Origin of the sequence: Herbiconiux solani NBRC 106740 (assembly GCF_001571005.1) — a bacterium.
Classification (GTDB): Bacteria; Actinomycetota; Actinomycetes; order Actinomycetales; family Microbacteriaceae; genus Herbiconiux; species Herbiconiux solani.
Map to the genome: position 1 here is coordinate 55,026 of NZ_BCST01000005.1, position 113,398 is coordinate 168,423.

Sequence of the window (113,398 nt, forward strand, 5' to 3'; positions counted from 1 at the left end):
ACGAGTGGCTCGCGAAGGTCTTCGAGCCGGTCATCCGCGCCATCCCCCGTGACCTGCGCGGCAAGCTCGAACCGGCGGAGGTGTTCCACCAGCTGCTGGAGCACCGCTGGTTCATGAGCCAGAACCAGTCGCGTGACGTGCCGCTGGCCGAGGCCGTGTCCTCCTACGTCGACACGATCCTCCGGCACCGTCGCGACGAGGCGACCGTGATCGATCCGCCGACCGGCGCGATCACGCTCGCCATCCCGACGCAGGAGCCCGACGCCGAAGACTGGCGCCTCACCGTCTGACTCCCGAGTCCGGCCCCGACTGCCGCCGATCCGTCAGTTGTTGTCGCTAATCCCTGCGGATAGCGACAACAAGTGACGGATCGAGGACCTGTGGGAGGGGTGGGGGCGCGGATTACTTCGCGCGCTGGCGGGCGATCTCGTAGAGGGTGACGCTCGCCGCGATGCCGGCGTTGAGCGACTCCGTGCCCGCCGAGATCGGGATCGACACGATCGCGTCGCAGGTCTCGGTCACGAGCCGCGAGAGGCCCTTGCCCTCGTTGCCGACCACGACAACGATCGGGCCCGAGGCGAAGTCGAGGCCGGGCAGCGAGACGTCGCCGTCGCCGTCGAGGCCCACCACGAAGACGCCCGCGGCCTTGAAGGCCTTGAGGGTCTGGGTGAGGTTCGACGCCATGGCGACGGGGGTGCGCGCCGCGGCACCGGCCGAGGTCTTCCACGCCGAGGCGGTCACGCCGACCGAGCGACGCTGCGGCACGATGACGCCCTGGCCGCCGAACGCGGCGGTCGAGCGGATGATCGCCCCCAGGTTGCGCGGGTCGGTGATGCCGTCGAGCGCGACGAACAGGGGCTTCTGGCCGCGGCGGAGCGCGTCGTCGAGCAGCGTCTCCGGGTGCGCGTACTCGTACGGCGGCACCTTGAGCGCGAGGCCCTGGTGCACCGAGTCGTGGCCGGAGAGCCGGTCGAGCTCGGGCCGCATGACCTCCATCACGGGGATGCCGCGCTTGTTGGCCAGCGACAGCGCCTCCTTGACGCGCTCGTCGACCTCGACGCGGAACGCCACGTAGAGCGCCGTCGCCGGGATGTGCGCGCGCAGCGCCTCGACGACCGAGTTGCGGCCGGTCACCATCTCGCTGTCGTCGGCCTTCTTGACGCGGCGGGCCGGGGCGGGGCGGCCCTGGCCGCCCGCATCCTGACCCCGCTCGCTGCTCGAGCGACCACCGGGGCGGCCCCTGCCGCCGGCCGCGGCGAAGCGCTCGCGCGCCGCCTTGGCCTTCCCGGCGGGGTGGTAGGGCCGGTCCTCGGCCTTGGGGGTGGGCTTCTTGCCCTCGAGGGCCTGGCGACCCTGACCGCCGGAACCGACGGCCTTGCTCCCCTTGGTTCCCTTGCGAACGGCGCCGGCCCGCGAGGGGCGGCCTGTTGATTTAGCCATCGAGACTCCAGTGCGCGCCGGTGGGCGTGTCTTCTATCGAGATTCCGGCCTGTCCGAGTTCGTCCCGGATGCGGTCCGCGGTAGCGAAGTCGCGGCCCTTGCGTGCCGTCTCCCGGTCGGAGACGAGGCGTTCGACCAGCGTACCGAGTGCGCGCTCGGCTCCGCTGTCGTGACCGGTGGCCCATTCGGGCGAGAGGGGGTTGATGCCGAGCACATCGGTCATCGCGAAGACCTGGCCGAGGAGGGATGCCGCCTCGGCGAGATCCTCGTCGTCGAGCGCGGCGTTGCCGCGGCGGACGGTCTCGTGGATGACGGCGATCGCCTGCGGGACGGCGAGGTCGTCGTCCATCGCCTCGCGGAACTCCTCGGGCACGACGAGCTCCTCGGTGCCGGCGAACCGGGTGCCGGCGAGGCGGCGGGTGCCGCGCTCGAGGAAGCCCTCGATGCGGGAGACCGCGGCATCCGCTTCTTCGAGGGCACCCTCGTGGTACTCGAGGGTCGAGCGGTAGTGGTTCGCGCCCAGGTAGTAGCGGAGCACGACCGGCCGCGCCGAGGCGATCAGCTCGGAGGCGAAGACCGAGTTGCCGAGCGACTTCGACATCTTCTGGCTGCCGATCGAGACCAGGCCGTTGTGCAGCCAGTAGTTCGCGAACGCGTCGCCGGCGGCCCGGGACTGCGCGAGCTCGTTCTCGTGGTGCGGGAAGCGGAGGTCGAGACCGCCGCCGTGGATGTCGAACTGGGTGCCGAGGTACTTCGTCGACATCGCCGAGCACTCGATGTGCCAGCCGGGACGGCCCTGGCCCCAGGGGCTCACCCAGGCAGCCGTCTCGGGCTCGCCCTCCTTGTGGCCCTTCCAGAGGGCGAAGTCGCGCACGTCGCGCTTGCCCCGGGAGTCGGAGTCGGTGGCCGGTGCCATGTCGTCGAGCTTCTGGTGGGTGAGCTCGCCGTAGTCGGCCCAGCTGGCGGTGTCGAAGTAGACGTCGCCCGTGCCGTCGTCGGCGACGTAGGCGTGGCCGTTGTCGACCAGGCGCTGGATGATCGCCTGCATCTCGGGGATGCTCGCGGTCGCGCGCGGCTCATAGGTGGGCGGGAGCACGCCGATCGCCGTGTAGGCGGCGGTGAACTCGAGCTCGACGCGGTAGGCCAGCGCCCACCACGGCTCGGGACTGCCCGCGGCCGCGCTCTCGGCGGAGTTGATGAGGATCTTGTCGTCGATGTCGGTGACGTTGCGGATGAACGTGACCGTGTAGCCGTTGAACGAGAACCAGCGGCGCAGCTGGTCGTAGACCAGGGCCGAACGGAGGTGGCCGATGTGGGGCGAGGACTGCACCGTCGGCCCGCACACGTAGATCCCGACCTGTCCCGGAACGAGGGGTGTGAAGTCGACGAGGGCGCCGAGCTTCGAGTCGTGGAGTTTAAGCGTCACGTGGCTAGTTTAACTGGGGGATGCCGGATGTTACGCGCTGTGCTGGTTCCGCGCCGCCGCCTCTGCGGCGCGGGCGACATGATGTGTTAGTTCCGCGCCGCCGCCTCTGCGGCGCGGGCGACATGTTCGCGTGCCGTCACGGAGCGCGGCCTCCGGTCGTGCTCCGCGGCGACGCGCTCACCCTGGGTCGTCGGGAAGGGCCTGTTGCGTCTGTGTCCGGGGTGCGGTGGCCGGCAGAGCAAACGCAACGGGCCGTACTCAACGACCCAAGGCGACGGCGTGGCCGGAGATCACGACCGTAGGCCGGGATTTCCGACCGCACCGGCGCATGTCGCCCCGCGCCGCAGAGGCGGCGGCGCGGTTAATAGATCAGCGCTGTTGCCAGGGCTGTGAGGCCCTCGCCGCGGCCGGGGAAGCCTAGGCCGTCGGTGGTGGTGGCGGAAACGGAGACGGGGGCTGCCAGGAGGGTGGTGAGGAGGGCGTCGGCCTCGGCTTTGCGGGGGGCGAAACGGGGGCGGTTGCCGATGAGCTGCACCGAGACGTTGCCGATCGTGAAGCCGGCCTCCTCCAGCAGGGCGCGGGTGCGGGTGAGGAAGACCTCGCCGTGGGCTCCGGCGAGCGAGGGGTCCGAGGTGCCGAAGCGGCTGCCCAGGTCGCCGAGGCCCGCCGCGCCGAGCAGCGCGTCGCAGATCGCGTGGGCGACCACGTCTCCGTCGCTGTGGCCCGCGAGCCCGGCCTCGCCAGGCCAATGCAGGCCGGCCAGCCAGAGCTCGGCCGCGGGGTCGAAGGCGTGCGCGTCGACACCGAGGCCCGTGCGCGGGAGTGCGGGCATCCGAGTCCTCCGGAGCAGGTCGTCGGCGCGCTCGAGGTCGGCGGCCGTGGTGATCTTGAACGAGAGCGCATCGCCCGGGACGACGGTGACCGGATGCCCGGCGTCGCGCACGAGGCCGGCGTCGTCGGTCGCATCGGCGGCGGCACGCGCGTACGCGTCTTCGAGCAGCGCCCGCGGGAACCCCTGCGGCGTCTGCACGGCAGTCAGCCGCGAGCGGTCGACCGTCTCGAGCACGACGCCGTCGGCATCCACGCCCTTGACCGTGTCGGTGACCGGGAGACCGGGGATGACTCCCCCACCGCTCTCCCGCACCGCCGCGATGACGCGCTCGAAGACCGAGGTCGGCGTGAAGGCCCGGGCCGCGTCGTGCACCAGCACGACGTCGACGCCCTCCGGCAGGGCCGCGAGCCCCGCCGCGACGGACTGCTGCCGGGTCGCGCCGCCGGCTACGACGACGACAGCATCCGATGCCGATGGAGAAGCCGAGGCGAACGCCGATACCGGCCCGAGGTGCGACGCGGTCTCCGCGAGCAGCTCCCCCGGCGCGACGACGACCACGGCGACGCGCTCCGCCATCCCGCGGATCCCGTCGAGCGAGCGCGACAGGATGCTCCTGCCGCCCACCTCGACGAACGCCTTCGGCCGGCCGAGGCCGAGCCGGGTTCCCGAACCCGCCGCCACGACGATGACGGCGACGGATGGGGAGGAGGTCACCCCGCTTAGGAGGCCAGCACCTCGTCGAGCACCAGCGAGGCCTTCTCCTCGTCGGTCTTCTCGGCGAGAGCCAGCTCGGAGATGAGGATCTGGCGCGCCTTCGCGAGCATCCGCTTCTCGCCGGCGGAGAGCCCACGATCCTGGTCACGACGCCAGAGGTCGCGCACGACCTCGCTGACCTTGATGACGTCGCCCGAGGCGAGCTTCTCGAGGTTGGCCTTGTACCGGCGCGACCAGTTGGTCGGCTCTTCGGTGAACGGCGCGCGCAGCACCTCGAACACCTTGTCGAGGCCCTCACGGCCGATGACGTCGCGGACGCCGACGAGGTCGACGTTGTCTGCGGGGACCTCGATGGTCAGGTCTCCCTGGGTGACACGGAGTTTGAGGTAGATCTTCTCTTCGCCCTTGATGACCCGGGTCTTCACCTCGGAGATCGTTGCGGCTCCATGGTGGGGGTAAACGACAGTTTCGCCAACCTCAAAAAGCATGAATGGATGTCCTTCCGTGACTACCAGGATACCACAGCGGGCATGTGGTAAGGGTTGCCTAACCACCCCGCCGAGCGCCGCTCGTTATAGGCTTGGGGCCAAAGCGTTTACGACTCTGGAGGGTCTTGTGAGAGCTCGGTTCGCGGCATCCGTTCTGGTGGTTGCCCTCGTCTCCTTCGGCACCGCCGGGTGCGCGTTCATCACCCCTCAGGCGACCAAGGAGATCCTCGAGACCTCCGACGGCGTCAACGCGACCGTCGGCTCGGTCGAGATCAGGAACGCCACGCTCATCAGCGAGGACGGCGAGCTCGCCAGCATGCTGGTCTCGTTCGTCAACAACGGCGACTCGGCCGTGCAGGTCGGCCTGCAGTACGAAGACTCCGTGACCGGCGACCGCGTCACCGAGAAGGTGCTCGTCGGCAACGGCATCACCAGCTTCGGCGGGGAGGACGGCGAGAAGATCGTGCTCAACAACGTCTCGGAGCCCGGCAGCCTGTTCCCGGTCTACTTCCAGTACGGCGGCGAAGAGGGCAAGCAGGTCATGGTGCCGGTGCTCAACACCTCGCTCCCCGAGTACGAGAACCTCGCGCCGACCCCCACGCCGACCCCGTCGGTCACGATCGCGCCCGTCACCCCGACGCCGGTGAGCACCCCCACGGTCACGGCCGAGCCGGCCGCCCCCACCACCGAGGGCTGACCCGCACCACCGAACGGCTGACCCACCGGCGGATCGCTCCGTCGACAGCCCGAGGCCGGCGCCCCGAGGCCGGCCAGCCCGAGGCCGGGCGCCCCGAGCCCTCAGCCCTCGAACCGGTACCCGAGCCCCCGCACCGTCACGAGCAGCGTCGGCTCCGACGGCGTCTTCTCGATCTTCGAGCGGATCCGCTTGATGTGCACGTCGAGCGTCTTGGTGTCGCCGAAGTAATCCGAGCCCCAGACCCGGTCGATCAGCTGCCCGCGCGTGAGCACCCGTCCGGCGTTCCGCAGCAGCAGCTCCAGCAGCTCGAATTCCTTCAGCGGCATGGAGACCTCGGTGCCGTCGACCGACACGGTGTGCCGCTCGACGTCCATCGAGACCGGGCCTGCCTTGAGAAGCGGCTCGGCCGCATCCAGCACCTCGAGCTGACGACGCATGACGGCCCGGATGCGCGCGAGCAGCTCGCGCGTCGAGTACGGCTTCGTCACGTAGTCGTCGGCCCCGAGCTCGAGCCCCACGACGATGTCGATCTCCGAGTCCTTCGCCGTGAGCATGATGATCGGCACGGAGGAACGGGTGCGGATCTCGCGGCAGACCTCGGTTCCCGGGATGCCGGGGATCATCAGGTCGAGCAGGATGATGTCGACCCCGCCGCGATCGAACTCGCTGATGGCGCTCGGCCCGTCCGGGGCGACGGTGACGCCGTACCCCTCGCGACGCAGCAGATAGCTCAGCGGCTCACTGAGCGCGGCCTCGTCTTCGACCAGCAGGATGTGGGTCATCGTCTCTCTCCTTGCGAGGCGGCCTTCGGCGTGATTGACGCCTGGGGCAGCCGGATGGTGAATGTGGAGCCCTGCCCGATCTGGGACCAGGCACGGATGTCTCCGCCGTGGTTCTGCACGACGTGCTTCACGATGCTCAGGCCGAGACCGGTGCCCCCGGTGTTCCGCGAGCGGGCCTGGTCGACGCGGAAGAACCGTTCGAACACGCGCGGCAGGTCCTCCTCGGGGATCCCGATGCCCTGGTCGGTGATGACGAGCTCGACGACTCCCTCGTCGTGGTGCACCCCGATCCCGATCCGCGAGCCGTCGGGTGAGTACTGGATCGCGTTGGCGACGAGGTTGTTGACCGCAAGCGTCAGCAGCGTCTCGTCGCCGGAGACCGAGACGCGCTTCTGCCCGCCGACGGCCAGGGTCATGCCGTGCGCCTCGGCGACCACCCGGTTCTGGTCGACGGCCGACGAGACGACGGCGTCGATGTCGACCTGCTTCGCGGTGGCCAGGATGTCGGTGGCCTGCAGGCGGGAGAGCTCGATGATCTCGCGGGTGATCTGGGCCAGCCGCGAGGCCTCCTGCCCCATCCGCCTGGCGAACCGGCGCACCTGGTCGGGGTCGTCGGAGGCCGGATCGAGCGCCTCGGCGAGCAGCGCGATCGCGCCGATCGGCGTCTTCAGCTCGTGCGAGATGTTCGCGATGAAGTCGCGCCGCACCTCCTCGAGCCGGTACGCGTCGGTGCGGTCCTCGGCCAGCACCAGCACGTAGCGGCTGCCCAGGCGGGCGACCTGCACGTCGAGGTGGATGCTCGCCTCGCCGAACGGGCCGCGCGCGAGCGTGACCTCCTGGTTCTCCGACTCCCCCGTGGCCCGCACCGAGGCGACGATCTCGGCGACCTCCGGGTGCACGAGGAGTCCGTTGGCGACGAGTCCGTACGTATAGGCCATCTCCGACGCCTTGACGACGTTGTTCGACGGGTCGAGCACGAGGCCCGCGAAGTCGAGAGCGTCGATCACCTGGTCGACCCCGTCGGGAACGGCGTTGGATGCGACGGTGACCGCATTGTTTCCCCGGCGTTCAGCCACATGGAGGAGGATCACGAATCCCGCCCCGACGACGAGGCCGAGTACTACGGAGAACAGCACCAACCAGCCTGTTTCCATAGCAACTACACTAGTGAGTCCCCCGGGGCGCGATCCCGCGTATCCGCCCGTTCAGCCGTCGCTTCCACGAGTGTTCAGCTGCCCGGCACCTCGCGTTAACCTGCCCCCGGGAGGATGGAGCCGTCGCCTCGCCGATCGCGGCGGTGCCGCCGCGCGCACGTGTGCTCCATCCGGACGTGTCCGCCGTATCCAAGAAAGGACCCACACGCATGCGTGAGGTATTCCAGCAAGAGCTGCGCGAGGTGCAGGAGCGTCTCGTCGAGATCTCCGAGCTCGTGACCGCGGCGATCACGAACGCCACTGCCGCGTTCAACGAGTCGAACGTGGCCCTGGCCGAACAGGTCATCGCCGAAGACCCGAAGATCGACGCGCTCGCCTCGAGCCTGGATGAGCTGGCCATCAGCATCCTCGCCCTTCAGCAGCCCGTCGCCCGCGACCTGCGGATCGTCGTGACCGCCCTGCGCGTCAGCTCCTCCCTCGAGCGGATGGGCGACATCGCCGAGCACATCGCCCAGCTGGCGCGCTACCGCTACCCCGACAAGGTGGTCAAGAAGAGCCTCCGCCAGACCTTCGCCGAGATGGGACGCCTCGACGTCGAGATCGCCAAGAAGCTCACGGTGCTGCTGCAGACCGAGGACGTCGCCCTCGCCGACGAGATGCGCAACGACGACGACCGCATCGACGAGCTGCACGTGAGCGTCTTCGACGCTGTGCTCGGCTCGCACTGGAAGGGCGAGGCCGTCGACACCGTCGACGTCACGCTCGCGAGCCGCTACCACGAGCGCTTCGCCGACCACGCGGTCTCGATCGCCAAGAAGGTGCAGTACCTCGCGACCGGTGAGTGGCCGTCGGTCGGCGAGCAGTAGCCCGCCCGTTCATCCGCTGTTCACCGGCGGACACCGAACAGACGAAGAAGCCCCGGCCGCCTGAGCGGACCGGGGCTTCTTCGTGTGCGCTCCGGGCTACTTCTTGCCCTGGGCGGCGACCGCGGCGGCGCCGGCGGCGGCGGCCTCGGGGTCGAGGTACTCGGCCGGGCCGACCGGCACGAACGACTCGTCGAGGCGATAGACCAGCGGGATGCCGGTGGGGATGTTGAGCTCGGCGATGTCGTCGTCCGAGATGCCGTCGAGGTGCTTCACGAGCGCCCGGAGGGAGTTGCCGTGGGCGGTGACCAGCACGGTCTTGCCGAGCGCGAGGTCGCCGGTGATGTCGGACTCCCAGTAGGGCAGCATCCGGTCGATGACGTCTTTCAGGCACTCGGTGCGGGGCACCGCGTCGCCGAGGTCGGCGTAGCGCGGGTCGCCGACCTGCGAGTACGGGTCGTCGTCGGCGATGGGGGGCGGCGGCACGTCGAACGAGCGGCGCCAGATCTGGAACTGCTCGGGGCCGTACTCGGCGAGGGTCTGCGCCTTGTCCTTGCCCTGCAGGGCGCCGTAGTGGCGCTCGTTGAGGCGCCAGGAGCGCTTGACGTCGATCCACGCGCGGTCGGCCTCGGCCAGGGCGAGGTTGGCGGTCTGGATCGCGCGGCTGAGGCGCGACGTGTACAGGATGTCAGGCAGGAGGCCCGACTCGGCGAGCAGCTCGCCGGCGCGCTTGGCTTCGGCCACGCCCTGGTCGGAGAGCGGGACGTCGACCCAGCCGGTGAAGAGGTTCTTCTGGTTCCAGTCGCTGTTGCCGTGGCGCAACAGGATGAGGGTGTAAGGCTCAGTAGGCATGCTCTCATCCTATTCGGCGGCGCCCGCGTGATTTGATGGGGCTATGCCGATCGGTGCCGTCACGCGGGGAACCACCAACACGAACCGTCTGCGCCGGGTCGACCGCTTCATCCAGACCCTGCCGGTGCTCCGCCGGACGCCCGATCCGCTCGTGGTCGACCTCGGCTACGGGGCGAGTGGGGTCACGGCCTTCGAGCTGCAGGCCCGGCTCGCGACCGTGCGGCCGGACGTCCATGTGCGCGGCCTCGAGATCGCGCCCGAGCGCGTGGCGACGGCCACCGCGCAGCTGAAGGACGTGCGCGACGGCCGCACCTCGTTCGCGCCCGACGCCTCGGTCGACTTCGCCGTCGGCGGCTTCGAGGTGCCGCTGCCCGGGCCGGCGTCCCGCCGGGCCGCGGTGATCCGGGCCTTCAACGTGCTGCGGCAGTACGACGAGAGCGAGGTTCCGGCCGCCTGGGCGCTCATGCGCGGGCGGCTGCAGCCGGGCGGGATGCTCGTGGAGGGCACCTGCAACGAGGTGGGCCGGGTGTCGAGCTGGGTCGCCCTAGATCCGGAGGGGCCCGTGAGCTTCTCGATCTCGCTGCGCCTGCAGGGGCTCGAACATCCGTCGATCGTCGCCGAGCGGTTGCCGAAGGCGCTGATCCACCGCAACGTGCCGGGCGAACCGGTGCATCGGCTGCTCGCCGACCTCGACCGGTTCTGGCAGCACAACGCCGCCCTGCAGACGTACGGGCCGGTGCAGCGGTGGCTCGCGACCGTCGACTCGCTCGGCGCGGCCGGCTGGAGCATCAGGACCCCGCGGCGCCGCCAGCGGCTCGGCGAGCTGACCGTGCCGTGGGCAGAGGTCGCCCCCGCGAGCTGAGGCGCACTGAGGCGAGGTGAGGCGCGCTGTCTCGCGCCGCCTCGGCCTCCGCGGCTGCCGCTACTTGACGGGCAGCGTGAGCTCCTGGCCCTCGACGCGGACCGTGAGCTCCTGGGTGGTGCTGACGTTCGCCGGGGTCCAGAACACCGAGGTGTGCGGCACGAAGTCCATCGTGCAGATCTTGTCCTGCGGGATCGGGACGGTGACGATCTCGACGGTGTTGCCCTCGTTCTTCGGCTCGACGACCTTGATGTCGGAACCGATGACCGGGCAGCCCGAGCTTCCCGAGATCGAGACGGCGATCTGCGATCCCTCGTGCAGCCAGAACGCCTGGATGCCGGAGTCGGCGGCACCCTCGGACTCGTTCACGATCTGCTCCTCGTCGGGCAGTCCGGAGAAGTTCTCGGTGGGGCCGGTGACGGTGCATCCGGCCAGCGCGAAGGCGAAGGCAGCGGCGACGACGGTGAGGGGAGCAAGCGTTCGCATCTTCATGCCTCTACGGTACCGAATCCGCGGCCCTCACGTTGCCCCTCCGGGGGCCGAATCCGCAGCCCTCACGTCGTGATGTCGGGCAGGGTTCGGCGCGCTTCCTCCAGCGGCATGCCGCTGGCCACGAGTAGATCGAGCACGAGCGGGCGGATGGAGGCGACCAGCGCCGACTCGGAGAACGGTTCACCGCGGAGGAAGGTGCGCGGATCGAGGGTGATCGCGATCAGCACGAGGCTCTGCCGCACCACGGGCCGGAGCTCCGGGCGGTCGATGCTCTGGGCCAGCATCGAGGCAGCGCTCTGCAGCGACGCCATCAGCTCGGCGAGCTCCGGCCGTCGCCGATCGCCCGGCAGCACGCTGATCCGGCGCGAGATGACGCGCAGGTTGCGGGTGGCGTGGTCCATGTGCAGCTGCATCCGCTGCAGCTCCACCAGCTCGGGCAGCCGGCGACGGAGGAACGGCGAGATGCGGGCGATCGCGACCGCCGAGTCCAGGGATCCGCGCCACTGCTCGATCAGAGTCTGCGTGCCGCGCGCACGGCTCAGCACGATCTCGGCGGTGGCGTGGTCGCCGATCCGCAGCACGGTGACGAGCGAGGCGAGGATGCCGGTGAAGGCGCCGAAGAACTTCAGCGCCTCCCGGCGCGCCGCCCTCCGCGGGTCACGCGGGATGAGTGCAGTGCAGGCGATCGCCACGAGCCCGCCGACGACGGCGTCGGCCGACCGGGTGAACGGGCCACCCGGGGGCACCGGCATGAGCGAGACCAGCGTGGCCTGGACGGCGGCGAGGATGGGGAGGCCGGCGACCGAGGAGAGCGCTCGCGTCACCGTGAGCGACACCAGGACGGTTAGCGCGAACTGCCACACCCCCTGGCCGAGCGCGACGAGGATCACCTCGCTCAGTGCGATGCCGATCGTCATGGCGATCGCAGTCTCGAGCACCCGCCGCGGACGCGCGTCGAGCACCAGGCCGAGGCTGGAGAGGGTCACCGTCACCGCGGCGATCGGGAACGGGTGGTCGAGCAGGTAGTGGGTCAGCAGGTACGCGATGGTCACCGCCACGACGAGCTGCAGCACCGCCGGGGCGCTGCCGATCGAGCGGTCCCATGACGCGCGCAGCGCCGTCTCGGTCCGCTGACGCAGGCTCGGCCGCCCCTCTCCGGGGAGCACGGAGCTCACGGGGCAGAGCTCACGCGGGCAGAGCTCACGCGGGCAGAGCTCACGCGGGCCCTAGCGGGTCCGTGCGCCGAGCCGCGGAAGGCGCGGGCGGGCGACCGCGGCACCCGCGTCCGGCGCGACGATCTGCTCGACGGCCGCGGCGACCGTGCCGTCGGACGTGCGCACGGCGACGGTGCTCTCCGCCGGCAGCTGGCGGCGGACGACCGCGAGCGCGACCGGCCCCCATTCGTGGTGGATGCCCACCGAGGTCACCTGACCCACGGCCGCGTCGGCGTCGAGATCGCGGGTGTCGACCGGCGCACCCTCTGGGCCGGCGTCGAAGACGAGGTCGCCCGCGGCCGGGAGCACCGCATCCGAGCCGTCGAGGTGCAGGAAGACCAGCCGGCGCGGAGGGTGGCCCAGGTTGTGCACCTTCGCGACGGTCTCCTGGCCGCGGTAGCAGCCCTTGGCCAGGTGCACGGCCGACCGCATCCAGTCGAGCTCGTGCGGGATGGAGCGTTCGTCGACCTCGGTGACGAGGCGGGGGCGCCAGGCGGCGATGCGGAGCGCCTCGGCGGCGAGGACGCCGGCCGCCGTGAGGTCGCCGGCGCGCACCGACTCGGCGAGGCGGCCCAGGTCGGCGCGGGGAACGAGGCTCTCGCGCCACCACCAGTCGGTGCCCGGGTGCGTCTCGACCAGGGCGTACTGCACGCCGCCGGTCACGACCTCGGGCCAGGGGTCGCTCCAGGTGAGCGGATGCCCGTTGCCGGCCGCGACCACCGCGGCGAGCGCCGCCGGAGCCTCGGCCTCGGCGGAGGCGGCGAGCCAGCCGATCGTGGCGAACTCAGCGGAACGGTCGGCGATCTCGACGCGGAGCATGAACCGCATCCGCTGCAGCCACTGCTCGAGGGCCTCGGTCTCGGTGCCGTCGACGAGCAGCCAGGCCGTCTCGCCGTCGTCGAGCACGCGGATGGCGTGCTCGATCCGGCCGTTCGCCGAGAGCAGCAGGGTCTCGGCCGAGGCGCCGGACGCCAGGTCACGGATGCTCTGGCTGGTCACCGAATCGAGCCAGGACAACCGGTCGGGGCCGGCCACCGAGATGACGCCGCGGTGGGAGAGGTCGACCACGGCGGGAGCGCCGGAGGGGCGACCGCTGCGCGCCGCCTCGAGCGCGCGCTGCTCGCCGATCGGGTTGCCGTAGTGCGCGGCGACGCCCTCGTCGGGGGCGGCCGCAGCCACGGCCGCCGGGAGCGAGAGGAACGGCGTAGCGGTGGTCGTTGCAAGCGCAGGCGCAGGCTCGGGCGCGGTCGGGGTCGCGACACCCGCCTGGTCGGTCTGCAGGTCGTCGCCCGCCATGGTCAGTCGACCTTCGCGAGCCGGGCCGAGGCATGGGTGCGGAGCTCCTGGCCGAGGGCCGCGATGTCCCACGCCCAGAGCAGGTGGTTCTCGACCAGCCCGTAGATGCGGGTGGCGCCGGTGTACTCCTTGGCGGAGCGGGAGCGCATCACGGCGTCGGTCGCGAGATCGATCCGCGGGCCCTTGACCTGGCCGAGGTAGAGCTCGCTGACGCCGGTGGGATGCACGATCGACACCTCGATGTCGAAGCCCTCCGATGCGTTCCGCAGCGTCTCGACCGCCTGGGCCGTGTTGAACGGGCGGGTGCCGACGCCGGGCAGCATGCCGGGGCCGACGTCGCCCTCGATGTGCAGGCGGCTGAGTCGCCAGAAGCCGGTCTCGGCGACGAGCGGGGTGGTGACGGGCAGGCCGGACTCGGCAGTCTCGGGGGCCGGCGCATCCGGATCGGGCTGCTCGACCGCATCCGGCTCGACCTGGTCGGCGAGCGAGGGCATCTCGGGCCCGGGGGCGTCGCCGAGGAGCCAGGTGTACGAGCTGTAGTTGAGGTAGGGCAGGCCGTCGTGGCTGAAGCTGATGCGCTGGCCGAACTCACGCGAGACGCGCTCGTCGCCGATCGCGTAGTCGATGACGCCGGTGCCCTCCCAGACGCCGATGAGCCAGGACAGGGGGACGAGTTCGGCGGGGAGGCCCGTGGGGATCTCGATCATGGGAGTGTCGGTGTCCGTCGCGTCGGTGGTGACTTCGGGGGTGAGTGTCGGGTGTGCCGCGCCGGCGTCAGCGCTGGCCGCGGAACAGCTTGTAGACGACGATGCCCGCGGTCCACGCGATGCCGAGGCTCGCGAGCCCGAGGAGGCCGATGAACAGGAGTTCGAGCGCTACGTAGGACATGCCTTAGAGCTTAGCGCCTGCGGAGAATGCCAGAGGGGCGAGCACGACCGTGGCGATCGCGAGGACCAGCACGGCTCCGCCGAGGCTGGCCGACACCCGGTCGACGAAGCCCTTCCGCACGGGCACGATGAGCTGGATGCCGAAGGTCACGACCAGGGCGAGCCCCAGCACGAGCGGCAGGAAGAGCAGGTAGTCGCCCGGCGAGACGAAGACGCCCACGGCGATCACGGCGAGGATCGACAGCATCCAGACCGGGACTACGCTTCTCATGAGCAGACTCATACCCGCCATTCTGCCCGATAGTATGTACCGCAGGCGTTCTCTGGAGGATCTTACGTGGCGCAGTTGTTGATCCTGACCTCTGCGGTCGACCGCGAGGTGTTACCCGCACTCTCGCTGTTGAGCCACCGCACCCGTCAGATCCCGGCTGAGGCCTCGCAGCTCGTGAACACCCCGAACAGCGATCTGATCTTCGTCGACGCCCGTCACGACCTGTCCTCGGCGCGGTCCCTCTGCAAGATCCTCAGTACGACCGGGATCGGCGTGCCCGTGGTGCTCATCCTCACCGAGGGCGGCCTCACCGCCGTGAGCGCCGAGTGGGGTGCAGCCGACGTCGTGCTCGAGTCGGCGGGGCCCGCGGAGGTCGACACGCGCATCCGGCTGGCCATCGGCCGTCAGGTGCAGGATCAGTCGACCTCGAAGATCCAGGCCTCGGGCGTCGTCATCGACGAGGCCAGCTACTCGGCACGGGTGCACGGGCGCCCGCTCGACCTCACCTTCAAGGAGTTCGAGCTGCTTCGCTTCTTCGCGATGCACCCCTCGCGGGTCTTCACCCGCGAGCAGCTGCTCAGCGAGGTCTGGGGCTACGACTACTTCGGCGGCACCCGCACGGTCGACGTCCACGTGCGACGGCTGCGCGCCAAGCTCGGCGACCTCGAATCGCTGATCGGCACCGTTCGCAACGTCGGGTACCGGTTCAACTTCTTCGAGGACGACAATGAGCGACTCGCTCACTCTCTCAGTCAGTAATCCCGATGACGGGCGCGAGCCCTTCCTCCGGCTGATGGCCCGGGCCGCCCTGGTCGACGGGCAGCAGCCCTTCAACGACCAGGCCCTCGTCGACATCGGCAAGGGGTCGCGGTCGCTGCTGCTCGCCGAGCGCGGCGGGCCCGGCACCGGCACCGTCGTCGGCGCGGCCGTGGTGGGCCAGGGCGAGCTCGAGTTCGTGATCGACCCCGAGTGGCGCGAGGAGGGACTCGGCCGGCAGCTGCTGGAGATCGTGCTCGCGAACAACTCGGACGGGCCGCTCCGCGCCTGGGCGCACGGCGATCACCCTGCCAGCCGGCGGCTCGCGGCCACGCACCGCTTCGACGCCGTGCGCACGCTGCTGCAGCTGCGCCGCGAGCTGGTCGAGACGGCCTCGGGCGGAGACCTCCCGCCGGGGTTCTCGATCGGGGCGTTCCAGGGCGGCGCCGACATCGACGAGTGGGTCGAGCTGAACGCCCGCATCTTCGCCGAGCACGACGAGCAGGGCGGGCTGACCGCCGACGACCTCCGGTTCCGGATGTCGGAGCCGTGGTTCGAGCCGGGCGACTTCCTGCTGCTCCGCGACCAGACGGGTCGGATGATCGGCTACAACTGGCTGAAGATCGAGCCCGGCGACGACCGGGTCGGTGAGATCTACGTGATCGGCGTCGAGGAGGGGCACGCGGGGCAGGGCCTCGGCCGCATCCTGATGAACCGCGGTCTCGCCCGTCTGGTGGAACGTGGATGCCGGCACGCGGCGCTCTTCGTCGACGCCGACAACGAGCGGGCCGTCGCCCTCTACCGCTCCCTCGGCTTCACCGAGCACACGATCGACGTGCAGTACCTCCAGCGCGCCCCCTTCCGCCGCCGCTGAGCGTCTAGCCCGTCACCTCTGCTAGCCCGTCTTCTCCGGCGGGGGCGGAGCGGACGGGCGCGAGGGGGATCCCTGCGCGCGGACCAGGTCGGCGACCGTCACGCGACGGGCGCGCTCGGGGAGGTGATCGGCGGTCAGGCCGTCGACGAGCACCGAGGGATCGAGGTTCAGGGCTGCGGCGATCCGGAGGATCGTGTGCAGCGACGGGTTCGCCTGGCCCCGTTCGATCTTGCCGAGATTTGTGAAATGGAGGGCCGCGAGATCGGCCAGTTCCATCTGGCTGATCGCGAAGCGCAGGCGCTCGTCGCGGATGCGCGCCCCGAGTTCGAGGGCGGCAGCGGAGAGGACGGAGGACACCCCTCATGTGTAACAACCGCACGCCCACGTCACCAGAGCGCCCACACACCATGCGCCAACGCTTCACCCCGGAACCTGCGCCGCACTACACCCCAGCTCTAACTGAGCTTAGCTCACCACTCGGGGATCCTCGCGAGACACCTCCGGGTGACATGATGTTGGGATGGACGACGACATGATCTCGCTCGACGCCGGCATCGTCACCGACTTCGACGACGATTACGACGAGCTCGAGCCGGTGGACAGTACCGACCCCTTGCCCGAGGGCCGCTACCTCGACCGCGAGCTCAGCTGGCTGGCGTTCAACACACGGGTGCTCGAACTGGCCGAGGATCCGACGCTCCCGGTGCTCGAGCGAGCGAACTTCCTCGCGATCTTCGCGTCGAACCTGGACGAGTTCTTCATGGTGCGGGTCGCGGGGCTGAAGCGCCGCATCCTCACCGACCTCGCCGTGCCCACCAACGTGGGCCGCCGCCCCACCGATGTGCTGGCTGACATCTCGACCAAGGCGCACGAGCTGCAGATGCGCCACGCCCTGGCCTGGAAGGACCTGGTCAGCCCGGCCCTCGCCGACGCCGGCATCCGCATCATCACCTGGGACGAGCTCGACGAAGCCGACCGGGTCAACCTGCACGAGATCTTCTCGCAGCAGATCTTCCCCGTGCTGATGCCGCTCGCGGTCGACCCCGCGCATCCGTTCCCCTACATCTCGGGGCTGTCGCTCAACCTCTCGGTGCGGGTGCGCAACTCCAAGACCGGCAAGGAAGAGTTCGCGCGCCTCAAGGTGCCGCAGGTGCTCAACCGGTTCATCCGCGTCGACCAGCGCGAGACCCCGGACGAGCTGCGCTTCATCACCCTCGAAGACCTGATCGCGAACCACCTGGGCGACCTGTTCCCCGGCATGGAGATCGTCGAGCACCACGTCTTCCGCGTCACCCGCAACGAGGACGTGGAGGTCGAGGAGGACGAGACCGAGAACCTCCTGCAGGCCCTCGAGAAGGAGCTGCTGCGCCGCCGGTTCGGCCCGCCGATCCGCCTCGAGATCAGCGACGACATGGATCAGGTGACCCTCGACCTGATCGTGCGTGAGCTCGACATCACCGATCAGGAGGTGTACACGCTGCCCTCGCCGCTCGACCTCGGCGGCCTGTTCGACCTCACGCGCATCCCGCGCCCCGACCTCAAGTACCCCAAGCACGTGCCGACCACGGCCGCGGCCCTCCTGCCGCCCGAGCCCAACGCGAAGCCCGACATCTTCAAGGCCATCTCGCGCGGCGACATCCTGCTCCACCACCCCTACGAGTCGTTCGCGACCAGCGTGCAGGCCTTCCTCGAGCAGGCCGCCGCCGACCCGCACGTGCTCGCCATCAAGCAGACGCTCTACCGCACGAGCGGCGACTCCCCCATCGTCGAGGCCCTGATCGACGCGGCCGAGGCCGGCAAGCAGGTGCTGGCCCTGGTCGAGATCAAGGCGCGCTTCGACGAGCAGGCGAACATCTCCTGGGCCCGCAAGCTCGAGAAGGCGGGCGTGCACGTGGTCTACGGGCTCGTGGGCCTCAAGACCCACTGCAAGCTCGCCCTCGTCATCCGGCAGGAGAAGGGCCGGCTGAAGAGCTACAGCCACATCGGCACCGGCAACTACAACCCCAAGACCTCGCGCATCTATGAAGACCTGGGGCTGCTGACCGCCGACGACCAGGTGGGCAAAGACCTGACCCGGCTGTTCAACGAACTCTCCGGCTACGCGATCGAGAAGAAATTCAAGCGCCTGCTGGTGGCACCCCTGCACCTGCGGAAGGGCCTGCTCAAGCGCATCAACGCCGAGGCCGAGAACGCACGGAAGGGCCTGCCCTCCGGCATCCAGATCAAGCTCAACTCCATCGTCGACGAGGCGATCATCGACGCGCTCTACCGGGCCAGCCAGGCCGGGGTGCCGATCGACATCTGGGTGCGCGGCATCTGCTCGCTGAAGCCCGGGCAGGAGGGGCTGAGCGAGAACATCCGCGTGCGCTCCATCCTCGGCCGCTACCTCGAGCACTCGCGCGTGTTCTCGTTCGTCAACGACGGCGATCCGCAGGTCTACATCGGCAGCGCCGACATGATGCACCGCAACCTCGACCGCCGCGTCGAGGCGCTGGTGCGCCTGGTCGACCCCGACCACCTGAAGGAGATCGACGGCCTGTTCGACCTCGCGATGAGCGACAAGGTCTCCAGCTGGGCCCTCGACGCCGACGGCATCTGGACCAGGCACGACGTCGACGCCGACGGCGCCCCGCTGATCGACATGCAGGATCTGCTCATGCAGCAGATCAGCCGCCGCAAGCGTCCGGGCACCACGCGGTGACCGTCTTCGCGGCCGGAGCGGTCTGCTGGCGGGTGGTCGACGGCAAGATCAAGGTGCTCGTCATCCACCGTGCGGCCCACCGCGACATCTCGCTGCCCAAGGGCAAGGTCGACCCGGGCGAGACCCTGCCGCAGACCGCCGTGCGCGAGGTCGTCGAGGAGACGGGCCTCGCGGTCACGCTCGGCGTGCCCCTCGGCGTCACGAACTACACGATGCCCAACGGCCGCGAGAAGGTCGTGCACTACTGGGCGGCCGAGGCCACCGACGAGGCGATCGCGGCCTCGACCTTCCTGCCGGGCGACGAGGTCGCCGCCCTCGAGTGGCTGCCGCTGAAGAAGGCGGCCGCGGCCCTCACCTACGAGCGCGACGGCCAGATCGTCGAACGGTTCCGGATGCTCGTCGACGAGGGCGTGACCCGCACGTTCGCGATCATCGCCCTCCGTCACGCCAAGGCCATCCCGCCGTACCAGTTCCACGGCCCCGACGCCGAACGCACCCTCACCGAGCGCGGACGCACGGAGGCGAAGGCGATCGTGCCGGGCCTTCGGGCCTTCGGCGTCGAGAAGATCGTCACGAGCACCGCCGTCCGGTGCCGCCAGACGGTCGAACCGCTCTCCAAGGCGCTGAAGCTGCCCGTCAAGCAGACCGCGCTGATCAGCCAGGATGCCTACGAGTCGGCCGAGAGCGACATCCGCCAGGTCGTCGCCAAGCGCCTGCGCAAACAGACCACCGTGGTGCTCTGCAGCCACGGCCCGGTGCTGCCGGAGATCGTGCGCGAGGTCGCACGGGTGACCGGCACCGCGCCCGCCGTCACGGTGTCGCGGGCCGGAGATCTGCCGGTCGCGGGTTTCTCCGTCCTTCACCTCTCGGTCGACCGGCCGGGCGCCGGCATCATCGCGATCGAGACGCACACACCGCACTCCTGACGGAATCCGTCGCCGATCGACCCGATCCGTTAACCTCTCGTTCACCTTCGTGCGGGTGACTGGTCAAACGCCGCACCTAGTGTCACTGACGGGTCAGCACCGACCCGACCCGCGCGCGCCTGCATCGATGACTCGACCTTTCACTCCGGCCGTGGCGGAAACACCCAATTCGAAGGGAACACAGTGAAGCTCAAGAACGTGGCAGCGGTGGGCACTCTCGCCCTGGCGACCGCCCTGGCTCTCTCCGCCTGTGCAAGCGGCAGCAGCAGCAGCGGAACGCCTGACGCCTCCACCACGCCGACCACGGCGGCGATCGACTACAGCGCCCTGGCCGGCACCATCACCGCCGGCGGCTCCAGCGCGCAGGCGAACGCCCAGGCCGCCTGGGTCACCGCCTTCACGGCTCAGGCCAAGGGCGTCACCATCAACTACGACAAGTCGCAGGGCTCGGGCGGTGGCGTCACCAACTGGCTCGCCGGCAGCTACGACTTCGCGGGCTCGGACTCGCCCCTCAAGGCCGAGCAGCAGACCTCGGCCCAGACCCTCTGCGGCCCCGGCGGCGCGCTGAACCTCCCGATCTACCTCGACGGCGTCGCGGTCATCTACAACCTGGCCGGCGTCAAGGACCTCAACCTGTCCTCCGCCACCATCGCGAAGATCTTCTCGCTCCAGATCACCACCTGGAACGACCCGGCCATCGCCGCCGACAACCCCGGCGTGACCCTGCCCTCCACCGCCATCACGACCGTCACGCGGTCCGACGGCTCGGGCACCACGACCAACTTCACGAACTACCTCAGCCAGACCCAGCCCTCGATCTGGACGAACGCGCCCGGCAACGCCTGGCCGATCGCCGGTTCGAGCGCCCAGCAGGGCGGCTCGGGTGTCGTGAACACCGTCAAGGCCGGCGACGGCACGATCGGCTACGCCGACCACAGCGCCATCGGCGAGCTGACCTCGGCGAACATCCAGGTCGGGACCGGCACGGACTTCGTGCCGTTCAGCGCCGAGGGCGCCTCCAACGCCTTCACCGAGGCCGCGGCGACGCAGGACACCGGAATCAAGGGCGACCTCGCGCAGAAGATCGACTACACGAAGATCACCGACGCCGACGCGTATCCGATCCCGCTGATCTCCTACGCGATCCTCTGCACCACCTTCGCCGACTCGACGCAGGCCGAGCTCACCAAGAGCTACATCTCGTTCGTCGCGAGCGAGGTCGGCCAGCAGGTCGCCGCAAAGAACGCCGGCTCCGCCCCGATCCCGGCCGACATGCAGGCCGAGATCGCGACCAGCCTCGAGCTGATCAAGTAACACCGCACCACCGCACGACCCGAACACCCGCACCACCCGTCCGATCCGCCGTCAGGCTCGTCCACACCGATACCCTCGAGAAAGAGTGAAGTGAGCGACAACACAGCAGTTCAATCCGCCGCGAGGCCCACTCGTGCGGACGACCTGACGGCGACCGGATCGGCATCCGCACCCGGCGGCCCGCGATCCTCCAAGAAGGCATCGCGGCCGCCGCGTGCGAAGGCCCGCCCGGCCGACCGCATCTTCCTCGGGCTCTCCACCGCATCCGCCGCCTCGATCATGGTGATCCTGGCCGGCGTCGCGCTGTTCCTGATCATCCAGGCGATCCCGGCGATCATGGCCGACTGGCCGAGCAACTCGGACCTCAACGAGGGCCCCACCGCCGGCTATGCCAACTTCTGGACCTACGTGGGCCCGCTGATCTGGGGAACCCTGTTCTCCGCGGCGATCGCCCTCGTCATCGGCGCCCCGATCGCCATCGGCATCGCCCTCTTCATCTCGCACTACGCGCCGCGCCGCCTGGCCGGCATCCTGGGCTACCTCGTTGACCTGCTCGCCGCGGTGCCCTCCATCGTCTTCGGTCTCTGGGGCATCATCGTGATCCGCCCCTTCCTGCTGCCGCTGTCGGACTGGCTCAACACCTACCTGGGCTGGATCCCGCTGTTCGGCGGCCAGGTCTCGACCACCGGCTCCACGATCCTGGCCGGCGGCGTCGTGCTCGCCGTCATGATCCTGCCGATCATCACCTCCATCTCCCGCGAGATCTTCCTGCAGACCCCGCGTCTGCACGAAGAGGCCGCGCTGGCGCTCGGCGCCACCAAGTGGGAGATGATCAAGATGGCCGTCTTCCCCTACGGCCGCTCGGGCGTCATCAGCGCCACCCTGCTCGGCCTGGGCCGCGCGCTGGGTGAGACGATGGCCATCGCGCTCATCATCTCCCCCGCCATCCTCGTGTCGGTGCGGATGCTCACCGAGGGTGAGAACTCGCAGACCATCGCCGCGAACATCGCCCTGAACTTCCCGATCGCCACCACCCTCCAGCGCGAGGCGCTGATCGGCACCGGCCTCCTGCTGTTCGTCATCTCGCTGGTCGTCAACATGCTGGCCCGCGTGATCGCCGGCCGCGCCGGCGCCGGCGCGAAGCGGAAGCGCTCGAAGATGATGGCGCAGCTGCCGCCGTCCGACCCGAGCACGGTGCTCGCCGTCGACGACGTGCTCGCCCGCAAGGCCGCCGCCGGCCACACCGAGGGCGCCGACGTGGCCGAGCCCGAGATCGACGCCGAAGAGGCGGATGCGGGAGTCTCCGGACCCTTCGTCGCCGACGACCGCCCCGCCGACAGCACCGAGAAGCGACAGGGAGACGACGCGTGAGCGCCACCATCACCCCCACCCCCCGCCCGGTCGCACCGATCGGGAACGCCCTGACCTCGGGTCAGCTCCCCCGCTACGTCGAGTGGTACGTGCTCGGCGCCTCCCTCGCGCTCTCCGCCGTCATCCTGCTGCTGATGGGCTTCAACATCGCGGGCTGGCTCGTGCTGACCGCGGTGATCTACCTGATCGCCCTCGGCATCCTCTCCTCGGTGGTCGAGAACCGCCGGAAGGCGACCGACCGGGTCATCCGCGGCCTCGTCACGGTCGCGTTCCTGCTCGCGCTCGCACCGCTGATCTCGACGCTCATCACGGTCGTCAGCAACGGCATCGGCTCGATCAGCTGGGACTTCATCACGCAGACCTCCGGCTCGGTCTTCGATCCCGACACCCTCGAGGTGACGACCAAGGTCGGCGCCTGGCAGGCCATCGTCGGAACGCTGATCATCACCGGCATCGCAGCGCTCATCTCGATCCCGATCGGCATCCTGACCGCGATCTACCTGGTCGAGTACGCCCAGCCTAAGCAGTGGATGGCGCGGACCGTGACCTTCCTGGTCGACGTGATGACCGGCATCCCGTCGATCGTCGCCGGTCTGTTCGCCTTCTCGCTGTTCAGCCTGATCGTCGGCCCGAAAGCCTTCAGCGGCTTCTCGGCCTCGGTCGCGCTGTCGGTGCTGATGATCCCGATCGTCGTGCGCTCCTGCGAGGAGATGCTGCGCCTCGTGCCCGGCGACCTGCGCGAGGCCTCGTTCGCCCTCGGGGTGTCGAAGTTCAGCACGATCACGAAGATCGTGCTGCCGACCGCGATCGCCGGAATCGTGACCGGTGTGATGCTCGCCATCGCCCGCGTGATCGGCGAGACGGCCCCCATCTTCATGGCCGCGAGCTTCACCGACAACTTCAACGCCAATCCCTTCGAGGGCCCGATGCAGACGCTGCCCGTCATGGCGTACACCGGCTACAAGTTCCCGGGGCAGGACATCGCGGCATCCAACGCCTCCGCCTGGGGTGCGGCGCTGCTGCTGGTGATCCTCGTGGTCATCCTCAACCTCATCGCCCGCGTCGTCGCCCGGGTGTTCGCGCCCAAGGGCTCGCGGTAACCCGCCGCCGGCCCGTCACGCACCCGTCTCAGAACGCACAACGAAGAAGGATCAGCAGTGTCCAAGCGCATCGAAGTCAACGACCTCAACGTCTACTACAGCGACTTCCTCGCCGTCGAAGGCGTCAACATCAACATCGAGCCCCGCACCGTCACCGCCTTCATCGGCCCCTCCGGCTGCGGCAAGTCGACCTTCCTCCGCACGCTCAACCGCATGCACGAGGTCATCCCCGGCGCCCACGTGAAGGGCGAGGTGCTGATCGACGGCAACGACCTCTACGCTCCCGGCGTCGACCCGGTGCTCGTGCGTCGGCAGGTCGGGATGGTCTTCCAGCGGGCGAACCCGTTCCCGACGATGTCCATCCGCGACAACGTTCTGGCCGGCGTGCGCCTGAACAACAAGCGCCTCTCCAAGAGCGACGGCGACGACCTGGTCGAGAAGTCGCTCAAGGGTGCGAACCTCTGGGAAGAGGTGAAGGACCGCCTGAACCTCCCGGGCTCGGGCCTCTCCGGTGGCCAGCAGCAGCGCCTCTGCATCGCCCGCGCGATCGCGGTCTCCCCCGACGTGCTGCTGATGGACGAGCCCTGCTCGGCCCTCGACCCGATCTCGACCCTCGCGATCGAGGACCTGATCGAGGAGCTCAAGCAGGACTACACGATCGTGATCGTGACCCACAACATGCAGCAGGCCTCGCGCGTCTCGGACAAGACGGCCTTCTTCAACATCGCCGGCACCGGCAAGCCCGGCAAGCTGATCGAGTTCGACGACACCACGACGATCTTCTCGAACCCGACCGTGCAGGCCACCGAGGACTACGTCTCGGGTCGCTTCGGTTGAGCTGACGCCGACCACGAAGAAGCCCCCTCTCTCGATCGAGTGAGGGGGCTTCTTCGTGCTGCAGGCTGGGTGCTGTGGGCTCAGGCGCTCTGGACGACCAGGATGGGATCGGTGGTCGGGGCCTGGGAGCCTCCGGCCGGCTCGACCGTGACGCCCACGGCGTCACCCGGGGTCAGCGCGCCGTCGAGCACGTGCCAGGAGGTGCCGGTGCCGGCCGCCGTGAAGGTGCCGGCGGGGGCGGCGCCGTCGGAGTCGATGTACCAGGCCTCGTAGACCTTGCCGTCGGGCAGGCTGGGCAGCCCGTCGGCGAGCACCGCCGAGCGGCCGAGCTCGTTCGACCACAGGACCGTGGCATTGCCGCCGCCCTGCACCGCGACCGTGGTGCGCTGTGCGTCGTCCGCCGCGGTGAGCTGGGCGAGCTGCGAGGCGGCCGCGTCGATCACCGTGGTGGAGGAGCCGGAGTTCACGAGGGCGCTGCCCACGAATCCGCCGCCGAGGAAGAGCGCGGCTGCCGCCGCCGCAGCGGTCAGGATGCCGACGGGCCGGGTGAACCAGCGCCTCTGTGCGGCGGTCTCGCGGGGGCCGGCCACCGCATCCGACTCGGTCGACAACGCCACGGACGGTGCCGCTGAGGCCGCCGATGCGTCGGCGACCGGAGCCGGTGCCGCGGGTGCCGCCGAAGCGGACGCCTCGACCGCCGAGATCGGCGTGGAGGACGACGCCGGCGGGTCGTTGGTCAGCTGCGGGGTGAGGGCGATCTTCGCCATCAGGTCGGCCTTCAGCCGGGCGGAGGGCATGACCGGGGTCGCCGCCAGCCCGAGGAGGGTGGCGGTGCCGGTCAGTCCGTCGAGCTCCTCGCGGAGGCTCTCGGAGGAATCGGCGGCCCGCTCGATGGCCTCGGCCTCGGAAGGCGAGACCGCATCGAGGGCGTAGGCGCCGGTGAGCAGTCGCGGATCGCGGTCGTCGTCGGTCATGACGTCACGCCCATTTCGTCTCGGAGCCGGATCATCCCGTCACGCAACCGCGTCTTCACGGTGCCGACGGGGATGGCGAGGATGCCGGCGATCTCGGTGTGGCTGTAACCGCCGTAGTACGCGAGCGAGATGGCTTCGCGCTGGAATGCCGTGAGTTGCTGCATGGCCCGTTTCACCCTCTCGTGTTCGATCCGTATCTCCACGGTCTCGCTGACATTGTCGTAATCGGTCTCGATGTCGCGGAGCCCGATCCGCTCGTCGCGGTCGTGCCCGGCCTGGGAGGACCGCACGCGGTCCACGGCCCGGCGGTGCGACATCGTGAGGATCCACGACATCGCGCTGCCACGGTGTCCGTCGAACTTCGTCGCGGTCCGCCAGATCTCCAGGAAGACTTCCTGGGCGACCTCTTCGGACTGCGCGTGGTCGACGAGCACTCTCTTGATCAGACCGAGCACACGGGGTGCGGTCCGGTCGTACAGATCTGCGAAGGCCTGCTGATCGCCTTGGGAGACGAGTTCGAGCAGGCTCTCGAAGGAGACGACGGCATCGATGTTCTCGGCGTCGGTCGGCCCTCGGTCTGAACTCACGAGCTCAAGCATGACAGGTCACGCTCCGGATCGTGCTTCGGGTACCTCGGTCGACGTCCACAGCAGGTATTCGGAGTGAAGGCGCGCCTGGATTGCCTAGAGCGGATCTCGGTGTTCGGAGACACCGGATCGCGAGGCCGCCCGCGGCGCCTGCTCGCGGGGAGATGAGTGCCGGGCCGCAGAACGCCTCTCGGCGGAAGGCCGCTCGGAGCGGCGAATATTGGAGCCCGGGGTTACTGCGGCCCGGCTCCACCAGTTTACCCGGAACTCGAACTGCTCGGATGCGTGGAGTGGATGTGGATGCGATTTTCGGGATGCGCCCAGTTCGGCTCTAGTCGAGCTCGTCCGTGCGCCAGAGGGCGGCCGAGCGGGTCAGCTCGTCGCCGATCGTCTCGAAGCGGAGAGCGCGGGTGGTGAGCGTCGATGCCGTCTCGGGCGCGCCGATCTCGGCGTCGTCGGCGATCGAGAGGCAGCCCTGTGCCATGATCCGGCAGAAGGCGGCGGCCCGCTCGAGGGCGATCGCGAAGTCGCCGGTGAACAGCCCACGCAGGATCTGGTCGGCCAGCTCGGTGATCTCCTTGGGTCCGGTGGGCGACTCCGCGCCGGCCACCACGGGGTCGATGCTCGGGATGACCTCGGTGCCGCGCTCGAAGAAGTAGCTCGCCTGCTCGGGATCCTGACGGATCAGCACGCGCAGCAGGTAGATGCGCCAGAGGCTCCCCGGCAGGCTGCGCGGAGACGCGCGCGACCACAGCTCGGCGACCGCGTCGATGCCGTGGTCGTCGGTGAAGGCGAGCAGGCGGTCGATCACCTCGGGCTGGGGATCCTCGCGCACCCGGCTGAGCAGGGCCCCGGCCGTCTCATGGGCGACGCGGTTGATCTGGGCCGGATCCTCCCCGCCCTTGAAGGCCTCGAAGCTGCGCCCCTCGAAAAGGGTGGGTTTGTGGAAGTCGTCAGCCATGCGATCCATCATCCCCCACTCGTGGATGCGGAGGGCCGCCTCACGCCCAGAGCGAACGGCCCGCGCATCCGCCACCCCGATTCGCGCTAGATTGGTGGGCGAGGGCCTGTAGCTCAGTTGGCAGAGCATCGGACTTTTAATCCGCGGGTCGAGGGTTCGAGCCCCTCCGGGCCCACCCTCCTCGTCCGCGTCGTAAGTCATTCCGACGCCGTGCGCCGACTCAGCCCTCCGGGAGGGGCGAGCCGGTGGGGGCGCAGAGGGGGATCAAGGCGCTGTAGGCGTCGAGGTAGGCGTTGACGTCGGCCGGGTCGGCGTCGGTCGTGGGGAAGGACTTGCCCGAGAGGGTCTGCAGGGCGGCCGCGAGGTCGGTCCAGGCCGGGTCTTCGGCCGCGGCCTGCGCCCCGAGCGCCGCCGCCTCGGTGCGGTTGTCGCCCGGGCCCGCGATCAGCGCGCAGGCCGCGGCAGCGTCTCCGGAGGACGAGGGGTAGGGGGTAGGCAGCGCGGTCTGGTCGGCGGGCGGCGGGGCGCCGGGCGTGGATGCTTCGGGCGATGTGGGCGAGCCGGACGACGTGGGCGGCAGCCCGGTCGAGGTCGAGGACGCGGTCGCCGAACCACTCGGGGCGGGCTCGCCCGCCACGCATCCTGTCGGCAGAAGAACCACGCTCGCGCAGGCGGCGGCGATCCCGGCCTGGCGGATGCGCGACCTGCGGACAGGCCGGGCCGGGTGGTCGGGCCGGGTCGTCACGGCGAGGGCCGTTCGCGCGCGGCCGGGGTGCCCCAGCGGTTCCACGCCAGCACGTAGACCGTGAGCCCGGTGACCAGGCCCACGATCACCCAGAGCACCACGAGGAAGTCGATCCACGACCCGATCGGCGGCGACCCGGGCAGGAAGCCGCGGAGCGGCACCACCGCGAAGAGCATCGCACCCATCCAGCTCGTCAGGGTCGCCTCGACCTTGCGCTTTCCCCGGTAGGTGCGGATGGCCACGAACAGCACGAGCGTCGGCATCACGATCAGGAGGCCCAGCAGGAGGAACGCGAAGACGAGGGTGCTGGCGGAGCGGGTGACCGTCACGGCAACCGTGGGCACCGGGCGGGTCCCCGTCTCGTCGGTCACCGTCGCCCCGGTGTCCTCGTAGACGATGGAGCCGCCGAAGATCCAGCCGGGCACGTTCGCACCGACCTCGACGTTCGTCTTCAGTGGTTTTCGCACACCGTCTTCGGTTGTGTACGCCAAGGCGTAGATCTCCATGGAATGGGTGTCGAACGGGTAAGTCTCGATCGCGCCCTCGGTGAAGAAGACGGTGCTCGAGATCGTCGGGACGTCACCCGGTGAGAAGTGCACCACCTGGGCGCCCTCGACCGGGAGCAGGAGAAGGTCGAATCCGCGCGACAGGGCGACGGAACCCGGATCGTTCGGATCGTGGAAGGACTGCGGTGCCTCCACAGTCATGTCCATCGAGACCCGCTCCGTCACCGCATTGACCGATGTCGGGTTGAGGTGGACGATCACGGCCTCAGGGTCCGCCGGATCACCACTGTTCACCGTGCTCCCGCGGTTGCCGTAGGCGTACAGCAACTGCACCGCGACGTAGACGATCAGGGCCACGACGGCGATGCCGATGGCGATCCCGCGGCGGCGGGGGCGCGGCCGCGCACTCTCTGCGCTCACGAGCCGAGCATACCGAGCATCGCGGACATCGCGCCCGGGTCAGCCGCCCGGGTCAGCCGTCTGCGTCGGTGTGGGCCGGCTCGGCCATGATCCGCAGGTCGCCCCGGTTGGCCGCCGTGACCATGGCGTCGATCCAGGCCCGGTTGATCGAGGGCGGCCGGCCGCCGTAGAACTTGAAGCGCAGCGGGATCGCGGGATGCACCCAGAGGGTCTCGCGGCCGCTGCCCTGGTTCGCATCCATGTTCCAGGACAGCGAGAACGCCTCGTGGTTGCGGAGCTTGGAGAGGATCACGATCCGCAGGTGCGCGAGCAGGCGGTCGTCCAGCTCGATCTCGGACGCACTCGGCCCATAGATCAAAAGGCCCAAACCACCGCTCCCACGTTCAGCCGGAGGACTGTTCACTCCCGCTTTCCGAGCGTAATAGCCGGTGAAAAGCTCCCAAAATCACGCGATAGGGCTTGACAACGGGCTCGCCGATCCCGGCGGGATCCGCCCGGCGGTCGATCCCGGGAAGAGGCCCGTCAGCCGCCGGGCAGGAAGCGGAGACCCCACGCCAGCTCCCACCGCTCCCCCGGCGCCAGCCAGCGGAGACCGGTGCCCGAGTTGAGAGCGTCCGCCGGCGCGGTCAGCGGCTCGAGCGCGACCGCCCGGCGCGGCCCGCCCGGCCCGAGGAACTTCGTCGGCGTGAACACCTGCACGAAGGCGAAGTCGGGGCCAGCCCAGAGCTCGACTCCGCGCCCGTCGGGCGCCCGCACCGTCTGCCGGCTGAGCCCGTCCTCTCCCGTTGCGAGACCGCCGAACGCATGGTCGAGCTCGAGGTCACCGACCCGGCGGCCGCCCGAGAGGTCGGCGTCGGTGCCGGCCACCGGCTCCTCGGCGACCGGGATCTGCCGCTCGTCGGTCACGAACCGGGTCGTCGCGTCGACCGTCACCACGAGGTCTTCGGGCGGCACCTCGCCGACCCGGAGATACGGATGCGCGCCCACCGCGACCGGGGCGGGCTCGGCCGAGTCGTTCACGATCGTGTGCACCACGGTCATCCCGTCGGCGGTGAGCCGGTGCTCGACCGTCGTGCTGAGCAGGAACGGGTAGCCGTGCTGCGGGAAGACGCGCGCCTCGAGCACGACGCGGTGCGGGTCGGACTCGAGCATCCGGTACCCCGTGTAGCGGAGCAGACCGTGGCTGGCGTTGCCGGTCTTCGGCTCCGTGATGTCGAGCTGCTGGGGTTCGCCGTCGAGCGTCCAGCGCCCGCCGGCCACCCGGTTGGGCCACGGCACGAGCACGATGCCCGCGGCACCGGGCGGGGCCGACTCCTCGGGGAAGGCCTCGACGAGGGCGATGCCGTCGACCTCGAGCGAGCGGATGCCGGCCGCCACCTCGGTGACGACCGCGGTGACCACCCGGCCCTCGGTCTCGAGGCGGAGGGGGTACTGGGTTCCGGTGGGAGCGAGCACGCGGCCAGCCTAGCGCCGGCAGACGAAGACGTCCCGCCCCCGGTGCGATGACCGGGGACGGGACGTCTCAGGGGAGGTGCCTCAGCCTGCGGTGCAGGGGGTGAGGTTCTCGACGGCCTCGCTCAGCGAGCCCGGTCCGCCGAGGAGGGTGACCTGGCGGGCGCCGAGCGCGGTGATCTGCGCCTGGGTCTCGGCCGGGACGCACCCGGACGGGACCGTGAACAGCGGAGCACCCAGCTTCGGAGCCAGCGCCGACCCGGCGAGGGCATCCGGGAACTTCTCACCCGTCGCCAGGAGAACCCGGTCGGCCGAGGTGAAGAAGTGCGCGTTGATCGCCCGCGACGACGCATACCGGTCAGCACCGGACAGGCGCTCGGTGGTCGCGATACCGGACGCGGCGGTCTGGATGCCGGCCGAGACCGAACCCTCACCACCGGCGATCACGATGTCGGTCACCTCCAGCTCCTTCAGCAGGCCCGTCGTCGCCGCATCCAGACCGGATGCGGTGCCGTCGACCAGGATCACCGGACCCTGACCGGCGATCGCCGACCCCGCCGACAGAGCGTCGGGGAAGTTCGACCCCGCCGCCAGCACCGCCGTCTTCGCCCCGGACTCGCCGAAGGTCGCCTCGGCGATGGCCCGCGAGGTCGAGTACCGGTCAGTGCCCTCGAGGCGCTCGACCGGAGCGATCTCGTTGAGCGCCGCCTCGACGGCCGGGGTCACCGTGTTCTTACCGCCGACGATCACGATCGAGCTCGGGCGGAGACGACCGACCTCGCCGAGCACACCGGCCGACAGCGAACCGGCCTGCGTGAGCAGGATCGGTCCATCGGCCGCAGCAGCGGCAGGAGCCGCCGACAGCGCGTCGGGGAAGGACTCCCCCGAGGCGATGAACACCGTGTCGGCCCCGCCCGGGAAGCCGGCCTTGGACGCGGCCACGGAGGCCGAGTACCGGTCGGCGCCCGCGATGCGGTCGACGGGGATGGCGATGGTGAGCTCGGCCGACTCGGTGAGCGCCGATCCCGCACCGACCGCGCTCAGCGCGACCGGGCCGAAGGCGGCGTCCTCAGGAATGGTGACCGTGAACGACACGCTGCCGTCGGTGCTGACCACCGGGGCCGTCGCCGGCGTTCCCCCGAGGGTAAGGGAGACCGACTCGCCGCCCCGGAAGCCGGTTCCGGTGACCGTGACGGTGCCGCCCGGCTCGACCGTGGTGGCCGAGAGACCGAGCACGCCAGGGGTCGCGAGCGCCTCGGCGCACGCATCCCCCTGCACACCGACCGCGGGAGCGAGCGGAGCCGTCTGGCCGCCGATCACGACGCCGTCGTCCTCACGCACCTTCACGTAGCCGAAGGAGTCGCCGATGGTGGAGCCCTCCTGCGTGTTCGAGATGGTGGCACGGAAGTTCGCGGTCGCCGCCCCGCTGGTCGCGGTGTCGCCGTTCGTCGGGACCGACACCGCGATGCAGCGCTGGCCGGGCTCGAAGGTGAGCTTCTGCATCGCCAGGTCGACCTTGCCGTCGGCCGTGCCGACCGCGCTGAAGTACGCGGTGGTCGGAACGTCCTGAACACGCGAGAGCACGACGGGCACGTCGACACTTCCGACGCCGTTGCCCTCCTCGATGTTCACGTCCGGCACGGAGAGCGTCGGCCGGGTGGAGATCTTCGCCGTGCCGATGGTGGCGGGCTTGATCACCGAGAGGTCGGACAGCAGCACGCCACCGGCGGCACGGGGAGCGGTGAACCGCACCTCCTGCACGTCGGTGAGGTCGACGCCCGTGAAGGCGGTCAACGGGATCGCGATCTGCTGGAGCAGCATCTTGCGCAGCGGTGTCGCCGTTCCGGGGAGCACCGTCAGGGCGTCTCCGAACGAGGACGCGGGGACCGCGGCCACCCCGCCCTTGGAGTCGACGAGGGTCACCGTGAGGTCGGTCGACCCCACGACGGTCTCGTCAGGCGTGACACGGAAGGACAGCTTCTCGAACGAGCTGAAGTCCTTCGCGCCGTCCGTGGTCGGCACGCGCAGCTGGCCGGCCGCGGCGGTCGCACTGGCCGGAGCGGTGTAGGTGAAGTGCAGCGAGGTGGTCGCCGGCACCGACTGGGCGAAGTTCGCCGGAGTGAAGTCGGGCACCTGCGAGGTCGCCAGCGCCGCGGTGGCGCAGGGCGCCAGCACGCCGGGGACCGGACGGTTGGCCAGGCTCTCGCAGTACGCGTACGTCCCCGACCCGAGCACGCGGACCCGGGAGTCCACGGCGTCGAAGTTGTTGATGTCGCTGCGGAGCGACGCGGGGAGCGAGGCCGAGACGCGGATGTCGGCGCGACCGGCCGAGACCGGCTTCGCGTCCGAACCGTCGAACATCGGCAGGAACTGGTTCTCGCCGCCCATGGTGAGGCGGAAGAAGCCCGAGATGTAGGCGGTTCCCACGGCGTACTGCTCGTCATCGGTCAGACGGGTCGGCGCGGTTCCGTAGCCGCAGACCGGGTTGGTCTGCGTGCGGTCCTGCGCGGCCCAGTCGTCCGAGGTCGAGTAGGGGTACTTGCTCGGCGTCCACGAGGTGTTGAAGAAGTTGTGGTCGGTGCCCATCACGAGGAGCGAGGAGCGGAGCACGTCGTCACCGTAGGCGTGGCGCGAGTCGTCGAAGAAGTGCTGACCCTGCAGGTTCGAGACGTCGCCGTCGCAGTACGGCAGGATGACGGCCATCGGCACGTCCGGCAGCGTCATGCGGCCGAAGTCGGTCGGAGCCAGCGGCAGCACCGACTCGATGCCGAAGGGCTCGGGCAGCTCGGCGTTCAGCAGGGCGGCGCGCACGACGCCGTCACCGCCGCGCGAGTGGCCCATGAGCCCGACGTGACCGAGGTCGAGGCGGCCCTTGAGCGCCGCGCTGACGCCCTCGGGAGCGGTGCCGGCGTCGGCCTCCCTGAGCACCTGGAGGTGGTCGAGGACGAGCTGACCGCGGGCGACCGCGCCGTTGTCGTCGGACAGGGTGCCGTCGAGCGCGTTGATCGCGTTCGCCGAGATCGACACGACCGCGTAGCCCTGGCTGGCGAGCGCCTCGGCCGAGGCGTTGTAGCCGAGGTAGCTGTCGATGTCGACCTGGTCCGGGTTGCAGGGCCAGGAGGCGGGGTTGCGGGTTCCGCCGGAGCAGGAGGTGTGACGGCCGTGGAGGAACATCACGACCGGACGCTCGCCCGTGGCGCCGACCGGCATGAACACGGCGGCGCGCATCTCGCCCTTGCGGCCGAAACCGCGGATGTCCTCGGCCTCGTCCCCGAGGTCGTAGTCGGCGCGCTCGACCGCGTACTGGCCGTGCGTGGCGGGGTCGGCGGCGAGCACGGGGGCGGCGAGGGTCTGCGCCGAGCCGGCGCCCTCACCGGTTCCGGCGCTCGAGGCCGCACCGGCGTCGACCGGAGAGGCGGGGTCGCCTTCGCCGTCCCAGCCCTGCAGGACCGAGGTGGCGGAGGCGGTAGCGGGATCCGCCGTGGTGACCGTCAGGGTCAGCCCGTCGAGCGACTCCTGGGCGATGCCGAGCTCGACCCCGTCGGCCCAGAGCGTGGGCGCGGCACCGCGCAGCTCGATCGGCTCGGCGAGGGTCTTGGTGACCTGGTAGCCGCCCGGAACGGGCACGACGCTCCAGTCGGAGCCCTGGGTCACGACGACGTCCTGGGTCACCGCGGGCGCGGCGAAGGCGGAGGTCGTCGCCAGGACGGGTGTTGCGGCGAGACAGAGGGCGGTCGCGAGCGCGAGCCGCCGCCATGGTCGGAAGGAGGGGGACACTGTGCTCCTCAGCGGTAGGGATTCGGAATTCCTCCGCCGTGCAGCCGTCCGCGAGCCCCACACTCCGGTACGTGCCCGACGGTGGGTGATTCCGAACCTACCGAGGGATCATTTCTCCGGTCGTCGATTTAATCGAAGCGAAACCGGGGAAACGAACTTGTTACACAACCGCGCTCGCGCGCCGCTCCGCCTCGTCCACCACGTTCTTCAGGAGCATCGCCCGCGTCATCGGACCGACCCCTCCGGGCACCGGCGACAGGAAGCCCGCCACCTCGGCGACACCGGGGTCGACGTCACCGACCAGGCGCGCCTTGCCGGTCTCCTCGTTCAGCACGCGGGTGATCCCCACGTCGAGCACCGCAGCTCCGGGCTTCACCCAGTCGGCCTTGATCAGGCCGGGCACGCCCACCGCGGCGACCACGACATCCGCCCGCCGCACCTCGGCGGCCAGGTCGACCGTGCGGGAGTGCGTGAGGGTGACCGTCGCATCCACGCCCTTGCGGGTGAGCAGGAGGCCGAGCGGGCGGCCGACCGTGAGGCCGCGGCCCACCACGACCACGTGCTTGCCGCTGAGCTCGACGCCGTAGCGGGTGAGCATCTCGACGATGCCGGCCGGGGTGCAGGGCAGGGGCGAGTCGAGCTCGCCCTCGACGCCGAGCACGAGCCGGCCGAGGTTCGTCGGGTGCAGGCCGTCGCTGTCCTTCGCCGGGTCGATCAGCTCGAGCATGGCGTTCTCGTCGATGCCCTTCGGCAGCGGCAGCTGCACGATGTAACCCGTCACCGAGGAGTCGGCGTTGAGGAACGCGATGGCCTCACGGACGTCGGCCTCGGTCGCGGTGGCCGGGAGGTCGACGCGCACTGACTCGATGCCCACCTCGGCGCAGTCGCGGTGCTTGCCGGCGACGTAGGAGATGGATCCCGGGTCTTCGCCGACGAGCAGCGTGCCGAGCCCGGGCGCGATGCCCCGGGCGCGCAGGGCGGCGACGCGGTCGGCGATCTCGGACTTGATCGCGGCGGCGGTGGCGACCCCGTCGAGCCGGACGGCTACCACTTCTCGAGGCCCGGGTAGAGCGGGAAGCCGTCGGTCAGCGTGAGCACGCGGGCGCGCAGCGCCTCGACGTCAGGCGCCGGCTGCAGCGCGGTCGCGATGATGTCGGCGACCTCGGTGAACTCCACGTCGCCGAAGCCGCGGGTGGCGAGCGCCGGAGTGCCGATGCGGAGCCCCGAGGTGACCATCGGGGGGCGCGGGTCGAAGGGCACCGAGTTGCGGTTCACGGTGATGCCGACCTCGTGCAGGATGTCTTCCGCCTGCTTGCCGTCGAGCTCGCTGGTGCGCAGGTCGGCGAGCACGAGGTGCACGTCGGTGCCCCCGGTGAGCACGTCGACGCCCGCGCCACGGCTGTCCTCGGCCGTCAGACGGTCGGCGAGCAGGCGGGCACCGGAGAGCGTGCGCTCCTGGCGGTCGCGGAACTCCGGCGTCGCGGCGAGCTTGAAGGCGGTGGCCTTCGCGGCGATCACGTGCATCAGCGGGCCGCCCTGCTGGCCGGGGAAGACGTTCGAGTTGAGCTTCTTGGCCAGCTCGGTGTCGCGGCTGATGATGAAGCCCGAGCGCGGGCCGCCGATCGTCTTGTGCACGGTGGAGGAGACCACGTCGGCGAAGGGCACGGGCGAGGGATGCACGCCCGCGGCCACGAGACCGGCGAAGTGGGCCATGTCGACCCAGAGCTTGGCGCCGACCTCGTCGGCGATCGCGCGGAAGGCGGCGAAGTCGAGGTGGCGGGGGTAGGCCGACCAGCCGGCGATGATCACCTGCGGCTTGTGCTCGAGCGCCTTGTCGCGCACGACGTCCATGTCGACCAGGAAGGTCTCGGGGTCGACGCCGTAGGAGACGGCGTTGTAGAGCTTGCCCGAGAAGTTGAGCTTCATGCCGTGGGTGAGGTGCCCGCCGTGGGCGAGCTCGAGGCCGAGGATCGTGTCGCCGGGCGTCGCGATGGCGCTCAGCACCGCCGCGTTGGCGGTGGCTCCCGAGTGCGGCTGCACGTTGGCGTACTCGGCGCCGAACAGCGACTTGGCGCGCGCGATCGCGAGCTCTTCGGCGATGTCGACGAACTCGCAGCCGCCGTAGTAGCGGCGGCCGGGGTAGCCCTCGGCGTACTTGTTGGTGAGCACCGAGCCCTGGGACTCGAGCACCGCCCGGGGGACGAAGTTCTCGGAGGCGATCATCTCGAGCGTGCCGCGCTGGCGGCCGAGCTCGAGCTTCAGCACCTCCGCGATCTCGGGATCGACCTCGCTGAGGGGCGCAGTGAAGGTGTCGAAGGTGTCGGACATGGCGGGCTCCTTTTCGGCGTGACGGACTACGGGTGTCGGGATCCGTATCGACCCAGGCGCGCGGCCGAATCCCTGTCCGTCGCTTCCCGATGGTGACCATCTGAACGCCAGTTGCGACGCGCCAAGCCTACCTCAGGAGGGTTCGGCCCCGCGAGGGTCGGCGGCCCCTCGCGGGGTCGCCTCCCCTGCGGAAGTCAGCGGCGCTGGGCGCGCCGCGTGAGGGCCGGGGTGACGGCGAGCAGCGCGATCCCGAGCGCCAGGGCGACCAGGTAGATCCACGGCAGCGAGCCGAGCCCGAAGGCGTCGAGGAAGAATCCGCCGACGAGTGCACCCAGCCCGATGCCGGCGTTGAAGGCGGTGGAGTAGAACGCGCTGGCCGAATCCCGGATCGCGGGCGACGCCACGTGCATCAGCCGCGTCGGCAGCAGGGTCGGGATGACGCCGAACGCGATGCCCCAGACGAAGAACGCGCCGATCGCCACGACCGGCTGGGCCGCGAACAGCGCGAGCAGCAGCACCGAGGCGCCGGTCGCCGCGAGCGCGACGACGAGCCCGGTCGTCGGCCGTCGGCCGAACAGGGCGCCCGCGGTCAGCACGCCGATCGCGCCGGCGATGCCGTAGACCAACAGGAGCAGGCCGACCTGGCCCTCCGCGATGCCCATCTGGCCGATCATGAACGGCGCGATGTAGGTGTAGAAGGAGTAGTTGCCGATCATGACGACGGCGACCAGGATGCAGATCAGGGCGACCACGGGGATCGTCTGGTCGAGCGGTCCGCGACGGCGGGCGGCTCGGATCGAGGCCGTGTCGGTCGAGACGTCGAGGTGCTTGCGGTGGTCGACCCGCGGCAGCAGCAGCCAGATCAGCACGGCGCCGAGCACGGCGAGCACGCCGATGCCGAGGAACGGCACCCGCCAGCCGAAGGCGTGGCCGACCGTGGTGGCCAGCGGCACGCCGAGCACGAAGGCGAGGGTGCCGCCTCCGGTGGTCATCGCCACGGCGCGGCCGATCTGCTCCTTGGGCACGAGGTGGGCCGAGTAGGCACCGACCACACCCCAGAACACGCCGTGCGCCATGCCGCCGATCACGCGGGCGACGACGAGGAACTCGAAGCTCGGGGCGAGGCCGCCGGCGATGCTCGACGCCGCGATCGCGACCAGCACGAGCATCAGCAGGGTGTGCCGGGGCACGCGACGGAACAGGAAGGTCAGCGGAACGCTGGTCAGCACCACCGCGAACGCGAAGAAGCTGATCAGGAGGCCGGTCTGCGACTCCGAGACCCGGAGCGAGGAGCTCATCTCGGGCAGGAGGCCCGTCGGGATCATCTCGGCGGTGACCGAGAGGAAGACGGAGACGGAGAGGACGGACAGGCCGCCCCAGGGGAAACGTCGGACGACCGGCGTCGTGCCGGTCTGAGGGAGTTTGGTTGTGGTCACAGCAGTGCGCACCATTCGAAGACATCTCGAAATTCGGCGGACAGAGGAGGCTCGAGTGCCGTTCCTGACGACCTGAAGCACGGGCCGACGAAGGAAAGCTGCGCGGCCGGTGACGACTTCGTACATGCCCGTGGCCGGACGATGACCGTGCGACCACTGACTATTGTAGCTGAGGGGCATCCCCCGGCAAGAGGAGATTCGCTATGGCGCTGCCGCACAACCACTGGGTACTCACCTTCGTCTGCCCCGACCTGCCGGGGATCGTGCACGCGGTCAGCGGCGCGGTCGTCGCCTCGGGCGGCAACATCACCGAGAGCCAGCAGTTCTCCTCGGCCGACACCGGCCGGTTCTTCATGCGCCTGCAGGTGCAGTCCGAGGCCGATCGGGCCACCTTCGAGGCGGCCCTGGCCCCGGTCGTCGAGCACTACGGCATGACCTGGCGGCTCGACGTCGTCGGCCGGCCGCTCCGCACCCTCGTGCTCGTCTCCACGGCGGCGCACTGCCTGAACGACCTGCTGTTCCGCCAGCGCAACGGCCAGCTGCCGGTCGAGGTGCCGCTGGTGCTCAGCAACCACGGCGTGCTCCGCGACCTGGCCGGGTTCTACGACGTGCCCTTCGAGTCGCTGCCGGTGACGGATCCGGCCTCCAAGGCCGCGTTCGAGGAGCGCGTGATCGAGGCGGTCGACACCTACGACATCGAGCTCGTCGTGCTGGCCCGGTACATGCAGATCATCTCGCCCGAGCTCTGCGAGCGTCTCGCGGGCCGGCTGATCAACATCCACCACTCCTTCCTGCCGGGCTTCAAGGGCGCCAATCCCTACAAGCAGGCGCACGCGCGGGGCGTCAAGCTGATCGGCGCGACGGCGCACTTCGTGACCAGCGACCTCGACGAGGGCCCGATCATCGAGCAGAACGTGGTGCGGGTGGATCACACCCGGACGACGGCCGAGCTCGTCGCGATCGGGCAGGACGAGGAGAGCCGCACGCTGACGCAGGCGGTCAAGTGGTTCGCCGAGGACCGCGTGCTGCTCGACGGCGCGCGCACGATCATCTTCCGCTGACGCGGACGCTGACCGGGGCTCGGGCTCGGGCTCGGGCTCGGGTCAGAGGATGACGGGATCCCAGATCGGCTTCTGCGCGAAGGCGTCGCGGTAGTACTCCAGCTCGGTCAGCCGGCTCGCCGCCTCCTCGTCGACCACGACGGTCGCGCGCGGGTGCAGCTGGATCGCCGAGGCGGGGACGCTGGCCGACAGCGGGCCCTCGAGCGCCGCGGCCACCGCGTGCGCCTTGCCGGCGCCGAACGCCAGGAGCACGAGGCGCCGGGCCCGGAGGATGGTGCCGAGCCCCTGCGTGATGCTGTGCACGGGCACCTCGTCGACCGAGTCGAAGAAGCGCGCGTTGTCGTCCCGGGTCTGGCGGGTGAGCGTCTTCACGCGGGTCAGCGAGGCGAAGGAGGAGCCCGGCTCGTTGAAGCCGATGTGGCCGTCGGTGCCGATGCCGAGCAGCTGAAGGTCGACACCGCCCGAGGCGAGGATCGCATCCTCGTAGCGCTCCCCCGCCGTCTCGATTCCGAGCGGCCGGCCGTCGGGCACGTGGATCGATCCAGGGGTGAGCCCGAGCGGCACGACGACCTCGCGCTCGATCACCGAGTGGTAGCTCTCCGGGTGCGAGACCGGCAGGCCCACGTACTCGTCCAGCGCGAAGCCGCGCACCTCCGAGAGGTCGAGACCGGCCCGGACCCGCTCGGCGAGTGCCCGGTAGACCGGCAGGGGCGTGTCGCCCGTCGCGAGGCCGAGCACCGCATCCGGTTGCTGGGCGACGAGGCGCTCGATGGCCTCGGCGACCAGGGCTCCGGCGGCCTTGCGACTGCCGACGACGATCACTTCTGCCACGTGGCCACTCTCTTCTCTCCCGCGGGTGCTCCGGAGGGCCGGGTCGCGGGGGCTCCGACGAGGGCGGCGCCGACGGCCGCGGCCGGGAAGCCGGCCGGGACGAGCTGAACCCGCGTGTCGAGCTCCAGGGAGGCCAGGAACGGTGACTCCCCCGCCCAGGATGCCAGAACCCGCTTGACCTCGTCGAGCAGCCAGGCTCCGAGGTTGCTGAGCCCGCCGCCGATCATCACGGTCTCGACGTCGACGGTCAGAACGAGCACCCGCACGGCGGCGGCGACGTTGTCGACGAGCAGCGAGCGGATGGCCCGCGCGCCCTCGTCGCCCGCCTCGGCCGCGGCGAGCAGCGATCGCGCCGGGATCGGGTCGTCGGTGGCCCACTGGCGGGCGATGGCCGAGCCCGAGGCCACCGTCTCGAGGCAGCCGCGCTGACCGCAGGGGCAGAGCACGCCGCCCGGATCGACCGGGATGTGCCCGATCTCGCCGGCCGCTCCGCGCGCTCCGCGCCACAGGGCGCCGTCGATCACGAGGCCGGCCGCGAGCCCCGTGCCGAGGTTGAGGTAGGCCATCGACCGGGGCGCTCCCTCGGGGACGCCGGCCGTCATGAGGTGGTACGCGCCGAGGGCCGCCGCCTTGACGTCGTTCTCGACCTTGACCTCGCGCCCGAGCGCGCGGGCCAGCAGTCCGCCCACCTCGAGCTCGTCGAAGCCGAGGTTGACGGCATGCGAGACACTGCCGGTGCCGACGTCGACCTGGCCCGGGATGCCGATGCCGATCGTCTCGACGTCGGAGGGAGTGAGCCCGACCGCCGCAGCGATCCGGTCGATGCCCTCGAGAGCGGTGCGGATGACCGCGTCGGGGCCGAACCCCGTCACCAGCCGGATGCGGTCGACGACCACGCCCGCCGCATCCACGGCCACCGCGTCGGTCTTCGTGCCCCCGATGTCGAGCCCCAGCCTCATGCGCGGACCCCCTTGTGCTCGAGGTACCCGGCGAGCGCCTCCCCGACCAGTGCCGAGGCGCCGTAGGTCGCCAGCCCGGCGTAGCGCGGATCCTCTCCTGGCCACCCGAGGTCGGCCGCGATAACCCTCCGCTGCCGGTCGCGAAGGGCGTCGATCAGGGCGACGACCTCGGGCCGTCGTTCGTTGTCCTTGCCGACGACGAGGACGTATGCCGTCTCGGGAATGTCAGCGATCCGGTCGCGCCAGTCGCGCTCCGTCACCGCGAGCATGGGGAGGTCGGTGGCGGATCCCTCGAGCGCCGCAAAGGGCCCCCAGGGGACCTCGCCGACCGCGATGTTCGCGACGGTGTCGACGCGGACGAGCAGCCAGCCCGGGCCCTCGAGCAGGTCACCGGCCTCGGGCGCGACGCGGAAGGTGCCGGCGATGCGGTCCTGGTCGGGCCGCGCATCCGGTTCGGCTGCAGGCGGCGAGGTCGGTGCCGGTTCTGATGTCGCCTCCGGCCGATCGCCCATCCGAACCCCAGGCTGCGCTGCAGCGAGCGTCGCAGTCAGGGCATCCAGCCGCTCGCTCGCATCCTCGAGCCGGCTCGCCTCGAGCTCCCCGGAGTCGACGGCCTCCGCGATCCGCACCACGATCTGCTCGAGCTGCTGCTCGGTGTTGCGGGTTCCGATGCAGAGCAGGTCGCACCCCGCGGCCAGCGCGCGCACCGCGGCGGCCGGGATGCCGATCACGCCGCTCGCCCCGACCATGTCGAGCGCGTCGCTCACGATCACCCCGGTGAAGCCGAGCTCGCCGCGCAACAGATCGTTCAGGATGACGGGCGAGAACGTCGCCGGGTTGTCCGGGTCGATCTGCGGCAGCAGGATGTGGCTGGTCATCACGGTCAGCGCGCCGGCGGCCACCGCGGCCGCGAAGGGCGGGAGCTCCCGCTCGCGCAGGAGCTCGACCGAGACGTCGACCGTGGGGAGCGAGAGGTGCGAATCCTGCGCCGTGTCGCCGTGACCCGGGAAATGCTTGATGCTCGCGGCGACCCCCTCGGCCTGCAGGCCCTGCACCCAGGCCGCACCGTGACGCGCCACCAGCACCGGGTCGCTGCCGAAGCTGCGGATGCCGATGACCGGGTTGCGTGGGTCGGAGTTGACGTCGACGTCGGGCGCGAAGTCGAGGTTGACACCCGCGTCGCGCAGCTCGGCGCCGACCGCGGCCGCCACGGCACGCGTCGCGTCGAGGTCGTCGAGGCGGCCGAGCACCGCGTTGCCGGGGAAGGGCGCCCCGCGGTCGTAGTAGAGGCGGGTGACGTCGCCGCCCTCCTCGTCGATGGCGATCAGGGCGCCGGGGTTCGCCGCGCGGATCGCGGCGGTGAGGGCGCGGAGCTGCTCGCGCGAGACGATGTTCTCGCCGAACAGGCACACGCCCGCGAGACCCTCGCGGAGCGTCCGCTCGACCCATTCGGGGAGCTCGGGCCCCTCGAAGCCCGGCAGCAGGGTGCCGAGGATGCTGCGGCGGAGCGCCTCGGGAGGTGCCGCAGAAGATGCCGTGCTCATCCCTTCACCGCCCCGCTGACGAGCCCCGACGTCATCCGCCCCTGCACCAGCAGGAAGAAGACGATCACGGGGATGGCCATCAGGGTCGACCCCGCCATGATCGCCGCCCAGTTCGTGGTGCCGGTCGCCACCTGGAAGGTGCGGAGCCACACCGGCAGCGTCATCATCTCGGGCCGCGAGTTCACGACCAGGGCGAGCAGGAACTCGTTCCAGGCCTGGATGAAGCCGAACACCCCGGTCGCGACCAGCCCGGGGGCCAGCAGGGGGAAGGTGATCCGCCAGAACGCGCCGCTGCGGCTGCAGCCGTCGATCATCGCGGCCTCCTCGAGCTCGACGGGCACGCCGTTGACGAAGCCGCGCAGGGTCCAGATGGTGAACGGCAGCACGGTCGCCACGTAGACCAGGGTGAGCCCGGCGATGGTGTTGAGCAGCCCCCAGCCGTCGAGCACCCGGTAGGTCGAGACGATCATCGCCTCGGCCGGGATCATCTGGATGATCAGGATCGCGAAGATGAAGGTCTTGCGGCTCTTGAACCGGTACCGCGTGACCGCGAGGGAGGCCAGGAACGCGAAGACGAGCGCGATCACGACCGTCGAGACGGTGACCAGGAGCGAGTTGCCGAGCGCGGGCAGGAACTGCGCCCGCGCGGGCTCGAACAGCACGGTCTCGTAGTTGGCCGTGGTGAGCGACTGCGGAACGAAGTTCGGCACGCTGCCGCGGATCTCGTTGTTGGGCTGCAGGGAGGTGTTGACCATCCAGTAGACCGGGAACACCGAGAACAGGAAGACGATGATCGAGGCCGCGCCGAGCAGCACGGCGTTCAGGCGCTTGCGGGTCACTGCTCCTCCTCCTTGAGGCTGCGGCGCACGTAGAAGATCGAGATCGCGACCATCAGGATGACCATGATCACCGCGATCGCCCCTCCCGTCCCGTAGTTCCCGCCGCCGATCGAGGTCTGGTAGATGTAGACGCCCAGGGTCGAGGTCTGCTCCTTGATGCCGCCGATGCCCTGCAGCGCGAAGATCTGCGTGAAGACCCGGAGGTCCCAGATCACCTGCAGGATGATCACGACCACGAAGATCGAGCGCAGGTACGGGAAGACGACCAGGCGGAAACGCTGGAACCCGCCGGCGCCGTCGAGCTGCGCGGCCTCGAGCACCTCCTCGGGCACCTGGGTGAGCCCGGCGTAGATCGTGAAGGCCACGAAGGGCACGGCCCCCCAGGTCACGATGATGGTCGCGACCACGAAGAAGCTGAACGGGTCGATCAGCCAGGAGTGGTTCGAGAAGTCCTGCCCGGAGACCGCCTCCATCAGGTAGTTGACGACGCCGTACTGGGTGTCGAACATCCAGCCCCACACGATCGTGGCGGTCAGCGCCGGCATCGCCCAGGCGAGCAGCAGCCCGACCGAGACGAGCGCCTTGAAGAAGCGGTTGACCCGGTTCATCAACAGCGCCACGAGCGTGCCGAGCACCATGGCCGTGATCACGTTGGCCAGGCAGAACAGCAGGCTGCGGCCGAGCACGGCCCAGAACTGCGGGTCGCCGAGCACCCGGGTGTAGTTGTCGACACCGATGAAGGGTGCGGGGGCACCGAAGACCTGCGCGCGGCCGAACTCCTGGAACGACATCACGAACAGCTGCACCAGCGGCCAGCCGATCACCGCGATGAGGATGAGGCAGGCCGGCACGAGCAGCATCAGCGGCGTGAACCGCCCGGCTCGGGCCCGCGAACCGCCCCTGTTCTTCTTTTGACGGGGCCCGAGCGGAAGCTCTTGGACGCCTCCGGACTCGTGTTCCCTGACCAGCAGCACGGACGAGGTCATGTGTAGGTACTCCCACTACGATTGCGGTGTGCCTCTCACCTTCCTAGGGCGATGGGCATCTGGGCTGACGGTGGCCGATGGCCGTGTTCGCGCGCGGCGCACCGGCCACCGTCAGGTGAACGGCTCTCCTACGAGTTGAGGATGCCGTCGATCTTCTGGTCGAGCGCCGTCGCGAGCTGCTGCACGTCGCCGCCCTGGGCGATGCCGACGAAGAAGTCCTGCAGCGCTCCCGAAGCCTCGACGTCGGCCCACCGGGGTGACGCCGGGGTGAGCTTCGCGTTGGCCGCGGCCTCACCGATCGCCTTCGCCACCTCGTCGGTGCCGAGGGTCGAGGCGAGCGAGATCTTGGCCGGCACGAGGCCGTTCTCGCCGAGGATCGTCTGGTACTCGTCGCTCAGCATGATCTTCAGGGCGTCGGTGGCGAGCTCCGGATGGGCCGAGTTGGCCGACACGGCGATGTTCGAGCCGCCGGCGAACACGTGCGCCGCTCCGCCGTCCTTGCCCGGCAGGGCGTAGACGCCGAGGTTGGCCTCCTGGTCCGGGCAGCCGGGCGCGGCGGAGTCGGCGGGCGCGAGGATCGAGCTCTTCACCCAGCTCGGCGCCGACAGGTTGGCGACGACACCCTCGCAGAAGGGCACCTGGGGGTCGGTCTCGTTGCCGTCCTTGGCCGCGGACGAGGCCTGGGTCATGACCTCCTGCACCTGCTTGAGGCCGGCGATCGACTCGGGGCTCGAGAACGACGAGGTCCAGGTGCCGCCCTCTTCGGTGGCGATCTCGCCGCCGTTCTCCCAGATGTAGGGAAGGGCGTTGTACCAGTCCTGGCCGGGGAAGTAGATGCCCGAGACACCGGCGTTCGCCTTCGCGAGCGCCACCCCGTTCGAGACGTACTGGTCGAGCGTGGTGGGCACCGTCAGACCCGCGTTCGCGAGCAGGTCCTTCTTGTAGAACACCAGCCGCGCGCCGGAGTAGTAGGGAGCGGCGAACAGCTTGCCGTCGTAGGAGCCCGCCTCGACGAAGCCGGGGAGCAGGTCGTCCCCGCCGATCTCCTCCTGGATGCCGCTCAGGTCGGCGAAGGCGCCGGCCGAGGTGAAGGCCGCGGCCTGGGTGTTGCCGACCTCGACGACGTCGGGGCTGTCCGAGCCGGAGAGGTTCGTCGTCAACTTGTCGACCAGGCCGGTCCAGGCCTGCTCCTCGATGGTCAGCGTCGAGCCGGGGTGATCCTTCTCGAACGTGGTCTTCAGGTACTCGCGCGCGGCATCCGGGGTGTCGGTGCCGTTCAGCCAGACCCGGAGGTCGGCGGTCTCGCCGGCGGCGGAACCGCCTCCCGAGGAGCCGCCGGCGCAGCCGGCGAGTGCGAGCGCGGACACGATGCCGAGGGCGGTGACCGCGAGTGCTTTCCTTCTCATTGTTCGTACCTTTCCTAGGGCGATGGATGCCAGCTGGGCACTGGCGTCTCGGTGCAAGGGTTCGCGGCGTGGCCGCTACGAGACCCCGAGTTGTCCGGACAGGACCATGACGGCCGCTCCGCGCAGGACGATGTCCTGCCCGAGTGTGGTCATCCGCAGCGTCAGAGAGCCGTGGAACTCGGCCATCGTGCGCGCGCGGAGGGTCTCGACGGTGGCGGCCGCCAGGGGCCCGTCGAGAAGTTCGGTGGGGCCGCTCAGGATGACCTCGCTGAGGTCGAGCGCGCCGACGACGGGTGCCAGGGCGATGCCGAGCCGCTCGCCCGCCTCGGTGAGCACGCGGTCGTGATCGGCATCCGGCAGCTCGTCGAGCCGCTTCATCAGGTTCGGGATGCTGAGCCAGGTCTCGAGGCAGCCGCGCTTCCCACAGGCGCAGACCGCGCCGCCGTCGGTGCCGACCACCACGTGGCCGATCTCGCCCGCGGCGAAGCGGCTGCCGAACAGCGGAGTGCCGCCGAGCAGCAGGCCCGCGCCGACACCGTGACCGATCGTGATCAGCATCGCGTCGCCGGCCGCTCCCCCGAAGCTGTGCTCGGCGAGCACGGCGGCGTTCGCGTCGTTGGCGACGACCACGGGTACGCCGAACCGGGCAGCGAGGATGCTCTGCAGCGGCATCCCGTTCCAGCCGAGGTTCGGGGCCGAGAGCACGACGCCGGCGAGGTCGACGACACCGGGCGAGCCGACGCCGATGCCGAGCACCGGAGCCTGAGCCTGGTCGACGAGCGTGCGGGCGAGGGCCACGACCTTCTCGACGGCCTCGTCGCCCGTGCTGCCGGCGAGCTCGACCTCGGCGCGGGCGCTGATCGCGCCGTCGAGGTCGAGCAGGGCGCCGGAGAAGGTGGAGTGCTCGGAGAGGTCGAGGCCCACGATCACGAAGGCGCTGCGGTCGAGATCGAGGAGGGTGGCGGGCTTGCCGGGCCGCGAGTCCTCGCGCTGTCCGAGCTCGACGACGAGACCGTCGGCCATCAGCTCGGCGACCAGGGCGGAGACGGTGACGCGGGTGAGGCCGGTCTCCCGGGCGATGTCGGCGCGGCTGCGGGAGCCCTCGTGGTAGAGCGTCTGGAGCACGAGCGAACGGTTGTGGCTGCGGGCGTGCTCGGGGAGAACCTTCGACGAGGGCCGGAGCGCCCGACGCGGGGCGCCCGTGCGGCCTCCGGCCGGGGCTTTTCCGTGTGCGAAGCCCTGAACCGTCGTCGGCGGAGCCGATTCGGTGCGGGAAGAGCTTCGCTGCACTTCCGATGCAGTCATGTTTGTTAGTAAAGCGTACGAACATACTCACATCAAGACCTCGACGGGATTCGTGCGGACTCTTTACAAACCCGAAACACGGCGGTGACGATCTACCATTGCAGGGTGCCCGATACGACCGACCAGAACCGTGCCCTGAAGTTCAGCGTCAACGACGTGCTGCGATTCGTCGTCGAGCTGTTCGCGTTCTTCACCTTCGCCTTCTGGGGTTTCGTGGCCTGGCCGTTCCCGTGGAACTTCGCGTTCGGCATCCTCGCCCCCGTCTTCGCGATCGTCGTCTGGGCGCTGTTCCGCTCCCCCCGGGCCGTCTTCCACATCGACTCCTTCGGCAAAGCGCTCGTCGAGATCGTGATCATGGGTTCGGCCGCGCTCGCCTGGCTGATGCTCGGGCAGCCGATCGTCGCCCTCGTGTTCGGGGTCGTCGCGGTGGTCACCGGCGTGATCGCCGGCCGCAAGGAACTGCAGTGAGCCGCCGGCACGCCTCCCTCCTCCTCCACGGAGCGAAGAAGCTCGACGCCGACGGCGTCGCCGACGACTTCTGGATCCTCGTCGCCGGAGACCGGATCGCCGAGACCGGCACGGGGGAGTCCTGGCGGAGCCTGGCGGCCGAGATCAGCATGCTCGGCGGGGGCGGCCTCGAGGTGTTCGACGCGGAAGGCGCCTGGATCACCCCGGGATTCATCGACCTGCACGTGCACGGGGGCGGGGGCGGCTCGTTCGACGAGGGCGCCGAGGGCATCCGCACCGCGCTGGCCTTCCACCGGGCGCACGGCACCACCCGGTCGGCGATCTCGCTCGTCGCCAACCCGCTTCCCACGCTGGCCGCGAGTCTCGGGGTGGTCGCCTCGATCGCCGAGGCCGACCCGCTCGTGCTCGGCGCGCACCTCGAGGGGCCGTTCCTCGCACCCTCGCGGCGCGGGGCGCACGACCCCTCGGCACTGATCGAGCCGCGGCCCGAGGTCGTCGCCGAGCTGATCGCCGCGGCCCGGGGCCGGCTCACCCAGGTGACCCTCGCGCCCGAGCTGCCGGGCGCCCTCGGTGCGATCGGCGCCTTCACGGCGGCCGGCGCGATCGTCGCGGTCGGGCACACGGATGCGGACCTCGCCCAGACCCGCGCCGCCTTCGACCGGGGTGCGCGCCTGCTCACGCACGCCTTCAACGCGATGCGAGGCATCCATCACCGCGACCCGGGGCCGGTCATGGCCGCTCTCGACGACGAGCGGATCGCTCTCGAACTGATCGCGGACGGCGTGCACGTGCATCCGTCGATGATCGAGCTGGCGTTCCGGAGCGCGCCCGGGCGGGTCGTGCTCGTGACCGACGCCATGGCGGCCGCGGGCTCGGCCGACGGGGCGTACCGGTTGGGCACGCGCGACGTGACGGTCGCCGAGGGGCGCGCGACGCTGCCGGACGGCACGATCGCGGGCTCGACGCTGACGCAGGAGGCGGCGCTGCGCGGGGCGATGGCCGCCGGCGTCGGAGCCCAGGAGGCCGTGGCGGCGCTCACGGCGACCCCGGCGCGGGTGCTGGGGCGGGATGACGAGCTGGGGTACCTGCGTCGCGGGCACCTGGCCGACCTCGTGGTGCTCGACGAGGGGTTCGTGGTGCAGGCGGTCTTCGCGGCGGGCGCGCGGGTGCCGTCCGCCGCCTAGCCCACGCTCTCTCGCCCTCGCGCGATCTCGTCCCGCCCGACTGTCCTCGATCCGTCACTTGTTGTCGCTATCGCGCCTTCTTAGCGACAACAACTGACGGGTCGAGGACAGCCGGGGGCGCCTCGGGCTCTCGCTCGAGCAGGATGACGCCGTCGGCGCGGGCGGCGAGGTGGTAGCCGGAGACCTCGGCTGCTGCGGCGAGGTCGGCGAGCGCCGCTCCGCCCACGGGGAACTGCTGAGCGATCGAGGTGTCGGCGACGACGTAGTCGGGGCGGGTGACGTCGACGGGCAGGATGCCGAGGAGGCTCACCTCCGTCCGCGCGGTCAGCTGCGGCGCGAGCGAGTTCGACGCCGCGACCGTGCTGCCGTCGGGGACGCGGTCGAGGATGCTCCGGGCGGCTTCGGCGTGCGGCGACGGCGCCCAGAACGCGGGCGACACGAGGGCGGCGAGGGGCGAAGCCGGCAGCAGCGCGAGCACGAGGGCAAGGCTCGCGGCCAGGGCGAGGCCGGTGCGGGTGGCAGTTCGGCTCGGGCGGCCGGGCCAGGTTCGCGGGCTCGGGCTCGGGCTCGGGCTCGGGCTCGGGCTCGGGCTCGGGCTCGGGCTCGGGCTCGGGCGACCGTGCCAGGTTCGGAGGCTCGGGCCAACGGCGGCGAGGTTCGGACGCTCACTCCGTCGGAGGCGGATCAGTCCGTCGATGAAGGCGGCCGTCACGACCGGCACCAGCACGGCGTCGTAGTGGAAGGACGTTCCCCAGTAGTTCGGGTTGTCGGAGAGGAACCGCCAGGCGAGCGTCGGTATCGCCGCAAGCACGAGCGGCGACCGGAGCGCGAGGAATGCGGTGGGGAGGAGGAGCGCGACGACGGTGCCGATCCGCGTGTCGTCGGTGAGCAGCGTGGCGAGCTGATGGGCCGCGGAGGCGGGAGTGAGCTGGCCGGTGTAGCTGTTGCCGCCCGCGGGGTTGAGGGCGGGGATGACGAGCATCGTCTCGATCGCCGTGGCGGCGGCGCCGAACGCGGCCGTGGCCAGCCCGCGGAGCCGGCCCCGTGCATCCGTTCGCCAGGCGCGCGTGGCGATGAGCAGGCCGATCGCCGTGACGGTCAGGCCGAGGTCTTCTTTGACGAGCACGAGCGGGGCGGCCCAGAGCGCGGCGGCGCGCAGCCTGCCGCGGCCGAGCGCGGTGAGGGAGAACGCGAGGAGGGGCACCGCGAAGGCGATCTCGTGGAAGTCGAAGGCGATGGCGTGGGCGAGTCCGCCGGCGAGACCGTAGGCGGCGGCGACCGCGGCGGCGGCTCCGGGGCCGAGGCTGCGCGCGGCCCAGCCGGCGAGCGGCGCGACACCCAGCGCGAGCAGCACGGCCTGGCCCACGAGCAGTGTCTCGGGGCCTGGATGCACGAGGTAGAGCGGCGCGAGCAGCGAAACGATGGGCGAGAAGTGGTCTCCGAGGAGGGGGTAGTCGATGCCCTTGAGGAGCGAGGTGGGGAGGTGGCCGGCGGCGTAGGAGCGCACCTCCTGCTCGAAGATGCCGAGGTCGTAGCCCGTCGTGAGGAGGCGGGCGTGCCGCTGAAGCGCGAGCGCCGAGAACATCGCTGCGAGCGCGAGGGCGGCGGCCCACGGGATGGCGACGGCACCCCACCTGCCCGCGGCACCGCGCGCGCCGGCGCGTCGACGCCCCGGTGTCTGCCCGTTCTCGGAGCGGGAGGACGTGGCCGGCGCTGGAGGCGTTCTGGCGATGACCGTCATGCGGCCATGCTGCGACCCCCGTGCTGACGCGCCCCTGACCCGCCCTGACGCCGACGTCAGCCCGCCTCACGCCCCCACTGCCCTCGACCCGTCAGTTGTTGCCGCTATCGGGGGCGGATAGCGACAACAAGTGACGGGTCGAGGACCTTCGGGGGCGGGTCAGAGGGTGCGGCCGCCGTCGACGGTCACGACCTGGCCGGTGAGGTAGGCCGAGTCGGGCGAGACGAGGAAGCGCACCACCGACGAGATCTCGTCGAGCGCCGGCCGACGACGGAGGGCGATCTGTTCGAGGTCCCGCGCCTCCTCGGCGCCGGCGCCTGCGCTGGCACCCGCGGCACCGGCGCGCCCGTTCCACAGCTCGCGGATGCGCTCGGTCGGAACCGTTCCCGGCGCGACCACGTTGGCCCGGATGCCGTCGGGCCCGACGTCCCGGGCCAGGTACTTCGTGTACATGATCACGGCGGCCTTGCTCACGCCGTAGTGCGCGTACGCGCCGTCCGGAGTCGGGCCGAGGCCGTTGATCGAGGAGAGCGTGACGATGGATCCGCCCCCGGCCGCGCGCATCCCGGGCACGACCGCCGTACAGGAGTTCACGGCGGTGACCAGGTTGCGCTGCAGCGCGGTCGCGAGGTCCTCCGGCCGGAGGGAACCGGCCCGGTTGTCGTGCAACCCGCCGGAACCTCCGCCGGCGTTGCAGACCAGGCCCCGCACGGCGCCGCCGAAGTCCGCGGCGACGCGATCGAAGGCATCCCGGACCGCGTCGGCGTCGGTGAGGTCGGCCTCGTAGCCGCGGCTGTCGTGGCCCGCGCGGCGGAGCTCTTCGTCGGTGGTGGCCGCGGTCATCGCGGCGGCCTCCCCCGCGAATGCCTCGTAGGAGCGTAGGTCGCGATCGACGACGGCGACCCGGGCCCCCGCCTCCGCCAGCGCGTGGGCGATGTGGCGGCCGAGCCCGCGGGCGGCGCCCGTGACGATGACGACCTCGCCGCCGAGCCCGCTCACGCCCCTCGCTCCCACGGCCACGACACGAGCGTGCCCGGGTACCCGAGGGTCACCCACACCCGCCCCGCCATGACGCAGACATTGGTCGGGTCACTGCCGCTCCCCAGCGGGATCCGCTCCACGACGGCGCCTTCGAGGTCGAGCACCTGCACCTCGTCGCCCCGGCTGCCCGTGACGATCAGCCGGTCGTCGTGCACGAGGATCCCGTCCGGGGCCATGTGCTCGTCGAGCACCGCCCAGTCGGTGGGTTCCTCGAAGCCGCCGTCCCCGTCGGCCGCGAACCGCACGATCCGGTTCGCGTACGACAGGCCGACCAGCAGCGATCCGTCTCCCGGATGGAAGGCCAGACCGTTGCAGAACCGATCGACCCGGCCGACGACCTCGGGCAGGCCGCCGGGTTCGGCCGCGTAGATGCGGCCGGTCTCGAAGGCCGCATAGTCGGGGATGACCTCCCAGTTGCGCGGGTCGGTGAAGATCACACGGCCCCGGTCGTCGAACACCAGGTCGTTCGGGCGAAGCGGTCCGTCGATCTCCGGCTGCGCGAAGAAGTCGGTCAGCTCGCCCGTGGCCGGATCGACCCGGTGCACGGTGCCCGGATGCTGCGGCTCGGCGAACCGCAGCGTCCCGTCGGGCATCGGCCACAGTCCGCCGTTGTTCGCGACGTACAGCGCGCCGTCGGGCCCTCGCCGGAGCCCGTTCGGCGACCCCGGAAAGCGGGCGATCGTCTCGAGGTCGCCCGAGGCGGGGTCGAAGTACCGCAGGGTCCGGTCGCGGAGGTCGACGAACGCGATGCGCCCGTCGTGCAGGGCGACCGGACCCTCGGGGAACCCGAGTCCCTCGAGATGCGTGGTGATCTGCGGCATGGTGCTTCTGCTACTCCGCCCCGGCGATGTTGCCGAACTTCTGCAGGATGCCGGTGTCGTAGAGGTACTTCGAGCTGTCCGGCAGCTCGGGCATCTCGGTCAGGGTGTCGGTGCCGGGCTCGAAGAAGGTGTCGACGTTGTCCTTCTCCAGGATCACCATCGGCGGGCTGGTGAGGTCCGGGATGTCGGCGCCGGCCGCCGTGGCCGCGGCCATCGAGAGCAGGAACTCGCCCCAGTAGGCGAAGAAGCCCATCTGCTCGGTCACCCAGACGTCGCCGTTGCGGATGTTCGAGAGCGCGTCCGTGCTGCCGCCGTAGCCCGAGACCATGGCCTGCGCGGTGCGGCCCTGGTTGTCGAGGGCGCGGAGCACGCCGACCGTCGTGTCGTCGCTCACCGTGTAGATGACGACGTTCCGATCCTTCGGGATGGTCTGCAGCGCGGTGAGCGTCGCGTCGTATCCCGAGTCGATCGTGAGCCCGAGGTCGCCCTGGAGCCCCTGATCGGGAGTGATGACGGTGGTCGTCGGCTGGATGTCGTCCGAGGAGACCTTGGTCATGCCCGGCACCTTCTCCGACAGCGCCGCGTAGAACGCCGTCGCGGCGATGTTCACCGAAGCGCCCAGCTCGGAGGCCTGACCGATCACGACCGTGGTGTTCGAGGCATCCCAGCCGCGAGTGGCCATCTGCTCGGCCATCGCGGTCGCACCCAGCCCCGACAGGTAGGGCTGATCGAAGTTGAACAGCGGGCAGCCCTCGACCGGCACGTTGACCGCGATACAGGGGATGCCGGCGTCGGTGAACTTCTGCCCCACCCGGGTCGTCGCGTCGGCGACCGAGGGGAACTCGATGATCACGTCGGGAGCCGCGGCGACCATGAGGTCGGCGTTGCTCAGCATGGTGGCCGCGTCGCCGGCGTTGTCGTACACGGTGACGGTCGCGCCGAGCTCCTCGGCCTGCTTCACGAAGGTGTCGGCCTGGTTGACGTAGACCTCGGCGGCCGAGGTGGGGATCGCGAACGCGAAGTTGAGGCCGGTGAGGTCGCCGGAGGCGAGGGCCGAGTCGGTGGCCGCGCCGCCGCCCGTCGTCCCGCCGGCGCAACCCGCCGTGACGAGTCCGGCGACGGCGATGACGGCTACTGCGGTGAGGCGGAATGCTGGTTTTCTCATGGTGCGCCTTTCGGGTGGAGGGGTGGGGGAAGGTGCATTTTCGGGGTTGGTGCAGGTCGGGTTGAGGAATGAGGGGTGGTGGCCGAGCAGATCAGGGGTGAAGGATGCCGGGCTCAGCCCGAGCGGCGCGCCCGCTCCTGCAGGCGGCTGAGCGTCACGGCCGCCAGCAGCACGAGCCCGGTGACGACCTGCTGGTAGAAGCTCGGCACGTGCAGGATGCTCATGCCGTTGGCGATGACGCCGAGGAGCAGCACGCCGATCACGGCGCCCGGCACCGAACCGCGCCCGCCGGTGAGGGCCGCGCCACCGAGCACGACGGCGGCGAGGCTCTGCATGGTGATCGTCGAGCCCATCGCGCCGGAGGCCGCGAGCAGCTGGCTGGCGGTCACGATGCCGGCCACGGCGGCGAAGAAACCGGAGAAGACGTAGACGCTTCCGCCGATCACGGTCACCCGCACGCCGGCGAGACGGGCCGCCTCGGGGTTGCCACCGACCATGTAGATGCGGCGGCCGAGCAGCGTGTGCGCGAGCACCAGGTGCATCAGCACCACCAGCACGATCATCAGGATCACGTGCCAGGGGATCGTGCCGATGGCCCGGTCGCCCAGGATGCCCGCCTCCGGCGGGACCGTGAGCGTCTGGCCGTTGGCGAGGGTGAACGCGAGGCCCGCCGTGATCGACATCGTCGCCAGGGTCGTGATCAGCGGATTGATCTTCAGGTGCACGATGAAGTACGTGTGCACGAGCCCGACGGCGATGCCCACGGCCAGGCAGACCGCCATCGCGGCGAGCATCGGTACCCCGGCGGTGGTGAGGCTGGCGTAGACCACCGCTGTCAGGGGCAGCACGCCTCCGATCGAGAGATCGAAGCCGCCGGAGATCACGACGAGCAGCTGACCGAGCGAGGCGATCATGATCACGCTCGCCGTGATCACGATGGTCGAGGCGTTGTTCGGCGTCCAGAATCCCTGCGCGAAGATCGCGAAACCGGCGACGACGACCACGAGGAAGATGCCGACCGTCGCCAAGGCGGGAAGGCGGGAGAGGGAGAAGGTTCGGGTATCAGTCATGGGTGACGGCACCTCCGGCGGCCGTTTCGAGCGCGAGGCTCTTGGTCTTGCGTTCACGGGTGAGCTCGTCGACCACGCGGCCGTCGCGCATCACGATCAGTCGGTCGGTCGCGTCGATCGCCTCCTGCACGTCCGAGGTGACGAGCACGACGGCGGCCCCCTGCCGGGCGAACGCCGAGAGCTGCTGGTGGATCTGGGTGCGGGAGCCGATGTCGACACCGCGGGTGGGTTCGTGCAGCACGAGCACCGGCGGCGCCGCCGCCAGCCGGCTCGCGAGGAGCACCTTCTGCTGGTTGCCGCCGCTCAGCTCGCCCACGTCCTGCCGCACGGAGGTGCAGCGCACGTCGGTCTCGGTCGCCAGGGCCTGGGCCCCGGCGAGCTGAGCCCGTCCCTTCATCCACCCGGCCGCGCCCGCGAAGCGGCCGAGCACCATCAGGGTGAGGTTCTCGCTGATGGTCTGGTTGAGCGCGAGCCCGTCGGTCTTCCGTTCGGCGGGCACGTAGGCGATGCCGAGGGCCTGCGCCCGCCGGGGCGTCGAGGGAACCGGGACCTCCGCCGCGGAACCCTGGACGAAGACCGATCCGGCGACGCGCTTCTCGTGGCCGCCGAGCGCCCGGGCGACCGTCTCGGCGCCGGAGCCGACGAGCCCGAAGATGCCGACCACCTCACCGGTGCGGATCTCGAGCGACACGTCGTCGATGGCCGGCTGCAGCTCTGAGTTCCAGCCCTGGAGGCGCAGGACGACCTCGGTCGGCGAGCCGGCGGCGACCGGGGTGGCCTCGGGCTTCTCGTACTCCCCGCCGAGCATCAGGCCGACCGTGCGGCCGAGCGAGGTCTCGGTGGTCTCCCGCCGATCCTCCATCCGGCCGTTCCGCAGCACGACGATCTCATCGCTGATCTCGAACGACTCGTCGAGGTGGTGGCTCACGTAGATCAGCGACACCCCGTCGGCCTTCAGCTCCCGCAGCTTTCCGAGCAGCAGCTCGGTCTCCCGGGCGTGCAGCGAGGCGGTCGGTTCGTCGAGGATGAGCACGCGGGCGTCGCCGAGCAGGGCCTTGGCGATCTCGACCAGCTGCCGTTCGGCGAGCGAGAGGTCGATCATGTCGCGCCGCACGTCGATGTCCAGGCCCAGGCGCGCGACGGCGTCGGCACCGGCCCGTCGCAGCCACCGCTGGGTCACACCCCAGCGGTTCTTCGGCCAGTTCGGCATCATCAGGTTCTCGGCGACCGAGAGGTGCGGCACGTAGGCGAGCTCCTGCGGGATCAGCTGGATGCCGAGGGCCCGCGCGTCGCGGGGCGAGCGGAACGAGACCTCCTGCCCGTCGAGCGTGAGGGTGCCCTGCGTCTGAGGTGTCTTGCCCGAGATGATCGAGAGCAGCGTCGACTTGCCCGCCCCGTTCTCCCCGACCAGGCCGATGCAGCGGCCCGGGACGAGCTCGAGATCGATCTCCTGCAGCACCTGGTTCGTGCCGTAGCGCTTTCCGATCCCGCGCAGCTCCATCACGAGGGGTCCACCAGTCGCATCGACGGCGGCTGCGGAGGGCGCCAGCCCCGTTCGCGGCTCGCGGGCGTGGCCTGCTCGTTCACGACGAGCCGGCCCGAGCGGAGCATCGTCGTCGCGAGCGAGGCCGCCTCGAGCACCTCGGCCGCGACCGAGCTGACGAGCGTGGAGGAACGGTTCGAGGGCACCGAGACGGTGAACGAGCCGACCGGGTTGTCGCCGGCGTCGAAGAACGCCGACGAGACGCAGCACACACCCTCGTGGAACTCCTCGTCGTCGATGGAATAGCCCCGCCGCCGCACCTGGTCGAGCTCGGCGACGAGCGCGGGGTACGAGGTGGTGGTCTTGGGCGTGAGCGCCGCGAGCTCGACGCCGGAGAACATGGCGGCCACGATGTCCTGCGGCAGGTGCGCGAGCACGCTCTTGCACGAGGCCCTGGCGTGCATGTTCGCGCTGTAGCCGACCTCGAGCTGCTTGACGACCAATGGATGCGTGCCGCCGATGAACTGCTGCATCACGATGCTGCCGTGGTACCACCCGCAGACGTACGCGGTCTCCTGCGTCTTGTTGTGCAGGCGGCTGAGGAGCGCCGAGATCTCCGGCGACGGGCCGAACCGCACGTCGAGGTGGTGGCCGAGCGCGCCGGCCCGGGGCCCGACGTCATAGGTGCCGCCATCCACCCGCACCACGTAGCCCGCCTGCTTCAGCGTGCGCAGCAGGTGATAGCAGGTGCTCGAGCGGAGGCCGACGGTGTGGGCGATCATCTTCGCGGTGGCCTGGCCGTTGCTGGTGGCCACGAGCTCGAGCACCTCGAGGCCCCGGGTGAGGGTCTGCAGGAGGGTCGCCTCCGCCGGCGCCGCAGCACCCGGGGCGATGGGCTTCTGGTCGGTCATGCGGCCTCTCCTCTCGCGACGGCGTCCGAGAGGGCGAGCAGAGCGGCGGCGAGCACGGCGCTCGCCTCGATCACCTCGTCCTCGAGCACGTACTCGTCGACACTGTGCGCACGGCTGAGATCGCCGGGCCCGAAGACGACGGCGGGGATGCCTGCTCCGCGGAGCACCCCGGCGTCGCATCCCGCCGTGAGTCCTTCGACCCGGGCCGGAAGACCGCTCGCCTGCTGGGCTGCGGTGAAAGAGGTGACGAGGGCGCTCTCGAGCGGGAGCTCCCAGCCGATCGAACCGTCGTTGTCCCAGCGGAGCACGGGCGGATGCTCGACCAGCCAGGGGTCGGACGCGGCTGCGGCTCGGAGGGTCTCGGTCAACGCATCCCGCACCTCCTGGAGGGATTCGCCGGGCAGCACGCCGATCCGGCCCGACATCGAGGCGTGCGCGGGCACCGCGGCGCGCCAGCCTCCGCCGTTCAGCACGCCGACGACCAGCGGCACCGAGGTGGGCACGTGGGCCATCAGCGGGTGGCGATGGGTCTCGGCCCGGCGGGCGCCCAGCTCGTTGACCGCGAGGTAGAGCGAGACAAGCTTGGCGAGCGCGTCCTCGCCGCGCCACGGCTGGGAGGTGTGCACGTCGCGGCCGGCCACCTCGACGGTGAAGAAGAGCACCCCCGAGTTGGCGGGCACGACGGCGCCGGTCGTGGGTTCCATGACGACGGTCGCGAGGCGGTCGGGCCGCGCTTCGAGCGAGGCGATGGTTCCGAGGCCGGTCGTCTCCTCCCCCGCGATCAGCTCGACGGCGAGGTCGAAGGCCAGCTCGACGCCCGCATCCGCGAGGGCCTGCAGGGCGTAGAGGGCGGCGACGCAGCCGGCTTTGTTGTCGACCGAGCCGCGGCCGAACACCGCGCCGTCACGCCGCACGCCGCCGAAGGGCGGATCCGTCCAGTCCTTCTCGTACATCACGGGCACGACGTCGTAGTGGGCGTTGATCGTGACGATCGGCTTGCCGCTGGGCGACCCCAACCAGCCGGTGATGTTCGCCCGCTCGTCCATCCGGGGCTCGGCGCGGCCCCGCTCGGTGCCGCCGACGACCGTGTCGGCGAGCACCTGGTGCTCGACCGCCCAGCCCCGCTCGCGGAACCAGCCGGTGAAGGCGTCGGACGCGAGGTCTTCGTGCCCGCTCACGGTCGGCAGTCGCACGAGCCCGCTCAGCAGATCGAGCGCCTCCTCGCGGTGAGCGGAGACGGATGCGGCGAGGTCGGTCGTGCGGGGAAGGGCGGTGGTCATCGGTCATCCTCCAGATCGAGCGATGACTCAGTAAAGGGCGAGGAGGAGCCAGAATGCTAGTAAATGAAACCGAATTTCCAGTATTTGAAGCGACGACTTCAAACCGTAACAATGCGAGGATGCTCGGAATCCTCGATGAGCGGAGACACGATGGAGTTCCTGGTCCGCATGACGATCACCGCGCCCGGCGACTCGGCCGACGTCGCCGCTCTGCGTGCGGCGGAGGCGGAGCGGGCGGCCGAGCTCGCCCGGTCGGGCACGCTCCTTCGGCTCTGGCGGATCCCGGGCGACCGCGCCAACTGGGGCCTGTGGCGGGCCGATGACGCGACCGCGCTGCATGAGGCGCTCACCTCGCTGCCGCTGTGGCCGCACGCGCGCTTCGAGGTGCACGCCCTCGCGTCGCATCCGAACGACCCGGGCTAGGGCGCGCCGACCGTCCATCCCGCCGACGCGTAGCGGCCTACCGCCTCCCAGTCCAGCGGCAGGTCGAGCCCGGTGGTCATGGCATCGGCCGGCCGCGACGGCCACACCACCCCGTCGACGAAGGGATGCTCGCGTTCGAGGAGCGGGTGGATCGGGTCGGAGCCGATGCGGGCGGGGATGGTCTCGATCAGCCGCACCCCGGCGCTCCGGCCGGCCAGCGGGGCGTGGATGGGGGCGAAGACGTGCGGGGCGACGGCGACCCCCGCCCGGTCGGCCGCGTCGACGGCGGCGAGCGCGAAGCTCAGCCCGCCGCTCGCCGTGGCGTCCACGCGGAGGAGGTGGGCGAACGGGTGCAGGTCGAGCGCGCCGTCGAGCCCGACGAGGTCCTCTCCGACGGCGAGCCGCACGCCGTGCGCCCGCTCCATCAGGTGCTCGAGCGGGCGCCAGTCCGGGCCGGGCAGCGGGTCCTCGATGAAGGCGACGCCCAGGTCGTCGAAACGCCGGACCGTCGCCGCGGCCGCCTCGGTGAACGGCGCGAGCCCGCCGTGCAGGTCGACGGCGACCTCGACCCCGGCGGCATCCTGGCCGAGCGAGGCCACGTGACGCACCATCTCCTGCACCAGCTGGAGGTCGTCGTCGACCGAGCGTCCCGGCACCATGACCTTGACGACCGAGGCCCCGCCCGCGATCAGGTCGGTCACCTCGTCGAGCAGCTCCCGGCGCGAGCGCACGTCGGCGAAGTACCCGGCGACGACCATGCTCCGGGGCTCGGCGGCACTGTCGCCGAGGAGGTCGCGGAGCGGCAGGCCGGCCTCCTGGGCGCGGAGATCCCAGAGCGCGATGTCGATCAGCGAGGCGGCCCGCACGAAGGATGCCCATCCGGGCATATACCGCGCGCGCAAGTCGCCGCGCACGGCCTCGGGGTCGAGCCCGACCGCCGGGTCGAGTGCTCCCGACAGGGTTCGGAGCGCCTCGAGCAGTGGCGTTCCGCGGGTGTACCCGATCGCCCGGCCGACTCTGCCGTCGTCCATCCGCATCCTCAGCACGACGTAGTCGCGGGTGCGGTACTCCATGGCTCCGAGGCGCACGACGTGGGCCATCGGCATGGGGCAGAGCCAGGCGTCGATGCCGGTGATGGTCAACATCCCAAGAGTATGACGCACGCTTTTTCCCGCTCGCACGCTCACCTATCGTTGCCAGCACCATGCAGAACTTCAGCACGCTCGACGCGAGCATCTACCCCCTGTGCCTCGGGAGCAACACCTTCGGCTGGACCTCGGACGAGGCCGAGTCGCGCGCCGTCATCGACGCCTACGTCGAGGGCGGCGGCAACTTCATCGACACCGCCGACAACTACTCGTGGTGGGTCGACGGCAACGTGGGGGGCGAGTCGGAGACGATCATCGGGCACTGGATGCGCGACCGGTCGGCGCGCGACCGGGTCGTGATCGCGACGAAGTGCGGGCGGCATCCCGACTTCCTCGGCCTGTCCCGGTCGAGCATCCGCGGCGCCGTCGCCGCCTCCCTCCGCCGGATGGAGACCGATTACATCGACGTGCTGTACGCACACCGCGACGACCCGACGGTGCCGCTGGAGGAGACCGCCGCGGCCTTCGACGAGCTCCGCCGCGAGGGCAGCATCCGGGCCGTCGGGCTGTCGAACTACTCGGGAGCACGCATCGACGAATGGATGCGGATCGCCGACGCCAACGGCTTCGCCCGCCCGGTCGCGCTGCAGCCGCACCTGAACCTGCTGTTCCGGCGCGAGTTCGAAGCCGACCTCCGCCCCGCGATCGAGCGGTACTCCCTGGCCGTGGTGCCGTACTTCGGGCTGGCCAGCGGCTTCCTCACCGGCAAGTACCGCAGCCGGGCCGACATCGACAGCAGCCCACGTGCCTCGATGCTCGAGGTGTACTACAGCGACGAGGCCTTCGCCGCGGTCGAGACGCTCGTCGACGTCGCCGCCGCCCACGGGATCTCACCCGCCACGGCCGCGCTCGCCTGGCTCCGGGTGCAGAGCGGGGTCGTCGCCCCCGTCGCGAGCGCCAGCCGGGTCGAGCAGGTGGCGGGACTGCTGGAATCGACCAGAGTGGAACTGAGCCCGGAGGAACTGCAGCGACTCGACACCGTGAGCGCCGCGTTGCCCGTGGGAGGAGAGGACGCATGACCGATCCGCAGAAGGTCGCCGTCGTGACGGGAGGGGCGAGCGGGATCGGCGCCTCGGTCGTCACCGCGCTGCTGGCCGAGGGGTACCGCGTCGCGGCGCTCGATCTGGGCGGCGCCGCCCTTGAGGCCGCATGGGCGGACGAGCCCCGCGTGCTCACCGTCACGGCGAACGTGACCGACCGGCAGGCCGTCGCCGCCGCGGTCGCCACGACGGTCGAGCGGCTCGGCGTGCCCCGCGTGCTCGTCAACTGCGCCGGGATCTACCGCGCTTCCAACCTCCTCGACACGACCGACGAGGATTTCGACGCCGTCGTCGCGGTCAACCTCAAGGGCACCTTCCTGCCCTCACAGCTCGTCGCCCGGGCGATGGTCGAAGCCGGCGTCGCCGGGTCGATCGTGAACATCACCTCGGTCGCCGCGAGCGAGGCGACCGAGGAGAACGGCGCCTACGCGGCGAGCAAGGGCGGGGTCACCGCCCTGACCCGCGCCCTTGCGGTCTCGTTCGCGGAGCACGGCATCCGGGTCAACGGCGTGCAGCCGGGGCCGATCGCCACCCCCCAGGGCCTCGCGGCCGTGGCCGACCCGGTCTACGCCGAGCGGATGGTGGGGCGGATGCTGCTGAAGCGGCTCGCCGAACCCCACGAGATCGCCTCGGCGGTCGTCTTCCTCGCCGGGGAGGGGGCGGGGTTCATCACCGGGTCGATCCTGACCGCCGACGGCGGGGTGCTGGCGCACCGCTGAGTAGTCCGGCCCGCCCGGCCGCGTCATCCGCCGAGTCACCCAGCCGCGTCATCCATCCGACACCGACGTCATCGAAACCGCAGGAGCATCATGAGCAAGCCCGTCCGCTGGAACCCCGACGTCGTCGCACCCCCGATCGGCAAGTACAGCCACCTCACCTCGGTGCCCGAGGGATCGCAGATGGTCTTCCTCGCCGGCCAGGTGGGCAACGACGAGAACGGCGTGCTCGCCGAGAGCGCCGAGGAGCAGACGGTCCTCGCGCTCCGCAATATCGAGAAGCTCCTCGCGTCGATGGGCGCCACTCCCGCCGACCTCGTGCGCCTGCTGACCTTCGTCGCCGGCACCGAGTCGATCCCCGGGTTCGTCGCCGGCCGCGACCGGGTCTTCGCCGAGTGGTTCCCGGACGGCGACTACCCGGGCCACTCGCTCGCGGTCGTGGCGGCGCTCATCCGGCCCGAGATCCACATCGAGCTCGAGGGCTGGGCCGCCGTGGAGCTCCGGAGGTGATGGACCAGGCCGCGTTCCGGGCGCAGTTCCCGGCGACGGCGCAATGGGCCTGGCTCGACACCCCGGGTTCGCCGCCCGGTGCGACCCCGGTGCTCGACGCCCTGGGCGGCACGCTCCGCTCATGGGCGGCCGGCGACTTCTCGTGGCGCGACTGGGACTGGGCGGCCGAGGTCGGGCGCGAGCGCTTCGCGGAGTACGCCGGGGTCGACCCCGGCCGGGTGTCCGTCCTGGGCTCGGTGGCCGAGGGTGCGGCGACGGTCGCGGCCGGCCTGCCCCCGGGGCCGATCGTCGTCCCCGACGAGGAGTTCCGCAGCAACCTGTTCCCGTGGCTCGCGCTGCGGCCGGACCGGAATCCCGTGGTGCGCGTGCCCTTCCGCGACGGCTACACGCACACGGAGGATCTGGTCGCCGCCATCCGGCCCGGCACCGTGCTCTGCGCGGTCAGCGACACCCTCACCGCGAACGGCGTGCGCCCCGACTTCGCCGCGCTACGTGCCGCCACCGACGAGGTCGGCGCCCGGCTGTTCGTCGACGCGACGCAGTCGTTCGGGGTGCTGCGGTTCGACTTCGACGGCATCCGGCCCGACCATCTCGCCGTGCACGGCTACAAGTGGATGCTCAGCCCGCGCGGCGCCGCCTGGATGGTCACCCGGCCCGACCGCATCGCCGAGCTGGCACCGCTGCTGCCGAGCTGGAAGAGCACGGCTCCCCCGTTCGGCTACTTCGGCGGCGAGCTCGATCTGCCGGCCGACGCCTCGCGGCTCGACACCTCGCCCGCCTGGTTCTCGTGGATCGGGGCGATCGCGGCCATCGAGCTGCTCTCCCAGGTCGACAAGGCGGAGGCCGAGCGGCACGTGATCGACCTGGCCTCGCGGTGGTGGGAGGGCGCGGCCGAGCTGGGTTACCGGCCGGTCACGACGTTCCAGCGCACGCACATCGCGGTGGTGGACATCGGCGACCGCGACCCCGAGCTCCTGCGGCAGCGCCTCGACGGCCGGCACGCGAAGGTGCAGCTCGCGGGCTCCCGGCTGCGCATCGGCGTGCACTACTTCAACACGGCCGACGACATCGACCTCGTCCTGGAGGCAATGCGCTCCTGACCGCTGGCTGACGCGGGCGTCAGGGAGCGGGGGCGGCGGGTGTGCGACACTCGGCGGATGCGGATCCTGATCGTCGACGACGAGCGTGCCTTCGCCGACGTGCTGTCGCGAGGGCTCACCGCCGAGGGTTTCACCGTCGACACCGTGTACGACGGCCGCACGGGCTACCTCATGGCCGCGACCGGCGTCTACGCCGCGGTCGTGCTCGACCTGATGCTTCCCGGGATGAGCGGGTTCGCGGTGGCCGCCCGCCTGCGCAGTGAGGGGGTCTCGACCCCGATCATCGTGCTGACCGCCAAGGACGGCGAGCTCGACGAGGTCGAAGCCCTGGAGAGCGGCGCGGACGACTATCTGCGGAAGCCGTTCAGCTATCCGGTGCTCGTCGCGCGGCTGCGCTCGGTGCTCCGGCGGCCCGTCGGCGGGGGTGCAGGATCGGGCGGGGACCTCGACGGTTCTCTCACCGTCGGCGACCTCGTGCTGGATGCGGGCCGCCGCCAGGTGCGCCGGGCCGGCGTGGTGATCGAGGTCGGCGGGCGCGAGTGGATGATCCTCGAGGCGCTCGCGCGCGCGGGCGGCACGGTGGTCGGCAAGGAACGCCTGCTGCTCGAGGCCTGGCCGGGCGAGCCCGTCGACGTCAATCTCGTCGAGGCGCGCGTCAGCAGCCTGCGCCGCAAGATCGACCTGCCCTTCGGCCGGCGGTCGATCGTCACCGTGCGGGGCGCCGGCTACCGCCTCGTCGACGACCGCGACCCGGATGCGCGCGGCCAGGCCGGGGACGACGGTGCGGATGCGCGTCGCCGCGACACCCCCCAGGCCGACCGGCGAACGGAGCAGGCGTGAAGCGGGACGTCGCGCGGGTGGCGCGGCTCCCGATCGCCGCTCGGATCGCCGCGACGGCAGGCGCCCTCACCCTCGTGCTGCTCGTGGCGGCCGCCCTGCTCGTGCGCGCGGCGCTCTACTCCGCTCAGCTGACCTCCACCGAGAACCTCGCAGCGACTCAGGCCGACCAGATCATCGGAGCCATCGAGGCCGGGCAGCCCCTCGGCGGTCGTTTCGGGGGCCTGCCCTACGAGGTCGTCGCCGCCGACGGCTCGGTCGTGGCCTCATCGCCGGAGCTCGAGGCGGCCGAGGCCGGGCGCCCCGATGGAGCCGGCGTCCCGGTGATGCCCGTTCCGCCGACGGCCGACGGATCGGGAACCGGAGAGCGGATCGTCGGCGAGCGCTGGACGACCACGATCCAGGACGGCCCCCTGGCCGGCCAGACCCTCACCGCAGTCAGCGCCACCGAGGGGTCTGACCTCGCCGGCCGGGCCCCCGTGCGCGCCTACGTCTTCGCCACCACCGCCGCTGCCGACCAGGTCGTCGGCGCCCTCGACCCGGTCCTCTGGGCCGGCGTCCTGCTCGTCGTGGCCCTGGTCACGGCGACCGCGGCCCTCGCGGTCCGTCGCGCGCTGCGGCCGGTCGAACGGATGCGCCGCACCGTCGCCTCGGTCAGCGGCGCCTCCGCGGCGATCCGCGTCGAGGTGCCTCCGGCGCAGGACGAGTTGCAGGCGCTCGCCCGCACACTCAACGGGATGCTCGACCGGCTCGACGAGGCCGCCCTCCGTCAGCGGCGCTTCACCGCCGACGCCGCGCACGAGCTACGGAGCCCCATCACCTCGCTGCTCGCCGCCCTCGAGATCGCGGAGGCGCATCCGGACGCCTTCCCCACCGGCGAGGCCCTCGCCCACGTGGCCGTCGAGGCCCGGCGGCTGCAGCACCTCGCCGACGACCTGCTCGAACTCTCGACCGCCGGACACGCCCGCCGCCCCTCGTCGGCCGGCGATGTCGTCGACGTCGGCGACGTGCTGGCCGAGCTCCTGGCCGACCCCGGCCTCACCGCCTCCCGCCCTGGCATCCGGGTCGAAACACACCCGGCCGGCGCCGCCCTCGTGCAGCTCGACCGCACGCACCTCTGGCGCATCCTCCGCAACCTCCTCGAGAACGCCCTCCGCCACGCCCGCGACACCGTGCAGATCAGCGTGACCAACGAGGTCGACGACCCGACGCACACCGCGTCGGGGGCGCCCGCGGAGCCGGCTGCCCTCGCGCCGCACGTCGTGATCGAGATCGCGAACGACGGCCCCGTCATCCCGGCAGACCTGCTCGCCACCGTCTTCAACCCCTTCGTGCGCCTCGACGAGGCACGCACCCGCGACGCCGGCGGCAGCGGGCTGGGCCTGGCGATGGTCAGGGAGCTGGTCACGGCGGCCGGAGGTTCGGTCGCCGCGACGTCGGCCGCATCCCGGACCATCTTCGCGGTTCGCCTGCCAGGCGCCGCGGAGGCGGCACGAACGCCGAAGGCCCCCACCCGCTGACGCGGTGGGGGCCTCCGGAAGCCGCTCCGAAAGGCGACCGAACAGCGAAACGCCTACGCGTTCGCGCCCATGCGGGCCTTGAGGTTCTCGTCGAGCGTGGCGAGGAACTCCTCGGTCGTCTGCCAGGGCTGGTCCGGCCCGACGAGCAGCGCCAGGTCTTTCGTCATCTTGCCCGACTCGACCGTCTTGACGACCACGTCTTCCAGCGTGAGCGAGAAGTCGATCAGCTCCTGGTTGCCGTCGAGCTTGCCGCGGTGGGCGAGCCCACGGGTCCAGGCGTAGATCGAGGCGATCGGGTTGGTCGACGTGGGCTTGCCGGCCTGGTGCTGACGGTAGTGACGGGTCACGGTGCCGTGGGCGGCCTCGGCCTCGACGACCTTGCCGTCCGGCGTCGCGAGAACCGAGGTCATGAGGCCGAGCGAGCCGAAGCCCTGGGCCACGGTGTCGGACTGCACGTCGCCGTCGTAGTTCTTGCAGGCCCAGACGTAGCCGCCCTCCCACTTCATGGCCGAGGCGACCATGTCGTCGATGAGGCGGTGCTCGTAGGTGAGGCCCGCGGCGTCGAACTGCTCCTTGAACTCGGTCTCGAAGATCTCCTGGAAGATGTCCTTGAACCGGCCGTCGTAGGCCTTGAGGATCGTGTTCTTCGTCGAGAGGTAGACCGGGTAATTTCGGGTCAGGCCGTAGTTCAGCGAGGCGCGCGCGAAGTCGCGGATCGAGGCGTCCTGGTTGTACTGCACTTGCGCGATGCCGTCGTCCGGAGCGTCGTAGACGTCGAACTTCATCGGCTCCGAGCCGTCCTCGGGGGTGAACTCGACCGTGAGCTTGCCCTTGCCCTTGAACACGAAGTCGGTGGCACGGTACTGATCGCCGAACGCGTGGCGGCCGATGATGATCGGCTTGTTCCAGCCCGGCACCAGGCGCGGGATGTTCGAGATGATGATCGGCTCGCGGAAGATGACGCCGCCGAGGATGTTGCGGATCGTGCCGTTCGGCGACTTCCACATCTTCTTCAGGCCGAACTCCTCCACACGCGCCTCGTCGGGCGTGATCGTGGCGCACTTGACGCCGACGCCGTGCTTCTGGATGGCGTGGGCCGCGTCGATGGTGACCTGGTCGTCGGTCTCGTCGCGGTACTCGATCCCGAGGTCGTAGTACTCGAGGTTCACATCGAGGTACGGGTGGATCAGCGTGTCTTTGATGGCCTGCCAGATGATGCGGGTCATCTCGTCGCCGTCGAGTTCGACGACCGTGCCTTCAACCTTGATCTTGGACAATTCAGCTCCTCAACAGCCGCCGGAAATGGGCCGTGCCCCAGTTTACCCCTGCCCTGAGAACTCTCTCGACATCGAGATACTTTTGCCAGCTGCGGCGCGCGCTAGCGGGTTCCGTCGCCCAGCGGCTAGCCTGTGGTCATGAGTGAACTGAGGCTTGAAGAGCTGTCGGCATCCAACATCGTCGCGGCGAACACCCTCTCGCTCAAGCCCGGTCAGGAGCAGTTCGTCGCCCCCGTCTCGCACTCGATCGCCGAGGCGTACGTCAACCCCGCGACCGCGTGGCCGCGCGTGGTGCTTGAGGACGACGAGGTCGTCGGCTTCATCATGGGCAACTTCGATCCGGATGCGCAGGAGCCCGAGTTCCGCAGCTGCATCTGGCGCATCAACGTCTCCGCCGACGCACAGGGCCACGGCGTCGGCCGCTTCGCCGTGCTCTCCCTCGCCGACGAGGCGCGCGTGCGGGGCTTCGAGCGCATCACCGTCATCTTCGAGCCCGGCGAGGCCGGCCCCGCCGCCTTCTTCGACAAGCTCGGCTTCAAGCCGATCGACGAGACGCCGTACGGGGAGACGATCGCCGCCCTCGATCTGTGAGCGGAGAACGGTGAGCAGGGAACGGTGAGCGCAGAGCCGCCGGCCGCGGCCGAACCGCCTTTCGAGGTGCGCCCCTCCTTCGTCGACGAGGTGCTCGAGGTCGTCGACGCCATCCCCGCCGGTCACGTGCTCAGCTACGGAGACGTCGCAGCGCTCCTCGGCTCCCGGGCCGCGCGCGCCGTCGGGAGCGTGATGCGGCGGTACGGCCACGCGCATCCGTGGTGGCGGGTGGTGCGCTCCGGCGGCCTCCCGCCGACGGGTCACGAGGCCCGCGCGAAGACGCATTACGAGGCCGAGGGCACACCGCTCCGAGCGCTCTCGCGGGATCCGGGGTATGCGGTCGAGTACGCTAAGGCTCGATGGCGGCCCTGAGACAGGTCTGCCCACGAGGAGAGGACACCGCACAGCCGATGAAAAGTCGCGCACTTCTCGCCGGACTCGCGGCGGCAGGACTCGTCGTCACGCTGTCCGGCTGCACTCTCGCGAACGCGATCACGCCGCCGGTGTCCGCCCAGCTCTACCCCACCGCGGCCGACGGCAAGGCCTCGAACGCGAGCATCCCGCTGCCCTCCTGGGTTCCGGATGACGCGACCATGATCCGCATCAAGTCGAACACTGAGACCGGCGACACGATCATGCAGTTCACCGCCGCCGCCCAGACCATCGGGGCGCCCTGCGACGCGAGCATCGCCGGCAACCTCCCCCCGATGCAGGACACCTGGTGGCACCAGGTGCTGCCCCCGGCCGAGCAGATCGTCTGCCAGGACGGCTGGCACATCTTCATCTCCGGCACCTCGGAGTGGAACGCCTGGAAGCCGTAGGCTCCGCAGGCGCTCCCGCCGGACCAGCGAAATCCGCCAGACCGGCCGAACCCCGCTAGACCAGCGACTCCCGCCACGACGCGTGCAGCTGGGCGAACCGCCCCGTGCCCGCGATCAGGTCCTCCGGCGTCCCGTCCTCCACGATCCGCCCGTGCTCCATCACGAGCACCCGGTCGGCGATCGAGACCGTCGAGAGCCGGTGCGCGATGATGATCGCCGTGCGGTCGGCCAGCAGGGTCTGCAGCGCATCCTGAACCAGTCGCTCGCTCGGGATGTCGAGCGAGGCGGTCGCCTCGTCGAGGATCAGCACCGCCGGGTCGGCGAGGAACGCGCGCGCGAACGAGATCAGCTGCCGTTGTCCCGCCGAGACCCGGCCACCGCGCTTGTTCACGTCGGTCTCGTAGCCGTTCGGAAGCCCCCGGATGAACGTGTCGGCCCCGACCGCGCGGGCGGCGGCCTCGATCTCCTCGCGCGTCGCATCGGGCTTGCCGATCGCGATGTTGTCGGCCACCGTGCCCGAGAAGAGGTACGCCTCCTGCGTGACCATGACGATCGCGCGCCGCAGATCCTTCGGATGCAGCTGCCGCAGGTCGATGCCGTCGAGCGTCACGCGGCCAACCGTCGGGTCGTAGAAGCGGGAGACCAGCTTCGCGAGCGTCGACTTGCCGGCGCCCGTCGATCCGACCAGCGCGATGGTCTGCCCGGCCGGGATGTCGAGGTCGAAGTGGGGCAGGATGGGGCGGCCCTCGACGTACCCGAACTCGACCCCGTCGAACGCGACCGCGCCGCGCGACTCCCACAGGTCGACCGGATGCTCGGGGTCGGCCACACTCGGCTGCTCCTCGAGCACGCCCGAGATCTTCTCCAGCGCCGCGGTCGCGCTCTGGTAGCCGTTGTAGAACATCGCCATGTCCTCCATCGGGTCGAAGAACCGCCGGGTGTAGAGCACGGCCGCGAGCAGCACGCCGATCTCGAGCCCGCCGTCGACGACGCGGAAACCGCCGACCAGCAGCACGACGGCGACCGCCACGTTGCCGATCAGCACCAGGCCCGGATCGTAGATGCCGAAGAGCTTGATCACGCGCGCGTTCGTCGCGCGGTACTCCTCGACCAGACCGCCGAACTCGGCCTCGTTGCGCTTCTCGGTGCGGAAGGCCTTGACCGCGCGGATGCCCGTCATCGTCTCGACGAACGTCACGATCAGCCGCGCCGAGGCGACCCGGGTGCGGCGGAACATCGTCTGCGAGCGCACCTGGAACCAGCGGGTCAGCGCCGCCAGCGGCACGAGCGAGGCGAGCAGGATGAACCCGGACTCCACGTCGAGCAGGAACAGCGCGACCGCGGTGAACAGCATGTAGAGCACGCCCTGCACCAGCTGGTTGATGCCCGAGTCGAGCAGCTCGCGGATGGCGTCGAGGTCGCTGGTCTGCCGCGAGATGATGCGCCCCGAGGTGTAGCTCTCGTGGAACTCCAGGCTCAGGCGCTGCGTGTGCAGGAAGACCCGGCGCCGCAGATCGAACAGGATGGCCTGGCTGATCTGCGCCGAGAGCACCGTGAACCAGGCGATCAGCAAGGCCCCGGTCACGCCGGCCAGCAGGTAGGCCAGCCCGGCGAACGCGACCGGCATCCAGTCGGAGCCGATCAGCGCCGGCAGGCCGGTGTCGATGCCGTAGGCGATGATCGCCGGCCCCGCGACCTGCGAGATCGTGCTGATCACGACGACGATGATGCTGAGCACGAGGCGTGCGCGCATCGGCCGGATCAGCGAGCCCAGCAGCCGCAGCGAGCGCGCACGGATCTGCGCGCTCTCGGCCCGGTTCAGGTCGTCGCGCTCCTCCCCTTCGACGCCGAGGACACTCATGACGACACCTCCTCGGCGTTCAGGGCGGCACTTCGCTCGTCGGCGTCGAAGCTCGAGATCACGAAGCGGTAGTGCTCGTTGGTCGCGAGCAGCTCGGCGTGGGTGCCGACGGCCGTGACCCGGCCGTCCTGCAGCAGGGCGACCCGGTCGGCCAGTGCGACGGTCGAGGGGCGGTGCGCGACGATGAGCGCGGTGGTGCGGGCGAGCACGCGGCGGAGGGCCGCCTCGACGAGCGCCTCGGTGTCGACGTCGAGCGCCGACAGCGGGTCGTCGAGCACGAGCACGCTCGGTTTCGCCGCGATCGCGCGGGCGAGGGCGAGGCGCTGTCGCTGGCCGCCGGAGAGGCTCATCCCCTCCTCCCCCACCTTGGTGTCCAGGCCCTCGGGGAGGTCGTCGACGAAGCCCGCCTGGGCGATGTCGAGCGCCTCACGGAGGTCGGCCTCGCTCGCGTCCGGCCGCCCGAGCAGCACGTTCTCGCGCACCGAGCGGCTGAACAGCGTGGCCTCCTCGAACGCCATGGCGACCCGGCTGCGCAGGTCGTCGCGGGTGAAGTCGCGCACGTCGACGCCGTCGACCCGCACGGAGCCCCCGGTCACGTCGTACAGGCGCGAGGTGAGCGCCGTGAGCGTCGACTTGCCCGAGCCGGTCAGGCCGACGAGCGCCATGGTCTCGCCGGGCTCGACGACGAGGTCGACGCCGTCGAGGAGGTCGGGGAAGGCGGCCGGCGCATCCTGGTACCGGAAGTGCACGTCCTCGAAGCTCAGCCGCCCCCGGCCGTCGACCACGGTCACGGGATGCGCGGGGTCGGTGATCGTGTTCTCCGAGTCCATCACCTCGAAGAACCGCAGGGTCGCCGTCTTCGCGTCGAGGGTCATGGCGAGGAAGTAGCCGAGCGACCAGATCGGGAACAGCAGCACGGTGCCGGTCGCGAAGAAGGCCACGAGCGCGCCCACCGAGGTCTGGCCGGTCGAGGCGAGCCAGACGCCGACGACGAGGCAGACCCCGAAGGCGATGTCGGGGATCAGCGTGAGGTAGAGCCAGATGCCGGCGATCGCCTTGGCCTTCTCGATCTCGGTGCCGCGCAGCCGCTCGGCCTGACTCTCGAAGCGCTTGAGGGCGTAACGGCCGCGGCCGAAGGCCTTCAACACACGGATGCCGTGCACCGACTCCTCGACGCTGGTCGCGAGGTCGCCCGCCTGGTCCTGCGAGCGCCGCGCGACATCCGAGTACCGGCGCTCGAACGAGAAGCTGTAGGCGATGACCGGAACGGCGGCGGCCGCGAAGATGAGGCCCAGCACCCAGTTGAGGGTGATCAGGATGATGACGCCGCCGATCAGCGTGAGCACGTTGACCACGAGGAGCACGAGCCCGAACGAGAGCCAGCGGCGGATCAGGTTGAGGTCGCTGACGGCGCGGGAGAGCAGCTGCCCACTCGGCCACCGGTCGTGGAAGGAGACCGGGAGGTCTTCGAGCTGGGCGTAGAGCCCGTTCCGCATCCGCGCCTCGACGTGGGTGCCGGGGGTGAGCACGAGCGCCCGGCGCGCGCCGATCAGCACGGCCTCGAAGACACCGAGGCCGAGCACGATGCCGGCGCCGAGCCAGACCTGGCCGGCGTCTCCGCTCGCGAAGGGGCCGTCGACCATCCACTGCAGCACCTGCGGGATGGCGAGGGCCACGAGGCTGGCCACCAGCGAAACGACCATGGCCACCCCGATGCGCGGGAGGGCCTGCCGCGCGAAGGGTCGGAGGCGCAGCAGCACGGCCACCGTCCCGGTGGCGGGTGTCGCTGTCTCTGCCATCTCCTGCTTCCTCACGTCCATCTGCCGGGCACGCCGAATCGCCCCCTTTTCGGGGGGACTTCGGCGTCGCGGCAGCCTTACAGGCTATCTGCCGCTCAGGGCGAATGCAACAGCGCGGCGGGGCGTCCGCCGACAGCAGCGGAGCTCAGCGGATGCGCACCGACAGGCAGGTGACGCAGCCCTCGAGCTTCTCGAACTCCGAGATGTCGACCGAGATCACGCGGTAGCCGAGGCCCTCGATCAGCCGGGCCGACTCGGGCGCCGAGGCGGCGATCAGCACGGTGTCGTCGGCCAGCACCACCACGTGGGCGCCGCTCGGCTCCGGCACCTCGAGGAATCGGTCGAAGATGAAGGGGTCATCGACCAGCGGCGGGTAGCCGATCACTGTGCCGTCCGGCAGCGCGGTCACCGCGCTCTTCAGGTGCAGCACCTGCGACACGGGCACGGCCACGACCGAGTACCCGCGCGGGGCGAGGAGCTTGCGCAGCTGACGGATGCCGTCCGAGTTCGTACGACCCCCGCGACCCACGTAGATGGTCGTGCCGATCTTGAGCACGTCGCCGCCGTCGAGCGTTCCGGGTCGCTCGATCCGCACGATCTCCAGGCCCAGCGACCGCAGGCTCTCCTCGACCGCCGGCGTCTCCGGGATGCGCGAGTCGGCGCCGGGGCTGCCGATGACCGCGAGCGCCCCGAACATCACCACCGCGTCCTCGACGAACACCGAGTCGGGCAGGTCGTCGGCCGGCTCGACCTCGACGGGCTCCCAGCCCGCGCCGGTCAGCGCGGCGACGTAGGTCTCCCACTGCTCCTCGGCGAGCTCGAGGTCGACGGGTTCGCGCTCGATGTGCGTGACGACGCCCTCGTCGAGGGTGGCGGCCGGGCGCCGCACGAGCACGAGGTGCTTGCGCAGCACCTCCTCCTGCTCGTCGATCGCGATGCGCGAATGGATGCGGCGGGCCGCCGTCACCGAGGCGACGACCGAGGCCAGCACGAAGACCAGGTTGTTGCCGACGAGGGTCGCGGCGAGCGGGCCGAGCAGCGCATCCAGCTGGATGCCCTCGCCGAGGGCGGCGATGCCCGTCCCGACGAACGCGGCCAGGGCTCCGGAGACCAGCCCCGCGATGAAGGCCGTGTACCAGTGCCGGTAGGCGCCGACCACCCCGAAGACCGCGGCGAACACGAACAGCAGCAGCGCCGAGGGCAGGAAGTACGGCGTGAAGACCACGAACGCCTGGGCGTTCAGGGCGTTCGCGAGGAAGAGCGCCAGATCCGATGCGGCGAGGGCGATCACCGCGACGACCGCCGCCGCGACGACGGACGCCGTGACGGAGCGGAGCCGGTATGAAGACATAGAGACGACCTTAGGTGATGCTGTCTGTACGCGTCTTGCGTGCCGGCTCCGAGCCGGCCGTAAGCCCGCAGGGAACGGGTGGAACCCCGATCAGTGGAAGAAGTGCCGCTCTCCCGTGAAGTACATCGCCACGCCGGCCTTCTGCGCGGCCGCGATGACCTCCTCGTCCCGCACCGAGCCGCCGGGCTGCACGACGGCGGCGACGCCGGCCTCCAGCAGCACCTCGAGCCCGTCGGCGAACGGGAAGAACGCGTCCGAGGCCGCGACCGAGCCGCGCGCGCGGTCACCGGCGCGGGAGACCGCGAGGTGGCAGGAGTCGACGCGGTTGACCTGGCCCATGCCGACGCCGACGGAGGCGCCGTGCGAGGCGAGCAGGATGGCGTTCGACTTGACCGAGCGGCAGGCCTTCCAGGCGAACTCGAGGTCGTCCAGCATGGTCTCGTCGGCGGCGTCGCCGGCGACCAGGGTCCACCGGCTGCGGTCGAGCTCGTCGAAACGGTCGACCGTCTGGGCGAGGAAGCCGCCGCTGATCTGGCGGAGCTCGGTGTCCTCCCGGCGGTAGCCCTCCGGCAGGGTGAGCAGGCGCAGGTTCTTCTTCGTCTTCAGCAGCTCGAACGCGTCCGACTCGAAGGCGGGGGCGATCAGCACCTCGGTGAAGATGTCCTTGACCGACTCGGCCATGGCGAGGGTGACCGGGCGGTTCGCGGCGATCACGCCACCGAAGGCCGAGACCGGGTCACAGGCGTGGGCACGGGCGTGGGCCGAGGCGATCGCGTCGGGGGCGTTCGGGGCGGCCACGGCGATCCCGCACGGGTTCGCGTGCTTGATGATCGCGACGGCCGGCTCGGCGAAGTCGTAGGCCGCCCGTACCGCGGCGTCACCGTCGACGTAGTTGTTGTACGACATCTCCTTGCCGTGGAGCTGCGTCGCCTGGGCGATGCCGTGGCCGTCGGGCGAGGTGTAGATCGCGGCCTGCTGGTGCGAGTTCTCGCCGTAGCGGAGGGTCGAGGAGAGCTCGGCCGAGACCGCGAGGGTCTCGGGGAATGAGCGGTGCGCGCCCGGGCCGTCGAAGGCATCCGGAGCCGGCGCCGGGAAGGCACCCGGATCGGCGGCCGCGAGCTGCTCGGCGAACCAGCCGGCGACGGCGCCGTCGTACGAGGCCGTGTGCGCGAACGCCTCGGCCGCCAGGGTGCGCCGCACGTCGAGACGGGTGCCGCCCTCGGCGAGCGAGGCGATGATGTCGTCGTAGCGGTTGGGCGAGACGACGATCGCGACGTTCGCGAAATTCTTCGCCGACGCCCGGACGAGTGCGGGACCGCCGATGTCGATCTGCTCGATCACCGCATCCGGCTCGGCGCCCGAGGCGACCGTCTCGCGGAACGGGTAGAGGTTGACCACGACGAGGTCGAACGGGCGGATGCCGAGATCGGCCAGCTGCGTGCGGTGCGACTCGAGGCGCAGGTCGGCGAGGATGCCGGCGTGCACGCCCGGGTGGAGCGTCTTCACGCGGCCGTCGAGCGACTCGGGGAACCCGGTGACGCTGGAGACCTCGGTGACGGCGACGCCCGCATCCGCGATCGCCTTCGCCGTCGAACCGGTCGAGACGATCTCGACGCCCGAGGTGGCGAGGCCCTGCACGAGCTCGGCGAGCCCCCGCTTGTCGCTGACCGAGATCAGCGCCCGGGTGATCGGGACGGTGTCGCGGTGGGTGTAGAGGCTCGGGTCGTGCTGGGGGCCGCTCATCGTGCTGCTGTCTCCTTGAGGTCGACTACTCCGTCTGCGATGTCGCGCACGGCCTGCACCAGCAGCTGCCGCTCGACGGTCTTGATGCGCTCGTGCAGGTCGTGCTCGGTGTCTCCCGGCTCGACCCGCACGGACTCCTGGACGATCACGGGCCCGGTGTCGACGCCCTCGTCGATCACGTGCACGGTGACCCCGGTCGTCTCCACGCCCGCGGCGAGCGCGTCGCGCACCGCATGGGCGCCCGGGAAGGCGGGGAGGAGGGCCGGGTGGGTGTTGATCAGGCGCGGGGTGAGTGCTGCGACGACGACGGGCGGCAGGATGCGCATGAAGCCTGCGCACACCACGAGGTCGGGCGAGTAGCCCTCGATGCGGGCCAGGAGCTCGCGGCCCCAGGCATCCCGCGAGTCGAAGGAGCCGGGCTCGACGACGAAGACGGGGATGCCGAACTCCTCGGCGTGGGCGAGGCCCTCGGCGTGGTTGTCGGACCCCACGGCGATGACGCGGGCGGGGTAGTCGCCGGTGGCCGTCGCTTCGAGGAGCGCCCGCAGGTTGGAGCCTCCCCCGGAGATCAGGACGAGGAGGGACAGCACGCCTACAGTGTATCGGCCGGGCCGGGGGCGGGCGTGCGGGGGGCAGGGTGGATGGCGGCGGTTTCGGCGTCGGTCGTGCTCGGCCTGCTGGGCGCGGTGGCTTTCGATGCCTTCGCTACCGGCTCCGCGCTGCTGGTGGCGCCGGCCACGAGACCGAGGAGGATCGAGACCACGAGCTCGACGAACGACCAGAGCCAGACGGCTCCGGCATCCGGCCCCACGTCGGCCAGGCGACCGGGACCGGCCGCGCCACCCGACCAGAGCGCGAGGACCGCCAGGACGCTCGCACCGACGACCGCCGCGCCGACGGCGGTGAGCACGAGTCGGAGCACCCGCTTGCCGCGCCCACGGACCGCCTCGAGGTAGGCGGGCCGGAGCAGCGCGGCGATGACGAAGCCGATCGCCACCGGCACCACGAGTCCCGCGAAGCCGAGTGCGGGGGCTCCCTGCGGCAGCGCGCCGAGCACGGGCAGCGACGGGACGAGGCCCACCTGCGTGGCCAGCGGCGACACGGTCGAGCCCGCGCCGATCGCGAAGCCGGGGCCGACGAACCACGACATGGTCCAGGCGACCAGGTTGGGGAGCAGGGCGAGCTGCCCGAGAGTCAGCGAGATGCCGCCCATCAGGCCGGCCTGGAGGCCCTCGTAGAGTGAGACGATCGACGAGAAGCCGGCGACCAGCACGATCGCGAGTGCGACGGCCGAGACGCCGATGATCGCGGAGGCCGAGGCGACCCCGGCGCGGAAGGCGAGCGCGACCAGGCCGCGGTCTCCCGCGGGGACCGTGGTCCAGCGGGCGGTGAGCCGGCGGCGGAATCCGCTCGCGGCCCCGAACTCGACCGGTGCGGTTCGCTTGCCCGCCCAGGCGTAGCCGATGGCGATTCCGATGCCGTAGACGACGGCGGGGAAGACGATGCTCTGCACGAGCGAGGGTTCGGCTCCGTCGATGCGGACGCCCAGCTGCACGAGGAGTCCGAGCAGGCCCACGGCCAGCATCCCGACCAGCGCGCCGGTGACGGGGTACGCCGTCGACCCGAGGCGGCGGCCGGCCCGGGTGCCGAGGAGCGCCGTCACGAAGGCGAAGCCGAGCGGGGCGAGGCCCACGGTGAAGGGAGTGGCGGCGCCGTCGAGGCCGAAGCGCAGCGCCAGGGTCGGATCGATCGCGAAGAGCACGTCGACGCCGTTGCCGAGCAGCCACAGGTCGCCGGAGGCCCGCCAGAAGACGAGCCAGTCCACGGCCAGCCCGAACTGCGTCGCCCAGAGGAGGGTGAGCGGGATCAGGGGGATGCCGATGCCGATCGCGACGACGATCAGGGCGTCGAGGGCGGCGAGCAGGGCGGTGAGTGGGCGGTTCATGCGTGGCCGAGCCTACCCGGCGAGCCCGGCCAACCCCTGGCGGCGCTCCGGGTTCGGGGAGGGTGCGGGTGCACGGTTGCGCCGTCGCAGCGCACCCCCCTCTTTTCTGCCTGGCTCAGTGGAAGAACGCCTTCAACAGGATCACGATCACGCCCAGCAGCGCGGTTCCCACGGCGCCGAGCAGGCACACGAACCAGCGGCTCCCCCGTTCGGCGAAGGCCAGCCACCCCAGCACGAACAGCACCGCGACCCCCACGAACAGGGCGAGCACGTAGGCGTCGTCCTCCGGCAGCACACCGAGCGCGCCGAGGGCCAGCGCCCCGATCGGGATGATCGCGGCCAGCAGCAGCCCGGACGAGTGCCGGACCGCGCGCCCCAGCGCCTCCCCCAGCGGGATCTCGACGCCGTCGCGCTTGCCGTGGTGGGCCACCGTCGAGGCGAACACGTGGGCGACCCAGAACACGAAGCTCGTGGCGGCGACCGCGACCAGCAGGCTGAAGTCGCTCTCCCCGTCCTCGACGAGCACGATCAGGGCACTGACGATGATCGTCCCGTAAATCGACTCCGGCGTCACCAGCTCATGCCGCAGCCGCTGATACAACGACGCCGTCGGCGCTGTGGCCTCAGCCACCTCATCGGCGCGTTCCGACGTCGCTTTGCTCTCGGCGTCCATCCGTCCCCCTCCCGGCCGCACGGGCCCCGCCCCCGATTCTCTCAAACCCCGCGCCCGACCCGCGACAGCATCCCGTCGACGAGCGCCTGCAGTTCGTCGACATCCTTCGCCATGTTCTCGAGCAGCACGTGACGGTCGACGAAGGCATACGCGTGCGCGATCCGATTGCGCAGCCCGACGATGTCCCGCCACAGCGACGGCGTGATGACCGCGGTCCTCACTCCGGGATCGGCCCGGCCGACACAGTCGATCGCGGCGGCCAGACGGAGCGCTGCGGCATCCAGCACCAGGCCGTCATCCGCATCGACCCGCCCGAGATGCGCTCTCAAGGCAGCGAGGTGGCCGGAGGCATCGTTCAGCCACTCGGCATCCCCTCGGTTCACAGCGGGACGGCGGAGGCGAGCAGTGCCGGGAGCTCGCGCGGCGAGACGAAGGATTCGGGGATCACGTCGACCTCGACGCCGACGACCTCGGCGAGCTCGCTCCCGAGCGCCGAGATCGCGAGCAGTCCCGGCGTGCGAGGCATGAGCACGATCAGGTCGAGATCGCTCGCCTCGACCTCCCGCCCCTCGGCGACCGACCCGAACACACGCAGCCTCGACGCCCCGTGCGTTCTGGCCACCCTGACGAGCTCCCCCCGGCGCTCGAGCACGCGGCGCCCGATCGCTCCGCCGCCGAGCCGGGCCTCCCGGTAGGCCGACATCATCTGCGAGACCGCCGACTGGGTGACACCGAGCACGGTCGCGACCGCCTGCTGCGGCACCCCGTCGTTGAGTGCCGCGGCCGCGCGCCGTCGCAGCGCCTCTTCGGCAGCTCGTCGTTCGAGCGCCGCTGTCGCCAGCTCCTCGAGCAGCGAGCGTTGAGCATCCCTCGTCTTCATATAAGCGAGCTTATGCTCCCCGATGCCCAACAGCAAGGCCCGTCCCGACGGATCGGGGCGGGCCTGTGCGGTGGTGCTGCGGCGGGACTAGAGGGCCGCGTAGACCTCGCGGAGCAGGGCCGCGGTCTCGCTGGGGGTCTTGCCGACGCGCACGCCGGCGGCCTCGAGGGCCTCCTTCTTCGCCTGAGCCGTTCCGGCGCTACCGGAGACGATCGCGCCGGCGTGACCCATCGTCTTGCCCTCGGGGGCGGTGAAGCCCGCGACGTAGCCGACGACCGGCTTGTTGACGTTGGCCTTGATGAAGTCGGCCGCGCGCTCCTCGGCGTCGCCACCGATCTCACCGATCATGACGATCGCCTTTGTCTCCGGGTCGGCCTCGAACGCGGCGAGCGCGTCGATGTGCGTGGTGCCGATGATCGGGTCGCCGCCGATGCCGATGGCGGTCGAGAAGCCGAGATCGCGCAGCTCGTACATCATCTGGTACGTCAGCGTGCCCGACTTCGACACCAGGCCGATCGGGCCCTTGCCGGTGATGTTCGCCGGGGTGATGCCGACCAGCGACTCGCCGGGCGTGATGATGCCGGGGCAGTTCGGGCCGATGATGCGGGTCTTGTTGCCCTTGGCCGTGGCGTACGCCCAGGCCTCGGCCGAGTCCTGCACCGGGATGCCCTCGGTGATGACGACCAGCAGCGGGATCTCCGAGTCGATCGCCTCGATGATCGCATCCTTCGAGAACGCCGGGGGCACGAACGCGATCGACACGTCGGCGCCGGTCTGCTCGATGGCCTCGGCGACCGTGCCGAACACGGGCAGCTCGACGGCGTTGCCGTCCTTGTCGGTGTGACTGACGGTGGTGCCGGCCTTGCGTGCGTTCACGCCTCCGACGACCTGGGTGCCGGCCTTCAGCATGAGGGCGGTGTGCTTGGTGCCCTCACCGCCCGTGATGCCCTGGACGATGACCTTGGAATCCTTGTTCAGAAAAATCGACATGTTCTCTCGTCCTCTTCTTACTTCGCAGCCGCGGCGAGCTCGGCGGCCTTGTCGGCGCCCTCGTCCATGGTGAGTGCCAGGGTCACGAGCGGGTGGGCCGCCTCCTCGAGGATGCGGCGCCCCTCCTCGACCTTGTTGCCGTCGAGCCGGACCACGAGCGGCTTGGTGGCGGTGTCGCCCAGCACCTCGAGGGCGCCGACGATGCCGTTGGCCACGGCGTCGCACGCCGTGATGCCACCGAACACGTTCACGAACACGCTCTTGACCTGCTCGTCACCGAGGATCACGTCGAGCCCGTTGGCCATCACCTGAGCGGATGCTCCGCCACCGATGTCGAGGAAGTTGGCCGGCTTCACGCCGTCGTACTTCTCGCCGGCGTAGGAGACGACATCCAGGGTCGACATCACGAGTCCGGCGCCGTTGCCGATCACGCCGACCTCGCCGTCGAGCTTCACGTAGTTCAGGCCCAGCTTCTTGGCCTTGGCCTCGAGCGGGTCGGCGGCCTCGGCGTCTTCGAGCGCCTCGTGCTCGGGGTGACGGAAGTCGGCGTTCTCGTCGAGCGAGACCTTGCCGTCGAGGGCGATGATCTCGCCCTCCTCGGTGAGCACGAGCGGGTTGACCTCGACGAGCGTCGCGTCCTCGCCCTTGTAGACCTCCCACAGCTTCACGAAGACGGGGGCGACCTTCTCGACCAATTCCTCGGGGAACTTCGCGTCCACCGCGATGCGGCGCGCGGTCTCGAGGTCGATGCCCGCGATCGGGTCGACCTCGATGCGGGCGAGGGCCTCGGGGCGCTCGACGGCGAGCTGCTCGATCTCCATGCCGCCCTCGTAGCTGGTCAGCGAGAGGTAGGAGCGGTTGGCGCGGTCCAGCAGCACCGAGAAGTAGAACTCCCGGTCGATGCGGGCGCCACCGGCGACCATGACGCGCTTGACGACGTGACCCTTGATGTCCAGGCCCAGGATGGCCTTCGCGGCCTCCTCGGCGGCTTCGGGGTCTTTCGCGACCTTGACGCCGCCGGCCTTCCCGCGGCCGCCCACCTTGACCTGGGCCTTCACCACGGTGACGCCGCCGAGCGTCTCAGCCGCAGCCCTGACCTCCTCGGGGGTGTCGGCGATGATGCCCGGGAGCACGGGGACCCCGTAGCTCTCGAACAGGTCTCGGGCTTGGTACTCGAATAGATCCACGCTGGTCTTCCAATCCGCTTTCAACTCGTCGTCCCCGGGGGTGGGGGGACATGACTGATGGCGCGGCGGAATGGATGCCCACTCCGTCGCTCCGGACACCATCTAGAACTCTACCCCCGCCTGGTCTGCGCCCGGTCCGGGGCTTCGTGACGGGGTGGAGGCATCCACTTCTCCCCCGCCGGGGTTGTTCTCGCGGTTCTCCACAGATGCGCTCTAGCCGCTCTGCTCTGTGGCTCATCCGACGACCCTTGGGGCCATGACCAGAACCCTCCGACTCCTCGCGTCACTCCTGTCCGGCGCCGTCCTCCTCCCGCTGCTCCTCCTCGCCGGCGCCGCCCCGCCCGCGAACGCCGTCCGGGCCCTCGCGCACGGCGACGGCGTCACCTGGCTCGGCGACCACACCTCCTGGCTCGGCAACTACCGCTTGGCCGATGGCCGCTCCGGCTACTGCCTCGAGGTCACGAAGTCTCCGCCGGCCGGGTCCGACGTCGACTACCTCCCCGGCGCCTCGGCCGGCTACTCCACCGATGATGCCGCGCGGCTGGCGTTCATCTCACGACACTGGGGTGCACCCGGCGACGCACTCACCGCCGCCTCGGCCCAGCTGGCGACCTGGACCGTCACCGGTCTCGGCGGCCACGACCAGGCCTTCTTCGCCCGGCGCGCGAACGGCGACGCGGGGCTCGTCACCCAGGCGGCCAATCGGATGCTCGAACTCGCGAACGGCGACTCCGGCGCGTCCCGCGGTGCGACGGCCACGCTGGGTCTGGATGCGAGCGGTATCGGCGCGCGGGTGCTCACCGATCTCTGGGTCGACTTCCTGAGCGGAGCGCATCCACTGGCCCCGGCGAGCTACTACGGCGACGTCACGCTCGTCGGCGCGACCTTCGCCGACGGCAGCCGGCGCGCGTACCTGCCCAACGGCCTGGCGCGGGAGATCGTGCCGGACGAGATCGGCGACCTCGAGACCATCTCGGCCCGCGTGGAGTACCACGCGCTCCCGTTCGGCGCCGACTTCCGATTCGGGCGCAACACCGGCGGCAGTCAGAGCCTCCTGGTGAGCGAACCGAACCTCCTCAGCGCGGCGGCCACGGCCGACACGACGTCTACTTCGGAGCTCCCCTTCCGCCCGCGGGTCGAGACGGTGACGAGCGCGGCGGTCGCTTCGCCCGGCGCAGCCGTGACCGACACGCTGACGCTCGACGCGCATCCGGATTCGGCGACCGGGGGTCGCTGGGGCCTCTTCCAGGCGCCGGACGGCGCCTTCCTGCCGATCCCGGTGGTCGTGGCGAGCGTGCTCTGGGGCCCGTTCGGCACCCCGCCGGTGCTCTCCTCGACGGTCCCGGCCGATGCCCGTCCGGTCTGCCGAAGCGAGCTCTCGATCGACACGGGCCCGGGCGTCTACGCGACCGCACCCTGCACCGTCCCCTCTCCCGGCTACTACGTCTGGACCGACTCGATCGACCCCGCCCGCACCCCCGCCGACCGCGGAGGCACCCGCCTGCAGGGCTTCACCTCCCCCTTCGGCGTCGCCTCCGAGACCACCCTCGTCCCCGCCACCCCCCGCCTAGACACCACCGCCACCCTCACCCCCGCCTCTGCCGCTGCCCCTTCGTCTGGCACGGCCGACGCCGTCCCTGCAGCGAGCGCCGACGACACCCCACTTCCGAGCGCCGCGCCCACCGGTGATGGCACTGCGGCAAGGGCCGCTGCGAGGTCGCATGTCGAGGCAGCCACCCTCGCGAGCCTGTCCCAGATCGCGACGGCGTCCACCGAAGGGCCCGCGTCGGCGCTCGCGCCCGCCCCGGGCGGTGAGCCGTTCTGCGCGCGCGATCGGCTGGTCCTCGCGGGGCTGCCCGAGGGGGCTCCGCCGCTCTCCGTCGTCTCCACCCTGATCGGTCCGCTTCCCGCCGATGCGGCGCACGATGCCGATGCGGCTCGAGGAGCCGATGCGGCGCAGGATCCGGATGCAGCCCGAGGCGCCGATGCGGCGCAGGATGCCGGTGCGGCTCGGGATAGCGATGCGGCCCGCGTGCCCACGCCGCCCGCTGATCCGCTTCCGGTCGCGGGCCGGGTGACCACGCTGCTTGATGCGGACGGCGCTCACCGCACCGACTGCATCCCGGTCACCACTCCCGGCTTCTACTACTTCGTCTTCGACGCGACCCCGACGACATCGACGCCGACCCCCGTCCCGTCGATCGGGTCCGAGACCGGAGCCGCACCGGACCTCCCGGCAGCGATGGACGGCGATCGCTCAGCGACGTTGGCGGATTCGAGCATGGTTCGCCGATTCCTCACCGAGACGGAGGCCGCCGCCCCCGAGGTCGCCGTGGCCGCCGTCGCCGCCGAGGGGTCGGTGGCGCGGGAGATGCCGGTCCTGGTGAAGGAGTTCTCCGACCACCGAGTGCTGCACGCCGAATCGTTCGTGCTCACCCCGCCGCCGGCCACCACGCCCCCGACGACACCCCCGGCAGTGAGCACGCCGGCACCGGCTCCCCCGCCCTACGCCGCGCCAGAACGCCCGGTCGCGCTGGCGAGCACCGGGGTCCCGGCGATGCCTGCCGCCCTCACGGTCGCAGCAGCGGTCCTCGGACTCATGACCGGCCTCGCCGGCCTCGCCTTCGCCCTCCGCCGCTGGCCTTGACCCACCGCCCGCTCGCCTCAGCCCGGCGCTGCGCCGGGTCGGGCGGGGCTTCGGCACGCGCCCGCCTCGGGCCGCCCTCGGGACGACCCGTGCGGGGGGTGCGGGTGCCCCCGGCAGCAGGCGACGGGGGTCAGAGCTTTTCGATGGGGGCGATCTTGATGAGGAGCTTCTTCGGGCCCGCCGACTCGAACTGCACGTGCGCCACGCGCTTCGAGCCCTCGCCCGTGACCTGGTTTACCCGGCCCTCGCCGAAGTCGGTGTGGCGGATGCGGTCGCCCGGCGCGAGCTCGAGGTCGCCGTTGTCGCGCACCTGGCCGGTGACCCGGTTCGCCCACTCGGTCTTCGGCCGCGGGGGCCCCGGCGGGATGCCGAAGCCGGAATCGCTGTTCCAGCGCGAGTTGCCGCCACCACCGCCACCGCCGCCGTACGACCCCCGGCCGCCCCGGGACGCGTTCAGCGCCCGCGGCTCGGTGCCGCCGCGCGAAGTAGCCATTCCGGGCGACTGGATCCACTCGATCAGCTCGGCCGGGATCTCCTGCAGGTACCGGCTCGGCATCGCGACCGCGGTCTCGCCGAACTGCGCGCGGGTCATCGCCAGGGACAAGAACAACCGCTTCCGCGCCCGCGTGATGCCGACGTAGAACAGCCGCCGTTCCTCCGCCGGGCCACCCGGTTCGCTCGCCGACATCCGGTGCGGCAACAGGTCTTCCTCGATACCGGTGAGGAACACCGCGTCGTACTCCAGGCCCTTCGCGGTGTGCAGCGTCATCAGCGACACCGTTCCGCTCGAGTCGTCGAGGTCGTCGACCGCCGCGACCAGCGACACCTCGGTCAGGAAGTCGACGAGCGTGCCGTCGGGGTTGTTGCGGTTGAACTCCTTCGTGACCGCCAGGAGTTCTTCGACGTTCTCGGCCCGCGCCTCGTCCTGCGGGTCCCGCGTCGCCCGCAGGCTCGTCACCAGCCCGCTGCGCTCCATCAGAACCTGCAGCACCTCACCGACCTGGGCCTCGCCACCCGGGCGCTCCGGATCGACCAGCTCGCTCGCCTCGTCGAGCAGCGACGCCAGCTGCAGGATCGCGCCCGTCACCTTCGGCCCCAGCCCGAGCTCCTTGGCTCGGCGCATCGCCTCCCGGTAGCTGATCTGCTCCCGCTCGGCGAACGACGCCAGTTGCGTCTCGGTCGCCGGACCGATGCCGCGCTTCGGGGTGTTGAGGATGCGGCGCAGCGCCAGCCCGTCGAAGGGGTTCGCGACGGCCGTGAGGTAGGCCATCGCATCCTTGATCTCGGCGCGCTCGTAGAACTTCGTGCCGCCGAGCACCCGGTACGGCAGGGCCGAGCGGATGAAGATCTCCTCCAGCGCACGGGTCTGCGAGTTGGTGCGGTAGAACACGGCGATCTGGTTGTAGGGGGTGCCCCCCTCGTGCAGCTTGGCGATCTCGTCGGCGACGAACTGCGCCTCGTCGTGACCGGAGTACCCGGTGAAACCGACGATCTTGTCGCCGTCGCCCACCGCCGTCCACAACTTCTTGTCTTTGCGGTCGAAGTTGTTCGAGATCACCGAGTTCGCCGCGGTCAGGATGTTCTGCGTCGACCGGTAGTTCTGCTCGAGCAGCACGACGCTCGCCCCCGGGAAGTCGCGCTCGAACTCGACGATGTTGCGGATGTCGGCGCCCCGGAAGGCGTAGATCGACTGGTCCGAGTCACCGACCACGGTCAGCGAGGCGCCGCCGCCGCCGAATGCCGGCAGCCCGGAGAGCTCGTTCGACTCCGGCGGCCGGGTGAGCTCGCGGATCAGCGCGTACTGCGCGTGGTTGGTGTCTTGGTACTCGTCGACCAGGATGTGCCGGAACCGACGCTGGTACTTCTCCGCCACCTGCGGGAAGGCGCGGAACAGGTAGACCGTCTGGCTGATCAGGTCGTCGAAGTCGAAGGCGTTCGCATCCCTCAGCGCCCGCGTGTAGGCCCGGAAGCACTCGACGAACATCGCGTCGTTCGGGTCGGAGAAGTTCGCCTGCCGCGCGTAGGTCTCGACATCGGTCAGCTCGTTCTTGAGCTTCGAGATCTTGCCGGTGACCTGCGCCACCGTGAAACCGTAGGTGTCGGCCTGGAGGTCTTTGATGATCCGCTTCACCAGCGCCCGCGAATCCTGCGAGTCGTAGATCGTGAACGCCTTCGTGAACCCGAAGTTCTCGGCCTCGCGACGGAGGATGCGCACGCAGGCCGAGTGGAACGTCGAGATCCACATCCCCTCCGCCACCTGCCCGAGCAGGTGACCGACGCGCTCACGCATCTCGGCCGCGGCCTTGTTGGTGAAGGTGATCGCGAGGATCTGGCTCGGCCAGGCTTCGCCGTTGCGGATGAGGCTGGCGATGCGATGAGTGAGCACCCGGGTCTTGCCACTGCCGGCGCCCGCGACGATCAGCAGGGCGGGCCCGCGGTAGACGACGGCCTCGCGCTGCTCGGGGTTCAGCCCCTCGAGCAGCGGGTCGTCACCCGAGCCGTCGCCGGTTCCGTCGGAGTTGCCGCGACCGTCGACGATCACAGGGGTGATGCGGGCCGGGGTCGATTCGGTGGTGTCGCTCATGCTGCGACAAGTTTAGGCCGCGCCACCGACAGCGGGCTCGGAGCCGCCGGCCACACCCCCACGGCCCTCACCGGCCGCGGCCTGAAGCGGCCGAACTGTCTGAAGGGCCCGGACCGCTCGCACCGCCAGATCCGGCTGATCCGCGAACACCCCGTCGACGCCGCTGCCCAGGATGGCGCCGAACTCGTCCTCCCACCGCCCGAAAGCCCCGGCAGCGCCCGAGACCCGGTAGTCGACGGGAAGGAATTCGTTCTCGGCCCGCAACGTCCAAGTGAACACCGACAGCCCCGCCCTCTGCGCCCGCGCGACGACGTCCGAGACCCCGGTCGCCCGCCCGTCCGCATCCCGCACCAGGATCAGGTCCTTGTCGAGGCTCACCCCGTCGACCTCCCCGGCGAGCGCCCGCAGCCCGGCATCCGTCAGCGACGCCGCGTACGGGGCGGCCGCGGCCCCGTGCAGCGCCACCTCGTCGAACGGCGCGCCCGTCGCCTCGAGCAGATAGACGTACTGCGCCTGCACCCCGGCGGCGCGCAGCTGCAGCAGCACCGTCTTCTCGAACGACTCGATGACGAGCGGATGCGTGGCAGCGCGAGAGCCCAAGCCAGCACGAGCGGCAACACCAGCGCCAGCGCCAATACCAACACCCACGCCCCAGCCAGCCTCCCGCAGCTCCCCCGCGACGATCTCCCCGATCGGCATCCCGAGCCCCGCGAAATACGTCGCGTGCTTGATCTCGACGACCACACCCCCACCGGCCTCGGCCGCGATCTCGAGCACGTCCCGCAACCGCAGCACGCCCTCCGTCCCGTCGAAGGCCGCACTCGCCGGCCGAATCGAGGGCAGTCGCTCGCGGGCCCGCAGCGTCGCGAGCTCGGCCCACGTGAAGTCCTCGGCGAACCAGCCGTGCTCGACGATCCCGTCGACCGTCTTCGAGGTGCGCCGATCGGCGAACTCCGGCCGCTCGGCCACATCCGTCGTACCCGAGATCTCGTTCTCGTGCCGCACGACCGGCACCCCGTCGCGCGAGAGCACCACGTCGGGCTCGACCAGCTCGGCGCCCAGCGCGAACGCGAGCCGATACGCCGAGGCCGTGTGCTCGGGCCGATACCCGCTGGCACCCCGATGCCCGATCACAGGCGAGGACCCGAAGCGCACAGCCCCAGCACCCGATTCCGACATCACCCTCACACGCTAGCGGGTACGGCCTTCTTCACCTTGGGGAACAGCCGCCGCCCGAGCGCCTGGCTCGGCCGCTCGACGAACCGGTAGCAGACCTCCGTGGCGATCGCCACGGCCACGAGCGTGATCGCGAGCTCGATCGTGTACGGCAGCGAGGTACGGGCGTTCAGCACCCCGAGGATGCCGAGTCCGAGCGGTGCGTGCACCAGGTAGAGGGAGTAGCTGCGCCGCGCGACGACCGACAGCGGCTTGAAGGGCTTGACCCTGCCCTCGGCGAGCACCGCGATCAGGAAGATGAGGAACGCGAAGAGCGCGTTCGTCGGGTACGAGTAGTCCGGCAGCAGGTTCGAGGGATAGATCAGCTCCATGCAGATGATCCAGACCACCCACGCCGCGATTCCGTAGAGCGACGCGATCCAGAGCTTCAGTCGCTTCGTGACCACGAGGTAGGTCAGCTGCCCGAGCACGAGCAGCGGCACCATCCCGACCGTGATGATCAGGAAGAAGAGGGGCCGGGCCAGCCCGCTGACCGCGAACACGATCAGCACGATGACGAGGATGGCGGGGCTGAGCAGGAACGGCGCCCTCGGCAGCAGGGTCTTGAGGCCCCACATCAGCAGGTAGAACGACATCTCGACCGCCAGCGTCCACGCCACCACGAGGATGATCGTGCGCGGTTCGGCCACGTAGTTCGCGAGGCTGAAGTTGGTCAGCAGGTCCCACCCCGTGAGCGCTCCGCCGTCGCCGCTCTTGGCCGGGCTGCCGGTGACGAAGGCGATCGCGAGCGCGAGCAGCACGGCGAACACCAGCGGAGGGTAGATCCTCAGGATGCGCTTGGTGATGAACTCGCGGCCCGTCTCGCGGGTCGCGGCGTGCGTGATCACGAAGCCGGAGATGAAGAAGAACAGGGCGACGCCGAACCAGCCGAAGCTCTCGACGATGGCCAGCGGCTTCTCGATGAAGCGATCGACCAGCCGGAACGGCAGCCACGAGCGGCCGGCCGCTTCGAGGAAGAAGCCGACCAGGTGCGCCCAGACCACGAGCAGGGCGGCGATGCCGCGCAGCTGGTCGAGGAGACCGAAGAATCCCGGACCGCCCCGCCCGGTCGCCGGAAGCGGCGAGGATGCCGGCACTGCTGCCGGAGAGCTTGGAGCGTCCTTGGACATTGGTTAATGCTCTCATAGCATTCCGCCGACAGTGAATTGGCAGGCGGGGAACGGGCATCCCCGATACCTTTGTATGACCACGATCACGTTCCCAATGGAAGAGACCGACATGGCAGCAGAGTCCAGCAACCCCGCCTTCGCACGGAATCCGGTGTTCAACGGCAAGAAGGGTGTGGCGCAGACGCCCACCATCTCCGCCGAGGGCCTCCAGGAGATGTACCAGCGTCCCGACGCGACCCCGACCGACACCGGCCGGATGAGCTACGAAGACACCATCGTCAAGACGGTGGTGATGTTCGTCATCCTCATCGCCACCGCGGCGATCAGCTTCCTGGCGAACTACCCGCAGCCGACGGCCCTGGGCCTCGGCCTCATGATCGTCGGCGTCATCGGCGGTCTCGTCCTCGGCCTCGTCAACGCCTTCAAGCGCGAGCCGTCCGTTCCGCTGATCCTGGCCTACGCGGCCTTCGAAGGTCTCGCGGTCGGAGGCCTCTCCGGCTTCTTCGAGTCGCGCTACCCCGGCATCGTCATCCAGGCGGTCCTCGCCACCTTCGCGGTCTTCGGCGTCACACTGGCGCTGTTCGCGAGCGGCAAGGTGCGCGCCTCCAAGCGGGCGACCAAGATCTTCCTGATCGCCATCATCGGCTATGCCGTCTTCTCGCTCATCAACTTCGTGCTGATGGCCACCGGCGCCGTCCCGAACGCGTTCGGCCTCCGCGGCGTCGAGATCTTCGGCATCCCGCTGGGCCTCGTGATCGGCGTGCTCGCCGTCATCCTCGCCGCCTACTCGCTCGTGCTCGACTTCGACTCCGTGCAGCGCGGCGTCAAGGCCGGTGCGCCGCGCAAGTACGGCTGGTCGGCGGCCTTCGGCCTGACCCTCACGATCGTCTGGCTCTACCTCGAGCTGCTGCGGATCATCGCGATCTTCCGCAACTAGCGGCTCGCGGCTAGCGGCTGACAACCCGCCACCCGCACCACCGAAACGAAGAAGGGGCCGTCCACCAGGACGGCCCCTTCTCTCATTCCCACTCGATGGTGCCCGGCGGCTTCGACGTCACGTCGAGCACGACCCGGTTGACCCCGGCGACCTCGTTGGTGATGCGGTTCGAGATCTTCGCGAGCACGTCGTACGGAACCCGCGTCCAGTCCGCCGTCATCGCGTCCTCCGACGAAACGGGGCGCAGCACGATCGGGTGGCCGTAGGTGCGGCCGTCGCCCTGGACGCCCACCGAGCGCACGTCGGCCAGCAGCACGACGGGGCACTGCCAGATCTCGGCGTCCAGGCCCGCGGCGGTGAGCTCGGCGCGCACGATCGCGTCGGCGTGCCGCAGCAGCTCGAGGCGCTCGAAGGTGACCGAGCCGACGATGCGGATGCCGAGCCCCGGGCCGGGGAACGGCTGGCGCGAGACGATCTCGTCCGGCAGGCCGAGCTCGCGGCCGATGGCGCGCACCTCGTCCTTGAACAGGGCGCGGAGCGGCTCGACGAGCTCGAACTGCAGGTCTTCCGGCAGCCCGCCCACGTTGTGGTGGCTCTTGATGTTGGCCGTGCCCGTTCCCCCGCCGGACTCCACCACGTCGGGGTAGAGGGTGCCCTGCACCAGGAACCGGATGGGGTCGCCGTCGGCAGCGGCCTCGGCGAGGAGGTCGGCCTGCGCCTGCTCGAAGGTGCGGATGAACTCGCGCCCGATGATCTTGCGCTTCTGCTCGGGGTCGCTGACGCCCTCGAGAGCGGTGAGGAAGCGCTCGCGCGCATCCACCGTCACGAGGCGCACGCCCGTGGACTTCACGTAGTCCTCTTCGACCTGACGACGCTCGCCCTCACGGAGCAGGCCGTGGTCGACGAACACGCAGACCAGCTGGTCGCCGACGGCCTCGTGCACGAGAGCGCCCGCCACCGCGGAGTCGACCCCGCCGGAGAGCGCGCAGATGACCCGGCCGGTGCCGACCTGGGCGCGGATCGCGGCGACCTGGTCGGCGATCACGTTGCCCGGGTTCCAGTCGGCGGGGATGCCGGCGGCGCGGTGCAGGAAGTTGACGATCACGTCCTGCCCGTAGGTGCTGTGCTTGACCTCGGGGTGCCACTGCACGCCGTACAGTCCGCGCTCGGCGTTGGCGAAGGCGGCGACGGGGGTGGAGGAGGTGCTCGCGAGCACCTCGAAGCCGTCGGGTGCCTGCACGACCGAGTCGCCGTGGCTCATCCACACCGTCTGCGCGTCGGGCTGGCCGTTCAGCAGGGTTCCCCCACCGGTGCCGTCGACCGCCATGTCGGTCGAGCCGTACTCGCGCGCGCCGGTCTTCGCGACCTCGCCGCCGAGCGCCTTGGCCATCACCTGGAAGCCGTAGCAGATGCCCATGACGGGCACGCCGAGCTCGAGGATGGCGGGGTCGAGGGCCGGGGCCCCCTCCTCGTAGACGCTGGACGGACCGCCGCTCAGCACGATGCCGACCGGGTTCTTCGCGGCCACCTCGGCGGCGCTGATCGAGTGCGGCACGATCTCGGAGTAGACGCTGGCCTCGCGCACGCGGCGTGCGATCAGCTGGGCGTACTGGGCGCCGAAGTCGACGACGAGCACCGGGCGGGTGAGCTCGTCGTGGTCGGGGGTCGGTGTTCCGCTAATGGGTGGCCTCCACGGGGTCGGTCGTCGAAGTGTCAGGGGTCGAGGCCTCGGCCTCGCGCGCGGCGAGGTAGGCCTTCACCTCGCGCGCGATTCGCGCCTCGAGGAAGAAGGAGAGGAAGGGGATGACGCCGCCCAGGGCGATCACGACGAACCGCAGGAAGGGCCAGCGCATGAAGCTCCACAACCGGAAGCCGGAGAAGAGGTACACGACGTAGAACCAGCCGTGCACGATCAGGATGGTGAGGCTGATGTTGATCGCGACCGTGGTGCCGGAGGGCACGAACGCGAGGAAGCCGCGCGGGCCGCCGAGCTCGAGCTCCAGGTCGATCGGGGTGTACTTCAGGAGCATCTCGGCGCACAGCAACAGAAGCAGTGTTCCGGTGACGATGGAGGCGACCTGATAGAACTTCAGCGCCCCGCGGATGCGCGGGAAGTCCTTCGGTTTCGGTGCGAGGGCCATGGATCTAGCCTACTCGCGCATCCGGAGCGTTATCTGCGGAGACCTCCTCCTCGTCCTCCGTCTCTCGCTCCCAGGCGTCGCGCACCAGGCGGTACCAGAAGTAGATCGCGAAGCCCGCGAACACGACCCACTCGGCGGCGTAGAAGATGTTGAGCCAGTTGAGCTGCACCGAGCGGTCGGGCTCGGGCGAGGCGATCGCGCCGAGCGGGGCCGGAGGAGTGTCGAGCACGAGGTAGCCGCCGTAGACGTCCGCATCGGCGTCGAACTGCGTCCACCGGTTGACCAGCGACGCGACCGACATCGTGGTCTGCAGCGGGGTGCCGTCGAGCGACTCCCCGGGCACCGGCTTCTGCTGGTCGGTCGCGACCGGCCCTTCGGTGGGGAGGTAGCGGCCCTGCAGCGTGACCGAGGGCGGCACAGCCGACGACGTCACGCCGGCCGTTCCGTCGTCCGGCTGACCAGCGGATGCTCCTGCCGCACCCGACAGCGCCTGTGCCGTCGTCCGCGCGAGATCCAGATCCGTCGTCCACCCCAGCGCCACCGCGAGATACGTGTCGACCGGCTGGTCGACCGCGAACTGCCCGATCACCCAGTACCCGGAGGTGCCGTCGTTCAGCCGCCCGCCGAGCACGTCGTAGCCCGAGCCGACCCAGTGCCCCGTGGTCTCGGCCCGCTGGGCCGCCTGCGCCTCGAGCACCGGCTTCTGCGGCGTCGCGACGTCCTGCAGCGGCTGCATCGTCTCACTGCCGGTGTTCAGCACCGCGCCGTTCGTGACCGCGCGGCCGAGCTGCCACTGGCCGAGCGCGGCGAAGCCCGCGGCGATCACGAGCGCGAGCACGAGGGTGGCGATCCAGCGCGGACGCCGCATCACCTGGAAGACGGTCACCGTGCTCAATACTCGTCATCCCTCGCGGTCGGTCGCGCTTCGTCGGACTGGAGCATCGCCTGTTCGATCAGCCGGTCGCGGACCGGGTCGACGTCGTCGTCCGCGTCGCCGTCGAGGTCGAAGTCGCCACCGTCGCCGGCACCGCCCCCGACCCCACGGCGCTCCGCGTCGGAGACTCCGTTCATCAGCGCGATCGCCTCCGCCTGCGACAGGTCCGGCTTCTCGACGGATCCGGAGGCACCCCCGACCGAACCGGCACCGGCAGCCGCCGCTGCGGCCGCAGCCGCAGCCGCCCTCACCCGCTTCCGCTTCGTCCCGAGCACGAACGACCCGATCCGCTCGGAGTTCACCGCGAGCACCGGCCCGATGATGGCCATGATCAGCACGTAGAGGCCGGCGAACGGCTGGATGCGCTCATCCAGCCCGGCCGCGAACGCGAGCGTCGCGAGAATCAGCGCGAACTCGCCGCGGTTCTGCAGGATGGCGGTCGTGTTGATGCCGGCCTGCGGCCCCAGCCCGTTGAGCCAGGCCACGAACTGGCCCGCGATGATGTTGAGCACCATCGTCATGACCACCGCGAGCACGACGGGCACGATCACCGCACCGAACTTCGTCGGGTCCAGCCCCAAGCCGAAGTTCAAGAAGAAGAAGGCGCCGAAGACGTCGCGCAGCGGGATGGCGATCTGCTCGATCCGGTTGCGGTACCGGGTCGCACCCAGCACGAGCCCGATCAGGAACGCGCCGATCGCATCCGTCACCCCGAGGATCTCGCCGAGCCCGCCGAACATGATCGCCAGGCCGAAGAACAGGATCGTGAAGAGCTCGTCGTCCTTGGTGCGGAAGATGCGCGACACGTACTTGCCGCCCCACCGGGCGACCGCGAACATGACGACGAGGAAGAGGAACGAGACGCCGAGCTTGCCGACCACCGGCCAGATCTCGGTCTCGCCCGAGAGCACGACCGACACGATCGCGAGGTAGATCGCGATGAAGACGTCCTCCACGACGGTGACGCCCAGGATCATCGGCGTCTCGCGGTTGGCCAGACGGTTGAGCTCGATCAGCAGCTTGGTCACGATCGCACTCGAGGAGGTCGCGGTGATGCCCGCGATGATCAGCGCCTCCCGGGTTCCCCAGCCCACCAGGAAGCCGAAGACGAAGCCGACGGCCATGTTGATCAGGATGTACGAGCCGCCCGAGATGAGCAGCCGGCCGGCGTTGCTGAAGAACTCGTCCTGATCGAACTCGAGCCCGAGGTTGAACAGCAGCAGGATCAGCCCGAAGACCGCGATCAGCTGGATGTAGTCGGTGTGCGCGAACTCGAGCGGGAACCAGCCGAAGTACGGGCTCGCGAGAAGCCCCACCACCATGTAGATCGGGATGGCGGGGAGGCCGATGGACTTGCCGAGTCGCCCCAGGACGTACGCGATGACGAACAGGACACCGAGGACGAGGAGGTCGGGGCCGAGGTGCATGCGCGCGCCCTAGCTTCCGGGTGGCGCGGAGACGACCCCTGCCTTCGGCTTCATCTCGCCGGTGCGGAAGAAGTTGAAGGCCTTGGCGACCTTCTCCGGCGACCCGGCGACCACGAGCGTGTCGCCCGGGAAGACCTTGAAGTCGGGCGCGGGCGCGGGGTTGGCCGAGTCGCCGCGCACGACGGCGACGACGGTGAGGCCCGCGATGCCGCGCTCGGCGGGGCTGCCGAGGGGCTGACCGGCGATGTGGTCCTCGTAGTCGACCGAGAACCAGTCGATGCTGAGGCCGGGGATCTGGTCGAGGGCGGTCAGCGACTCGGTGATCTGCGTGCCGCCGAGCAGCTCGGCGAGCGTGTGCGCCTCGTCCTCGGAGAGCCGGAGCGACACCTTGCTCGTCGCGGGGCCGTCCTCGTCGTCGGCGAAGGTGATCAGGTCGCTGTGACCGGACCGGTGCGCGATGACGCCCACCTTCCCGCCGTCCGAGGTGATGAAGGTGTGCAGCACCCCCACTCCGGGAAGCTTGACGCGACGGACGTCGACCATGCGTGTGTCTCCTCACCAGTGCACCGCGGCCGGAAAGGCGGCGGTCCCTCCAGTTTAGGCGAGCCCTGCGCGGCCTCGACCGCCCGGCGCCGCTGTTCGCAGAGGGCGCACGGGCAGGCGCACGCGCAGGCGCGCACACCGGCGCCCACAGGTGCATCCACACGGGCACCTGACGCCCGGCACGGATGCGCGGGTCAGTCGACCTCGACGATGTCCGGCGCCTCGAGCCGGACGCGCTCCGCCGACTCGTCGTCCGGCTGCTCCTGGCTCGCCCGCTCGGCCGCGACCCGCTCGAGGTAGACCGCGACCTCGCGGTCGACCTGCTCGTCGTCCCAGCCCAGCACCCCGGCCATCAGCCGGGCGGCGACCGGCGCCGCCGAGACCCCGCGGTCCCAGGCCTCGATCGAGATGCGGGTGCGGCGGGCGAGCACGTCGTCCAGGTGCAGCGCGCTCTCGTGCGAGGCCGCGTAGACCACCTCGGCGCCGATGTAGTCGTCGGCCCCGGGCAGCGGATCCGCCAGCGACGGGTCCTCCAGGATCAGGTCGAGCAGCTCGTCGGTCAGCGTTCCGTAGCGGTTCAGCAGGTGCTCGATCCGCACGGTGTGCACGCCGAACTTGCGGGCGATCTTGGACCGCTTGTTCCAGGCGGCCTGGTAGCCCTCGGCTCCGATCAGCGCGATGTCCTGCGTGACCGAGGGCGAGATCTTGCCGTCGAGGGCCGAGACAGCGGCGTCGATCGCGTCCTTCGCCATGATCCGGTAAGTGGTCCACTTGCCGCCCGCGACCACGACGAGGCCCGGAACGGAGTGCGCGACCAGGTGCTCGCGCGACAGCTTCGAGGTCTGGTCGCTCTCACCGGCCAGCAGCGGCCGGAGCCCCGCGAACACACCCTCCACGTCCTCCCGGGTCAGCGGCACCGCGAGCACCTTGTTGACGTGCTCGAGCAGGTAGTCGATGTCGGCCGCGGTCGCCGCCGGGTGCGCCTTGTCGAGGTGCCAGTCGGTGTCGGTGGTGCCGATCAGCCAGTGCCGGCCCCACGGGATCACGAAGAGCACGCTCTTCTCGGTGCGGAGCAACAGCCCCGACTTGCCCTGGAACCGGTCGCGCGGCACGACGAGGTGGATGCCCTTGGAGGCCCGCACCTTGAACTGCCCGCGCTCGCCCACCATGGACTGGGTGTCGTCGGTCCAGACGCCCGTCGCGTTCACGACCTGCTTCGCGCGGATCTCGAACCGCTCGTCGGTCTCGAGATCGTGCGCGGTGACCCCGACCACCCGCTCGCCGACCTTGATGAAACCCTCGACCATCACGCGGCTGGCGATGTGGGCCCCGTAGGAGGCCGCCGTCCGGGCGACGTTCGCGACATAGCGGGCGTCGTCGACCTGCGCGTCGTAGTAGGTGATGCCGCCGATCAGCGCATCCTTCGCCAGGCTCGGCATCAGGGTCTGCACCTGGCGGCGGCTGAGGTGGCGGTGGTGCGGCACACCGGGCGGGCGGCCACCCGTGTAGCTGAAGATGTCGTAGAGCATCATCCCGGCGCCGATGTAGGCACGCTCGAAGATGCGCTTGTTCAGCGGGTAGAGGAAGCGCACCGGCTTCACCAGGTGCGGCGCGATCCGCTGCAGAAGGAGGCCGCGCTCGGTCAGCGCCTCGCGCACGAGGCGGAAGTCGAGCTGCTCGAGGTAGCGGATGCCGCCGTGCACCAGCTTCGACGAGCGGCTCGAGGTGCCCGAGGCCCAGTCACGCGCCTCGACCATGCCGACCCGGAGCCCCCGGGTCACCGCATCCAATGCGGCGCCCGTGCCGACGATGCCGCCGCCGACGACCAGGATGTCGAGCTCCTTGGACTTCAGGGTCTCGATGGCCGCCGCACGCTCCTCGGGGCCGATCTTCGTCGAGTGCGATACCGAGGTGGTGGCCATGAGACTCTCCTTCGTCGCAGATCAGCAGCGCGCTGTGTCTGCTCCCACGCTAATCAACGCGGTAGGGGGCCACAACCACTTCGATGCGCTGGAACTCCTTCAGGTCTGAGTAGCCCGTCGTCGCCATCGAGCGGCGCAGCGCGCCGATCAGGTTGGCGGTGCCGTCGGCCACCGGCGAGGGTCCGTAGAGGATCTGCTCGAGCGGCGCGACCTGGCCCACGTGCACGCGGTTGCCGCGGGGAAGCTGCGAGTGGTGGGCCTCGGGCCCCCAGTGCCAGCCGCCGCCGGGGGCGTCGCTCGCACGGGCGAGCGCGGTGCCGAGCATGACGGCGTCGGCGCCGACCGAGATGGCCTTGACGATGTCGCCCGAGGTGCCGAGCCCGCCGTCGGCGATGACGTGCACGTAGCGCCCACCGGACTCGTCCATGTAGTCGCGGCGCGCACCGGCGACGTCGGCGACCGCGGTCGCCATCGGGGCGTGGATGCCGAGGGTCGCGCGGGTGGTCGAGGCCGCGCCGCCGCCGAAGCCGACGAGAACGCCGGCCGCGCCGGTGCGCATGAGGTGCAGGGCCGCGGTGTAGGTCGCGGCGCCACCGACGATCACGGGCACGTCGAGCTCGTAGATGAACTTCTTGAGGTTGAGCGGCTCGACCGTCTTCGAGACGTGCTCGGCCGAGACGGTCGTGCCGCGGATGACGAAGAGGTCGACGCCGGCGGCGACCACGGTCTCGTAGAGCTCCTGGGTGCGCTGCGGCGAGAGGGCGCCGGCGACGGTGACTCCGGATGCACGGATCTCGGCCAGGCGGGCCGTCACGAGCTCGGGCTTGACCGGCTCGGCGTAGATCTCCTGCATCCGCTCGGTCGCGCGGCCCTCGGGCAGGTTCCGGATCTCCTCGAGGAGCGGTTCCGGGTCTTCGTACCTGGTCCACAGACCCTCGAGGTCGAGCACGCCGACACCGCCGAGCTGGCCGATCATGATCGCGGTCTGCGGGGAGACCACCGAGTCCATCGGGGCTGCGAGCACGGGGATGTCGAACTGGTACGCGTCGATCGACCAGGCGACCGACACGTCCTGAGGGTCGCGAGTTCGCCGGGAGGGGACGACGGCGATGTCGTCGAAGGAGTAGACGCGGCGTCCGCGCTTGGCACGGCCGATTTCAATTTCCATCACGCCTCATCCTATCGGGGACACGTTCGGTCGCCTCGGAGCCCGGGGTCCACGAACGCCTGCGGCGACTCCGAACCCCGCGCCTCGGGGTCAGCCGCGGTAGTTCGGCGCCTCGACGACCATCTGCACGTCGTGCGGGTGCGACTCCTTCAGCCCGGCCGGCGTGATGCGCACGAACTTGCCGCGCTGCTTCAGCTCGCCGATCGTGCGCGCGCCGACGTAGAACATCGACTGCCGGAGGCCGCCGACCAGCTGGTAGGCCACGTTCGCGAGCGGTCCGCGGTAGGGCACCTGGCCCTCGATGCCCTCGGCGATCAGCTTGTCGTCGTTCGGCACGTCCGACTGGAAATAGCGGTCCTTCGAGTACGAGGTCTTCTCGCCACGGGTCTGCAGGGCGCCGAGCGAACCCATGCCCCGGTAGTTCTTGAACTGCTTGCCGTTGACGAAGACCAGGTCGCCCGGGCTCTCGTCGCAGCCGGCGAACATCGAGCCGAGCATGACGGTGTCGGCGCCAGCGACGAGGGCCTTGGCGATGTCGCCGGAGTACTGCAGGCCGCCGTCGGCGATCACGGGGACGCCCGACTCGCGAGCGGCGAGCGAGGCCTCGTAGACCGCGGTGACCTGGGGCACGCCGACGCCGGCCACGACGCGGGTGGTGCAGATCGAGCCCGGGCCCACGCCCACCTTGATGGCGTCCGCGCCCGCGTCGACCAGCGCCTGGGCGCCGGAGCGGGTCGCGACGTTGCCGCCGATCACGTCGACCTCGGCGAAGGCCGGGTCGTTCTTCAGGCGCTTGATGATGTCGAGCACGCCGGCGCTGTCGCCGTTGGCGGTGTCGACCACGATCACGTCGACGCCCGCGTCGAGGAGGTTCGTGGCGCGCTGCCAGGCGTCACCGAAGAAGCCGATGGCCGCTCCGACGCGGAGCCGGCCCGCCGCATCCTTCGTCGCGTTCGGGTACTTCTCGCTCTTGTCGAAGTCCTTGACCGTGATCAGACCGCTTAGGCGGCCCTGGTCGTCGACGATCGGGAGCTTCTCGATCTTGTGCTGGGCGAAGATGGCGACCGCGTCATCCGGGTCGACGCCGACCCTGGCGGTGATCAGCGGCATCTTCGTCATGACGTCGCGCACGAGGGTGGTCGACTTCTCGAACGGGGAGACGAAGCGCATGTCGCGGTTGGTGACGATGCCGACGAGCACGCCCTGGCCGTCGACGACCGGGAGGCCGCTCACGCGGTAGATGCCGCAGAGGGCGTCGACCTCGGCGACCGTCGCATCCGGCGTGGTCGTCACGGGGTCGGTGACCATGCCGGACTCGCTGCGCTTGACCCGGTCGACCTGCTCGGCCTGATCGGCGATCGAGAGGTTGCGGTGCAGCACGCCCAGGCCGCCCTGGCGGGCCATGGCGACGGCCATCCGCGACTCGGTCACCGTGTCCATCGCCGCAGAGAGGAGAGGAGTGGCGACCGTGATGCGCTTGGTCAGCCGCGAGGTCGTGTCGGCCTCGCTCGGGATGACGTCGGTATGACCCGGCAGCAGCATCACATCGTCATACGTCAGCCCTACAAAACCGAACGGATCCGCCTGGTCCATCGTTCTCCCTCTTACCGAAAAGCCTTGACCAATCGTAACCGTTAGGAGGTCCCGGGTATTCCGTGTAGAAATGACGGACGCCGTTCCAGGTGGCCACTTGAAACACCGTGGACACAAAACGACTGTATGGTCTAGCAAAGTCGCTACGACCATAGACACGAAGCCTGCCACTGCACCCGGCAGGCTTCTTCCAGGAGGTGCTGTCTTGATCGCAGGAATCCGTATCGGACACGGGGTCCGTCTCGCCACGATGTTGTTGGCGATGCTCGCTCTCTGCCTCGGGATCGTGCTCGGCTCCGGGGCCCTGGCCGCCTCGGCGTCCACCGCCCCCGCGCCCACCCCGACCCCCACGGAATCCGGCGACTTCACCACCACGTACACGATCGGCGGCATCCTCCGCGACGGCGACACCCTCATCGAGGGCGCCGAGATCACGGTCGCCGGAGCCGGCGGCTACTCCGAGGTCGCCACGACAGACGACACCGGCCGTTGGTCGGTCGCCGTGCCCGCCAAGGGCGACTACACCGTCACCCTCGACCCGGAGTCCCTGCCCGACGGCGTGCAGCTGCGCGACCCGGACAAGGCCTCGGCCGTCGTGAGCGCCACCGAGTGGCAGACGAACACGATCACCCGCTCCTTCCCGCTCGGCGCCGACACCCGCCAGACGACCGGGTTCTTCGAGCAGTTCCTGCAGCGCCTCGTCGCCGGCCTCAACTTCGGGCTCCTGATCGCGCTGGCCGCGATCGGCATCACCCTGATCTTCGGCACCACGGGCCTCAACAACTTCGCCCACGGCGAGATGGTCACCTTCGGTGCGATCATCGCCTGGATCGCCGCGGTCCTCCTCGGCATCAACATCTTCATCGCCATGCTGATCGCCCTCGTGCTCGGCGGCGTGTTCGGCTACCTCAACGACTGGTTGCTCTGGAAGCCCTTGAGGAAGAAGGGGGTGAAGCTCGTCCAGGCCATGATCGTCTCGATCGGTCTCGCGATCGCGCTCCGTTACCTCTACCTCTTCTTCATCGGCGGCGACACCAAGACGATGAGCGTCGGGCTCTCGGATGCGGTGGCCCTCGGCCCCGTGCGCATCACGACGGGCTCCATCCTCAGCATGATCATCTCGGTCGTCGTCCTGGTGCTGGTGGGGCTCTTCCTCACCCGCACCCGCATCGGCAAGGCGACTCGGGCGGTGTCGGACAACCCGTCGCTGGCCGCCGCATCCGGAATCGACGTCGACCGCATCATCCGCATCGTCTGGGTGCTCTCGGGCGCCCTCGCCGCTCTCGCCGGTGTGATGCTCGCGCTCTACCGCCAGGTCTCGTGGGACATGGGCTTCCAGGTGCTGCTGCTGATGTTCGCGGCCGTGACCCTCGGTGGCCTCGGCTCCGCCTACGGCGCCCTGGTCGGCTCCATCGTCGTCGGGTTGTTCGTCGAGCTGTCGACACTGTTCATCCCGCCGGACCTGAAATACGCGGCGGCGCTCGTCGTGCTCATCGTGGTGCTCCTCGTGCGACCGCAGGGCATCCTCGGTCGTAAAGAACGAATCGGTTAAGGGAGGAGACACTCATGGACTGGGGAAACATTCTCGGCAACGCCGTCGGCGAGATCATCAGCCCGACGACTGCGGCCTACGCGCTCGCGGCCATCGGCCTCGGAGTGCACTTCGGCTACACGGGCCTGCTCAACTTCGGCCAGGCGGCCTTCCTCCTGATCGGTGCCTACGGCTTCGCCATCCCGACCCTCGCGGGCGCCCCGCTGGTCGTCGCGGTGCTCTGCGCGATCGCCTGCTCGGTGATCTTCGCGTTCATCCTGGGCATACCGACCCTGCGGCTGAGGGCCGACTATTTGGCGATCGTCACGATCGCGGCGGCGGAAGTCGTGAGATACATCGTCACCACGACGGGGCTCACCGACTTCACCGGCGCCGCCAACGGCCTCTCGGGCTTCAAGGGCACCTTCGCCGCGATCAACCCGATCCCGGCCGGCACCTACGGCTTCGGGCCCTTCACGTACAACGAGTACGACTGGTGGATCCGCATCGTCGGCTGGGTGCTCGTCGCCCTCGCCAGCGTGCTGGTGTTCCTGCTCATGCGCTCCCCCTGGGGCCGCGTGGTCAAGGGCATCCGTGAAGACGAGGATGCGGTGCGCAGCCTCGGCAAGAACGTCTACAGCTACAAGATGCAGGCGCTGGTCATCGGTGGTGGGCTCGGCTCGATCGCCGGCATCATCTTCATCCTGCCCCGCGCGGTGCAGCCGGCGAACTACACCACCGGCCTCACCTTCTTCATCTGGACGATCATGCTCCTGGGCGGCGCGGCCACGATCTTCGGCCCCATCGTCGGTTCGATGATCTTCTGGGTCGTGCTCTCGCTCACCCAGGGCATCCTCTATGGAGCCATCGAGTCGGGGGCGCTGCCCTTCGTCTCGACCACTCAGGCCGGGCAGATCCGCTTCATCCTCGTCGGTGTCGCGCTGATGCTCCTGGTCATCTTCAGACCGCAAGGTATTTTCGGAAACAAGAAGGAGCTGTCCTTCAGTGTCTAATCTCGACGGAACCCCCACCCTCGCCGCGACCAGCCCGCTGGTCAAGGGCGAGATCCGGCCCGGCTGCGCGAAGGTCGACCCGATCGTCATCGCCGACAACGTCACGCGTCAGTTCGGCGGTCTCAAGGCGGTCGACGTCGCCCACCTGGAGATCCCGCGCGGCCAGATCACCGCGCTGATCGGCCCCAACGGCGCCGGCAAGACCACGATGTTCAACCTGCTCACGGGCTTCGACAAGCCGAACACCGGAACGTGGGAGTTCGACGGCAAGTCGCTCGCCGGCGTCCCGGCCTTCAAGGTCGCCCGGGCCGGGATGGTGCGTACCTTCCAGCTGACCAAGTCGCTCGGCCGCCTCTCGGTGCTGCAGAACATGCTGCTCGGCGCGACCGGACAGAAGGGCGAGGGCCTGTTCCGCTCGCTCATCAAGCCCCTCTGGCGCAAGCAGGAGGAGGAGAACACGGCCCGTGCGGACGACCTCCTCGCCCGCTTCAAGCTCGACGCCAAGCGTGAGGACTACGCGGCGTCGCTCTCGGGCGGCCAGCGGAAGCTCCTCGAGATGGCCCGGGCCCTGATGTCCAAGCCCGAGCTGATCATGCTCGACGAGCCGATGGCGGGCGTCAACCCGGCCCTCACCCAGTCGCTCCTGGGGCACATCAAGAACCTCAAGTCCGACGGCACCACGGTGCTGTTCGTCGAGCACGACATGCACATGGTCATGCACATCTCGGACTGGGTGGTCGTGATGGCCGAGGGCCGCGTCGTGGCCGAGGGCCCGCCCGAGTCGGTCATGAAGGATCCGGCCGTGATCGACGCCTACCTCGGCGCGCACCACGACACCGACCTCGGCGACCTGATGGAAGACGGACCGAACCCGGTCATCGAGGCCGAGCGGAAGGCGCACGACGCGCATCCCGAGGCCGACGAGGCCGGCTACGGGGAGGAGAAGTAGACATGAGCGACATCGACCCCAACGAGATGAACGCCGAGACCAACACCCTCGCCGAGGAGACGGCCACCGCGCACACGCTGGCCCCCACCGACCGGGGGGAAGCGGTGCTGCGCACCGAGAACCTCGTCGGCGGCTACCTGCCGGGCGTGAACATCCTGAACGGCTGCACGATCGAGGCCTTCCCGGGGGAGCTGATCGGCATCATCGGCCCGAACGGCGCCGGCAAGTCGACGGTTCTGAAGGCGATCTTCGGCCAGATCCGCATCCGGAGCGGCCGCGTCATCCTGAAGGGCGAGGACATCACCGGTCTCCGCGCCAACAAGCTCGTCACCAAGGGTGTCGGCATGGTGCCGCAGAACAACAACGTCTTCCCGAGCCTCACGATCGAGGAGAACCTCGAGATGGGTCTGTTCCAGAAGCCCTCGATCTTCGCCGAGCGCTTCGACTTCGTCACCACCCTGTTCCCCGAGCTCGGCAAGCGGCGTAAGCAGCGTGCAGGCTCGCTCTCGGGTGGTGAGCGCCAGATGGTCGCCATGGGCCGTGCGCTCATGATGGAGCCCTCCGTGCTGCTGCTGGACGAGCCCTCCGCGGGCCTGTCCCCCGTGCGTCAGGACGAGACCTTCATGCGCGTGCACCAGATCAACCGCGCGGGCGTCTCGGTCATCATGGTCGAGCAGAACGCGCGCCGCTGCCTGCAGATCTGCGATCGGGCCTACGTGCTCGACCAGGGCCGTGACGCGTACACGGGCACGGGCCGCGAGCTCATGAAGGACCCGAAGGTCATCGAGCTCTACCTCGGCACCCTGGCGGCCGACCAGGGCCACTAGCCTTCCCCTTCCCCCCTCCCCTCTCGGCTGCTCGAGCCGTCAGAAAAGGCCCCAAGACTCCGGTCTTGGGGCCTTTTTCGACGGCTCGGTGCTCGGGATGCCCCGGGACGACAGAAGGCCCGGGACGACAGAAGGCCCGGCACCTCCGAGGAGGGCCGGGCCTTCGTGCGTGGTGCGGGCTGGACTAGCCGTTCAGCGAGCCGAACTCGACGTTCAGCGGCGCGTAGGTGTTGTCCTGGCCGTACTGGTAGATACCGATGTAGGCCTCGGTCGGGTCACCGTTCTCGTCGAACGTGATGGGGCCCGAGATGCCGTCGTAGTCGATGTCGGTACCGGCGGCCAGCAGGTCGGCGCACTCGGAGAAGCTGGTGCACTTGGTGCCACCCTCCGAGACGGTCTGCATGTTGGCCTGGATGGCCGGGCCGGTCGCGGAGCCACCGGCGATGGCCGCGAGAGCCATCAGGTTGACCGCGTCGTAGGACTCGGCTGCGTAGCTGAAGTCCTTCAGGTCCGGGTTCACACCGAGCAGCTTGGCCTTGAACGAGTCGTCGGCCAGAACGCCGGGCAGCGTGCCCTTGGCGCAGTTCAGCACACCCTTGTCGAAGTCTGCCGAGTAGTCGGCGAGGTTGCCGTCCACGAAGTAGACCTTGCTGCCGTCGAAGCCCTTGGTTCCGACGAGCTCGGGGATGATGACCTTGGTCTGGTCGAACGCGATCAGGGCGATCGCGTCGGGGTCGGCGGCCAGAACGGAGTCGATCTGAGCGCTGAACTGGCTGTCGCCCTCGTTGAACGCCTCAGCGGCGACGACGGTGCCACCGGCAGCCTCGACGGCCGTGGTGACGTTCGACTCGAGGCCGGAGCCGTACGCGTCGTTCAGGTAGATGATGCCGACGTTGGTGTTGCCGTCGCCGACCATCAGGTTGCCGAGCACGCGGCCCTGCAGCACGTCGGACGGAGCGGTACGGAAGTAGTACCCGCCGTCGGCGTAGGTCGAGAAGTCGGGCGAGGTGTTGGCGGGCGACACCTGGACGACCTGGGCACCGGTGACCTGGTCGATGAAGGTGAACGAGACACCGGACGACGCGGCGCCGACGATGCCGGACACGCCCTGGCTGAGCAGGTCGGTCGCGGACTGGGTCGCGATGTCGGTCGTGGTGTCACCGGAGTCGCGGTGGATGACCTCGGCGTTGCCACCCAGGACGCCCGACTGCGACGCGTTGATCTCGTCGATGGCGAGGTCGACACCAGCGATCTCGGGCGGGCCGAGGTAGGCGAGGCTACCGGTGGTCGGGAGGATCGAACCGATCTTCAGCGTGGTGGCACGGCTCTGCGCCGCCTCGGGGGCGACCGCCGTGATGTCTGCCGCTGCGGTCGCTGCGTCGGGGCCGCAGCTCGCTGCTGCCGCGGTGGTCTCTCCGCCGTCGGTGCTCGGCGTGGACGCGCACGAGGCCAGCAGCAGAGCCGTGGCGCTGAACGCGGCTACGCCGGCAACGATCGAGAGGGGCTTCGAGCGCGAGGCCTTGGCCTTCGCAAATACGCTCATGGTGCTCCTTATGTGAATGTGTGCAGTTTCTCGGCAGACTCGAAGAATCGGCCGTGGAATCACGCTATGCGGTGATTGACGCGGGAACAATACGCTGGTGTTACAGCCGTGTAACACGGGCCAATCGTTACCTCGCGGTGACCTTGCGCGGGGCCGTGCCGCCCCGTCCGGGGGTCACGGACCTGTTCAGCCAGTGATCCCGATCGGCATGAGCGAGCCGGGCGCGGTGCTCGCGGGAGCCAGGGCGAGCGCCCCGGTGACCCCGGTGTAGCGGATGCCGGTGCCGGAGCCCACGGCATCCAGGCACGCGCCGTAGCTCGAGCAGGTCACGGCTCCTCCGGTGACCGCGGGCAGGAACCGCGCGATCGAGGTCGCCCCGTCGTCGCCCGCGAGCACGGCGGCCAGCGCGATCATGACCGTGGCGTCGTAGCTCTCCGCACCGAAACGGGTGTCGGAGAGGCTCGGGTCGGCGGTGCGGAGCCGGGCCGCGAATGCGTCGTCGATCGGCTCGGGGTCGGCGACCGCGCTCATGCCGGCCACCCCCGCCGTCTTCGCCGCGGCGTCGGCGGCGACCACGACGTCCTGGCTGTTCGGCCCGACGAGGGCGTCGACGCGCCCGGCGAAGGCGGCGATCGTCTCGGCCGCGCGAGTGCTTGCAGCATCCCCCGCATCGCCGTGCAGCACGACGACGGTCCTGCCGTTGAAACCGCCTGCCGCGTCGATGTCGCGTGCCGCCAGCTCGACGCCGGCGAGCTCGGCCGCACCGAGCACGGCGTTGCCGCCGCTGAGAGGAACGACGGCGCCGATGACGAGGGTCCCGTCCCCGGTGGGGATGGGCTGCGCCATGCTCGCGACCGGATTCGGCGCGACCGTGCCCGACGGGGCCGCGGTGGCGAAGCATCCGGTCAGCCCGAGAGCGATGCCGAGGGCGGCGACGCCGGCCAGCACGGCCGGGAGCACGCGGGGGCGTGCGGGGCTGCCGATACCTGCGGGGCGGGGCGTGGCCGCTGGCTGATCGCTCTGTCTCATGCTCCCAGCACCCTACCTGTCGCCCGAGCGGTTCTCAGAGCGCCTCGACGGGCGTGCCGCGCGCCGTGCGCGACGCCCGCACCATGTCGACGGCGAGGATGACCACGGCCACCCAGACGATCGCGAAGCCGGCCCAGCGCTCGGGCGGCATGTCCTCGTGCAGCACGAAGACGCCCAGCGCGAACTGCAGGATGGGGGCGACGAACTGCACCAGGCCCACCCAGACCAGCGGCAGCCGCCGGGTCGCCGAGGCGAACATCAGCAACGGCACGGCCGTGACCACGCCGAGCAGGACCATCCCCGTCGTGTGCCAGCCGTTGACGGTGCCGAAGACCAGGCCGCCCTGACTGCCCACCACGACCAGCAGCACGATGGCGAGCGGGGTGAGCCACGCGGTCTCGAGCGTCAAGCCGCTGACCGCATCCACGCGCGGGCCGACGTGCTTCTTGACCAGGCCGTAGGTGCCGAACGAGAAGGCGAGGATGAGCGCGATCCACGGCACGGTGCCGTGCCCGAACGCGAGCACGAGCACGGCGAGGGCCGCGACGCCGATCGCGACCCACTGCATCCGGCGCAGCTTCTCGCGGAGCACGAGGACCCCTAGCAGCACCGTGACGATCGGGTTGATGAAGTAGCCGAGCGAGGCCTCGACGACCTGCCCGCTCAGCGTGCCGAGGATGTAGGTCTGCCAGTTGACGTAGATGAGGATGCCGGCGAGCCCCATGAACAGCAGCAGCTTCGGCTGACGGGCGATCGCGAGGAAGGGGCCCCAGCCGCGCGTCACGGTGAGGAGCACCGCACAGAACACGAGCGAGAAGACGATGCGCCAGGCGACGATCTCGAAGGCGCCGGCCGGCTGCATGAGCAGGAAGTAGACCGGCAGCACGCCCCAGAGCACGTAGGCCCCGACGGCGTTGACGAGACCCGTGCGGAAACGCTCGGAATCGGAGCCGCGGATGGTCAGGCCGGCGGGCGGCGAAGGGGGTGCTGGCGGTGTCACCGCGCCACTCTACCCCCGCGTGCGCAGGTCGGCCGCCCTACGGGAGCCCCTCGGCTGCCCTGTCTGGAACGCACAGAACCCGGGCGGCCGAAGCCACCCGGGTTCTCTGTAGAAGGACTGCGACTAGCGGACGACGACCGCGAGCACGTCGCGGGCGGAGAGCACCAGGAAGTCTTCTCCGGCGTACTTCACCTCGGTTCCGCCGTACTTGGAGTAGATGACCTTGTCGCCGACTGCGACGTCGAGCGGAACGCGGTTGCCGTTGTCGTCGATGCGGCCGGGGCCGACGGCGACGACTTCACCCTCCTGGGGCTTCTCCTTGGCGGTGTCAGGGATGACGAGACCGGAAGCAGTGGTCTGCTCAGCTTCGACCTGCTTGATGACGATGCGATCCTCGAGCGGCTTGATGGAGACCGACACGGTTGACCTCTTCTTTCTCAGTGACAAAACGTCTAGTTAGCACACTCACTGCGAGAGTGCTAAGTCGAGTTTAGAGGCACCGCTGGCACTCGCGCAACGTGAGTGCCAAGGGATTGCCAGGCGATCCCACGGCGTCGTAGGCCGCCTCCCCTTGGTACGGTTGCCGGATGGATGCCGCAGAGCTCTCGACGCTGCTCACCCCCGAGGGGCTCCGGCTTCTGGACTCGCTTCCGCCTTACTCCTCGACCGGCGCGGTCGCGCAGGTCGCGTCCCTCCGGAAGGCCGGGCACTCCCCCGAGCTCGTCGCCGCGGTGCTCACGCAGTCGCGGTTGCGCGAGAAGGCGACGGCGAAGTTCGGAGCGTTCGCCGACCGGCTGCTGTACACGCAGGCGGGCCTCGAGCAGGCCACCCGACTGAAGGTCGCCGCCGGTCACGCGGGCCGCTTCCGCTCGGCCGGGGTCGCCCGGGTCGCCGACCTGGGCTGCGGCATCGGAGCCGACGCCCTCGCCCTGGTCGCCCTCGAGATCCCGGTTCTCGCGGTGGAGCGGGACGAGGTCACCGCCGCGATCGCGAGCTACAACCTCGCCGGATTCCCCGAGGCCGAGGTGGTCCACGCCTCGGCCGAGGACGTCGACCTCGACGGGGTGGACGCGGTCTACCTGGATCCCGCCCGTCGTACCGCGGGCACGACCGAGACCACCCGGCTGGCCCGGGAGGAGGACTACTCCCCCTCGATCGACTTCGCCTTCGGCCTCGCCGAGCGTTTCCCCACGGGGATCAAGCTCGGCCCGGGCTTCGACCGGTCGCTGATCCCGGCGACGGCGGAGGCACAGTGGGTCTCGGTCGACGGGCAGCTGGTCGAGATGGGCCTGTGGTTCGGCGCGGTCGCACGGCCGGGCATCCATCGGGCCGCCCTCGTGCTGAGCGGCGCCGGGGCCGACGAGCTGACGGCAGCTGGCGACAGCGCCGATGCCGAGGTGCGCCCGCTCGGCGACTACGTCTACGAGCCCGACGGTGCCGTCATCCGCGCCCGCCTGATCGGAGACCTGGCCGAGCGGCTCGGAGCCGGGATGCTGTCAGCCGGCATCGCCTACCTGACCGCCGACGAAGCCGTGCCGACCCCGTTCGCGACCGCCTTCCGCGTGCTCGAGCGCCTGCCGGCCGGCGAGGCCGCCCTCAAACGGGCCCTCCGGGAGCGGCGGATCGGGACGCTGGAGATCAAGAAGCGCGGGATCGACGTCGATCCGGCCGCCCTGCGGAAGCGGCTGGCGCTCAAGGGCGACCGCTCGGCCACGCTCATCCTGACGCGGGTCGACGGCGGGCACGAAGCCCTGCTCGCAGAGCGCGTCGCGGGCTGATCCCCCTAGGCCGACGGCCCGAGCCGACGGCGCTGGCCGGGGCCGCGGCCAGGGCTGAGGCAGGGGCCGCCCAAAACCGTCAGTTGTAGTAGGCGGATCCCGTGCTAGCCGCGGCGATGAAGACGAAGATCACGATGAAGTAGCCGATCACGAAGAGCACGGCGAGGCCGGTGAACACGTACGACAGGATGAGACCGGCCTTCGCCAGCCCCCGGCCCGACTCGCCCGTGCGGTCGATCTGCTTCAGCGCGATGTGCCCGGTGACGATGCCAGCGACCGAGAAGACGAAGGCGAGCACGATCGTGATGATCGCCAGGGTGTTGGTCGGCGGCTGCGCCGGCACCTGGGAGTAGCCGTAGTACGCCTGCTGGTTCGGCGCCTGCGGAGGCTGAGGCGGTTGGACCGCCTGGTACCCGGGCTGGTAGCTCGGGGGCTGGTAGCTGCCGGGCTGCTGGCCCGGGGCCTGGTAGCCGCCGGACGGCTGGCCGCCCGGCTGGCCCTGCTGGCCGTACGGCGACTGGCCGCCCTGCTGGCCCTGAGCCTGGTAGCCGCCCGGCTGCTGGCCGTAGCCACCGGGTGCGGGCGGGGTCTGGTAGCCGCCGGTGGGCGGAGCCTGGAAGCTCGGAGCGGCGGGAGGGGCCGACGGCGCCGGCGGCGGGGTCGAGGGCTGGGGCACCGAGGGCGGAGGCGTGTAGGAGGGCGCCGGGGGTGCCGGCGGGGCGGGAGGGGCCGTGGGCTCCTCGGCCGGGGTGGAGTTGTCGGTGTCGCTCACGGGAACGCCCTTCTCTCGGGTACTGGCTCTCGGGGGTGTGGCTCGTTAACAGAGTAGGCGCAGGCGGCCCGGTGCCGAAGGCACTCGGGCCACCCGCGCCGGCGACTCAGTAGGTCGTGGTCGTGTAGCTCATGGTCGACGCGGTCGCGACGAGCACGATGACGACGATCAGCCAGATCACGAACGTGACGGCGCCGATGATGATGCCGGCGAGTGCGAGGCCGCGGCCGGCCTCGCCCGTCTTCTTGATCTGGTTCAGCGCGATGATGCCGAGGATGATCGCGATGACGTTGAAGCTCAGGATCGAGAGCACGAGCGAGACGATCGCGAGGACGTTCGTCTTGCGCGCGACCGGTGCTCCGGCGGGTGCCGAGTAGGCAGGGGTTTGTTCGGTCACAGGGAGGGCTCCAATTCCTTCTAGGTGATCAATGACGTCGCCTATCGTGGCAGTCTCCCTGAGGAAGTGTCAATGTCGAGCCGACTTCGCGTCGCCCCGTGACGCGGCGATCAGTCCGCCCGTCCGCCTTCGTCGACCTGGATCTCGGTCACCGGCAGCGTCGAATCCGCTCCGAATCCGAGGCCGGAGGGCGCGTGCCCGGCGGCGATCAGCTGGGCGCCGAGAGCAGCGATCATCGCCCCGTTGTCGGTGCACAACGACAGGGGCGGGATGCGCAGGGTGACGCCGGCCGCCTCCGCGCGCTCGGCCGCGACCTGGCGCACGCGGGCGTTCGCGACGACTCCGCCGCCGAGCAGCAGCCGCGGGATCCCGAAGTCGGCACAGGCGCGGAACGCCTTGGTCAACAGCACGTCGACCACGGCCTCGCGGAAGCTCGCCGCGACATCCGCCACCGGCACCTCCTCGCCCGCGTCGGACGTGCGCTCGACCCAGCGCGCGACCGCCGTCTTGAGGCCCGAGAACGAGAAGTCGTACCGGTGCTTCTCGAGGTCCTTGGCCTGCATGAGCCCGCGCGGGAAGTGGATCGCCTTCGGGTCGCCGTCCTTCGCCACCCGGTCGATCTGCGGGCCACCGGGGTAGGGCAGCCCGAGAACCCGGGCGACCTTGTCGAACGCCTCGCCCGCGGCGTCGTCGATCGTCTCGCCGAGCAGCTCGACGTCGCCCACCAAGTCGCGCACGAGGAGCAGCGAGGTGTGGCCACCGGAGACCAGCAGCGCGATCGTCGGGTACTCCAGCGCGTCGTCGTCGAGCACGTCGGCTCCGACGTGACCGACCAGGTGGTTCACCGCGTAGAGCGGCTTCCCGGTCGCCACGGCGAGCGCCTTCGCCGCACCGACCCCGACCATGAGCGCGCCGGAGAGCCCGGGGCCGCTGGTGACCGCGATCGCGTCGATCTCGTCGAGCCCGAGCCCGGCCTCGGCGAGCGCCGCTTCGAGCGTGGGGTTCATGGCCTCGAGGTGCGCGCGGGCGGCGACCTCGGGCACGACGCCGCCGTAGCGCGCGTGCTCGTCCATCGAGGAGGCGATCACGTTCGCCAGCAGGGTCGAGCCGCGCACGATGCCGACGCCGGTCTCGTCGCAGGAGGTCTCGATGCCGAGCACCACGGGGCCGTCGGTCATGAGGATGCTCCTTCCGCGGCCGAGCCGGCAGACCCGGTCGGTCCAGCCGATCCAGCCGATTCGGCCGAGCCGGTCAGCGCCGTTCCGCGGCGCACCACGTCGAGCTGCATCACGATCGCGTCGACGCCGTCCGGCTGGTAGTAGCGGGGCCGCACGGCGATGTCCGTGAAGCCGAGGTCGAGGTAGAGGCCGTGCGCGACCGGGTTGTCGGCGCGCACCTCGAGGAACACCTTCCGGGCTCCGCGGGACGCCGCCTCCTCGAGCAGTCGCCCCATCAGCTGGCGGCCGAGGCCCTTCCCGCGCGAGCTCTCAGACACGGTAATCGTCTGGATGTCGGCGTCGCCGGTACCGCGCGGGCAGAGCAGGCCTGCGTAGCCCTCCACCGCATCCGGATGCTCGGCGTCGAGCCCGACGAGGTAGTAGCACTCGGGGTGGGTGAGCTCACGCCGCATCGACTCGCGCGACCAGGCGTCGGATTCGAACGAGGCCTCCTCGAGTGCCATGATCGCGTCGAGGTCGCCCTCCTGGGCGCGCCGGAGCTGCCAGGTCACTGCGAGACCCGCTTCCGCGCACCGGGCATCGTCACGTCGGGCGACCGCAGGTACAGCGGTTCGGAGAACTGCTCCTGGATGCCGCGCCCGCGGTTCTGCCGCTCGGCCCGCGCCAAGGAGCCGGCCGAGACCTGCACCGCGTCGATCCGCTGCCCGTCGGAGTGCGGCGGGAGGTCACCGGGAGCGCAGAGCGCCGGGCCCTCGGCACGCGCCGGGCCCTCATCGCCGAGCTCGTAGGTCGACCAGTAGACCTCGCGGCGGCGCGCGTCGGTCACGACGAGGAGGGGGCCGCGGATCCCGGCCGACCACGCGTCGAAGGCGACGGCGTCGTGGCTGACCGCGGGGATGATCGGGGCCCCGATCCCGAGCGCGAAGGCGCGTGCCGCGGCGATTCCCACGCGGAGCCCGGTGAAGGGACCGGGGCCCATGCCGGCCACGACCGAGTCGAGCGACGACGGCGAGACGCCCGCGTCGGCGAGCACCCCGAGGATCATCTCGCCGATGACCTCGGCGTGGCGCATCGTGTCCTCGGTCGCGCGCTCGGCGAGCACGAGGTCTCCCTCGACGAGGGCGACCGAGGTGCCGGCGGAGGTGTCGATGGCGAGGAGCACAGAACGAGCCTAACGCCGACCGGGCGAGCGGATGCCGCGGGCCGGGACGCCGTCTGGGCAGCTGGTCAGGCCCAGCGCGGTCCCACTCCGGTGACCCGCACCGTACGCGGCTCGATCGGCTCGAGCTCGCCGTCTCGGGGATCGCTGTCGCCGGCACCATCGGTCTGCCCGTCCCCGGCGTCCACCGGCGAACCCGCCCCGTGCGGCCGGTCGATCTCGATCGACAGGTACGAGTCGGTCAGCGCCTCGATCATCCCCGCGCCCCACTCCACGACCACGACCGAGTGCGCGAAGTCGATGTCGAGATCGTCGAGCTCGAGCGCGCTGCTCAGCCGGTAGGCGTCGACGTGCACGAGCGCGGGGCCGCCGACGAGCGAGGGATGCGTGCGCGCGAGCACGAAGGTCGGGCTGGTGACGGGGCCCCTGATGCCGAGTCCCTCGCCGAGCCCGCGGGTGAAGGTGGTCTTGCCCGCGCCGAGATCGCCGGAGAGCAGCACCACGTCGCCCGCCGCGAGCTGCGCGGCGATCCGCACCCCGAAGGCGTGCATCTCCTCCGGCGTCGCGATGCGGAGCGTCTCGGTGGTCATGCCGACCGCTCCGGAGACCCTGCGCCCGTTCCCGCCGCGGGGCCTGCGACCCCGTCGACCCCGTCCTCGAGCGACCCGCCCGCCCCGTCCACGATCGTGCGGTGGTCGTGCTCGGCCAGGTACACCCGCTCGACCCGGTGCCCGACGCGTGCCACGATCTCGTCGCCGATGGTGTCGGCGAACCCGGCCCACTCCTCGGCCGTGGGTTCGCCGAGGTCGCCCTCACCGAAGACGATCGCGAGGTCGCCGACCTCGACGGGCTCGTCGCCGACGTCGACGACCACCTGGTCCATGGCCACGCGTCCGGCGATCGGATGGCGGCGCCCGTTCAGCCAGATCTCGCCGCGGCCGCCCGCGATCCGCGGGATGCCGTCGGCATAGCCCAGCGGCACGAGCGCGAGCGTGCTCGCGGTCTCGGTGCGGTAGGTCAGCCCGTACGAGACCCCGTGCCCCGCCGGCACGCGCTTGACCGAGACGACCGGTGCCTGCAGCGTCATGACCGGCCGGAGCCCGAGGTCGCGCGCGGTGGCGTCGTCGAAGGGCGAGACACCGTAGGCGGCGATCCCGAAGCGGACGAGACCGAGGCGGGCCTCGGGCATCCGGATGCCGGCCGAGCTCGCAGCCAGGTGCAGCAGCTCGAACCGGGCGCCCAGCTCCTCGGCCACCGCGACCGCGTTCTGCAGCTTGCCGAGTGCGACCCGGTCGTCTTCGGGCGAGGCGTCGGCCAGGTGCGACCAGGCTGCGTACAGCCGCACGGCGCCGGCTCGATCGTGCTCGAGGGCCGACCGCACGAGTTCGGGCCAGTCGGCCTCGGTGGCGCCGTTGCGGCTGAGGCCGGTGTCGACCTTGAGATGCACCCGTGGCGCGCGCGAGGCCCCGGCCGCGGCGATCGCGTCCAGCTGCCAGACCGCCGAGATGCCGAGGTCGATGTCGGCCTCGGCCGCCTCGCCGAAGCGCGCGTCGGGGTCGTGCATCCAGGCGAAGATCGGGGCCGTGATGCCGGCCTCCCGCAGGGTCAGGGCGGCCGGGATGTCGAGCACGGCGAGCGACGTGGCGCCGGCTTCGAGGGCCGCGCGCGCCAGCGGCACCATGCCGTGCCCGTAGGCGTCGGCCTTGACGGCGAGCATGGTCTCCGCGGGCCGGGCCAGCGCGGCGAGCGTGCGCACGTTGTGCCGGAACGCCTCGAGGTCGATGACCGCCTGCCGCTCGGGAACGGCCGTCGCCGTGCCCGGGGCGGCCAGGATCGCGGCCGCCGCTTCCGCGGCCGGCACCGCCGCCGCCGTCGGCATCGCCGAAGCGTTCGGGCTCTGCTCGTCGCTCATCCGTACACCCGCTTCACCCGCCCGCCGAGGCGGGTCACGATCTCGTAGTTGATGGTCGATGCGGCCTCGGCCCAGTCGTCGGCGCTCGGGAAGCCCTCGGCCGGGTCGCCGAACAGCACGACTCGATCGCCGACCTCGGCCCGCTCACGGCCCAGGTCGACCACGAACTGGTCCATGGCGACGCGACCGACGATCGGGCGCACGCGGCCGCCGACCCAGACGCTCCC

General features: G+C 70.5%; 106 protein-coding genes, 1 tRNA gene, 1 pseudogene and 1 riboswitch (2 of these 109 only partly in view). Of the genes and pseudogenes, 33 read left to right on the top strand and 75 right to left on the bottom strand.

Annotated features, from left to right (window positions below):
• Nucleotides 1-290 carry the 3' portion of a DUF4032 domain-containing protein gene (locus tag HSO01S_RS09910; protein ID WP_066040912.1) on the top strand. It extends 994 nt beyond the left edge of the window, so only the last 290 of its 1,284 coding nucleotides appear in the window; its start codon lies off the left edge, out of view; it ends in the stop codon at nt 288-290.
• 112 nt (nt 291-402) lie between these two features.
• Here HSO01S_RS09910 and rlmB read toward each other — a convergent pair whose 3' ends face one another.
• The 4 genes from rlmB to HSO01S_RS09930 form a co-directional block, all read right to left on the bottom strand.
• Entirely contained in the window at nt 403-1,440 is a 1,038-nt protein-coding gene (rlmB, locus tag HSO01S_RS09915; RefSeq protein ID WP_066040914.1) for a 23S rRNA (guanosine(2251)-2'-O)-methyltransferase RlmB, read from the bottom strand.
• Entirely contained in the window at nt 1,433-2,866 is a 1,434-nt protein-coding gene (cysS, locus tag HSO01S_RS09920; protein WP_066040916.1) for a cysteine--tRNA ligase, read from the bottom strand. Before cysS ends, rlmB begins: the two co-directional genes overlap by 8 nt.
• Before the next feature lie 361 nt (nt 2,867-3,227).
• Entirely contained in the window at nt 3,228-4,412 is a 1,185-nt protein-coding gene (gene ispD / locus HSO01S_RS09925; RefSeq protein ID WP_066040919.1) for a 2-C-methyl-D-erythritol 4-phosphate cytidylyltransferase, read from the bottom strand.
• A gap of 5 nt (nt 4,413-4,417) precedes the next feature.
• Nucleotides 4,418-4,900 carry a CarD family transcriptional regulator gene (locus tag HSO01S_RS09930; RefSeq protein ID WP_066040922.1) on the bottom strand — a complete coding sequence of 161 codons (483 nt, stop codon included), beginning with the start codon at nt 4,898-4,900 and terminating at the stop codon, nt 4,418-4,420.
• Between the two features lie 127 nt (nt 4,901-5,027).
• Between HSO01S_RS09930 and HSO01S_RS09935 the strand changes: the two genes are divergently transcribed.
• On the top strand, nt 5,028-5,597 hold the full coding sequence (locus tag HSO01S_RS09935) for a hypothetical protein (RefSeq protein ID WP_066040924.1): 570 nt from the start codon (nt 5,028-5,030) through the stop codon (nt 5,595-5,597).
• A gap of 101 nt (nt 5,598-5,698) precedes the next feature.
• Here HSO01S_RS09935 and HSO01S_RS09940 read toward each other — a convergent pair whose 3' ends face one another.
• Both HSO01S_RS09940 and HSO01S_RS09945 read right to left on the bottom strand, forming a co-directional pair.
• Nucleotides 5,699-6,379 (bottom strand): winged helix-turn-helix domain-containing protein, encoded by a 681-nt coding sequence (locus HSO01S_RS09940; protein ID WP_066040926.1) that lies wholly within the window; start codon nt 6,377-6,379, stop codon nt 5,699-5,701.
• Nucleotides 6,376-7,533, bottom strand: a complete 1,158-nt coding sequence (locus tag HSO01S_RS09945) for a sensor histidine kinase (RefSeq protein WP_066040928.1) — start codon at nt 7,531-7,533, stop codon at nt 6,376-6,378. The genes HSO01S_RS09940 and HSO01S_RS09945 overlap by 4 nt, the downstream gene beginning before the upstream one ends.
• 209 nt (nt 7,534-7,742) lie before the next feature.
• On the opposite strand from HSO01S_RS09945, the gene phoU reads away from it, so the two are divergent.
• A complete protein-coding gene (phoU, locus tag HSO01S_RS09950; protein ID WP_066040930.1) occupies nt 7,743-8,399 on the top strand; it encodes a phosphate signaling complex protein PhoU in 657 nt (218 codons plus the stop codon).
• A 96-nt stretch (nt 8,400-8,495) separates the two neighbouring features.
• Here phoU and HSO01S_RS09955 read toward each other — a convergent pair whose 3' ends face one another.
• Entirely contained in the window at nt 8,496-9,248 is a 753-nt protein-coding gene (locus HSO01S_RS09955) for a phosphoglyceromutase (RefSeq protein WP_066040932.1), read from the bottom strand.
• A 43-nt stretch (nt 9,249-9,291) separates the two neighbouring features.
• Here HSO01S_RS09955 and HSO01S_RS09960 point away from each other — a divergent pair, with 43 nt between their 5' ends.
• Nucleotides 9,292-10,110 (top strand): class I SAM-dependent methyltransferase, encoded by an 819-nt coding sequence (locus HSO01S_RS09960; RefSeq protein WP_066040934.1) that lies wholly within the window; start codon nt 9,292-9,294, stop codon nt 10,108-10,110.
• A gap of 60 nt (nt 10,111-10,170) precedes the next feature.
• Here HSO01S_RS09960 and HSO01S_RS09965 read toward each other — a convergent pair whose 3' ends face one another.
• The 5 genes from HSO01S_RS09965 to HSO01S_RS09985 all read right to left on the bottom strand — a co-directional run bounded on the left by HSO01S_RS09965 (nt 10,171) and on the right by HSO01S_RS09985 (nt 14,270).
• Nucleotides 10,171-10,602: a hypothetical protein gene (locus HSO01S_RS09965; protein ID WP_066040936.1), complete on the bottom strand. Its 432-nt coding sequence runs from the start codon at nt 10,600-10,602 to the stop codon at nt 10,171-10,173.
• 62 nt (nt 10,603-10,664) lie between these two features.
• Complete coding sequence (locus HSO01S_RS09970) at nt 10,665-11,777, bottom strand: FUSC family protein (RefSeq protein ID WP_066040938.1); 1,113 nt, start codon at nt 11,775-11,777, stop codon at nt 10,665-10,667.
• Between the two features lie 51 nt (nt 11,778-11,828).
• Nucleotides 11,829-13,112 (bottom strand): CAF17-like 4Fe-4S cluster assembly/insertion protein YgfZ, encoded by a 1,284-nt coding sequence (gene ygfZ, locus HSO01S_RS09975; protein WP_066040940.1) that lies wholly within the window; start codon nt 13,110-13,112, stop codon nt 11,829-11,831.
• Nucleotides 13,113-13,114: 2 nt separating this feature from the next.
• Complete coding sequence (locus HSO01S_RS09980) at nt 13,115-13,819, bottom strand: nitrobindin family protein (protein ID WP_066040943.1); 705 nt, start codon at nt 13,817-13,819, stop codon at nt 13,115-13,117.
• Between the two features lie 184 nt (nt 13,820-14,003).
• On the bottom strand, nt 14,004-14,270 hold the full coding sequence (locus tag HSO01S_RS09985; RefSeq protein ID WP_157079011.1) for a hypothetical protein: 267 nt from the start codon (nt 14,268-14,270) through the stop codon (nt 14,004-14,006).
• A gap of 66 nt (nt 14,271-14,336) precedes the next feature.
• On the opposite strand from HSO01S_RS09985, the gene HSO01S_RS09990 reads away from it, so the two are divergent.
• The gene (locus HSO01S_RS09990; protein WP_066040947.1) at nt 14,337-15,029 is read left to right on the top strand and encodes a response regulator transcription factor; all 693 of its coding nucleotides are present in this window, start codon (nt 14,337-14,339) and stop codon (nt 15,027-15,029) included.
• A complete protein-coding gene (mshD, locus tag HSO01S_RS09995) occupies nt 14,998-15,900 on the top strand; it encodes a mycothiol synthase (protein ID WP_066040950.1) in 903 nt (300 codons plus the stop codon). Before HSO01S_RS09990 ends, mshD begins: the two co-directional genes overlap by 32 nt.
• Before the next feature lie 21 nt (nt 15,901-15,921).
• On the opposite strand, the gene HSO01S_RS10000 is transcribed toward mshD, so the two are convergent.
• Entirely contained in the window at nt 15,922-16,257 is a 336-nt protein-coding gene (locus tag HSO01S_RS10000) for a helix-turn-helix domain-containing protein (protein WP_066040951.1), read from the bottom strand.
• 163 nt (nt 16,258-16,420) lie between these two features.
• On the opposite strand from HSO01S_RS10000, the gene HSO01S_RS10005 reads away from it, so the two are divergent.
• The 6 genes and pseudogenes from HSO01S_RS10005 to pstB all read left to right on the top strand — a co-directional run bounded on the left by HSO01S_RS10005 (nt 16,421) and on the right by pstB (nt 24,149).
• Entirely contained in the window at nt 16,421-18,601 is a 2,181-nt protein-coding gene (locus HSO01S_RS10005) for an RNA degradosome polyphosphate kinase (RefSeq protein WP_066040954.1), read from the top strand.
• Nucleotides 18,598-19,527, top strand: a complete 930-nt coding sequence (locus HSO01S_RS10010; protein ID WP_066040957.1) for an NUDIX hydrolase — start codon at nt 18,598-18,600, stop codon at nt 19,525-19,527. Before HSO01S_RS10005 ends, HSO01S_RS10010 begins: the two co-directional genes overlap by 4 nt.
• Nucleotides 19,528-19,710: 183 nt before the next feature.
• Entirely contained in the window at nt 19,711-20,841 is a 1,131-nt protein-coding gene (pstS, locus tag HSO01S_RS10015; protein ID WP_066040958.1) for a phosphate ABC transporter substrate-binding protein PstS, read from the top strand.
• A gap of 144 nt (nt 20,842-20,985) precedes the next feature.
• Nucleotides 20,986-21,975 (top strand): annotated as a pseudogene (gene pstC / locus HSO01S_RS10020) (phosphate ABC transporter permease subunit PstC); the annotation flags it as partial.
• Between the two features lie 233 nt (nt 21,976-22,208).
• Nucleotides 22,209-23,312, top strand: coding sequence for a phosphate ABC transporter permease PstA (gene pstA, locus HSO01S_RS10025; RefSeq protein ID WP_169799973.1), 1,104 nt, complete (start codon nt 22,209-22,211; stop codon nt 23,310-23,312).
• A gap of 57 nt (nt 23,313-23,369) precedes the next feature.
• Nucleotides 23,370-24,149 (top strand): phosphate ABC transporter ATP-binding protein PstB, encoded by a 780-nt coding sequence (pstB, locus tag HSO01S_RS10030; RefSeq protein WP_066040960.1) that lies wholly within the window; start codon nt 23,370-23,372, stop codon nt 24,147-24,149.
• Between the two features lie 80 nt (nt 24,150-24,229).
• On the opposite strand, the gene HSO01S_RS10035 is transcribed toward pstB, so the two are convergent.
• From HSO01S_RS10035 to HSO01S_RS10045, 3 genes are all read right to left on the bottom strand, one after another.
• A complete protein-coding gene (locus HSO01S_RS10035; RefSeq protein WP_066040962.1) occupies nt 24,230-25,123 on the bottom strand; it encodes an anti-sigma factor in 894 nt (297 codons plus the stop codon).
• Nucleotides 25,120-25,722, bottom strand: coding sequence for a sigma-70 family RNA polymerase sigma factor (locus HSO01S_RS10040; RefSeq protein WP_084361539.1), 603 nt, complete (start codon nt 25,720-25,722; stop codon nt 25,120-25,122). Before HSO01S_RS10040 ends, HSO01S_RS10035 begins: the two co-directional genes overlap by 4 nt.
• Nucleotides 25,723-26,041: 319 nt before the next feature.
• Nucleotides 26,042-26,671, bottom strand: a complete 630-nt coding sequence (locus HSO01S_RS10045; RefSeq protein WP_066040963.1) for a DNA-directed RNA polymerase subunit beta — start codon at nt 26,669-26,671, stop codon at nt 26,042-26,044.
• 102 nt (nt 26,672-26,773) lie between these two features.
• On the opposite strand from HSO01S_RS10045, the gene HSO01S_RS10050 reads away from it, so the two are divergent.
• Nucleotides 26,774-26,846, top strand: a tRNA-Lys gene (locus HSO01S_RS10050).
• Nucleotides 26,847-26,891: 45 nt separating this feature from the next.
• On the opposite strand, the gene HSO01S_RS10055 is transcribed toward HSO01S_RS10050, so the two are convergent.
• From HSO01S_RS10055 to HSO01S_RS10090, 8 genes are all read right to left on the bottom strand, one after another.
• Nucleotides 26,892-27,416 carry a hypothetical protein gene (locus HSO01S_RS10055; protein ID WP_157079012.1) on the bottom strand — a complete coding sequence of 175 codons (525 nt, stop codon included), beginning with the start codon at nt 27,414-27,416 and terminating at the stop codon, nt 26,892-26,894.
• Nucleotides 27,413-28,342: a DUF8686 domain-containing protein gene (locus HSO01S_RS10060; protein ID WP_066040967.1), complete on the bottom strand. Its 930-nt coding sequence runs from the start codon at nt 28,340-28,342 to the stop codon at nt 27,413-27,415. The genes HSO01S_RS10055 and HSO01S_RS10060 overlap by 4 nt, the downstream gene beginning before the upstream one ends.
• Nucleotides 28,343-28,394: 52 nt before the next feature.
• On the bottom strand, nt 28,395-28,709 hold the full coding sequence (locus tag HSO01S_RS10065) for a DUF7882 family protein (RefSeq protein ID WP_245635966.1): 315 nt from the start codon (nt 28,707-28,709) through the stop codon (nt 28,395-28,397).
• Between the two features lie 155 nt (nt 28,710-28,864).
• Nucleotides 28,865-29,797 (bottom strand): aldose 1-epimerase family protein, encoded by a 933-nt coding sequence (locus tag HSO01S_RS10070; RefSeq protein ID WP_066040971.1) that lies wholly within the window; start codon nt 29,795-29,797, stop codon nt 28,865-28,867.
• Nucleotides 29,798-29,878: 81 nt separating this feature from the next.
• Entirely contained in the window at nt 29,879-33,571 is a 3,693-nt protein-coding gene (locus tag HSO01S_RS10075; RefSeq protein ID WP_066040973.1) for a cell wall-binding repeat-containing protein, read from the bottom strand.
• Nucleotides 33,572-33,731: 160 nt separating this feature from the next.
• Nucleotides 33,732-34,622: a bifunctional methylenetetrahydrofolate dehydrogenase/methenyltetrahydrofolate cyclohydrolase gene (locus tag HSO01S_RS10080; protein WP_066040975.1), complete on the bottom strand. Its 891-nt coding sequence runs from the start codon at nt 34,620-34,622 to the stop codon at nt 33,732-33,734.
• Nucleotides 34,616-35,899, bottom strand: a complete 1,284-nt coding sequence (gene glyA, locus HSO01S_RS10085) for a serine hydroxymethyltransferase (protein ID WP_066040977.1) — start codon at nt 35,897-35,899, stop codon at nt 34,616-34,618. Before glyA ends, HSO01S_RS10080 begins: the two co-directional genes overlap by 7 nt.
• A 43-nt stretch (nt 35,900-35,942) precedes the next feature.
• Nucleotides 35,943-36,024, bottom strand: a riboswitch (ZMP/ZTP riboswitch).
• 69 nt (nt 36,025-36,093) lie between these two features.
• Complete coding sequence (locus tag HSO01S_RS10090) at nt 36,094-37,335, bottom strand: MFS transporter (protein WP_245635967.1); 1,242 nt, start codon at nt 37,333-37,335, stop codon at nt 36,094-36,096.
• A 203-nt stretch (nt 37,336-37,538) separates the two neighbouring features.
• Here HSO01S_RS10090 and purU point away from each other — a divergent pair, with 203 nt between their 5' ends.
• Nucleotides 37,539-38,396, top strand: coding sequence for a formyltetrahydrofolate deformylase (gene purU / locus HSO01S_RS10095; RefSeq protein ID WP_066040983.1), 858 nt, complete (start codon nt 37,539-37,541; stop codon nt 38,394-38,396).
• 42 nt (nt 38,397-38,438) lie between these two features.
• Here purU and HSO01S_RS10100 read toward each other — a convergent pair whose 3' ends face one another.
• The 7 genes from HSO01S_RS10100 to HSO01S_RS10130 form a co-directional block, all read right to left on the bottom strand.
• Nucleotides 38,439-39,227 carry a glucosamine-6-phosphate deaminase gene (locus HSO01S_RS10100; protein WP_066040985.1) on the bottom strand — a complete coding sequence of 263 codons (789 nt, stop codon included), beginning with the start codon at nt 39,225-39,227 and terminating at the stop codon, nt 38,439-38,441.
• Nucleotides 39,215-40,186, bottom strand: coding sequence for an ROK family protein (locus HSO01S_RS10105; protein WP_066040989.1), 972 nt, complete (start codon nt 40,184-40,186; stop codon nt 39,215-39,217). Before HSO01S_RS10105 ends, HSO01S_RS10100 begins: the two co-directional genes overlap by 13 nt.
• Entirely contained in the window at nt 40,183-41,730 is a 1,548-nt protein-coding gene (gene nagZ / locus HSO01S_RS10110) for a beta-N-acetylhexosaminidase (protein WP_066040991.1), read from the bottom strand. The genes HSO01S_RS10105 and nagZ overlap by 4 nt, the downstream gene beginning before the upstream one ends.
• A complete protein-coding gene (locus tag HSO01S_RS10115) occupies nt 41,727-42,569 on the bottom strand; it encodes a carbohydrate ABC transporter permease (protein WP_066040993.1) in 843 nt (280 codons plus the stop codon). The genes nagZ and HSO01S_RS10115 overlap by 4 nt, the downstream gene beginning before the upstream one ends.
• Nucleotides 42,566-43,555 (bottom strand): carbohydrate ABC transporter permease, encoded by a 990-nt coding sequence (locus tag HSO01S_RS10120; protein ID WP_066040996.1) that lies wholly within the window; start codon nt 43,553-43,555, stop codon nt 42,566-42,568. Before HSO01S_RS10120 ends, HSO01S_RS10115 begins: the two co-directional genes overlap by 4 nt.
• Before the next feature lie 128 nt (nt 43,556-43,683).
• Nucleotides 43,684-44,961: an extracellular solute-binding protein gene (locus HSO01S_RS10125; protein WP_066040997.1), complete on the bottom strand. Its 1,278-nt coding sequence runs from the start codon at nt 44,959-44,961 to the stop codon at nt 43,684-43,686.
• Between the two features lie 75 nt (nt 44,962-45,036).
• Nucleotides 45,037-46,266 carry an ROK family transcriptional regulator gene (locus tag HSO01S_RS10130; RefSeq protein ID WP_066041000.1) on the bottom strand — a complete coding sequence of 410 codons (1,230 nt, stop codon included), beginning with the start codon at nt 46,264-46,266 and terminating at the stop codon, nt 45,037-45,039.
• A gap of 105 nt (nt 46,267-46,371) precedes the next feature.
• On the opposite strand from HSO01S_RS10130, the gene HSO01S_RS10135 reads away from it, so the two are divergent.
• The gene (locus HSO01S_RS10135) at nt 46,372-46,734 is read left to right on the top strand and encodes a YrdB family protein (protein ID WP_066041003.1); all 363 of its coding nucleotides are present in this window, start codon (nt 46,372-46,374) and stop codon (nt 46,732-46,734) included.
• Complete coding sequence (gene nagA, locus HSO01S_RS10140) at nt 46,731-47,918, top strand: N-acetylglucosamine-6-phosphate deacetylase (protein ID WP_066041006.1); 1,188 nt, start codon at nt 46,731-46,733, stop codon at nt 47,916-47,918. Before HSO01S_RS10135 ends, nagA begins: the two co-directional genes overlap by 4 nt.
• 67 nt (nt 47,919-47,985) lie before the next feature.
• Here the strand turns inward: nagA and HSO01S_RS10145 are convergent, their stop codons facing one another.
• From HSO01S_RS10145 to HSO01S_RS10180, 8 genes are all read right to left on the bottom strand, one after another.
• Nucleotides 47,986-49,659, bottom strand: coding sequence for a DUF2079 domain-containing protein (locus tag HSO01S_RS10145; RefSeq protein WP_084361540.1), 1,674 nt, complete (start codon nt 49,657-49,659; stop codon nt 47,986-47,988).
• A gap of 159 nt (nt 49,660-49,818) precedes the next feature.
• Nucleotides 49,819-50,658 (bottom strand): SDR family NAD(P)-dependent oxidoreductase, encoded by an 840-nt coding sequence (locus HSO01S_RS10150; protein WP_169799974.1) that lies wholly within the window; start codon nt 50,656-50,658, stop codon nt 49,819-49,821.
• Nucleotides 50,655-51,521: an SMP-30/gluconolactonase/LRE family protein gene (locus HSO01S_RS10155; RefSeq protein ID WP_066041011.1), complete on the bottom strand. Its 867-nt coding sequence runs from the start codon at nt 51,519-51,521 to the stop codon at nt 50,655-50,657. Before HSO01S_RS10155 ends, HSO01S_RS10150 begins: the two co-directional genes overlap by 4 nt.
• A 10-nt stretch (nt 51,522-51,531) precedes the next feature.
• Nucleotides 51,532-52,686: a sugar ABC transporter substrate-binding protein gene (locus HSO01S_RS10160; RefSeq protein WP_066041014.1), complete on the bottom strand. Its 1,155-nt coding sequence runs from the start codon at nt 52,684-52,686 to the stop codon at nt 51,532-51,534.
• Between the two features lie 113 nt (nt 52,687-52,799).
• On the bottom strand, nt 52,800-53,756 hold the full coding sequence (locus HSO01S_RS10165; RefSeq protein WP_084361542.1) for an ABC transporter permease: 957 nt from the start codon (nt 53,754-53,756) through the stop codon (nt 52,800-52,802).
• Entirely contained in the window at nt 53,749-55,257 is a 1,509-nt protein-coding gene (locus tag HSO01S_RS10170) for a sugar ABC transporter ATP-binding protein (RefSeq protein WP_066041018.1), read from the bottom strand. Before HSO01S_RS10170 ends, HSO01S_RS10165 begins: the two co-directional genes overlap by 8 nt.
• Nucleotides 55,257-56,150: an IclR family transcriptional regulator gene (locus HSO01S_RS10175; RefSeq protein ID WP_066041019.1), complete on the bottom strand. Its 894-nt coding sequence runs from the start codon at nt 56,148-56,150 to the stop codon at nt 55,257-55,259. Before HSO01S_RS10175 ends, HSO01S_RS10170 begins: the two co-directional genes overlap by 1 nt.
• On the bottom strand, nt 56,147-57,430 hold the full coding sequence (locus HSO01S_RS10180) for a M20 family metallopeptidase (RefSeq protein ID WP_066041021.1): 1,284 nt from the start codon (nt 57,428-57,430) through the stop codon (nt 56,147-56,149). The genes HSO01S_RS10175 and HSO01S_RS10180 overlap by 4 nt, the downstream gene beginning before the upstream one ends.
• A 135-nt stretch (nt 57,431-57,565) precedes the next feature.
• Here HSO01S_RS10180 and HSO01S_RS10185 point away from each other — a divergent pair, with 135 nt between their 5' ends.
• Entirely contained in the window at nt 57,566-57,853 is a 288-nt protein-coding gene (locus HSO01S_RS10185; RefSeq protein ID WP_245635968.1) for a muconolactone Delta-isomerase, read from the top strand.
• On the opposite strand, the gene HSO01S_RS10190 is transcribed toward HSO01S_RS10185, so the two are convergent.
• Nucleotides 57,850-58,998: a mandelate racemase/muconate lactonizing enzyme family protein gene (locus HSO01S_RS10190; RefSeq protein WP_066041023.1), complete on the bottom strand. Its 1,149-nt coding sequence runs from the start codon at nt 58,996-58,998 to the stop codon at nt 57,850-57,852. The two genes, HSO01S_RS10185 and HSO01S_RS10190, sit on opposite strands and share 4 nt — an antisense overlap.
• A 59-nt stretch (nt 58,999-59,057) precedes the next feature.
• Here HSO01S_RS10190 and HSO01S_RS10195 point away from each other — a divergent pair, with 59 nt between their 5' ends.
• The 6 genes from HSO01S_RS10195 to HSO01S_RS10220 all read left to right on the top strand — a co-directional run bounded on the left by HSO01S_RS10195 (nt 59,058) and on the right by HSO01S_RS10220 (nt 64,724).
• Nucleotides 59,058-60,020, top strand: a complete 963-nt coding sequence (locus HSO01S_RS10195) for an aldo/keto reductase (RefSeq protein WP_066041025.1) — start codon at nt 59,058-59,060, stop codon at nt 60,018-60,020.
• Entirely contained in the window at nt 60,017-60,760 is a 744-nt protein-coding gene (locus tag HSO01S_RS10200; RefSeq protein ID WP_066041027.1) for an SDR family NAD(P)-dependent oxidoreductase, read from the top strand. The genes HSO01S_RS10195 and HSO01S_RS10200 overlap by 4 nt, the downstream gene beginning before the upstream one ends.
• 90 nt (nt 60,761-60,850) lie before the next feature.
• Nucleotides 60,851-61,267: a RidA family protein gene (locus HSO01S_RS10205; protein ID WP_066041030.1), complete on the top strand. Its 417-nt coding sequence runs from the start codon at nt 60,851-60,853 to the stop codon at nt 61,265-61,267.
• Nucleotides 61,267-62,367 carry an aminotransferase class V-fold PLP-dependent enzyme gene (locus tag HSO01S_RS10210; protein WP_066041031.1) on the top strand — a complete coding sequence of 367 codons (1,101 nt, stop codon included), beginning with the start codon at nt 61,267-61,269 and terminating at the stop codon, nt 62,365-62,367. The genes HSO01S_RS10205 and HSO01S_RS10210 overlap by 1 nt, the downstream gene beginning before the upstream one ends.
• A 57-nt stretch (nt 62,368-62,424) precedes the next feature.
• Nucleotides 62,425-63,207 (top strand): response regulator transcription factor, encoded by a 783-nt coding sequence (locus tag HSO01S_RS10215; RefSeq protein WP_084361543.1) that lies wholly within the window; start codon nt 62,425-62,427, stop codon nt 63,205-63,207.
• A complete protein-coding gene (locus tag HSO01S_RS10220) occupies nt 63,204-64,724 on the top strand; it encodes a HAMP domain-containing sensor histidine kinase (RefSeq protein WP_066041034.1) in 1,521 nt (506 codons plus the stop codon). Before HSO01S_RS10215 ends, HSO01S_RS10220 begins: the two co-directional genes overlap by 4 nt.
• 53 nt (nt 64,725-64,777) lie before the next feature.
• Here HSO01S_RS10220 and HSO01S_RS10225 read toward each other — a convergent pair whose 3' ends face one another.
• Entirely contained in the window at nt 64,778-66,001 is a 1,224-nt protein-coding gene (locus HSO01S_RS10225; RefSeq protein ID WP_066041036.1) for an NADP-dependent isocitrate dehydrogenase, read from the bottom strand.
• 138 nt (nt 66,002-66,139) lie between these two features.
• On the opposite strand from HSO01S_RS10225, the gene HSO01S_RS10230 reads away from it, so the two are divergent.
• From HSO01S_RS10230 to HSO01S_RS10240, 3 genes are read left to right on the top strand one after another with little or no spacing between them, the layout of a single operon-like run.
• The gene (locus HSO01S_RS10230; protein WP_066041549.1) at nt 66,140-66,592 is read left to right on the top strand and encodes a GNAT family N-acetyltransferase; all 453 of its coding nucleotides are present in this window, start codon (nt 66,140-66,142) and stop codon (nt 66,590-66,592) included.
• A gap of 24 nt (nt 66,593-66,616) precedes the next feature.
• Nucleotides 66,617-66,964 (top strand): MGMT family protein, encoded by a 348-nt coding sequence (locus HSO01S_RS10235; protein ID WP_066041038.1) that lies wholly within the window; start codon nt 66,617-66,619, stop codon nt 66,962-66,964.
• Nucleotides 66,965-67,002: 38 nt separating this feature from the next.
• Nucleotides 67,003-67,413 carry a hypothetical protein gene (locus tag HSO01S_RS10240; protein ID WP_066041040.1) on the top strand — a complete coding sequence of 137 codons (411 nt, stop codon included), beginning with the start codon at nt 67,003-67,005 and terminating at the stop codon, nt 67,411-67,413.
• 55 nt (nt 67,414-67,468) lie between these two features.
• On the opposite strand, the gene HSO01S_RS10245 is transcribed toward HSO01S_RS10240, so the two are convergent.
• The 11 genes from HSO01S_RS10245 to sucC form a co-directional block, all read right to left on the bottom strand.
• The gene (locus HSO01S_RS10245) at nt 67,469-69,274 is read right to left on the bottom strand and encodes an ABC transporter ATP-binding protein (RefSeq protein ID WP_066041042.1); all 1,806 of its coding nucleotides are present in this window, start codon (nt 69,272-69,274) and stop codon (nt 67,469-67,471) included.
• Nucleotides 69,271-71,073 carry an ABC transporter ATP-binding protein gene (locus tag HSO01S_RS10250; RefSeq protein WP_084361544.1) on the bottom strand — a complete coding sequence of 601 codons (1,803 nt, stop codon included), beginning with the start codon at nt 71,071-71,073 and terminating at the stop codon, nt 69,271-69,273. Before HSO01S_RS10250 ends, HSO01S_RS10245 begins: the two co-directional genes overlap by 4 nt.
• Before the next feature lie 145 nt (nt 71,074-71,218).
• Nucleotides 71,219-72,424: a dimethylargininase gene (ddaH, locus tag HSO01S_RS19625; protein WP_066041045.1), complete on the bottom strand. Its 1,206-nt coding sequence runs from the start codon at nt 72,422-72,424 to the stop codon at nt 71,219-71,221.
• Nucleotides 72,425-72,514: 90 nt separating this feature from the next.
• Entirely contained in the window at nt 72,515-74,167 is a 1,653-nt protein-coding gene (gene purH / locus HSO01S_RS10260) for a bifunctional phosphoribosylaminoimidazolecarboxamide formyltransferase/IMP cyclohydrolase (RefSeq protein WP_066041047.1), read from the bottom strand.
• Nucleotides 74,164-74,757, bottom strand: a complete 594-nt coding sequence (gene purN / locus HSO01S_RS10265) for a phosphoribosylglycinamide formyltransferase (protein ID WP_066041048.1) — start codon at nt 74,755-74,757, stop codon at nt 74,164-74,166. The genes purH and purN overlap by 4 nt, the downstream gene beginning before the upstream one ends.
• Nucleotides 74,758-74,759: 2 nt before the next feature.
• Nucleotides 74,760-76,112, bottom strand: coding sequence for a cell division protein PerM (locus HSO01S_RS10270; RefSeq protein ID WP_066041050.1), 1,353 nt, complete (start codon nt 76,110-76,112; stop codon nt 74,760-74,762).
• Nucleotides 76,113-76,227: 115 nt separating this feature from the next.
• A complete protein-coding gene (locus HSO01S_RS10275) occupies nt 76,228-76,743 on the bottom strand; it encodes a hypothetical protein (RefSeq protein WP_157079013.1) in 516 nt (171 codons plus the stop codon).
• Nucleotides 76,744-76,826: 83 nt separating this feature from the next.
• Nucleotides 76,827-77,114: a HepT-like ribonuclease domain-containing protein gene (locus tag HSO01S_RS10280; RefSeq protein ID WP_169799975.1), complete on the bottom strand. Its 288-nt coding sequence runs from the start codon at nt 77,112-77,114 to the stop codon at nt 76,827-76,829.
• Between the two features lie 50 nt (nt 77,115-77,164).
• On the bottom strand, nt 77,165-77,665 hold the full coding sequence (locus tag HSO01S_RS10285; protein WP_066041056.1) for a nucleotidyltransferase domain-containing protein: 501 nt from the start codon (nt 77,663-77,665) through the stop codon (nt 77,165-77,167).
• An 87-nt stretch (nt 77,666-77,752) separates the two neighbouring features.
• On the bottom strand, nt 77,753-78,655 hold the full coding sequence (gene sucD, locus HSO01S_RS10290) for a succinate--CoA ligase subunit alpha (protein ID WP_066041058.1): 903 nt from the start codon (nt 78,653-78,655) through the stop codon (nt 77,753-77,755).
• Nucleotides 78,656-78,672: 17 nt separating this feature from the next.
• Nucleotides 78,673-79,842 (bottom strand): ADP-forming succinate--CoA ligase subunit beta, encoded by a 1,170-nt coding sequence (gene sucC / locus HSO01S_RS10295; protein WP_066041060.1) that lies wholly within the window; start codon nt 79,840-79,842, stop codon nt 78,673-78,675.
• 256 nt (nt 79,843-80,098) lie between these two features.
• On the opposite strand from sucC, the gene HSO01S_RS10300 reads away from it, so the two are divergent.
• Nucleotides 80,099-82,489, top strand: coding sequence for a hypothetical protein (locus HSO01S_RS10300; RefSeq protein ID WP_066041062.1), 2,391 nt, complete (start codon nt 80,099-80,101; stop codon nt 82,487-82,489).
• 130 nt (nt 82,490-82,619) lie between these two features.
• Here HSO01S_RS10300 and HSO01S_RS10305 read toward each other — a convergent pair whose 3' ends face one another.
• The 3 genes from HSO01S_RS10305 to HSO01S_RS10315 are packed head-to-tail and all read right to left on the bottom strand — an operon-like array spanning nt 82,620 to nt 87,418.
• On the bottom strand, nt 82,620-85,073 hold the full coding sequence (locus tag HSO01S_RS10305) for an ATP-dependent helicase (RefSeq protein ID WP_066041064.1): 2,454 nt from the start codon (nt 85,071-85,073) through the stop codon (nt 82,620-82,622).
• Nucleotides 85,074-85,085: 12 nt separating this feature from the next.
• Nucleotides 85,086-86,252: a glycerophosphodiester phosphodiesterase family protein gene (locus HSO01S_RS10310; protein WP_084361595.1), complete on the bottom strand. Its 1,167-nt coding sequence runs from the start codon at nt 86,250-86,252 to the stop codon at nt 85,086-85,088.
• 5 nt (nt 86,253-86,257) lie between these two features.
• The gene (locus tag HSO01S_RS10315; protein ID WP_084361547.1) at nt 86,258-87,418 is read right to left on the bottom strand and encodes an acyltransferase family protein; all 1,161 of its coding nucleotides are present in this window, start codon (nt 87,416-87,418) and stop codon (nt 86,258-86,260) included.
• A gap of 109 nt (nt 87,419-87,527) precedes the next feature.
• Between HSO01S_RS10315 and HSO01S_RS10320 the strand changes: the two genes are divergently transcribed.
• Nucleotides 87,528-88,355, top strand: a complete 828-nt coding sequence (locus tag HSO01S_RS10320; protein ID WP_066041550.1) for a Bax inhibitor-1/YccA family protein — start codon at nt 87,528-87,530, stop codon at nt 88,353-88,355.
• An 82-nt stretch (nt 88,356-88,437) separates the two neighbouring features.
• Here HSO01S_RS10320 and guaA read toward each other — a convergent pair whose 3' ends face one another.
• The 8 genes from guaA to guaB form a co-directional block, all read right to left on the bottom strand.
• The gene (gene guaA / locus HSO01S_RS10325; RefSeq protein WP_066041068.1) at nt 88,438-90,036 is read right to left on the bottom strand and encodes a glutamine-hydrolyzing GMP synthase; all 1,599 of its coding nucleotides are present in this window, start codon (nt 90,034-90,036) and stop codon (nt 88,438-88,440) included.
• Nucleotides 90,032-90,496 carry a DUF3817 domain-containing protein gene (locus HSO01S_RS10330; RefSeq protein ID WP_066041070.1) on the bottom strand — a complete coding sequence of 155 codons (465 nt, stop codon included), beginning with the start codon at nt 90,494-90,496 and terminating at the stop codon, nt 90,032-90,034. The genes guaA and HSO01S_RS10330 overlap by 5 nt, the downstream gene beginning before the upstream one ends.
• A gap of 4 nt (nt 90,497-90,500) precedes the next feature.
• Complete coding sequence (locus HSO01S_RS10335) at nt 90,501-91,382, bottom strand: SURF1 family protein (RefSeq protein ID WP_245635987.1); 882 nt, start codon at nt 91,380-91,382, stop codon at nt 90,501-90,503.
• A 5-nt stretch (nt 91,383-91,387) separates the two neighbouring features.
• On the bottom strand, nt 91,388-92,857 hold the full coding sequence (locus HSO01S_RS10340) for a cation:proton antiporter (RefSeq protein WP_084361548.1): 1,470 nt from the start codon (nt 92,855-92,857) through the stop codon (nt 91,388-91,390).
• A 9-nt stretch (nt 92,858-92,866) separates the two neighbouring features.
• A complete protein-coding gene (locus HSO01S_RS10345) occupies nt 92,867-93,400 on the bottom strand; it encodes a cation:proton antiporter regulatory subunit (protein ID WP_066041073.1) in 534 nt (177 codons plus the stop codon).
• A gap of 194 nt (nt 93,401-93,594) precedes the next feature.
• Nucleotides 93,595-95,322 (bottom strand): glycerol-3-phosphate dehydrogenase/oxidase, encoded by a 1,728-nt coding sequence (locus HSO01S_RS10350; protein ID WP_066041074.1) that lies wholly within the window; start codon nt 95,320-95,322, stop codon nt 93,595-93,597.
• Nucleotides 95,323-95,371: 49 nt separating this feature from the next.
• Nucleotides 95,372-96,490, bottom strand: coding sequence for a GuaB3 family IMP dehydrogenase-related protein (locus HSO01S_RS10355; protein ID WP_066041076.1), 1,119 nt, complete (start codon nt 96,488-96,490; stop codon nt 95,372-95,374).
• A gap of 90 nt (nt 96,491-96,580) precedes the next feature.
• Nucleotides 96,581-98,083, bottom strand: a complete 1,503-nt coding sequence (gene guaB / locus HSO01S_RS10360) for an IMP dehydrogenase (protein WP_066041078.1) — start codon at nt 98,081-98,083, stop codon at nt 96,581-96,583.
• 262 nt (nt 98,084-98,345) lie between these two features.
• Between guaB and HSO01S_RS10365 the strand changes: the two genes are divergently transcribed.
• From HSO01S_RS10365 to HSO01S_RS10380, 4 genes are read left to right on the top strand one after another with little or no spacing between them, the layout of a single operon-like run.
• Complete coding sequence (locus tag HSO01S_RS10365; RefSeq protein WP_157079015.1) at nt 98,346-99,635, top strand: branched-chain amino acid ABC transporter permease; 1,290 nt, start codon at nt 98,346-98,348, stop codon at nt 99,633-99,635.
• A 14-nt stretch (nt 99,636-99,649) separates the two neighbouring features.
• Nucleotides 99,650-100,627: a branched-chain amino acid ABC transporter permease gene (locus HSO01S_RS10370; RefSeq protein WP_066041083.1), complete on the top strand. Its 978-nt coding sequence runs from the start codon at nt 99,650-99,652 to the stop codon at nt 100,625-100,627.
• The gene (locus HSO01S_RS10375) at nt 100,620-101,576 is read left to right on the top strand and encodes an ABC transporter ATP-binding protein (RefSeq protein WP_066041084.1); all 957 of its coding nucleotides are present in this window, start codon (nt 100,620-100,622) and stop codon (nt 101,574-101,576) included. Before HSO01S_RS10370 ends, HSO01S_RS10375 begins: the two co-directional genes overlap by 8 nt.
• Before the next feature lie 2 nt (nt 101,577-101,578).
• Nucleotides 101,579-102,403: an ABC transporter ATP-binding protein gene (locus HSO01S_RS10380; RefSeq protein ID WP_245635969.1), complete on the top strand. Its 825-nt coding sequence runs from the start codon at nt 101,579-101,581 to the stop codon at nt 102,401-102,403.
• 184 nt (nt 102,404-102,587) lie between these two features.
• Here HSO01S_RS10380 and HSO01S_RS10385 read toward each other — a convergent pair whose 3' ends face one another.
• From HSO01S_RS10385 to groES, 4 genes are all read right to left on the bottom strand, one after another.
• Nucleotides 102,588-103,946: an ABC transporter substrate-binding protein gene (locus HSO01S_RS10385; RefSeq protein WP_066041087.1), complete on the bottom strand. Its 1,359-nt coding sequence runs from the start codon at nt 103,944-103,946 to the stop codon at nt 102,588-102,590.
• Nucleotides 103,947-104,132: 186 nt separating this feature from the next.
• Complete coding sequence (locus HSO01S_RS10390; RefSeq protein ID WP_084361549.1) at nt 104,133-104,975, bottom strand: ABC transporter substrate-binding protein; 843 nt, start codon at nt 104,973-104,975, stop codon at nt 104,133-104,135.
• 34 nt (nt 104,976-105,009) lie between these two features.
• On the bottom strand, nt 105,010-105,933 hold the full coding sequence (rarD, locus tag HSO01S_RS10395; protein ID WP_066041553.1) for an EamA family transporter RarD: 924 nt from the start codon (nt 105,931-105,933) through the stop codon (nt 105,010-105,012).
• A gap of 165 nt (nt 105,934-106,098) precedes the next feature.
• Nucleotides 106,099-106,395, bottom strand: coding sequence for a co-chaperone GroES (gene groES / locus HSO01S_RS10400; protein WP_066041091.1), 297 nt, complete (start codon nt 106,393-106,395; stop codon nt 106,099-106,101).
• A 167-nt stretch (nt 106,396-106,562) separates the two neighbouring features.
• Here groES and HSO01S_RS10405 point away from each other — a divergent pair, with 167 nt between their 5' ends.
• Nucleotides 106,563-107,753 (top strand): THUMP-like domain-containing protein, encoded by a 1,191-nt coding sequence (locus HSO01S_RS10405; protein ID WP_066041092.1) that lies wholly within the window; start codon nt 106,563-106,565, stop codon nt 107,751-107,753.
• A 79-nt stretch (nt 107,754-107,832) separates the two neighbouring features.
• On the opposite strand, the gene HSO01S_RS10410 is transcribed toward HSO01S_RS10405, so the two are convergent.
• The 8 genes from HSO01S_RS10410 to alr (HSO01S_RS10445) all read right to left on the bottom strand — a co-directional run.
• Nucleotides 107,833-108,525 (bottom strand): DUF4190 domain-containing protein, encoded by a 693-nt coding sequence (locus tag HSO01S_RS10410; protein WP_066041093.1) that lies wholly within the window; start codon nt 108,523-108,525, stop codon nt 107,833-107,835.
• Nucleotides 108,526-108,631: 106 nt separating this feature from the next.
• Complete coding sequence (locus HSO01S_RS10415; RefSeq protein WP_066041096.1) at nt 108,632-108,922, bottom strand: DUF4190 domain-containing protein; 291 nt, start codon at nt 108,920-108,922, stop codon at nt 108,632-108,634.
• Between the two features lie 110 nt (nt 108,923-109,032).
• Nucleotides 109,033-110,100, bottom strand: a complete 1,068-nt coding sequence (tsaD, locus tag HSO01S_RS10420) for a tRNA (adenosine(37)-N6)-threonylcarbamoyltransferase complex transferase subunit TsaD (RefSeq protein ID WP_066041097.1) — start codon at nt 110,098-110,100, stop codon at nt 109,033-109,035.
• A complete protein-coding gene (rimI, locus tag HSO01S_RS10425) occupies nt 110,097-110,651 on the bottom strand; it encodes a ribosomal protein S18-alanine N-acetyltransferase (protein WP_245635970.1) in 555 nt (184 codons plus the stop codon). Before rimI ends, tsaD begins: the two co-directional genes overlap by 4 nt.
• Nucleotides 110,648-111,262: a tRNA (adenosine(37)-N6)-threonylcarbamoyltransferase complex dimerization subunit type 1 TsaB gene (gene tsaB, locus HSO01S_RS10430; RefSeq protein ID WP_066041098.1), complete on the bottom strand. Its 615-nt coding sequence runs from the start codon at nt 111,260-111,262 to the stop codon at nt 110,648-110,650. The genes rimI and tsaB overlap by 4 nt, the downstream gene beginning before the upstream one ends.
• A 65-nt stretch (nt 111,263-111,327) precedes the next feature.
• Nucleotides 111,328-111,849: a tRNA (adenosine(37)-N6)-threonylcarbamoyltransferase complex ATPase subunit type 1 TsaE gene (tsaE, locus tag HSO01S_RS10435; RefSeq protein WP_066041100.1), complete on the bottom strand. Its 522-nt coding sequence runs from the start codon at nt 111,847-111,849 to the stop codon at nt 111,328-111,330.
• A complete protein-coding gene (gene alr / locus HSO01S_RS10440) occupies nt 111,846-113,171 on the bottom strand; it encodes an alanine racemase (protein ID WP_245635971.1) in 1,326 nt (441 codons plus the stop codon). The genes tsaE and alr (HSO01S_RS10440) overlap by 4 nt, the downstream gene beginning before the upstream one ends.
• Nucleotides 113,168-113,398 carry the final stretch of an alanine racemase gene (gene alr, locus HSO01S_RS10445; RefSeq protein WP_084361551.1) on the bottom strand. Its footprint extends 897 nt past the window's final position, so 231 of the gene's 1,128 nt are visible here — the last part of the coding sequence; its start codon lies off the right edge, out of view; the stop codon is at nt 113,168-113,170. Before alr (HSO01S_RS10445) ends, alr (HSO01S_RS10440) begins: the two co-directional genes overlap by 4 nt.

Excerpts from the sequence above, each read along its gene's own strand:
- rlmB (WP_066040914.1), bottom strand. The coding sequence starts at position 1,440 with ATGGCTAAATCAACAGGCCGCCCCTCGCGGGCCGGCGCCGTTCGCAAG.
- HSO01S_RS09930 (WP_066040922.1), bottom strand. The coding sequence starts at position 4,900 with ATGCTTTTTGAGGTTGGCGAAACTGTCGTTTACCCCCACCATGGAGCC.
- HSO01S_RS09940 (WP_066040926.1), bottom strand. The coding sequence starts at position 6,379 with ATGACCCACATCCTGCTGGTCGAAGACGAGGCCGCGCTCAGTGAGCCG.
- HSO01S_RS09945 (WP_066040928.1), bottom strand. The coding sequence starts at position 7,533 with ATGGAAACAGGCTGGTTGGTGCTGTTCTCCGTAGTACTCGGCCTCGTC.
- phoU (WP_066040930.1), top strand. The coding sequence starts at position 7,743 with ATGCGTGAGGTATTCCAGCAAGAGCTGCGCGAGGTGCAGGAGCGTCTC.
- HSO01S_RS09955 (WP_066040932.1), bottom strand. The coding sequence starts at position 9,248 with ATGCCTACTGAGCCTTACACCCTCATCCTGTTGCGCCACGGCAACAGC.
- HSO01S_RS09960 (WP_066040934.1), top strand. The coding sequence starts at position 9,292 with ATGCCGATCGGTGCCGTCACGCGGGGAACCACCAACACGAACCGTCTG.
- HSO01S_RS09965 (WP_066040936.1), bottom strand. The coding sequence starts at position 10,602 with ATGAAGATGCGAACGCTTGCTCCCCTCACCGTCGTCGCCGCTGCCTTC.
- ygfZ (WP_066040940.1), bottom strand. The coding sequence starts at position 13,112 with ATGGCGGGCGACGACCTGCAGACCGACCAGGCGGGTGTCGCGACCCCG.
- HSO01S_RS09980 (WP_066040943.1), bottom strand. The coding sequence starts at position 13,819 with ATGATCGAGATCCCCACGGGCCTCCCCGCCGAACTCGTCCCCCTGTCC.
- HSO01S_RS09985 (WP_157079011.1), bottom strand. The coding sequence starts at position 14,270 with ATGAGAAGCGTAGTCCCGGTCTGGATGCTGTCGATCCTCGCCGTGATC.
- mshD (WP_066040950.1), top strand. The coding sequence starts at position 14,998 with ATGAGCGACTCGCTCACTCTCTCAGTCAGTAATCCCGATGACGGGCGC.
- HSO01S_RS10005 (WP_066040954.1), top strand. The coding sequence starts at position 16,421 with ATGGACGACGACATGATCTCGCTCGACGCCGGCATCGTCACCGACTTC.
- HSO01S_RS10035 (WP_066040962.1), bottom strand. The coding sequence starts at position 25,123 with ATGACCGACGACGACCGCGATCCGCGACTGCTCACCGGCGCCTACGCC.
- HSO01S_RS10040 (WP_084361539.1), bottom strand. The coding sequence starts at position 25,722 with ATGCTTGAGCTCGTGAGTTCAGACCGAGGGCCGACCGACGCCGAGAAC.
- HSO01S_RS10045 (WP_066040963.1), bottom strand. The coding sequence starts at position 26,671 with ATGGCTGACGACTTCCACAAACCCACCCTTTTCGAGGGGCGCAGCTTC.
- glyA (WP_066040977.1), bottom strand. The coding sequence starts at position 35,899 with ATGTCCGACACCTTCGACACCTTCACTGCGCCCCTCAGCGAGGTCGAT.
- purU (WP_066040983.1), top strand. The coding sequence starts at position 37,539 with ATGGCGCTGCCGCACAACCACTGGGTACTCACCTTCGTCTGCCCCGAC.
- HSO01S_RS10105 (WP_066040989.1), bottom strand. The coding sequence starts at position 40,186 with ATGAGGCTGGGGCTCGACATCGGGGGCACGAAGACCGACGCGGTGGCC.
- nagZ (WP_066040991.1), bottom strand. The coding sequence starts at position 41,730 with ATGAGCACGGCATCTTCTGCGGCACCTCCCGAGGCGCTCCGCCGCAGC.
- HSO01S_RS10120 (WP_066040996.1), bottom strand. The coding sequence starts at position 43,555 with ATGACCTCGTCCGTGCTGCTGGTCAGGGAACACGAGTCCGGAGGCGTC.
- HSO01S_RS10125 (WP_066040997.1), bottom strand. The coding sequence starts at position 44,961 with ATGAGAAGGAAAGCACTCGCGGTCACCGCCCTCGGCATCGTGTCCGCG.
- HSO01S_RS10130 (WP_066041000.1), bottom strand. The coding sequence starts at position 46,266 with ATGACTGCATCGGAAGTGCAGCGAAGCTCTTCCCGCACCGAATCGGCT.
- HSO01S_RS10145 (WP_084361540.1), bottom strand. The coding sequence starts at position 49,659 with ATGACGGTCATCGCCAGAACGCCTCCAGCGCCGGCCACGTCCTCCCGC.
- HSO01S_RS10155 (WP_066041011.1), bottom strand. The coding sequence starts at position 51,521 with ATGCCGCAGATCACCACGCATCTCGAGGGACTCGGGTTCCCCGAGGGT.
- HSO01S_RS10160 (WP_066041014.1), bottom strand. The coding sequence starts at position 52,686 with ATGAGAAAACCAGCATTCCGCCTCACCGCAGTAGCCGTCATCGCCGTC.
- HSO01S_RS10165 (WP_084361542.1), bottom strand. The coding sequence starts at position 53,756 with ATGACTGATACCCGAACCTTCTCCCTCTCCCGCCTTCCCGCCTTGGCG.
- HSO01S_RS10170 (WP_066041018.1), bottom strand. The coding sequence starts at position 55,257 with ATGGAGCTGCGCGGGATCGGAAAGCGCTACGGCACGAACCAGGTGCTG.
- HSO01S_RS10175 (WP_066041019.1), bottom strand. The coding sequence starts at position 56,150 with ATGACCGACCAGAAGCCCATCGCCCCGGGTGCTGCGGCGCCGGCGGAG.
- HSO01S_RS10180 (WP_066041021.1), bottom strand. The coding sequence starts at position 57,430 with ATGACCACCGCCCTTCCCCGCACGACCGACCTCGCCGCATCCGTCTCC.
- HSO01S_RS10185 (WP_245635968.1), top strand. The coding sequence starts at position 57,566 with ATGAGCGGAGACACGATGGAGTTCCTGGTCCGCATGACGATCACCGCG.
- HSO01S_RS10190 (WP_066041023.1), bottom strand. The coding sequence starts at position 58,998 with ATGTTGACCATCACCGGCATCGACGCCTGGCTCTGCCCCATGCCGATG.
- HSO01S_RS10195 (WP_066041025.1), top strand. The coding sequence starts at position 59,058 with ATGCAGAACTTCAGCACGCTCGACGCGAGCATCTACCCCCTGTGCCTC.
- HSO01S_RS10200 (WP_066041027.1), top strand. The coding sequence starts at position 60,017 with ATGACCGATCCGCAGAAGGTCGCCGTCGTGACGGGAGGGGCGAGCGGG.
- HSO01S_RS10205 (WP_066041030.1), top strand. The coding sequence starts at position 60,851 with ATGAGCAAGCCCGTCCGCTGGAACCCCGACGTCGTCGCACCCCCGATC.
- HSO01S_RS10210 (WP_066041031.1), top strand. The coding sequence starts at position 61,267 with ATGGACCAGGCCGCGTTCCGGGCGCAGTTCCCGGCGACGGCGCAATGG.
- HSO01S_RS10215 (WP_084361543.1), top strand. The coding sequence starts at position 62,425 with ATGCGGATCCTGATCGTCGACGACGAGCGTGCCTTCGCCGACGTGCTG.
- HSO01S_RS10230 (WP_066041549.1), top strand. The coding sequence starts at position 66,140 with ATGAGTGAACTGAGGCTTGAAGAGCTGTCGGCATCCAACATCGTCGCG.
- HSO01S_RS10240 (WP_066041040.1), top strand. The coding sequence starts at position 67,003 with ATGAAAAGTCGCGCACTTCTCGCCGGACTCGCGGCGGCAGGACTCGTC.
- HSO01S_RS10245 (WP_066041042.1), bottom strand. The coding sequence starts at position 69,274 with ATGAGTGTCCTCGGCGTCGAAGGGGAGGAGCGCGACGACCTGAACCGG.
- HSO01S_RS10250 (WP_084361544.1), bottom strand. The coding sequence starts at position 71,073 with ATGGCAGAGACAGCGACACCCGCCACCGGGACGGTGGCCGTGCTGCTG.
- ddaH (WP_066041045.1), bottom strand. The coding sequence starts at position 72,424 with ATGTCTTCATACCGGCTCCGCTCCGTCACGGCGTCCGTCGTCGCGGCG.
- purH (WP_066041047.1), bottom strand. The coding sequence starts at position 74,167 with ATGAGCGGCCCCCAGCACGACCCGAGCCTCTACACCCACCGCGACACC.
- HSO01S_RS10270 (WP_066041050.1), bottom strand. The coding sequence starts at position 76,112 with ATGAACCGCCCACTCACCGCCCTGCTCGCCGCCCTCGACGCCCTGATC.
- HSO01S_RS10285 (WP_066041056.1), bottom strand. The coding sequence starts at position 77,665 with ATGAAGACGAGGGATGCTCAACGCTCGCTGCTCGAGGAGCTGGCGACA.
- sucD (WP_066041058.1), bottom strand. The coding sequence starts at position 78,655 with ATGTCGATTTTTCTGAACAAGGATTCCAAGGTCATCGTCCAGGGCATC.
- HSO01S_RS10300 (WP_066041062.1), top strand. The coding sequence starts at position 80,099 with ATGACCAGAACCCTCCGACTCCTCGCGTCACTCCTGTCCGGCGCCGTC.
- HSO01S_RS10305 (WP_066041064.1), bottom strand. The coding sequence starts at position 85,073 with ATGAGCGACACCACCGAATCGACCCCGGCCCGCATCACCCCTGTGATC.
- HSO01S_RS10310 (WP_084361595.1), bottom strand. The coding sequence starts at position 86,252 with ATGTCGGAATCGGGTGCTGGGGCTGTGCGCTTCGGGTCCTCGCCTGTG.
- HSO01S_RS10315 (WP_084361547.1), bottom strand. The coding sequence starts at position 87,418 with ATGTCCAAGGACGCTCCAAGCTCTCCGGCAGCAGTGCCGGCATCCTCG.
- HSO01S_RS10320 (WP_066041550.1), top strand. The coding sequence starts at position 87,528 with ATGGCAGCAGAGTCCAGCAACCCCGCCTTCGCACGGAATCCGGTGTTC.
- HSO01S_RS10330 (WP_066041070.1), bottom strand. The coding sequence starts at position 90,496 with ATGGCCCTCGCACCGAAACCGAAGGACTTCCCGCGCATCCGCGGGGCG.
- HSO01S_RS10340 (WP_084361548.1), bottom strand. The coding sequence starts at position 92,857 with ATGCACCTCGGCCCCGACCTCCTCGTCCTCGGTGTCCTGTTCGTCATC.
- HSO01S_RS10345 (WP_066041073.1), bottom strand. The coding sequence starts at position 93,400 with ATGGTCGACGTCCGTCGCGTCAAGCTTCCCGGAGTGGGGGTGCTGCAC.
- HSO01S_RS10350 (WP_066041074.1), bottom strand. The coding sequence starts at position 95,322 with ATGGCCACCACCTCGGTATCGCACTCGACGAAGATCGGCCCCGAGGAG.
- HSO01S_RS10355 (WP_066041076.1), bottom strand. The coding sequence starts at position 96,490 with ATGGAAATTGAAATCGGCCGTGCCAAGCGCGGACGCCGCGTCTACTCC.
- guaB (WP_066041078.1), bottom strand. The coding sequence starts at position 98,083 with ATGGACCAGGCGGATCCGTTCGGTTTTGTAGGGCTGACGTATGACGAT.
- HSO01S_RS10365 (WP_157079015.1), top strand. The coding sequence starts at position 98,346 with ATGCTCGCTCTCTGCCTCGGGATCGTGCTCGGCTCCGGGGCCCTGGCC.
- HSO01S_RS10370 (WP_066041083.1), top strand. The coding sequence starts at position 99,650 with ATGGACTGGGGAAACATTCTCGGCAACGCCGTCGGCGAGATCATCAGC.
- HSO01S_RS10380 (WP_245635969.1), top strand. The coding sequence starts at position 101,579 with ATGAGCGACATCGACCCCAACGAGATGAACGCCGAGACCAACACCCTC.
- HSO01S_RS10385 (WP_066041087.1), bottom strand. The coding sequence starts at position 103,946 with ATGAGCGTATTTGCGAAGGCCAAGGCCTCGCGCTCGAAGCCCCTCTCG.
- HSO01S_RS10390 (WP_084361549.1), bottom strand. The coding sequence starts at position 104,975 with ATGAGACAGAGCGATCAGCCAGCGGCCACGCCCCGCCCCGCAGGTATC.
- HSO01S_RS10405 (WP_066041092.1), top strand. The coding sequence starts at position 106,563 with ATGGATGCCGCAGAGCTCTCGACGCTGCTCACCCCCGAGGGGCTCCGG.
- tsaD (WP_066041097.1), bottom strand. The coding sequence starts at position 110,100 with ATGACCGACGGCCCCGTGGTGCTCGGCATCGAGACCTCCTGCGACGAG.
- tsaE (WP_066041100.1), bottom strand. The coding sequence starts at position 111,849 with ATGACCACCGAGACGCTCCGCATCGCGACGCCGGAGGAGATGCACGCC.
- alr (WP_245635971.1), bottom strand. The coding sequence starts at position 113,171 with ATGAGCGACGAGCAGAGCCCGAACGCTTCGGCGATGCCGACGGCGGCG.